Below are 110,929 nucleotides of genomic sequence, written 5' to 3' on the forward strand. Positions count from 1 at the left end.
TGTTAACCCAAGGTTGGCGACGTTATATTTGGAACATCGAAAATCTAAAAGAGAGCCATCAAAATGCCAAACCGTTTCTATCGGACAGCTTAATGGGAGTTGTACGGTTGCAAAAACCCAATAAAAAAGAAGAACCTAAATCTAAAATAGTTATGGCGTTTACAGGCGATTCTTTAAGAGGAAAAGACATGATTATGACTGATGATTCGGGGAAATTCAACATAAGTGCCAAACATTTTAAAATGAGCGAACAAAGTTATTTGTATATAAAACCCATGACGCCCGAAAAACCAAAATATATCATCAACATCAATGATAATACTTTTGAAACCCTAAATAAAAAAAGAACTACATTAACCTTAAATTACCCTATTTCAAAAGTTACAGAACAAAACACTGAACAACAAAATTTTGATTTCGTTTCGTCTGAAAAAATAAACAAACTAAAAGAAATTCAAATTGAAGCTAAAAAGAAAAAGGTCTTTAGAGATAAATATCTTGGTGTTTTGGATAGTTTGGCTAGGCTTGAAAATTATGATTATGTATGTAAAGAGGATGTCTTAAACTGTCCTATACATGTGAATGATGATTCAAACAAAACGCCCATAGAAGGAGTTGCATATAAAAAGCATAAAAATTTAACAAAAAATAATCTTGGAGAATGGGTTTGGTATGGATGGACTTTACACCCTCGTTATCAATCAATAAGTAATTTAACAGCTGAAGAACTCTTAAAAAAATTCAATTTAAAAATGCTCAAAGGTTATTACGGAAAACGTGAATTTTACAATCCTGTTTACGATGAAGTTACCGTAAACGATCCTTTTCCCGATTATAGAAATACGCTGTTTTGGAAACCTGATATTATTACCAACACCAACGGAGAAGCTGTAATTGAATTTCACTGTTCAGATATTAATTCAAACTTTCTAGGAGTTGTAGAAGGTGCAAATGTAAATGGCTCTTTAGGAATGAAAAGGGTAACATTTAAGGTTATAAAAAAGGATTGATTTTTTATATAGCATCCCGTAAAAAATTGAATTTAGTGTAAAAAACGGAAATAGAGAACCACTTGTGGTGGTAAAAATTGAGCATAGCTGAATTTTAGCTAGCCCCCTTATTTAATAATATTTCATATTAAAAATTAGACAGGTTCATTACACCTAGTGTGTAAGTTAAAAATTGAGGGGTTATCTTTTTTAAAGACACTATCCCATTAAGTGTGTAAACTTAAATTATCGAGGGTTTAACTTTTTTAAAGTTGAAACCTTTTTCAAATATAGTTTAAAATAATACCCCAGTTTCTAACCGTTTCTTAGTTGCATCTCTAAGAGATAAAAAGATGACTTCAAAACGGTTCTACCTGTTGGAATTGAGAGCTTATTTTTAGAATGCTTTCTGATTTTTCCATTAAGTATGCCCTATAACTGACATCTAGAAGTTATAGCTCATTTATCCTCTAGACGCTCCAACAAACTACTAATATCCTTGCTAATTTTACTTTCTTCAACTCTGGCATAAATTTGTGTGGTTGTCAATTTAGTATGCCCTAATAATTTTGAAACGGTTTCTATAGGTACTCCATTGGAGAGCATTACAGTAGTAGCAAAAGTATGTCTGGCTACATGGAAAGTCAGATTCTTATATATTCCGCAATCAGCAGCTATTTCCTTCAAATAACTATTGGTCTTTTGATTAGAACTGATTGGCAATAAATTTCCTGTTTTATTTAGAATTTTGTCTTGACTGTACTTTTTAATAATATCCAAGGCTTTTGGAAGCACAGGTACCTTTACGTTTTCGTCTGTCTTTTCTCTTTTAGTATATATCCATAGATTGTTATCTATTCCTCTAACAATGTTAGCTACTGTTAGCTCTTTAACATCAACATATGATAAACCGGTATAACAGGAAAAAATAAAACAATCCTTAACTCGCTCCAAACGTTCACTTTTAAATTCAGTCGACTCTAAAATTTTAAGTTCTCTTTCAGTTAAATAAGCTCGATCATACTTATTATATTTCAATTTAAACTGACTAAACGGATTCTTTAGCATCCATTCCAGTTTAACTCCCAAATTGAGAATTTTCTTGAAACGCTCCAGGTGTTTCATAACACCGTTGTTAGATAACATCAATTCCTTTTTGGAATTTTTATAATGACGCAGATAATATTCAAAATCAGTTATAAACTCATAATTAAGCTGTTTAAGATAGATATCCTTTGATTTTCGTTTGCTTTGTAAGAACTCATATAAATATCTTTCTGTAGTATAATAATTCTTCATGGTTCCTGGTTTAAGTACCGTTCCCATTTTATCATGATGATAACTAACCAGATCTCTTAAAGTTTTGCTGGTTTCATCCTCCCCTAAATACCTAGATTTGATTGAATCTGAAGAAACAATTGCATCCTCAAAGAGTAATTCTTTGTGACAATTCAATAATTTACCAAATACTTCGTCTAAATAAGTATTCAGAGCCTTTACTTTCATAGAACTTCCCCTTGCCCTACTCTTATTGCTATCCCAGTCTTTAACTAGAACAGCTCGCTTTAAACTGATTTCCGATCGCTTACCACTAACGGTAATACGTACATAAATAGAAAGTTCTTCTGGATTGCTTCTTGATTTTCTTGTGAAGAAAATAACAGCAAATGTGTTTTTTGATTTCATTGTAAAATGACTTTAATTAAACAATACCTGTTAAATCAAAAGTCAAATCAATTTCGAAAGTTCCTTAAAGATAATACATTTCGGTTAAACCTCTGCACACCGAATTGCACACCTAATATTTAGTTTTAAATGAATTCAAACAAATGCATAAAAAATAAAAACACTGAAAATCAAAAGATTAACAGTGTTTTAGTTCAACTTATTACTAAGTTCGTCGGGGTGGCAGGATTCGAACCTGCGACCTCCTGCTCCCAAAGCAGGCGCGATAACCGGGCTACGCTACACCCCGAGTATAATGGTTATCTCATTACGGGGTGCAAATATACTTCTTTATATGAAATACACAACCCTTTTTTCTAAAATTTTACACCATTTCTACGTTCATTTTTTAATTAACTTAGCCCAGCATCAACTAACTCTCTTTAAACTTGAACTTTACCACATATATTTTTACTTTTACCATCATCATATTTTTTAATTCTAAGGGTTTATGTCAATCAAAAATCGCTGGAAAAGTGATTGATTTGGACACAAACAGCCCGCTTTCTCAAGTATCAATCATTCTTAAAAACAAACAGGACACGGTTTATTCCAACAATCAGGGCCTGTTTAAAATAGAAACCTTCGGTTATTATGAGTTTTACAAATCAGGGTATTTTCATAAAACAGTAATTATTCAAGAAGACCACCCAATTATTCAATTACAAATCAACCCTTCTGAATTACATGAAATCGTGGTAAATGCAAACCAAATTTCAAAACCTTTAAATTCGTCTTACGCCTCTTATAACATTATATCGACCGAAGACCTACAAAAAAACAGCACTACCGACCTAGCTCCTGCGTTAAATAAAGTTCCGGGGGTCTTTATGCAAAATGGAACATTAAACACAAACCGAATCACCATTAGAGGTATTGGTTCCAGAAATTTATACGGCACCAGTAAAATAAGGGCGTATTTTAAAGACATCCCCCTAACCTCAGGAAATGGTGAAACTACAATTGAAGATTTTGAGTTAACCATTCTATCAAGAATTGAAATTATAAAAGGATCAGGGTCGTCTATTCATGGTGCCGGTTTAGGTGGCACCATAAATTTAATTCCTAAAACTGCAAGTTATAACCAAACTAACATACAAAACACAACTACTTTCGGCTCTTTTGGTTTGTTTAAAGACGTTATAAGCTTCTGCTCAGGATTAAAAAACACGAGTATCAATGCCGTTTTCAGTCACACCCAAAGTGACGGCTATAGAATCAATAATTCATATAACAGAAAAACTATTACCCTAAATTCTAATCATTATATAAATGAACGGAATGAAATTTCTCTTCTCGGGAGTTTTATCAATTTAAAAGGCTACATCCCTAGCTCTATTAATGAAAACATCTTCTTAAACAGTCCTGAATCGGCAGCACACACCTGGGAACAAGCTAAAGGCTATGAAGACACCAAACGCACTCTTTTAGGTATATCCTGGCATCATCAATACAGCAATACTCTTTCACAAAAAACCAGTGTGTTTACCTCATTTAAAAACAGCTACGAACCTAGGCCTTTTAACATCCTGTCTGAAAATCTATCGGCTTTAGGAATTCGAAGTAGAATTTTAGGTGAGACCACTAAGTTTAAATGGACTATCGGCGCTGAATTTTTTAATGATTTCTATAAGTGGAAAACTTTCGAAAACCTCTATCAGGATTATCCTTCAGGCACAGGAAGTATTCAAGGCGATCTACTTTCAAACAATAAAGAAACCCGTGATTACTTCAATATGTTTTTAGAAACCAATTATAGTATTAATGAGAAAACAATAGTCTCTTTTGGGTTGAATTTTAATAAAACATCCTATACACTCAATGATAATTTCAATAACGATACAAATCCAGATCAGTCAGGTTCCTATTCCTTTAAAAACATCCTCTCTCCTACGATTGGTTTGACGCATACAATTTCAGAAAACATCAATCTTTATTCTAATATCAGTCACGGATTTTCACCACCAACAACTACCGAAACTCTACTCCCTGATGGATTAATCAATCCTAATATCAAACCCGAAACAGGCTGGAATTTTGAAATCGGGTCGCGTTCAACATTTTTTAACAACAAGTTATTATGCTATGTATCTGCTTACAGATTAAATATTTCAGATTTATTGGTTGCTAAACGTACTGGGAATGATGAATACATAGGCCTTAATGCAGGTAAAACCCAGCATGATGGCATTGAATTGAGTGGAACTTTTCAATGGTTTAAAAACAAAACCTATCAATTAAACACGAATTTAACCTACTCGCTCAATCATTATAAATTTAAGGATTATGTAGATGGTGAGAACAATTATTCCGGTAACGATTTAACCGGTGTTCCTAACCATGTTTTTAATTTAGAATTGGATTTCAAAACCCCTCTAGGTTTCTATGGCAACTTATTGTTTCAAAACATTGGTAGCATACCTATCACCGATAGTAACGACTTATATACAGATTCTTACAACCTGACTAATTTTAAAATTGGATGGCTAAAAAACCTTAATAAAAAACTAAATATCAATGTTTTTTTAGGTTTAAATAATATCTTTGATATAGCCTATGCCTCTCAAATTCTTATCAATGCGACAGGTTTTAATGGCGCTCAACCCAGATATTATTACCCTGGAAACCCAGTAAATTACTATTCAGGTATTAATATCTCATACAACATAAACTAACAAGCTATGAAACGAATTTACTCCCTATTAACCCTATTAATAGTTTATAGTTCTTGCGCACAGCAGACCGAATCTGAAATTAAAGCTGAACCACCTGAAAACATTGAATATGAAACCGAACTTGTTGTTCCCGATTTAAATATTGCATGGGGAATGGCCTTTCTTCCTGATGGAAGCATGCTTATAACTGAAAAATCTGGAGAACTTATTCACTTTAAAGACGGAACTAAAACTACAATAAATGGCTTACCTGAAATTTATGTACGGGGTCAAGGTGGCTTTATGGATATCAAGTTACATCCTGATTACAAAACTAATGGTTGGATTTATTTCTCGTATGCTTCTCCCGATGGTGAAGGCGAAGGTGGCAATACAGCTATTATGAGAGCGAAATTAAACGGAACATCACTAACAAATCAACAACAATTATACAAAGCAACCCCTAACACCACAAAAGGACAACATTTTGGTTCAAGGATTGAATTTGATAATCAAAGCTACCTATTTTTCTCCATTGGCGAACGTGGACAGCGCGATGTTAATCCACAAGACATCACCAGAGACTGCGGTAAAATATACAGGTTAAATGCTGATGGAACTATACCTTCAGACAATCCATTTGTAAATAACCTAGATGCGAAAACCGCCATTTATAGTTACGGTCACAGAAATCCACAAGGCATGACAAAACACCCAGAAACCGGAGCAATCTGGACTCACGAACATGGTCCTCAGGGTGGTGACGAAATCAACGTCATTGAAAAAGGGAAAAACTATGGCTGGCCTGTAATTTCCTATGGAATCAATTATAGCGGTACAAGCTTCACTGATATTACCGAAAAAGAAGGCATGGAACAACCGCTTTTTTATTGGGTACCTTCTATAGCGCCAAGCGGAATGACGTTTGTTAATTCAGATAAATACCCTAACTGGAAAGGCAACTTACTGGTTGGTTCTTTAAAATTTCAATATTTAGAACGACTCATTCTTGAAAATAACAAAGTAACAAAGCGCGAAAAACTATTTGAATCAATTGGTCGTGTTAGAGATGTTCGACAAGCGCCAGATGGCTACATTTATCTTAGCGTTGAAGGCAAAGGCATATTTAAAATTGTTCCCAAAAACTAAAATACCCTATGAAATTTATCTTATTAAGCTTAATTATTACAGCTTCATCAATCACCTATAATTTAAAACAAACCCCTTTAGAAGAAAGCATAAAACGTGGCAGTGAAATTTATACAGACTTTTGCATGAACTGCCACTTACCAAACGGCGAAGGAGTAAAAAATGTGTATCCGCCTTTAGCTAAATCAGACTTTCTAGCCAAAAATCAAGAAGCCAGTATAAGAGCAGTTAAGTATGGTGTTAATGGAGAATTAAAAGTCAATGGTATGACCTATAAAAATGTAATGGCTCCCTTGGGATTATCGGATTCCGAAGTTGCCGATGTTATGAATTACATTAACAACTCCTGGGGAAACAAGAATAAAAAAATGATTACCAAGGAAGTAGTAGAGAAAATCAAAAAATAAACGCATTCTCGGTTAAATGTTTTACATTTATTTAAATTTGTAACAGGCTAATCAAATAAAATTACACATGCTTATTATAGGAATTGCAGGCGGTACGGGCTGTGGTAAAACCACTGTAGTAAACCAAATACTTAACGAGCTTCCGGAAGGTGAAATAGGTGTAATTTCGCAGGATTCGTATTATCAGGACACCTCTCATTTAAGTTATGATGAGCGCGTTAAAATTAATTTCGACCACCCGCGCTCCATAGATTTCGAACTCCTGGAAAGTCACCTAAAAGAGCTGAAAGAAGACAAACCTATACACCAACCCGTATACTCGTTTGTTAAACATAACCGAACTGGAGATACGATTTTAACGCACCCAAGAAAGGTTATGATTGTTGAAGGTATTTTAATTTTAACCAGTCCTGAAATCAGAAATATGTGTGACATAAAAATATTTGTGCATGCCGATTCCGATGAGCGTTTAATTCGTCGTTTGAAACGTGATATTTCAGAGCGTGGTCGTGATTTAGATGAAGTTTTAGGCCGGTACCAGACCACTTTAAAACCCATGCACGATCAATTTATTGAACCCATGAAAGAATTTGCAGATATTATTATCCCTAACAATAAATACAACACTGTTGCGGTAGATATTGTGCGAACTATTATTAACAACCGACTTTAAGTATGGCGTTTTTTAAACATAAAATATTCAAACCCTTTAAAAACATATTCGTACTTATTATCACCCTTTTTGTAGTATGGATGCTGTTTTTCGATGCTAATTCCTGGCTTATTCACAACGAATTAAATTCAGACATTCATGACTTAGAAGCTGAAAAAGAATACTATTTAAAGGAAATTGAAAAAGATAAAAAAGCATTAAAAAAACTAAGTACCGAAGAAGGTCTTGAAAAATTTGCCCGCGAAGAGTATTATATGAAACGTGACAGTGAAGAAATTTTTATTATCGAATACGAAGACAGTTTAAAAACACAAAACAATGACTAACGGACTATTTAGCGAATTTGATGATGTTTCTACCAAACAGTGGAAACAAAAAATTCAGTTCGAGCTAAATGGCGCGGATTACCAAACCCTTGTATGGCATTCTAATGACGATATTTCGGTAAAACCCTTTTACAATGCCGATGATTTAAAAGATCTACCCTGTTCACCAAATACAAATGCTACCAAATGGCGTATTTGCAACACTGTTTTTGTTAATGATGCTGAGATCGCTAATACAAAAGCCATCGAATCGATTAATCAGGGTGCAGAGTGCATTAAGTTTATCATTCCTAAACATGATATTGCTATTGAAACCTTATTAAAAAATATCGATTCGGAAACAACAACATTACACTTTGAATTACATTTTTTAAACCCAGAATTCACAAAACAACTTTTAAATACGGTTTCAAATAACCAACATTATATCCATACTGATATTATTGGCAAACTTGCCAAAACCGGGAATTGGTTTAACAATATGAATTCAGACATCGAGAATTTTAAGTCTGTAGTTAACCAAACAAACACATTTAGTATTAATACTGGGCTTTACCAGAATGCAGGAGCAAATATGGTTCAGCAATTGGCTTATGCTTTGGCCCATGCCAACGAATACCTAAATATATTGCATAACGAATGCTCCTCTGAATCCAAACAACACACTAAAGTTCTCTTTAACGTTTCGGTAGCTAGTAATTACTTTTTCGAAATTGCCAAACTTAGGGCGCTAAGATTACTCTGGCGAACATTGGCTTATGAATATCACGTCAATCCAGACTGTCACATTTTAGCAACACCTTCAAAACGCAACAAAACCGTTTACGATTACAACACCAATATTATACGTTCTACTACCGAAAGTATGAGTGCGATTCTTGGCGGCGCAAACACCATTTGTAATTTACCATATGATGTTGTTTACTATAAAACCAATGATTTTAGCGAACGTATTGCCCGAAATCAACTCCTTATTTTAAAACACGAAAGTTATTTCGATAAAGTTAACAATCCGGCAGATGGTGCTTACTACATTGAATCTTTAACTAAACAGTTGGCCGAAAAAGCCCTTATTCTTTTTAAAGACATTGAAACTAATGGCGGCTTTTTAAAACAATTAAAAGCAGGCACTATTCAGCGAAAAATAAAGGAAAGCGCTCAAAAAGAGCAAGAACAATTCGACAAAAAAGAAGAGGTTTTAGTAGGAGCTAACAGTTACCAAAACCCAGATGATAAGATGAAACCTGAAATAGAATTGTACCCGTTCGTAAAAACACATTTCCGAAAAACATTAATTGAACCGATTATAGAAAAACGATTATCTGAAACTATAGAACAACAACGCTTAAACAATGAAAATTAATATGAAATCAAATGTTATCCTTTTTGCATTTTTATTAGTCATCACTTTTTTTAGCTGTAAAAACGGCTCAACTTTTACAGATTATAAGTATGCTGAGAATCCTGAAACTATAAATTGTCAAGGTTTAGATTCTAAGCTATATAAAGAAGCTTTATATGCCTTTGAAGCCGACATTGTTGCTTTTTACGGGAAAGACAAACCAAATACAACCCTAACACAGGCATATTATCAATTTTTGAGAGACACTAACGCAAAGCGCGTTAAGTATATAGAAATTGCTTCAGAACATAGCTTAAAGATTTTTGAGGCTTTAAAAAATGAAACCGATTTATGGGATGCTGAAAACCCAAATAGCCATTTAAACTACAATGGATCTTTAATGAACTGCGTAACCACCAATATTCATGATGAAAGTTTAAAAACAACATTAAACGCGTTGATCTCAACAAACAGCATGAGCCCGAAATTATTTGGTGCGCCCTTAATGTCTGGTTATCGAGGTATTTTATCAGATAAATATCTGGCAACTTATGTAGCTTTCGATTTGTTTTATGCGCACCTTTTCAATTTAAACAAGACACCTCAGGCCTAATTCATGTCTAGAAAAAATCTTCAACATATCAGTATTAAATCAGAACACCAAAGGCTGAAATCGGAACCCCAAACGTTTGAGACAGCAGAGGGTATTTCTGTAAAATCAATCTATTCTGAATATGACATTGAAGATTTAGATCACCTTAATTTTGCTGCAGGCATTACCCCTAACCTACGTGGCCCCTACACCACCATGTATGTTAGAAAGCCGTGGACCATCAGACAATATGCTGGATTTTCAACAGCCGAAGACAGTAATGCGTTTTACAAACGCAATTTAGCTGCCGGACAAAAAGGACTATCTGTTGCCTTCGATTTAGCCACACATCGTGGCTACGATTCCGATCACGATCGTGTGGTTGGCGACATAGGTAAAGCTGGAGTTGCGATAGATTCTGTAGAAGACATGAAACGCTTATTCGATGAGATTCCTCTCGATAAAATGAGTGTTTCCATGACCATGAACGGCGCCGTGCTGCCTATAATGGCATTTTATATTGTCGCAGCTGAAGAACAGGGGGTTCATCAAAATAAACTTTCCGGAACCATTCAAAATGACATCCTAAAAGAGTTTATGGTACGTAACACTTACATTTACCCACCAAAACCCTCAATGAAAATTATTTCAGATATTTTTGAATATACTAGTAAGCACATGCCCAAATTCAATAGCATTAGTATTTCTGGGTATCATATTCAGGAGGCTGGAGGGACCGCAGATATCGAACTGGCTTACACTCTTGCTGATGGATTAGAATACATAAAAACAGGTTTAGCAGCCGGCTTAAATATCGATGATTTTGCTCCTCGCTTATCTTTTTTTTGGGGTATTGGCATGAATCATTTTATGGAAATTGCAAAAATGCGAGCAGCCAGAATGCTTTGGGCCAAACTGATAAAACAATTCAACCCTAAAAATGAAAAGTCACTTAATTTAAGAACGCACTGCCAGACCAGTGGCTGGAGTTTAACCGAACAAAACCCGTTTAATAATATTGCACGAACTACTATTGAGGCGACCGCCGCTGTTTTTGGAGGCACACAAAGTTTACACACCAATGCTTTAGATGAAGCCATTGCATTACCTACCGATTTTACAGCTCGTATTGCACGTAATACGCAACTCTTCCTTCAGAAAGAAACCAAAATCACAAAAACGGTTGATCCTTGGGCTGGGAGTTATTACGTTGAAAAACTTACGAACGATATCGCCGAAAAAGCCTGGAAATTAATACAGGAAATTGAAGATTTAGGAGGCATGACCAAAGCCCTTGAAGTCGGTATTCCAAAAATTAGAATTGAAGAAGCTGCAGCACGAAAACAAGCGCGAATAGATTCCAATCAGGATATTATTGTTGGTGTTAACAAATACAAACTAAAAGAAGAAGCTCCAATTACCACGCTTGAAGTAGATAACCAAACGGTTAGAAACGCTCAAATTGAACGTTTAAAGAAAATTAAAGAGAGTAGAAACACAGAAAAAGTAAATATAACCCTGTCAAATTTAAGTGAGTGTGCGCGAACAGGACAAGGAAATTTATTAGTTTTAGCTATTGAAGCCGCTCGCGAGCGTGCTACTTTAGGTGAAATTAGTATGGCTTTGGAATCTGTTTTTGGAAGACATAAAGCACAGATTAAATCATTTTCAGGCGTGTATAGTAAAGAAATTAAAAACGATGATACCTTTAAAAAAGCAAGAGAGCTTGCCGATGTTTTCGCAAAACAGGACGGCAGACGCCCTCGTATTATGATTGCAAAAATGGGACAGGATGGTCACGACCGCGGCGCTAAAGTTGTAGCTACAGCTTATGCCGATTTAGGCTTCGATGTAGATGTTGCGCCTTTGTTTCAAACACCACAAGAAGTAGCAAAGCAAGCCGTTGAAAATGATGTACATATCCTGGGGGTTTCATCATTAGCTGCCGGACACAAAACTTTAGTCCCTCAGGTTATTGAAGAACTAAAACAATATAGCCGTGAGGATATTATGGTTATTGTGGGGGGTGTTATTCCAAAACAAGATTATCAATTTTTATTCGATACCGGTGTAGTAGCTGTTTTTGGCCCCGGGACAAAAATTAGCGAAGCTGCCATAAAAATTTTAGAGATTTTAATCGACTAACGGTTACTTTTAGTAACAAATTTCACCCGAAAATATTATTAAAAGCCCCTGTTAACAAATTCCGTTTTTATTCCTAAATAATAGTTGTATTTTTACCCCTAATAAAACCAAATCAATTAATGGGTAAAATAATTGCAATTGCTAACCAAAAAGGAGGTGTTGGTAAGACAACAACATCTATCAACTTAGCGGCTTCTCTTGGAGTTTTAGAAAAAAAAGTATTACTTATTGATGCTGATCCTCAGGCAAATGCAACTTCTGGAATTGGAATGGATGTGGAAAGCGTAGAAGTGGGAACCTACCAACTTTTAGAACATTCGCATGCACCTAAAGAAGCCATCGTTAAAACTGACACGCCTAATCTGGACATAATTCCCGCGCACATCGACCTTGTTGCTATCGAAATAGAGCTTGTTGATAAAGACCAGCGCGAATACATGTTAAAAAAAGCTTTGGTTGATATTAAGGATGATTATGATTACATCATTATTGACTGCGCTCCATCATTAGGTTTACTAACCCTGAATGCGTTAACTGCGGCCGACGCTGTGATTATTCCAATACAGTGTGAATATTTCGCTTTAGAAGGTTTAGGAAAGTTATTGAATACCATTAAAAGTGTTCAAAAAATTCACAACAAAGAATTAGACATCGAAGGTTTATTACTAACCATGTACGATTCACGTTTAAGACTGTCTAATCAAGTAGTTGAGGAAGTTCAGAAGCACTTTAATGATATGGTTTTTCAAACCATTATTCAGCGTAACGTACGCTTGAGTGAAGCCCCAAGTTACGGCGAAAGCATAATTAATTACGATGCGGCTAGTAAAGGCGCAACAAATTACTTAAGTTTAGCTAAAGAAATTATTAATAAAAATGCATAAATATGGCTAAGGCAACAAAAAAACAAGCTTTAGGAAGAGGATTATCGGCACTCTTAAAAGACCCTGAAAACGATATTCAATCGGTACAGGATAAAGATGCTGATAAAGTGATAGGAAATATTGTTGAATTAGACATCGATTTTATAGAGGTTAACCCTTTTCAACCACGTACCAACTTTAGTGAAGAATCGCTACGTGAATTAGCATCTTCGGTAAAAGAATTAGGTATTATTCAACCTATTACGGTTAGAAAATTAGGGTTTAACCAATACCAACTGGTTTCTGGTGAGCGTCGTTACAGAGCGTCGAAACTCATTGGCTTAGAAACCATCCCGGCATACATAAGAATTGCCAACGATCAGGAATCTTTAGAAATGGCTCTTGTTGAAAATATTCAACGTCAGGATTTAGACCCTATTGAAATTGCTCTATCATACCAACGTTTAATTGACGAAATTAACTTAACTCAAGAACAAATGAGTGAGCGCGTTGGAAAAAAACGTTCAACCATTGCAAACTACCTCCGTCTTTTAAAATTAGATCCGATTATTCAAACAGGGATGCGTGACGGATTTATCTCTATGGGTCACGGTCGTGCTTTAATCACTATTGAAGATACAAGCGCCCAGTTGGATATCTACGAAAAAATACTATCTAATCAGCTTTCGGTTAGAAATACCGAGGAATTGGTTAGAAATTACGGAGAAACCAAAACGGTGCAACCGACTCCAAAAAAACAAACCGAAACTGTACCTACCTTCATAAAAGATGGCATTGGCGCTTTTTCTGAATACTTTGGTCATAAAATTGACGTTAAAGTATCTAAAAACGGTAAAGGAAAAATTACCATTCCGTTTCATTCAGAAGAAGATTTCAATCGTATAACAAAATTAGTAAAGGGTGCCAAATAAACTTTTTATAACAAGCGCATTAGCGTTTTTGTTTAGTTTGTGTGTATCAGCGCAGGAAAAAGACAACAAAAAACCCGAGCTTCCAAAAGAAGTGGTTGTTGATACGCTTGTGCAATTGCCTCAAGAATTCAATCCTCTATCCCCTGCAAAAGCTGCTTTTTATTCAGCTGTTCTGCCGGGTTTAGGACAAGCCTACAACAAAAGGTACTGGAAAATTCCTTTAGTCTATATTGGTCTAGGTACCGGCGTGTATTTTTATATTAACAATAACAAAGAATACAACCGTTATCGGGATGCTTATAAAAGCCGATTGGCCGGATTAGAAAATGATGAATTTTATTTTGATTCTGAAGGCAACAAACTAGATACACCTCGCGTAACCACAGAAGGTTTAGAACGCGGACAAAAATTCTATAGAAAAAACAAAGAAATTTCACTTTTAGTGACACTGGGCATTTATGCCCTTAATATTATCGATGCTAATGTTGATGCGCATTTAATGCAATATAACATTGATGAAAACTTATCATTAGCACCACATTACAGATTTAACGAGATGGATGCAACAAGTAATCTCGGCCTAACATTTAATTTTAAATTTTGATTATGAAAATAGCTTTACTTGGTTACGGAAAAATGGGGAAAACCATTGAGCAAATTGCTATTAAACGCGGACATGAAATTGTTTTAAAAGTAGACAAGAATGATGATGCTTACGATATTACTCAAGCTGATGTTGCGATAGACTTTAGTATCCCAACAGTGGCTTTTAACAATATTACAAACTGTTTAAACAACGGAGTTCCTGTAATTTCTGGAACTACGGGATGGTTACAGGATTACGATAAAGCAGTGGAGTTATGTAAAGAAAAAGAAGGAGGATTTATCTATGCTTCAAACTTCAGCTTAGGTGTTAACATCTTTTTTGAGCTAAACAAAACCTTAGCTAAAATGATGAATACCCTTAAGCAGTATAATGTAACAATGGAAGAAATTCACCACACGCAAAAATTAGACGCGCCAAGTGGTACTGCTATTACGTTAGCTGAAGGTATTATTGAGAATCACAGCGGTTACGATAACTGGAAACTAGATGAAGCTGCTGAAAAAAGCCTTCCAATCGTTGCTAAACGTATTGAAGATGTTCCAGGTACACATACTGTTAATTATGAAAGTGAAGTCGACACGATTACTATCGAACACACCGCCCACAACCGTCAAGGATTTGCCTTAGGAGCCGTAATTGCTGCCGAGTGGATTATTGGTAAAAAAGGCGTTTTCAATATGAATGATGTGTTAAATATTGGTTAATACCAGCATTTAACGTAACAATAGATGTAAGTTTAAACACTAACGACGTAAACAAAACAACATAGGTATGACATTAATGCAATGGTTTATTTTCATCTTGATTATTCAGGTGATTCACGGTTTAGGAACTTGGAAACTTTATATTAAAGCAGGACGACAAGCCTGGGAAGCTTTTATTCCGGTTTATAACGCCGTGACTTTAATGAAAATTATAAACCGCCCTTGGTGGTGGACCATCTTATTATTTTTACCTATTGTTAACTTGATTATGTTTCCGGTAATCTGGGTGGAAACTGCCAGAAGTTTTGGAAAGAATTCTACAACAGATACCATTTTAGCCGTCGTTACTTTAGGGCTTTATAACTACTACCTTAACTACGCTACCGAAGTTGAATACATAGAAGACCGAAGCTTAAAACCTAGAACCGATGTTGGAGATTGGGTAAGCTCTATTCTGTTTGCCATTGTGGCTGCCACTATTGTTCATACCTATTTTATTCAGCCATTTACTATTCCATCATCATCTTTAGAAAAGTCATTACTGGTTGGTGACTTCTTATTTGTGAGTAAGTTTCATTATGGAGCGCGTATCCCTATGACAACCGTTGCAGCGCCAATGGTGCATGATACAATCCCAGGGCTTAAAAAGAAGTCATATTTATTTGATGACCATTACGAGGATAGAAAAACCTCGTGGGAAAACAAACTACAATTACCGTATTTGCGTATTCCTGGTTTCGAGGATATTGAACGAAATGATATTGTGGTATTCAACCAACCAGCAGATACCCTGCTGGACATGAACGACTTTCATCCCGACAGAAACTATTACAAACCTATTGATAAGAAAACCAATTTAGTAAAACGTTGTGTAGGAGTTGCTGGCGATACCTTAGAAATTCGTGATGGCTATGTGTTTATTAATGGTGTGCAAAACCAATTACCAGACCGTGCGCATTTACAGTTTAGTTATTTGGTACAACCTAAAAGCACACAATTTAATCCTGTGGTATTAAAACAACGCTACGATATTACCGATGGTTTTTATATAATAAATAAACAAAATACTTATTATTTTTCTGCAATTTCGGATGAAGCTTTAGCTAAATTTAAAAATGACCCGAATGTTATTAGTATTACACCTGTAAAAAACCAAAAAGGCGAACGGGATGCTTCTATATTTCCTCACGACCCGAATTACAACTGGAATGTCGATAATTTTGGTCCTGTAGTAATTCCTGAAAAAGGGAAAAGCATTGTTTTAAATATTGAAAATTTACCGCTTTACAAGCGAGCCATTAGCGAATACGAAGGTAATGACGTTAGGGTTAAAGGCAATCAGATTTTAATTAATGGTGAAGCTGCGACTTCGTATACCTTTAAACAAAACTATTATTGGATGATGGGTGATAACCGTCACAACTCAATCGATTCACGTTTCTGGGGCTTTGTGCCTTTCGATCACGTGGTTGGTAAGCCTGTATTTATCTGGATGAGCTGGGATGGAAAATCACCACGTTGGGACCGTTTCTTTACTACTGTTAGTGGTGAAGGTAAAGCGACGTCGTTCTTAATACCATTCCTGATTTTATTAGTTGCTTACTATATTTTCAGTAAATGGAGAGCGCGTAAAAAGGCAAATGCTTAATCAGGATTTTATTTCATGAACATTATCATTCACCCAACCTATTTCCCAAGTATCGCTCATTTTGTAGCGATTGCTAATGCCGGACGGGTAACATTTGAAGTTGATGATAATTTCTTAAAGCAAACCTATCGCAATCGGGCTTATATTTACGGTGCTAACGGAAAACAAACCTTAAATATTCCTGTAATTCACACGCAGAAAAACAGACAAAAATATAAGGATGTAAAGATTTTCAATGAAGACAACTGGCAGAGTAACCATTGGAAATCTTTAATATCGGCTTACAGAACCTCTCCTTTTTTTGAGTTTTACGAAGACGAACTTAAACCTCTTTTCGAAACACCGGTGGAAAATATTTTAGATTTCAACCTAAAATGTTTCGAAGTGATTTGCGATTGTTTACAATTGTACATAGACCCTTTAAAAACAGGAGCTTTTCAAAAAGACGTGGATAATAACACCACAGATTATCGCTATTTAGTTCACGCAAAAAAAGAACAAGAACAACCGTTTGAACCATACACACAGGTATTTGATGATAAACATGGATTTATACCAAACCTGAGTATTTTAGACTTACTCTTTAACGAAGGTCCGAATGCCTTAACCTATTTAGAAAATCAAACATTAGCACCACAATAATGCTTCAATTCATTGCACATTACGGTTGCCATGTGCTTTTACCTCTTGCCGTAGCTTTAATTTGGTATAAACCACAATGGATGATGGCTTATTTCATCATGCTGGCTGGTTTTTTAATTGATATTGATCACATATTAGCAACACCTGTATTTAGCCCAGGCCGATGCAGTATCAATTTTCATCCACTACACAGTTATTATGCTATTACAGTATATGTGTTATTATTAATACCAAAGAAAACGCGATTAATCGGCTTAGGATTAGTTATCCATATTATTGCCGATCTGGTAGATTGTTCCTTTATGTAATTATTCCGGTTGTAGTGACAGAGTCGCCATAATGGGATAATGATCGGAATAATGTTCGTTATACGACTTAAACCCATTTACTGCAAAAGCATCATCTGAGAAAATATAATCGATTCGAACAGGAAAGAATTTAAAATCGTAAGTTCTTCCGAATCCGTTTCCGGCTTCTTCAAAAGTATCGTTTAAATCCCCCTTAATTTTTCGGTATACATACGAATAGGCTGTATTATTGAAATCACCACAAATAATCATTTTGTATTTACAGCTATTTTTATGCTTTAGGAACAACTCTGTTTGAAACTGCTGCATTGTAAAGGTCGAACCTATGCGGTTAATTAAACGCTCAGAATCTTCATTCTTTAAACTTTCAATTTTTGTATCAATACGTAGCGATTCCAGATGTACATTATACACACGTATCGTATCTTTTTGCTTGACAACATCAACAAAAATGGCATTATTTGAGGTATTTGGAAAAGCAACCGAACCGGAATTAATAATTGGAAATTTTGAGAATATCGCTTGTCCGTGTTTTAATTTATTTCCTGATATATTTTCGAATTTATGCTTGTAAGACGACAAATCTACTTTTGGATGTGGATGAAATTCCTGAATACTTAAAATATCTGGTGCTTCCTGTTTAATAAAACTTACCATTTTGGTTTGCACATCTGTATCAACAATCCAATCATAAACATTAAATAACCTAACGTTGTAATTCATAACCGTAATGTTGTTTGGGTCTTCAACTTTTTTTGACGCTGCAAACTTATATAACGACCCGAAACAGAAATAGCCTATAGCTAAAACAAACAGTGATAAGAAGAATTGCCTTTTTAGCCTTAACAACCAATATAACAGGAATAGAACATTGCTTAGCATTAAAAATGGCACACCCAAATTCAGTACCGATAATACCGCAAAAGTTTTAGGTGGTAGAAATGGCAAGGCATAAGAAAATAAAAGCACCAAGGCTATTACAGCATTAATGAGGTAAATAAGCTTATTGATAGCACTAAGGTTCTTCATTGATTTGTTACAGTCTTATTAGCATGATCATTATTTACCTGCTCTGAATAAAAACTCTTTCTCTTCGGCTGTAAGACTATCGTAACCACTTTTACTTATTTTATCGAGAATAACATCAATTTTCTTTTGAGTATTAAACTCATTAAAATCGGCTTTAGTATACCCACCTACTTTACTTTTATTTTTGTGAACCGTTTTTAAAGGTCCTTTTTTCGATAACTTAATATTAGAAAACAAGTTTACTAAACTTTCAAAACCGCGACCAATATCATTACCTTTTACTAATTGCTTAGCATAAAAATACCCCAATAAAGCACCGCCCAAATGCGCCAGATTACCTCCGGCATTTCCACCGAATAATCCAAACATATCTAAAACAACAATGGCAGCGCCAACATACCACAACTTAAGATTAAATGTAAAAAAACGTATATCCTGATTAGGCATATAGGCACAAATAAAAATAAGTAATGCCCTAACAGCTGCTGATGCACCTACTAATGTTGAATTTGTTCCGAAGAAACCCGGAAACAAAGAATACCCTAACAAAAACAATACACCACCACTCATGGCTCCTAAAAAGTAAATATTAATAGCCATTTTTGCGCTGAATAAGTTTAAAAACATCTGACCAATAACATACAGCCAAAGCATATTAAACAGAATATGTAAGGGAGCGTAATGTAAAAAAGCATAAGTAATAATAGACCAAGGTCTTACTATAAAGTTTTCAAAATTACTAGGCAGTTCAAACCACACCAGATACTTTCGAAGTAATAAACCTATAATAAAAACAACCACATTTGTGGCTATTATTTTCTCCAGCACATTAAGTCGTGCCAACTTATATTTTACATCATCTAATAGACTCATTAATACCAGCGGTTTTGATTAAACTGATTCTTTTTCCAGTACCACATGATAATAAATCCAATAACAGCGCCACCTACGTGTGCAAAGTGAGCAACATTACCTTGACCGAATATGGAATTACCAGACAAACCAGATACTAAATCTAAGATAATAATTCCAGGAATAAAATATTTAGCTTTTATAGGAATAGGTAAAAAGATCATCATAAGTTCGGCATTTGGATTCATCATGCCAAAGGCCGCTAAAATTCCCATAATACATCCTGATGCCCCAACCATACTACCGTTATATACCGGAAAAATGGTTTGTAAATCGGTTAATTGTTGGTTTGTTACACTACTCAATACCTTGTTCTCTTGTAACATCTGCGTAATTTGGTCGGATGTTAACCCGGAAGCCATTAGGTCATTAAAACTCGGAACAAACTCTACATAATAAAAGCCCAATTGTAATAACACTGCACCTAAACCAGCAGAAAAATAAATGAATAAAAAGCGCTTACTTCCTAAAACCTGCTCTACAGGCGTACCAAACATCCAAAGGGCAAACATATTGAATAAGATATGTGAAATGCCGCCATGCATAAACATATGCGTTACAATTTGCCATGGTTGGAACATGTCGTTTTTCGGAAAATATAAAGCAAACCAATCATAAAACACACCATTACCAATAGCCATGGTCCCTATAAACATAATCACATTAATTATGATTAGGTGTTTTACACTTTCTGAAATTCGCATCATAGTTTATATAAATTTTTTATCTAACTCGTCCACAGTCATAGTTATAAATGTGGTACGGTTAGCTGGTGACACACTTGGCTCCTTACAAGCAAACAGCTGATTTACCAAATGCTCTTGTTCTTCTTTTTCTAACGTCTGACCGGTTTTAATCGCTAAACTCTTCGCCATAGACTTCGCCATTAAATCGGTGGCACTAAAACTACTATCAGGCACTTCGTTTTCAACATCGCTAATAAGCTGTTCTAAAATAATAGACACTTCACTTTCTGGAACACTAACTGGCACTCCGGTAATCTCAACTAAACCGGCTTGAATCTTAGCGAAAATAAACCCTGTTTGTTCTAAGTCGTTCTTTAAATCACGAATAACCTGCATTTCCTGATTTGAAAAATGAAGCTGAAGCGGAAACAATAACTGCTGACTTACCGCTTCTTTCACCGTCATATTTCTTAAGAACTTTTCATACAATATACGTTGATGCGCCTTGTTTTGATCGATAAGCAACATCCCCGATTTTATGGTGCTTACAATATATTTATTATGAAGCTGATACGTGGTTTGTTTCTGCTCTACTTTGTTCTCTTCGGTAAAAGCAGACATGGTTTCTTCCTCAGCTTCAAACTTCAGGTGATTAAAATTTTGAGGTTGCGGACTTACAAATTCGGTTTGAGGATTGGTTTCTTCATAAGTTTCCTCGTCTTCATATTCCTCCTCTTCTTCCGTCTGTTCTTCATGATAAACATTTCTCAACTCAGATTCGGGAGAGGGTATAAATTCTGAATTGGCCTTCTTATAAATATCATTATCCGAAATACCGACACCTAAATCTCTGGAAAGGCTATCCCAGGATACCGCCTGATCACTTTTTTGAGCAATGGCTCTTACAATAGAATTAACCTCTTCTTTAAACGGGTTGTAATCGCGATCAACTTCAATGGTAGGGTTCTTTACCGGTTTCTTTTCTAACTCGTAAGGCGTATCTAAACTCGCATCACGATCAAAATCTAAAACCGGAGCAATATTAAATTGCCCTAAACTGTGTTTCACCGCCGAACGTAATAACGCATACAACGTATGTTCGTCATCAAACTTAATTTCAGTTTTTGTTGGGTGAATATTAATATCTATCGACTGCGGATCGACCGTTAATTTTAAAAAGTAACTCGGATTGGTTCCATTTTTCAACAAACCGTCAAACGCAGCATTTATTGCATGATTTAAATAAGCACTTTTTATAAACCTGTCGTTTACAAAAAAGTACTGTTCATTTCGGGTTTTCTTAGCAAACTCAGGTTTGCCAACAAAACCGCTAACCTTTAATACTTCAGTATCTTCTTCTACCGGAACTAATTTTTCGTTAGTTCTTGTTCCAAAAATATTAACGATACGCTGCCTGTAATTTCCAACCGGTAAATTAAACGTTTCGCTACCATTGTTATACATAGCGAAGTTAATATCAGGATGCGCTAGGGCTACACGATGAAATTCATCTAAAACATGACGCAACTCAACATTATCGGATTTTAAAAAATTACGACGAGCGGGAATGTTAAAAAATAAATTCTTTACCGAAATAGAAGTTCCTGTAGGTGTTACCACTACTTCCTGAGCCACCACTTTACTACCTTCTATAGCAATGCCTGTCCCTACATCATCTGTTTCCTGCTTGGTTCGTAACTCCACATGGGCAATAGCAGCTATACTGGCTAAAGCTTCACCTCGAAACCCTTTTGTATTTAACAGGAATAAATCTTCTGCACTGCGTATTTTAGAAGTCGCATGACGCTCGAAACTTAGTCGGGCATCTGTAGCACTCATACCTTTACCGTCGTCTATAACTTGTACAAGCGTTTTCCCGGCGTCTTTTATAATAAGTTTAATAGTTGTAGCACCGGCATCAATGGCGTTTTCTAACAACTCTTTTACAACAGAAGCGGGGCGTTGTACAACTTCTCCTGCGGCTATCTGATTTGCAACATGATCGGGTAAAAGCTGTATAATATCTGCCATGAATTATTTAAAAAATATAGATAAATCGAAATCGATGATAAATAAAAATATAAGCACAAGAATAGCTACAATAATTAAAATACGTCGGTTAGCATCCTTATCCTGATTATGTTTTAAATCATCTAATGCGTTGATTAATTTTGTTTTCAAGTTGGTATTACCACCAACGGTTTTTCTGTATTCGTCAAATCTATGTTTAATCTCAAAAGGGTTACCTTCCTCTCCTCCGTTAAAATAACGAGGTGTATAGCTAAATTTTTTGTTCTTACGTGTTTTAAAAATGCCCATAATGTCTAAGTTTTAGGTTAATTGAATTTTGAATCTAGTATGTACATACAAATCAATAACAATACCAAAATTAATAGTAGTGTTCGTATAGACATGGTACCTTTAACGCGTCGTTTTGAAGTTCTGGTTTGTTCCCACTTTGAAATGAAATCGTGTTTTTCAGGAGCTTCTCCATCAGTAACTTCCTCGTTTTCCTTAGAAAAACGCGGTCGATAATTAAAGGTTTTATTTTTACGCTGATTAAACAAAATAAATGAATACTTACTCTTCAAAAGTACTTAAAAATAGGCAGAATCAAGAAAGACTATTGCCAAAAATTGTTAACAGATATCCTGTTAAAATGGTTAAAAACAAAAGAGATGCTTAGTGATTTTATCGACTAAGCATCTCCTCTATTATTATTAGTACCGCTAAAAACTACTATAGCAACACTTTAGCTGTTATTACGTAACTCAGCCATTTTAATAGCTGCAATGGCTGCTTCGGTTCCTTTGTTGCCGTGTTTCCCACCAGAACGATCAATAGCTTGCTGCATAGTATTGTCGGTAAGCACACAGAAAATAACCGGTGTTTCGTGTAACACATTCAAATCTTTTATGCCTTGAGTTACACCTTCACATACAAAATCGAAATGCTTAGTTTCTCCCTGAATAACACTTCCTATTACAATTACTGCACTTACAATTTGCTCCTGCATTTTCTTAGCGCCATAGATTAACTCGAAACTTCCTGGTACATTCCAACGAATGATATTTTCAGGCAATGTTCCGTTTTCTACTAACGCATCGTAAGCTCCTTGATATAAGCCTTCTGTAATGGTATCATTCCATTCAGAAACAACAATCCCAAATCGAAATTTCTTCGCATTTGGGATTGTAGCTTTATCGTATTCTGATAAATTTTTATTTGCGGTAGCCATATGTTATTTACTTGCCAATACCTCGGCTTTACCAATAAACACATCGATAGTTGCTGCCTCAGTAGAGTTTGGATATTCTTCTTTAATTCTGTTAAAGTAATCTAACGCTTTACCTGCCTTACCTAATTCTAAAGCAATTGCTCCTGCTTTGTATAAGTACATTGGCGTTGTATACCCGTTATTTCTCATATTAGCAGCTTCTTCGTAGTAACCTAAAGCATCTTCAGGTTGGTTTAACTGCACGAAAGCATCTCCAATATTTCCTTTAGCTAATGGGGCTAAAATTTCATCTTCACTTTTAAAATCACTTAAATACTCAATCGCATTTTTGTAATCTTTTAATCTTAAATAAGCTGTACCTGCATAATAGTGTGCCAGATTAGCCGATGCAGTTCCACTGTACTCTTCAATAATATCTAACATACCGTATTTACCTTCACCTCCGTTTAAGGCTAAGTTAAATAACGAATCCTTTTCTACACCGTTTACGGCTTGGTCAAAATATTTTTGAGCCTGAAACATATCGTTCATTGCATTTTGCTGCTTAGGTTTCGCTATAAACTCGTTGTATCCTAAATACCCTAAAACAACAACTGCCACAACACCAATAAACATGAAGATATATTTTTGATTCTTCTCAACAAACTCTTCAGTTTTAGATGCTGTTTCGTCTAACGTATTAAATACCTCTGCTGTTGTAGAATCTTGTTCGTATACTTCTTCTACAACGTCATTTTCTACCTTCTTTTTCGGTTTATAACCTCTTTTGTTATATGTTGCCATGTATTTATTCTAAAGTTAATGCCTCGCAAAAATATAATTTTTCTTCATATACAAAAGGTTATTTATTTGTATTTTTTCAATAATTTGCACCTCCTTTTTAAAGAGTCGCAACTCCATAACATGCTTTAAGCTGCTTTTTTTATGATTTTAAAATCACTTTCATTATTAAACTATAAAAATTTCGAAAGTAAGTCCTTCAATTTCAACGACAAAATAAATTGTATTGTTGGTAACAACGGTATTGGAAAAACCAATGTACTCGATGCCATTTATCATTTATCCTTCGGTAAAAGTTATTTTAATCCGGTAGCGACACAAAACATTAAGCATGGCGAAGAGTTTTTCGTAGTGAATGGTGACTATATAAAAGATGATAAATCTGAAAAAATAATCGTTAGTCTGAAACGCGGACAAAAAAAAGTTATTAAACGTAACGGAAAGATTTACGACAAGTTTAGCGACCATATTGGTTTTTTGCCTCTGGTAATTATCTCTCCAGCAGATAGAGACCTAATTATAGAAGGTAGCGACACCCGCCGTAAATTTATAGATGGGGTTATTTCGCAAAGCGACAAAGTGTATTTAAACAACCTGATTAATTACAATAAGATTTTATCTCAACGTAATGCCCTGTTAAAATACTTCGCACTAAATCATACGTTTAACAAAGAAACTTTAGAGATTTACAACCAGCAGTTAAACGATTACGGCTCACAAATTTTTGAAAAGCGAAAATTGTTTTTAGAAACTTTTATTCCCATTTTCAAAGAGCGCTATCAAGCCATAAGTAACGGCAACGAAAATGTAGAGCTCGAGTATAGCAGTGGTTTATTTGAAGATGATTTAAACACCTTATTGCAAAAAAGTATTAATAAAGACAAAGCCTTACAATACACAAGTGTTGGTATTCATAAAGACGATTTAAATTTCAATATAGAAAATCATCCCATAAAAAAATTTGGTAGCCAAGGCCAGCAAAAATCCTTTTTAATTGCTTTAAAACTGGCGCAATTCGATTTTATAAAAGCACAAAGTGGTGTCAATCCCATTTTATTATTAGATGATGTTTTTGATAAACTTGATGAAAATCGCGTAACGCAGATTATTAAATTGGTTGACGATGCTAACTTCGGACAAATATTTATAAGCGACACCCATGCCGAACGCACTGAAAATGCAGTAAAACAAGCCCATCAATCCTACGAAATATTCAGACTTTAAAGCCTATGAATCTCGAAGAGCATTACAACAATCTATACAACACATCTATTGAAAAAATAAAAAACGACACTTACCACATTGATACTTTAATCGACTCGAAAAGCGACAACCGATTTGGCATCACCTTATTATTAAGACCTTCGGCAGCTGTTAAAACCAATATTCAAAAGTTTTTAAGTGAATTAAAAGCCATTGAACCTAATCAATATTACTACGAAAGTACAGATATTCATATCACCGTAATGTCTATTATTTCTTGTTACAACGGATTTCAACTCAACCAGATTAACATTCAAGATTATATTGAGGTTATCAAACAAAGTTTAATCGATTCACCTAATATAGAAATTCAATTTAAAGGCTTAACAGCATCACCTTCCTGTATTATGTTAAAAGGTTTTATGAATAACGACGCTTTAAATTCAATTCGAGACAATCTAAGGCAAAACTTTAAAACTTCAACTTTAGAACAAAGCATCGACAAACGTTACGCCATACAAACAGCACATGCTACGATTGTGCGTTTTAAAAATAAATTAGAAAATAAAAATGAATTCTTAAAAACCATTGAAGCTTTTAAACATCATAACTTTGGAACGTTTCAAGTCAAAAAACTAGAATTAGTGTATAACGATTGGTACCAAAAAGAAGCACTTGTTAAAAAGTTATTTCAGTTTGAACTCTAAAACATAGTACCTTTGCCACTTATCAAGACTCCAAATTCATGGCAAAACGCAATAACGAACATATTAGCATATCAGACGCTTTAAAAGAATTTGTAGAAACCAACAAATTAGAAAAAGGTTTAGATAAGGTCAATGTAGCCGATGCTTGGGCAGACCTTATGGGTAATGGTGTAAATAATTACACCCGATCGGTTAATTTAGAACGTGATACACTTTACGTACAGCTTAATTCTAGTGTTTTACGAGAAGAATTAAGCTACGGAAAAGAAAAGATTATAGTAATGATTAACGAGGCTCTTGGTAAAGAAATTATTAAGAAATTGATTTTAAGATAACTACGTTTAAAAATAAAAATAATAAAAGCCTTCGATTTCTAACAAGCTGTACTTATTTACATTACCTTTGACCTTTAAATTTTTTATATACAAATACAATGAGTAAAGGTACAGTAAAATTCTTCAATGATTCTAAAGGTTTTGGATTTATCGTTGAAGATGACAACAACAAAGAACATTTCGTACACATTTCTGGACTAGTCGATGAAATTCGTGAAGGTGATGTAGTTGAATTCGATCTACAAGAAGGTAGAAAAGGATTAAACGCCGTAAACGTAAAAGTAATCTAATACATATACTTTAACAATTACAACAAAAAGGCTATCAATAATTATTGATAGCCTTTTTTTGTGCGTAAACTTTTATTAAAAATTTTACACAAAAAAAATAAACTTCAAAAAATTTTATACTACATTTAACTCAATTAATAACTAATATTTCAATTATGAGTACAGGAACAGTAAAATTCTTCAATGATTCTAAAGGGTTTGGTTTCATTATCGAAGAAGGTTCAAAAAAAGAACATTTTGTTCACATTTCAGGTTTAATCGACGAAATTCGCGAAGGTGATGAAGTTGAATTTGAACTGAAAGAAGGTAAAAAAGGATTAAACGCAGTAAATGTAAAAGTAATTTAATATATACTATTTAATTTTTTTAAGACACAAAAAAATCCCGCAATAGCGGGATTTTTAATTTTATATAAAGCCGTTTAATTAAAACTGCTCTCTTCCTGCAAAATGGAATGCACCTTCAATAGCAGCATTCTCATCGCTATCACTTCCGTGAACTGCATTTTCTCCAACAGAAGCAGCGTATAATTTACGAATAGTACCTTCAGCAGCATCCGCCGGGTTTGTAGCACCAATTAAAGTTCTGAAATCTTCAACCGCGTTTTCTTTCTCTAAAATAGCAGCTACGATAGGTCCGCGAGTCATAAACTCTACTAACTCACCGAAGAAAGGACGCTCACTGTGAATTGCATAAAATGCTTCAGCATCAGCTTTGGTCATTTGCGTTAATTTCATTGCTACAATTCTAAATCCTGAAGCTGAAATTTTTTCTAATATTGCGCCAATGTGTCCGTTTTCAACTGCATCTGGCTTTAGCATTGTAAATGTTCTATTTGTTGCCATTTTTAAATTTTAGTGTTATTCTTTTTATTTCATCTAAAGCATTCTAAAAATTGTATCTACTATTCTAAAATACTCTACAATGAAGGTCTTTTAATTTTGCTGCAAAAGTACGCTATTTATCAATAAAAACAAGCCTATGTAATTTTAAAAAAATTGTATCTTCGTCATCTATGAAAAATGAAGAAATAAGCAACATAAAACAATTGTTATCTACTGAAAAAAAGATAGTTATTGTACCACATAAAAATCCCGACGGTGATGCCATCGGATCTACTTTAGGCCTTTACCATTATCTTTTAAAAAGCAACCATCAAGTTCATGTTATCGCTCCTAACGATTATCCGCATTTTTTAAAGTGGATGCCCGATGAAAACAAGGTCTTAAAATACGATACACAAAAAGCTGAATCAGACGAACTGATAAGTAATGCAGACATTATTTTCACATTAGATTTTAATGCCTTAAACCGTACGGGAAATATGGAAACAGCTTTAGCTGAAAGTAGTGGCATTAAAATAATGATAGACCATCATCAGGCCCCGGAGGATTACGCCTTGTACACCTACAGCGATGTAAGCATGAGTTCAACCTGTGAAATGGTATATCATTTTATCGATATGCTTGGTGATAAAAATTTGATTGATGCCAATATTGCACCCTGCCTATACGCCGGAATTATGACCGATACAGGCTCTTTCCGTTTCCCTTCAACCACAAGTCATACACATCGTATTATAGCTGAACTTATTGATAAAGGCGCAAAAAACTCAGATATTCACAATAATATTTACGATACTAACAGCTACCATCGTTTACAATTATTAGGTTGCGCTTTAACCAATTTAAAAGTCCTTCCAGAACACAGAACAGCGTTTATAACGTTATCTCAAGACGAACTTAACAAATACAATTACAAAAAAGGAGATACCGAAGGTATTGTTAACTATGGTTTATCTCTAGAAAATATTGTTTTAGCTGCTATTTTTATTGAAGATAAACAGGAAGGTATCATTAAAATCTCCTTACGTTCAAAAGGTGAATTTTCAGTAAACGACATGTCAAGAACGCATTTTAATGGTGGCGGACATATTAATGCTGCAGGTGGACGAAGCGAGTTGTCTTTAAGCAAAACTGTTGAAAAATTTATTAGTATATTGCCTAGTTATAATAAAGCCCTGAATAATGAATAAATTTTTAACTCTAACCTTAATAACTTTGGCGTTTGCTTGTAAATCTCCGGAAGCAAGACGACCTGTTTCAGTTAAATCAGGCTCGTTCATTGATGCCTCTGTAGAGCGCAACAAAAAGCTAAATGCAAAAGAACAAGCTCTGATCGAGAAATTCATGACACAAAAGCAGGACAACGATTACATCGCTTCAGAAAGTGGTTTTTGGTATTTTTACAATACTAAAACAGAAATTGATTCCTTACAAACACCTGTTTTTGGAGACATTGTAAACTATAACTACGACGTAAAAACATTAAATGGAAACACTATTTATTCCTTTGATGATATAAAAACCCGCAATTATACCATTGATAAAGAAGAACTTTTTACCGGTTTAAGAGAAGGCTTAAAACTGATGAAAACAGGTGAAACCGTTACGTTTTTATTCCCTTCACAAAAGGCTTACGGTTACTATGGCGACCAAAACAAAATTGGGAGCAACACCCCGCTTATGTGTCAAGTAACCCTAAATTCCATAACAAAAACTGAAGACGATTAGTTCAATAAAATATAAACTAACTATTTCCCATAAACAATTAAAAAACCACATGAAACAGTTAAAAATTTCAGTTCAACTATTTTTTGTAGTTCTACTACTTGCTAATTTAACCTCATGTAAAGCACAATACCCTGAACTTGAAGATGGTATTTATGCTGAATTTGTAACCAGTAAAGGCGTTATGGTTGCTAAATTAACCTATGATAAAACACCGGTTACCGTGGCCAATTTTGTGTCTTTAGCGGAAGGCACCAATACGATGGTCGCCGAAAATTATAAAAAGAAAAAGTTTTATAACGGCACCATATTCCATCGTGTAATAGATAGTTTTATGATTCAGGGTGGCGACCCTATAGGTAATGGCTCAGGTGGACCTGGATATAAATTTACCGATGAATTTTCTCCAGAATTAAAACACGATAAAGTAGGTATTTTATCTATGGCCAACTCTGGTCCAAATACCAATGGAAGTCAATTTTTCATTACCGACAGGGCTACACCCCACTTAGACAATAAACACTCTGTTTTTGGTGAATTAGTTATTGGATTAAATGTTGAAGATAGCATTGCTAGTGTAAAAACAGATATGATGGATGCACCAATCGACACCGTCTATATTAAAGAACTAAACATCATCCGTAAAGGTAAAGATGCCAGAGGTTTTGATGCTCCGGATATTTTTGAAAATCATTTTATTGAGGCTGAACGCTTAGAAAAAGAAAAAGCTGCAAAACACGCAGCCTTACTAAAAGCTACGAAAGAAAAATTTGAACAACAAAAAGCAGAAGCCACTACCCTACCTTCTGGTTTAAAATACTATATCAGCGAAAAGGGTGATGGTAAAAAATTACCAACCACAGCTATCATTTTAACTGATTATAGTTTATATATGGAAGACGGAAAACTCTTTGACACGAGTAAATTAGAAGTAGCTAAAACACACGATATGGTAAATCCCGGAAAACGTGATGCAGAAATGTACAGACCAATTAAAGCTGAGATTAGCCCTGATGCGCGTATGATTCCTGGTTTCAAAGAAGGTTTACAACAACTAAGTGTTGGTGATAAGGCGACCTTATTTATTCCGTATCATTTAGGGTATGGCGAAATGGGTAATCGTGGTATACCTCCTCGCGCAAACTTAATTTTTGAAGTTGAAATTATAGAAACGCTTTAAACCAAAAGAACAACTTACACCTATTCAAGAAAAACAAAACTTATGTACCTATTAAAATTTGATTGGAATCCCGTAACAGGCATCGATATCATTGGAAATTTCAAATTACACTTTTATAGCCTCATGTGGGTAACCGCATTCGTTTTAGGCTGGTTTATTATGAAACGTATTTTTACCAAAGAAAAAGTTTCATTGGAATATTTAGACCCTTTATTTATATACACTGTTCTGGCTACCATGATTGGGGCGCGTTTAGGACATGTTTTGTTTTATCAATCTGAATTAATTTCTGAAGACTTCTTCAGTATCTTTTTACCATTCCGATTTAAAGATGGCATTGAATTTACCGGATTCCAAGGTTTAGCAAGTCATGGTGCTGCCATTGGAATTATTGTTGGTATGTATTTGTATCGTAAAAAATACAATTACAAATCCTTGCTTTGGATTTTAGATCGCGTGGTGATTTCGGTTGCTTCAGGTGCTGTTTTTATTAGAATTGGAAACTTTATTAATTCTGAAATTATAGGAAAGGTAACCGATTCTGCTTTTGGTGTACGTTTTATTCAAGACCAATACTACAAAAGTCAGATTGTACAATTAACCGGTATTAAAGACGTACAGGAAGCTTACCATGCTGTAACAACAAATCCGCAGTTTCAAAATTTACTTGAGGCCGTACCTTACAGACATCCGGCACAATTATACGAGTCGTTCTGTTATATTTTTGTATTCCTGATTTTATGGTTTTTCTACTCTAAAACCACGAAAAAAGATCAAACCGGATTTTTATTCGGCTTGTTCCTAATCTTACTTTGGACCATCAGATTCTTTGTTGAGTTCGTTAAAGAACCTCAAGGCGACGAATACATCAACTGGTTTGGGTTAAACACCGGACAATGGTTAAGTATTCCGTTTATTATTATCGGTCTGTATTTCATGTTTGTTTACAAACCAAAACAACCTGTTGTTTAACATGACCTTTAACAGTTTAAAAATATATTATTTCTTACTTTCAGCCTGTATTACATTAAATGTAACAGGCTGTAAAGAAGAAAAAAAAGAAGTAAAGCAAACCGAAATTACATTCACCAAAGAAGGTGAGCTTACCATTTTTAAAGCCGATTCTACACAGGTAAAACTGGATATTGAAATCGCCGATACCGATTTCGACATTCAAACAGGATTGATGTATAGAGATGCCATGAAACCAAAACAAGGCATGCTTTTTATTTTTGACGATGTAAGAGAGCGTTACTTCTATATGAAAAATACCCGAATCGCTCTTGACATTATTTATATTGATGAAAACAACAAAATTGTAAGTTTTCAGAAAAACGCTAAACCTTTTGATGAATCCTCTTTACCGTCTAATGCTCCGGCAAAATATGTACTTGAAGTTAATGCTGGTCTTGCCGATAAATGGCAACTTGCAGTAAACGATAGTATTAGTTATACAAAATAATCTGGATTTAACAAGAGATGTAAATTCGCTCTTCAACGCCATCATTAAAGAGCGATTTATTCATTCGAAATCCGTTTTTAACATAAAAATGGTCAAGATTCAAGTCCTCAATGGTTAACCAAAATTTGGTTTCAGGATACATTTCTTTCAAACTATTTAGCCAAAAAGAGCCCAAATTCTGTCCTCTTCTGGATTCAGAAACATATATAAAACCTAAATATTTATAACCGGCTTCAAACCAAAAATCAGCTTCCTGTTTAGCATATAACATATCGGGCGGACATTTAGAGAATATCAACCCACCAGCAATAATTTCATTATTGTCCTTTATTACTAAACATGTGGTAGACGAATTATAATCGTCCCAAAAAGGCAAAATTCCCACTTTCCAATCCTGCGGAAGAATGGAAAAAAACAATTCGACATCGAGGCTCTTTTCTAAAGTCATAATAAAAAATTTATAGTAAACCCCATGACCACAATTTATCGGAATCTTCGGTCCACCGATCACCAATATCGGTACGATAATAACCGTTATTAATAATGACATTATTAATACGATTGTACATCATCTTTTGAGCATCCTTCATGGTATTTCCAACTCCGGTTACTAATACAGCAATTCCCGTATTTCCAGTAATAAGCCATTCGTCGTTTACCTTTTTTAAATGCATAGGATGCACACCTTCCTTACCGTTTTTCTTAAACACAACTACCGCATCCTTTGAGAATAGATTAAACGTTTTTTTATCGTCATAAGGAAATGGCGGCACCACGATAAAAGCGCCCACCTGAAACCCTTTTTTAGTATTAATTTTAAACTTCTTTCTGGTCACCAGTTTATAAAATAACTCACCCAAAGGCTCATTAATTCCCGCTCGCTGAATAAGCACCTGCGGATACCCAAAACGGGAAGTAAACTCCAGTGGATAAATACCATTACCATTCACGATACAATTAATATCGATATGTCCAATAAAATGATGCTTGGCTAAGGTATGCTGAAACTTAAGTAAAGTCGCTTCAAAAATAGGCGAATCTTTAACCCAAAACATACTTGTTCCCATTTCTCCAGTGGACACACCAAGCTCTTTAGGGAATAACTTTTTATGTTCGAAGGTGATGTTTATGGGGTAAATAAACTCGTTCCCGTTAAAAAAGGCAGCGATTGATATTTCAACACCCTTAACTTTTCGCTGTAATTGAAAATTCCCGAAGTTGTTTCCCCATGATTTTTCATAAGCTTTTAACACGCGAATCACGTCCAGGCCTTCTTCATCACTTCCTACAAACAATAATTGTTTAAGCTCTTGTGTTTCCCCACAAGGTTTCAACACATACGAACTCGGGTGGTTTTCTATGTAATGAATAGCGTCGTTAAACGTGGTAAACTCCTTTGAAGGAATCACTTTTATCTTATGCTTCTTTAATTCGGCTTGCCCAAAATTCCGATCCAGTTCCAGATTATCGGTGTATTCGGTTCCACCTAATACAAGTTTCCCTTTAGCTCTTAATGCACTGGCAATTTTTCCATAACCTGTATAATCGAACACGATAATATCGGCCCAATCTACATGCTTTTCCCATTTTGCTGCTTTGGGCACAAAACCATAACCTATTTCTTTAGACGCTTTGTCTTCTATGTATAATTTTACGGCGTGACCTTCTAAGTAAATTGTGTTAGCAATGTCCAGAGACTCGCCCCAACGCGAAACAAAAAGAAACTTTTTTCGCGACTGTGTTTGGATTTTCACCTAAACAGTTTGAAGTATTAATTGATAATTCATTACAGATAAATTTTAAGCAAATGTATGTAAATAACATATCAGTTGTACACAGCCTTCAACGAGAAAATATGTTAAATTTTAAGCATAAAAAAAGCCCGTTAAAACTAACGGGCTTTTTATTATCAAGAACTAACTAAACTAGTTTTTCTTCTTTTTATCTTCTAAACGTTTTACCGTATCGAACATTACCGGCGTTGCGATAAATAGTGATGAATATGTACCAACAATTACACCAACAATTAATGCAAACATAAACCCTCTGATAGAATCACCTCCAAAGAAGAAGATGGCTAACAACACCACTAAAGTGGTTAACGAAGTATTTAATGTTCTACTTAATGTACTGCTTAATGATACATCAACCACTTTACCAAAATCCCATCCGGTGTGCTCGTTAAAATATTCACGAATTCTATCGAAAACAACCACCGTATCATTTAACGAGTAACCAATTACCGTTAAGATAGCCGCGATAAACGCCTGGTCAATTTCCATACTAAATGGCATAAACTTGTAGGTTAATGAGAATACCCCTAAAACGATTAATACGTCGTGGAATACCGCCGCAACAGCACCAAGAGAGTATTGCCATTTTTTGAAACGGAATAAGATGTAAAGGAACACTACGATTAACGACCCTAAAATCGCCCAGAATGATGCTTGTTTAATATCATCTGCAATAGTAGGGCTCACCTTGTAAGCTTCCATTAAACCGTTAACTTTATTTACGTTAGTATTATCAATAAACTCTTCGTACGTTAAGTCTCCTAAATAAGGTTGAATGGCATCGAATAATTTTGTTCTGATTTCTTCGTCTACTTCTTTACCTGTTTCATCAATTTTATACTTCGTTGTAATTTTTAAGCTATTGCTTGCACCTACAGTTTTAGCATCTGCACTATTAAATACATCTGGCTGTGATAAAACACTCTTTATTTCTGAAGCACTAACATCTTGTGGGAAAACCACTCTATACGTTCTACCTCCTACAAAATCTACACCCTGATCTAAACCATTAGTAAATAATGAACCTAAACCTAATACTATAACAACACCAGAAATGATATAAGCCAACTTACGTTTCTTAAGGAATTCTATATTGATGTTTCTGAATAAATTCTTTGTAATTCCTGTTGAGAAATCTAGACTCCCGCCTTTGTTCGCATACCAATCGATTAATAATCTTGTAATAAAGATTGCTGTAAATAAAGATGTTGCAATACCAATTAATAATGTTGTTGCGAAACCTTTAATAGGCCCTGTCCCGAATACGAATAATATTAACGCTGTTAAACCAGTTGTAATATTCGCATCTAAAATAGACGATAATGCATTGCTAAACCCATCTTGAATGGCTTCCTTCTGCCCTTTACCTTTGCCAAGTTCTTCACGAATACGCTCAAAAATAAGCACGTTCGCATCGACCGACATACCAATAGTTAATACAATACCCGCAATACCAGGTAACGTTAATACTGCTCCTAACCCTGATAAGATACCAAAGATTAATAAGATATTTAATAACATCGCTACATCGGCAAAAGCACCACCTTTACCATAATAAACTACCATCCATACTAATACCAAAGCTAAAGCAATCATGAACGACATAGTACCGCTATCAATTGCTTCCTGTCCTAAAGATGGTCCTACAACATCACTTTGAATAATATCTGCAGATGCCGGTAACTTACCTGCACGTAATACGTTCGCTAAATCGATAGCCTCGTTTAATGTAAAGTTTCCTGAAATTTCAGAATTACCTCCTGAGATTGGTCCCGTTGTTACACCTGGAGCAGAGTACACTACGTTATCTAAAACAATAGCAATTTGGCTTCCGTTAGTAAATGCCTCTCCAGTCATTTCTTCCCAGATTTTAGCCCCTTTAGCATTCATTTGCATAGAAACTGTTGGCTTTCCTGTTGGTCCGTAATTTTGACGTGCATCAGTTACTACAGCACCACTCAACTGTGGCTCGTTGTCTCTGTTTCCAGCTAAAGCGTATAAACCAACAACTTCACTATTTGTTTCTGGTTTACCAAAAGCAAACTTCACGTAACGCATTTCTGCAGGAAGTAATGCTCTTACTTGTGGCATGTTTAAGTATTCTAATACTTGATCTTTGTCTGCAACTTCAAAGTAAGCTACAATTGGACCTCCTTGGTACCCAGGGCCACGGATTAAATCGAAAATGGGGTTTACTGTATCTACAGCTGTAGAATCTGTAGTCGCATCACCTAAAAGATCGTCAATAGCATCTTCCTGTGCATCTTCCTGATCGTTACTTTCAACCTCTGCAGATTCAGATTTTGTATCAACAACATCCTTTAATGTTTCGTTTGCCTGAGTTAAGAATCCGAAGAACTGCTCTCCTCTGTACGCATCCCAAAACTCTAACTGAGCTGTACTTTGTAATAAGGCAGTTGCTCTTTCAATATCTTTAACCCCTGGTAACTCAACTAAAATACGCCCAGAAGTTCCTAAACGCTGAATGTTTGGAGATGTTACACCAAACTCATCGATACGTTTACGTAATACTTCGAAAGCCGAAACGATAGACTCGTCAATTTTTCTTTCGATAACCACTTTAACTTCGTCGTCAGACATGCTTCCATCAATCTCACCATCTAAAGTTTTTGTGTAGAAAATATCTGGGGACGCTAATTTAGTATCTCCTTTAATTTTATCGAAAGCGATAAAGAAATCTTCTAAATATGTGTTTTGCGAATCTTTTTGTAATTCTGAAGCATCATCTAAAGCCTTATTGAATACCGGGTTTTTAGTATGATTTGCTAACCCTTTTAAGATATCTTTTACAGAAACCTGAAGAATTACGTTAATACCTCCTTTTAAGTCTAAACCAAGGTTCATGGCTTTTTGTTTCACTTCATTATAAGTGAATTTAGCGATACCGATATTAAATACAGTATCATTAGCAACAGCGTCTAAATAATTTAATTCTTCAGCACTACGCTTTGCTCTGTAATGGTCTTCCGTTTCCGGAACATTGTTAATGGCAACCTCTTCTGCCTTGCTCTCTATTTGGTTCGCTTTAAACGTGAATGATAGCTGATAAATACTAACCAATCCGAATAAAACAGCAAATAGTTTTACTAATCCTTTATTTTGCATGTTTTGTTAATTTTGTGTCTTGCTTATTGACGCCACCACAGGTGATGCATTAAACATTGACACGCTTTTTAGTTAATTAAAATTGTAATTAATGGTGTTCTAAAAATGAATTCACTTTTAGAAGCTGTAAGTGTATAATTTGAGTTGTTGGGAAGCCTTGATTAAAACAGAAGTATTACACAACGATGGACTGAAAAACCCAATTCTAACATGTTTTAAGCTAACCCCAAAGATATAGGGCCGGCTCGTACCTCTGGAATATTACCCGTTGTATTATCTATTGCAACGGCTATCTCTCTAAATACTTTTAACGCTACTTCAACACTAAGATGGTTGCTATTAACGTCTTCTAACGTATTAAAATAATAAGTATAAGGATTGAAAAACCTATCGAAGTCCTGCTTAGCACTCAGCATGTGTTTTCCTCCAAAACCAGATGGTGAATCGTTGGCTTTATGGATTTCGAAAACATCGAACTTATAGGTTTTTGAGTCTTCTTTTGATGGTAAATTATCGCCTTTTGTAGTAGCGTAACCAATTTGTAACAAATCGTCTTCAGCAAGCAAGGCTTTGATACTCGCCACATCGTTAGCACTGTAGTAAGAGATGACTACCTCGCCGTTTTGTAACTGCTTTACCTGAACGGCATCAGCGCCTATGGCTTGTAGTTGATGGGTTACTTCCTGAATAGCACTATGGGCTTCATCAGACGTTACCTCAACATCTGTGAATTGCAGCACAATCTCCTGATTAGGCTCAGACGTTCTGTTCTGATAAATACCTAAAAAGGAAATTAATACGATTAAAGCACCAAAGTACCATTTTGTTCTCATGCGCCAAATATAAAAAAAAGACTGTATTTCTACAGTCTTTCCTTAAAATATCTAAAATTTTATCTTAGTATCTTATAATTCAAGTAATCCATTGGTTTTTCTAACCCCTTCAGCGCTTGATTGCATATGTGCTTTTTCGGCTTCACTTAAAGGAATATCAACAATACTTTCAATACCATCTTTTCCTAAAATTACCGGAACACCAATACAGATATCAGATAAATCATATTCACCTTCTAATAATGTTGAACACGGATATATTTTCTTCTGGTCGCAGGCAATAGCTTGCACCAATCCGCTTACTGCAGCTCCAGGTGCATACCACGCCGATGTTCCCAAAAGTTTGGTAAGGGTTGCTCCACCAACTTTAGTATCGGCAGCCACTTGCTCTAAACGCTCTTCCGTTAAGAATTCAGACACTTTTACACTATTTCTTGTAGCATGAGATGTTAAAGGCACCATTCCGGTATCGCTATGACCACCAATAACCATTCCGTCCACATCGCTAATAGGCGCTCCAAGCGCTTCAGCTAAACGGTATTTAAAACGAGCTGAGTCTAAAGCCCCTCCCATACCAATAATGCGATTTTTTGGTAAGTTTGTTGTTTTGTGTACTAGATACGTCATTGTATCCATTGGGTTACTTACAACAATAATGATGGTGTTTGGTGAGTGTTCGATTAAGCTTGCTGCGACAGACTTCACAATACCAGCATTAATACCAATTAATTCCTCACGAGTCATACCCGGTTTTCTTGGAATTCCTGAAGTAATAACACAAATATCGCTATCTGCTGTTTTACTGTAATCTCCTGTTACACCCGTAATTTTTGTATCAAAGCCATTTAACGAAGCAGTTTGCATTAAATCCATGGCTTTACCTTCGGCATACCCTTCTTTAATGTCTACTAAAACGACTTCTGATGCAAAATTTTTAATGGCAATGTACTCTGCGCAACTCGCACCTACTGCTCCTGCACCTACTACTGTAACTTTCATATTTTAATGTTTTATAGTTTAATATTTTATTTTGAATTTTCTCAATGTTATAAAGATAGAACTTAGGAAATTGTTTAGCTAGGAATAGCTAAAAAGCTTAGGTTTTCCCTTCCAAATTTACGAATTAAAATACTCTAAATAAAAAAAGTGCAAGATTAAATCTTACACTTTTTGAATATATTTTTGTTATGTAAATTTTGATTTAACGGAACCCAAAATTTAGCCCTACAGAAAAGGCATTAAATTCGGCTAAATGGTATTCGGCATTAAATCTGAAAAATCCAATTTTTAATTTTGTTCCTACAGTTCCACGAAAACCTGACACCTTACTTGACACCGAAAATGGATCTACAATGTCTTCTGCTATAATTAAACCATTAGACACACGATAAGTACCCAATAAATCAGATTCCGATTTTCCGTTAATATACCCAACACCTCCATAGAAATTAATAACAGGCAATTTAGTTGAAGCTATTAACTGAAACAACCAGGTGTTTGTATCGTTTTCTAACTTCTGATTTTCTCCATCAACACCGGAAGATTCGGTTAAATCGTAAGAAGCACCAAGGTGGGTATAAGCTACTAAACCGGAAAGAGCTACTGGTAATAATTTATCGGCAGGCAACCATTTGGTAGCTTCAAACTGCAATCCCGCGCCATACATATTAAAGGCCACCTCATCGGTTTTTATTTCAGGCATAAATCGCGCTTTCACTTCTATACCCTTAATAAGCCCCACTCCTCCTTGAATAAACGCCGAAGGCAATAAATTCCCACTAGCATTACCTATACCTGAAGGTAACTCAATTTGTTCGGTTTGCTCTCCAAAAATAGGGTCATCATAGGTTATCTCTACCAATACATCCGGATCGTTCTCTCCTAAAGCCGTTGCAACATTCTGAGATGATGAACCACTTACAAAACGAACATTTTCGTAATCATTAGTATTCATCAAAAAAGACTTATCCGATTTACTAATTAGAGATGCATTGGCTATCACTGAAATTTCAAATCCTCCCAAAGGTTTAGCATCTGCCGTATTAAACCAGTTGGCATTCATGCTATACATTAAACCATTGGTAGCAGGAGCTAAATAATCGTTAGTAAACCGTTGCGCGTCATCTATTCCCGCTGCAAGCAAGGCATCAACATCGTTTTGTGCTTTAGAAGTCCAAAAAGACAATCCTAAAAACACCAAGAAAGCAATCTTTTTCATTGTTTAAGTTTAGGGTTATTACCAAAAGTAGAAAAAATACATTATATTCTACGTTTCAACGTTTAAAATTAACATTTTAACGATTTCTATTTTACATTAAAACAGAAATCTGAAACTCACATTTGGAGTTAAGGGTAACGAAGTATTATCCACCTGGATGGTCTGTTCTGAATTCTCGGGGTCCACCTTATAATAACGGTTAATTATATTTTTTGAATTCGTAAGATTCAGCACCCCTACTTTTAAAGCTGCCTGAATAGCGGTTGACATTTTAAACTTATAACTCAAAGACACATCAACACGTCTAAACACGTCTAGATTTTCACTATTAGGAGCGTCGTAATTCACGTAAACATTGTTACCAGACTGAACGGTTTCGTTTCCCTCAACGGGTTTAGTATAAGGCAAACCAGAACGCCATAAACCACCCACTGATATTTTTAAATTATCTAAGACATTATAATTAAAAGCCAATAATAAAGAATGTCTGATATCAACATTATTAGGAAAAACCGAAGGTTCAAAAGTTTGAAACTTGTAATCATTTATCGAATAAGTATAACTTAACCAGGTGCTGTATTTATTTGTGGTTTTATTCGCCAGAAACTCCAGTCCTCTTGAACTATACTCCCCAATAGCGCTTAAGGATTGAAAATTATTATAAAACCCCTGATTGCTTGCTGTAATCCCTTTAACCTTTTTATAAAATCCGCTGAAACCAATATTTAAATCATTCCTATTCAATTCCATACCAATAGATCCTTGTTTACTTTTAGAAATTGGTATAGATTGTTCGTTAGCTAAAATCCAACGACGTTTTTCAACACCTAAAAAATCATCAGTAAAATCAAAAACCTGAGTAGCCGATTGATTTTTAAATTCTCCTTCCAGTTTCAAACTAAAAGCGCCAATCAATTTCTGCCTAACATTTAGTCGAGGTTCAAATAAAAACCGATTAAACTTTTCAAAATAATTTAACCTCACACCCGCTCTTAAAAATGTGTTCAACGCTTTTAACTCTAATTGAGAATACAAAGCATGGTTACGCAACACATCTTTTTTAGTTCTATTGTATGCAGGGGAAGTTACCGCTGTTTCATTTAAAATGCCAGTTTCGTTAAACTGATAACCATTCAAAAACTTAAGATTGTTATTAACTTTATAATTAGAACTAACCTTGAATCCGGTTTCTAAAACTTCGTTAACCTGAGTTAATAATTGATCAGATTCCACGTTATAATCCTGAGCATCGACCTTATATTTCGAATAATAGGCATTAAAACTTGTATTAAAAGCATCTGTCCAATTCGCCAGCCAGTGCCCTCCGAAACCTGTATTTTTCTGTGATAAATTACTAGACTTTGCTTGTGTTTCCCCCGAAGCATCATTAACACTTTCATTGTAACCTAAATTATTACTAATTTCTATAAAGTTTGCTCGAAACTTATGGTTTTCATTCAGGTCGAATAATACTTTAGCTGTATAATCGTAAAACTTAAAATCGGAAGCTGTATCAATATCTCCACTATTCTCCTTTTGAGTTCGAATATCACTATCCTGAAAACTTCGATCGAAATAATTATTATAAGTTAAGGTTTTAAAGGCATCAGTAAACGAGCGACGACCAGAGACATGAAGTTCGACGCTTTTTGATATCGGCATTTCTAAAAAAACATCAGCACTTATTAAATTTGTACCGAACCCACCGGAAAATTCTCCTATCAGCTCATTTTTAGTTCGCATATCAATAGTACTAGAAACCCCATCGCTAAATTCACTACTCGTGCCGTTTTTTGTAACAATCACTCTATCTGTTAAATTAGGGTTATATGCAGAAATCAATCCAAAAAAATGTCCTGAATGATACATTTTTATTCCGTCCCATAAAATTAAATTCTGGTCGTTAGTTCCTCCGCGAACATTAATATTTGCTATACTTTCGTTTACACTTTCAATACCTGGTAGGGTCTGAATCGATTGTAGCACATCAGGATCGATCAAACCTGGTAAAATCCCGAATGCCTTTGTGTTTAACACAGTACTTCCGTCAACCAGTTTTTGAACACCTGTAGTTAAAAACTTAGTTATTACAATTTGATTAAGTTGTTCGCTATTTGCTTCAAGAAATATTGATTCACAAGCTGTATTCCCAGAAAACAATTCTGCAGCCGGAAATTCAACCTCCTTAAACCCGATATAGGACAAACCAATAACAGACTCCAAAGACACATCCGTTAACTCAAAATACCCCTGTGCATCGGTTACCATGCCTTTAGTTGAATTCTTAATATAAACAGACGCTCCCATTAATGTCTGTTTATTAGAAACCGCAAACACCTGTCCGCACACCGTTATCGTTTTATTAGCCTTCGAAACTGTAATATACCGATTGTCTAGGGTCTTAAAATTTAAAACTGTTTTACGATTGAGATATTCTATAACCTGAGAAAGACTAAACTCTGGTTTTGGCATTTCAACGTGAAGATTGGCAACATCATCTGGGGCATATGAAAATTTCACGTTGTATTGCCGTTCTATCTTTACCAAAATTTGGGACATTGCCGCTTCATCAGCATTTTGTGCGTAACCAAAATGCATGACTAACAAAACTAAATAAAGTAATATTTTATGGTGTTTACTTTCTATAAAGCACAACATGTTTGCCTTCAATTTTATAATTTAAATCTAAAGGAATAGTAATGGACTTTAATGCTATTTCTAAATTTTCATGGGTAAATGCACCTTTAAATAATAAATCCTCTTCTACATTTTCAAGTTTTACATTAATATTATACTGGCGCTGTAATTCACTAACAACTTCTCTTAAAGGCACCTTATTGAAAGAAGATTCGTTTTGCATCCAGGATGGCTTTTCTGCTTCAAAATCATCAACCAACTGAATAGTATTATTAACTACTCGAAATGATTTTCCTGGCGGTAATTTTACAGTTTTTTTATCGTAAGTTACAGCGACCAATCCTTCGTAACACTGTACCTCAAAATAATTAACCCGTCTTTTAACGTTGAACTGAGTTCCTAATACCTGAACTGTTCCTGACGAAGTGTTTACGGTAAATTTTTCTCCTTTTTGAACCTTAAAAAAGGCTTCTCCCTCTAATTCCAGAAAACGATGAGAAGCCCATTCTTTTTTATTGTAATGCAGATTAGAAGCCGCATTTAAAATCACTTCTGATCCATCGGGTAAGGTTAATGTTTCGGTTTGAGCTATTTCGGTTTCAAAACTTAAATCATTATTAAAAAATAAAAAATAAGAAGAAGTCAGCATAACCACTAAAATAGCTGCAACCTTTATAATAGTTTTAAAATTAAAATCTATCACCTTTGGAGACTTCTTATTTAAATTGCGTTTTTTAAACGCCATTAAAGCATCCTGAGGGTTAACCTCTGGTGCTTTCATATGCTTGGCATAATGAGCAATTTTTTCGAGCGTTTCAAAATTTTCAGATTGTTTTAATTCTGAAAATTCTTCCTCACCTAACTCATTTTCAAACCATTTTAATATATCCTTATTATTTTTCATTTTTCAATCTTACATATTTAAGACAACCTTGCTTTAGTTTACCCTACCTTGACTTTAAATATTCTCAATATGATCTCTTAAAACCTTTAAAGCGGAAGACATTCGTTTTTCGACCGCTTTTTGAGACACCTCTAGAAGTTCTGCAATTTCCCTATACTTTTTACCTTCTATTCTATTTAATAAAAACACCTCACGCTGGGCATCAGTTAATAAGGCTATAGCATTCTGTAACTTCTTTTTAAACTCTTCCTCTTGTAAAATATATTCTGGACTTTCGTTAGTTTTATCAATATACGGAGCCGCTTTTGCATATTCCATGACCACTTTAGCATGCTTAATCGTATTTAAAAACAAGTTGTTAATGGTAGTGAATAAATAGCTTTTAGCTTTCGTAAAGTTTATTTTTGAACAATTTTCCCAAATTTTAGAAAAGGCATCCTGAACAAAATCTAAAGCCGCATCGCTATCCCCACATTTGTAATAGGCAAAATTTGAAGCCGACTGTACATGTTTCAAGTAAAAGGTATTAAAGTAGGTTTCTTCGCAAAGCTTATTTTCGTTACTTTCCATTCTAATTTTAAAATTGGGGGCACACTGTAATTTGGTGTGTAGTATTTTTAGTTTAATCAGTTACATAGGATGACAAGATATTAAAATTAGAGTAAATAAATTATTTTTAAATTTTTAAAAACTGGGTAGGGTAAATTTCAATGTAGGTGTCTAACCTATAGAAACGCAAGTTAATTTGCTTTAAAAAAGAAAATATAACCCTAAAAAATTGATCATGAAGAAATTAAAATTTATTACATCTTTAGTTTTAGTCGCAACACTAACCTTAACCTCTTGTCAAGATGAAATTGACAGCGAAAGCGGACTAAACCCAAACACGAATTCTGCCAATTCAACGGCAACAAGTAATTTTGAGCGCTCATCGATGTACGACGGTAGTTTTGACGATTTTGTAGATGGCATGTCATGTTCTTCAATCATGTTTCCATATACTGCAACAGTAAACAATCAGGAAATTACTTTATTAAGCCAGTTAGATTTCTCTTTAGTTTTAAACATTTTAGGAGAATTAACAAACGATGAAGACGCTGTTATTTTACACTTCCCTATCACCGTCAAACTAAGTAACTATACCGAAGTTGTTGTTAATAATCAAACCGAATATGACGCCTTAATGGATGCCTGTTCTGAAGCTGAAGACAACGCTGAAGAAGCTATAAACTGTTTAGAAATTGATTTCCCGGTTACTATCTTAACTTTCGATGTAAATGCCGAGCAAACCGGTAGCTTTGTCGTTGAATCCGACCAGGCACTTTACACCTACATGAGCAGCATGAGCGAACAGGAAAGATACAGCATCGACTACCCAATTACGGCAACTATTAATAGCGACACAACTATTGAAATCTCTAGCGATATTGACTTACAAACACGTATCGATGAATGTTTAGCCACTGAAGAAGCTATTGAAGAAGCCGAAGAGGAAGCTGAAGAACTTGAAGACATATTAGTAGAAAGTAGTTTTAGAGTAGAATCACTAATTATAGCTGGAATCGACTCTACAAACGATTTTCTGGGCTTAACTCTTGAATTCTATAACGATTTAAGCATGATGGCTAGCAACAATTCAGAAGACACTAATGGTGAATTCTCTATTGGCTCCGAATTGCAAGTTGAATTAAAATTAACCTTATTAGGTTTAGACACATCATTAAACCTCCTTAGTAGTTCATGGGTTGTCACAAGCTTTGACGAAGACACAATAACACTTCAAAACAAATCAAACTCTACAGCAATACTCGTACTGAAAAAAATATAGAACCGTACATGTCATTTTAACGTATGTTTTAATAAAACAGCCACCTCTTTTAGGTGGCTGTTTTTAAAAAAAGTTATATTTACAGTCATGAAAAACAAACTGCTTCTACTCCTTGCTGCTGTATTGGTTCTTAATTCGTGTACAAATGAAGATTCCAATAATTCCAACAATTACAAAATTGAAAACCAACAGTCAACAGGAAGTTCGGCTTACGACATCCTTTCTGATGACACCTACAAAAGTCTGATAATAGAATTAGTTTATGTTGAAGGCTTTGAACCAACAACAACCGCAGTAAATAATTTCAAAAGCTTTTTAAATAACAGAATCTACAAACCTAATGGTATTACTATAGAAAGTCGTTCAATTCCCTCTCCCGGTGAATCTCCATATACTACCAAAGAAATAGCAGCTATTGAAGAAGACAATCGTACACTTTACAATACCGAAGATCAAATTGCTATTTGGATGTTTTTTGCCGATGGAGAATCTGAGCAAAACGATGAGGACAGCGTTGTGCTAGGTACAGCCTATCGTAACACCTCGTTTGTTATTTATGAAGAAACCATTCACGGATACAGTGACAGTAGATACGAACCCAATCGTGGCACTTTAGAATCTACGGTAATCAACCACGAATTTGGTCATATTTTGGGGCTTACCAACTTAGGAACCCCCATGACCGAAGACCATGAAGATCCTGAACATGACAAACATTGTGATGTTGAAAGCTGCCTGATGTACTGGGCTGCCGAAAGCTCGGCGAACCTTGGTAACCTTTTTAACGCAGGAACAGTGCCTGAATTAGACCCAAAATGTCTGGCCGATTTAAAAGCCAACGGCGGGAAATAACCCATTAATTTTTTTAAACCTACAAATCATGAAAAATTTATTTTTTACAACCCTTGGTGCTTTATTTTTAAGCCTAAGCACCTTCGCTCAAGATTCAAATTTTGGTATCAAAGGCGGTTACAATTTAGCTGCTGTACAATATGATGATGACTTTGAAACCGGACAACGTCACGGTTTTCATTTAGGTATTTATGGTGAATCTTTTCTGAATGAAAACATAGCCTTACAAATTGAATTCCTATACTCCCAACAAGGTTATGAACTGGAAACCAATAACGCTACGTTTACCCAAAAACTGGATTATTTAAATCTACCTTTAATGCTCAAACTATATCCCGATAACAATTTCTTCCTTGAAGTTGGACCGCAAGTAGGTTTAGCCATATCACACAAAGAGGAATATAAAGGCTTATTTTTTGATGGATTCAGAGAAGCTGAACCAGATAATTTTGATTGGGGTGTAAATTTCGGCGCAGGTTTTAAAACAGATTCCGGCGTTTCATTTGGTGCCAGATACCATTTAGGAATGGGAGATATTTACGATGAAGGCAATCCGAAAAACCGCGTATGGCAGTTTTCAGTAGGTTTCGACTTCTAAAAACCGTTCTCTTGAAAAAACAAAAAGTCGCTTAAAATAAGCGACTTTTTAATTTTATAATAAAAACAGATTACGCATCAATATTAGCATAAACTGCATTCTTCTCAATAAAATCACGACGAGGTGGCACCTCATCTCCCATTAACATTGAAAAGATTCTATCGGCTTCCGTTCCATTATCGATTTGAACCATACGCAATGTTCTAAATTCTGGGTTCATTGTGGTATCCCATAATTGTTCTGCGTTCATCTCTCCAAGACCTTTATAACGCTGAACATTCACACTACCACCAAACTCTTCTGCAATCGCATCACGTTCTTTATCTGTCCAAGCATATTGCTTTTTATTACCTTTCTTAACTAAGTATAAAGGTGGTGTTGCAATATATACGTGACCTTCTTCAATTAACTCTTTCATATAACGGAAGAAGAACGTTAAAATTAACGTAGCAATGTGACTTCCATCAATATCCGCATCACACATAATTACAATCTTATGGTAACGCAATTTCGATAAATTTAAAGCTTTACTATCTTCTTCTGTACCAATAGTAACTCCTAAAGCCGTAAAGATATTTTTAATCTCCTCATTTTCGAACACTTTGTGAGACATCGCTTTTTCAACATTCAAAATTTTACCTCTTAATGGTAAAATAGCCTGAAATGCACGATCGCGACCTTGTTTTGCAGTACCACCTGCCGAATCTCCCTCAACAAGGAATACTTCACATTTTGCTGGATCCTGCTCTGAGCAGTCACTTAATTTACCAGGTAAACCACCAATACTCATTACGGTTTTACGCTGAACCATTTCACGTGCCTTTTGTGCTGCGTGACGTGCCTGAGCTGCTAAGATCACCTTTTGCACAATGGTTTTAGCATCGTCTGGGTGCTCTTCTAAATAATCAGCTAACATTTCAGATACTGCCTGACTAACACAAGCAGAAACCTCACGGTTACCCAATTTCGTTTTTGTTTGTCCCTCGAATTGTGGTTCTGCTACTTTTACAGATACAATAGCTGTTAAGCCTTCACGGAAATCATCACCGGCAATGTCAAACTTTAATTTGTCTAACATACCTGATTCATCCGCATATTTCTTTAAGGTATGTGTTAATCCACGACGGAACCCTGATAAGTGTGTTCCTCCTTCATGCGTATTAATGTTATTTACATAAGAATGTAAATTTTCAGCATACGATGTATTATACACCATAGCTACCTCTACAGGCACACCGTTTTTCTCACCTTCAAAAGAAATAACATGTTGCATTAACGGCTCACGAGTCGCATCTAAATACTTGATAAATTCTTTAAGACCTTCTTCAGAATGGAATGTTTCACCTTCAAATTCGCCATCCTCTTTTTTAGAACGCTTGTCAATTAAATGAACCGTAATACCTTTATTCAAATACGCTAATTCACGCATTCTACTAGCTAAAGTATCGTAACTATATTCTAAGGTTTGCTGGAAAATAGTTGCATCGGGCTTAAACGTTACAATCGTTCCACGTTTATCGGTTTCTCCTATATTTTTTACTGGATATAACGATTTACCTCTTTCATATTCCTGTTCCCAAATTTTACCATCACGATGTACTGTTGCTTTTAAATGTTCAGAAAGTGCATTAACACAACTTACACCAACCCCATGTAAACCACCAGATACTTTATATGAATCTTTATCGAACTTCCCTCCGGCACCAATTTTAGTCATTACAACCTCAAGTGCCGAAATTCCTTCTTTTTTATGTAAATCTACAGGGATACCACGACCATCATCTTCAACAGTAATCGAGTTATCTTCGTTTATAGCTACAGTAATATTGTTACAGTGTCCGGCTAAAGCCTCATCAATCGAGTTATCTACCACCTCGTATACTAGGTGATGTAATCCACGAACTCCAACATCTCCGATATACATCGACGGACGCATACGTACGTGCTCCATTCCCTCAAGAGCCTGGATACTATCGGCCGAATAACCGTTCTTATTAAATTCTTCTTTTGCTTCGCTCATATTTCGAAATTATCTTAAATTTTAATCTAGTTATCGCATAAAAAAATGACGCACGTGCATCATTTTATCAGTACAAACAAATATACGAAATAACAAACCTTTCAAAAAGCTTTTTATCGACTTTATCCATAAATTATCAACAATTGTTAATTACTTAAAAACGCCTTAAATCGCTTAAAAAGCACCTTAAAATGGATTTTACTAATTTTAATCAATTCCTGAAATCTAATTTTTCACAAAATCGATTACAACGTATTTAAACCCTTATTTTCTTTCTCTTAACCAACCAAAAAAACAGATTTTTGAATAAAATTCCGTCTATTTATTTTAAATGGTTTAATTTCATATCAAACATGATGTTTGTCACATTTTCATCATTTAGTTAGCTATAACTTTGCCTAAACTATAAAATAACTTACCACCGTTATGAAAATAAACAACCAGACCTTTACACTTTGCTTAATACTATCTTTAATACTTCCTGCAACAGTATTAAGTCAAGAAAATGAAAAATTTAAACCTACCTTAAACTGGAATATTACTTCGCAATTTTGGCTCAGGTATTCCGACTTGAATGATGGTTCTGAAATACATGGTGAACCGACCAACGAGTTTTTCGATATATCTATTCGTAGGTTGCGTATTCCTGTATCCTCTCAAATCACCCCTAAAATATATGCTTATGCTATGTTTGGAGGGAATAATTATAACTTTAAAGGCGATACCTTCCCTATTGGAGTTTTAGACTTATATGCAGAATATTCTTTTGCTAAATATTTTGAAGTTGGCTTTGGAAAATCGGGTTGGCAAGGCTTAAACCGTTGGAATATTCGTTCCAGTAAAACATTAATGGGATTAGACTCTCCTTTATTTACTTTAAACTCTGTTGAAATTAATGATGACATAGGTCGCCTATTCGGGTTTTGGGTTAAAGGTCAGGCTGGCAAATTCGATTATAGAATGACATTTAACAGACCTTTTTATGTCCAAAAAATTCCTGATGGAGCTGTTAACTTTGCCAACAACAAACCTAGGGTAAAAAGTTCTGCCTACGTAAAATATCAGTTCTTTGAACATGAATCTAACAAATCTGCCTATCAAACAGGTACTTATTTGCAAAAGAAAAAAGTGTTTAATATAGGAGGTGGTTTTCAATTTCAACCAGAAGCCATGAGTGACGGAGACGCAAACCTTGAAGACACTAACATTTACGACATTTCGCACTTTGCAGCAGATTCGTTCTTAAACCTTCCGTTATCAAATGGCAATGCAATTACGGCTTACTTGGGCTATTTCAATTATGATTTTGGAAAAGACTACATCCGAAATGTTGGAGCGAATAACCCAACAACCGGAGGCGGAACGGACTTTAATGGCTCAGGTGTCGCATTCCCAATGATTGGGACAGGAACAACCTGGTACGGACAGTTTGGTTATGCCTTTAAACAAACTCAAGTTTTAAACCTTCCTACGGTTATCCAACCTAATATTGCTGTTCAACATTCTGACTGGGATGCTTTAAATGAAAATATGACGGTTTACGATTTTACAGTAAACTTCCTGGTAAATGGGTCTCACGGTAATAAATTAAGTTTAGGATATCAGCACCGACCTATATTTGATGCTGTTACTTTAGAGCAAAAAGACTATAAAGGTATGGCGGTTCTGCAATATCAAATTTCGTTTCACTAAAATCCATTTTAATAATTAAACCCAAACAACGTTTTCATTATATAAACATTAATTTATTTTCAACTTTTTTAATAAATCAATAATACCTTACCGTATACTTAAAAAAATAATGGAAAGTATGTTTATTCTCTATATCTTTGAGAACGAATAAATAAAAATGACAGTAATTAATAACAATAATAATTTCAATAATCCTAAAAGTTAGGAGAGGAAGGTTATTGTTTAAAATATATGTAAAAAGCCTTCCGAGTTCGGAAGGCTTTTTTTTTAACCCATAAATAAATCAGACATGAGTAAAATTATGACCGTCGACATCTTGTCGAGTATTAAAGGAGCACAGCCCAGTGAGGCTGTGAACAAATTATTTGATGTAATTAAAAATGCACAAGCAACAAATAACAACTCCTTTAATGACAATCGTAATAACTGCGTGTCGTTAGATGATTTAAGAGAAGACGAAGTGATTGAAAGTTCTTCTGTTGAAAAGCAAATCATCATCGAAAACTTCCCAAAAGAGAAAAAAGGCTATTTAGTCGTTTCTAAAATTATAGAAGAATAACACATGGAATCTCAAATACATAAAATTCACCAGCAACTTGCAAATAAAGAGATGTCCTGCGTTGCTTTGGTTACAGAAAAATTAAACGCTTTAAAAGCAAATACACACAATACCGTAAACTCCACTTTAGACGATTTAGCGCTTGATTTAGCGACAAAAGTTGATGCTAAAATTGCCAATGGTGAATCTATTGGTTTATTAGAAGGCATCCCTTTTGGTATTAAAGATGTTTACATGCTGCAAGGCACAACAACCACAGCGAGTTCTGATTTGCTGAAAAATTACAAATCGGCTTACACCGCAACGGCTATTCAAAAATTATTAGATGCCGGAGCCATTCCTGTAGTTAAAGAAAACTGCGATAGTTTTGGTCACGGTTCATCTTCTGAAAACACCATTTTCGGATCGGTTAAAAATGCTATTAACCCTAACCTTGTTGGTGGTGGGTCCAGTGGTGGTTCGGCAGTAAATGTAGCTAAAGATTATACGGTATTTTCTATTGGTGGCGATACCGGTGGTTCTGTGCGTCAGCCAGCTGGTTACAACCATGTGTATGGTTTAAAACCGACTTACGGACGTATTTCGCGCTACGGCTTAATGGCTTATGCGTCGTCTACCGACTGTGTTGGCCCTATTGCAAAATCGGTTGAAGATATTCGTATTGTTTTAAATGTGATGAGTGGTAAAGATATAAAAGATCAAACCTCTTACGCTTCTGCGGAAATTAACGCAGAAAACATTAAAGATACTTCTGAAATTAAATCGGTAGGCTATTTTAAAAACTTCATTGATAGTGACGCCATCGACCCAAAAATTAAATCGGACTTTTTAAGTACGATTGAAAAAATAAAAGTCAAAGGTATCGAGGTTAAAGAACTGGATTTCTTCCAATCTGATATTTTGGTATCGACGTATTATACGCTTGCCATGGCCGAAACAGCTTCTAACCTATCGCGTTTAGATGGCTCCAACTACGGTAACCGTATTGAAGATAAAAACTTAAAAGAATCTTACGCCATAACTCGTTCAGAGAATTTTTCAGAAGAAACCAAACGACGCATTGTTGGTGGAAACCAGGTATTATCACAAGGATTTTCAGATGAAATTTATTTAAAAAGTTTAGCACTTCGCGATGCCATTTCAGAAAACTTTGAAGACGATTTTAAAGATGTTGATATTATCTTATCACCTGTAACACCAAGCACACCGCCAGAAATTGGCAACAGTTTAAAAGATCCGCACGCTATGTATTTAAGCGATGCATATACCGTTGGATTCAGCCTTGGACAATTACCAACATTAACGGTTCCGCAAGGTACAGAAACAGGCTTACAAATTACAGCCGCAAAAACGAATGACGAACTTGTTTTGAAGTTTGCTAACTTCTTAAAAGATACGATATAATGGAATTAGAACAATTAGACGCGCTTTTAAAAGCCTACGAATTAGAATTGGTTATCGGACTGGAAACTCACGTACGATTAAACACTAAAACCAAACTGTTTTGTTCTTGCCCTAATCAGGAAATTGAAACACCTAACCAAAATATATGTTCAGTTTGTACTGGGCAAATGGGGGTTTTACCCGCCGTAAATAAAGAAGCTGTTAAAAAGGCTATTTATTTTGGTAAAGCTGTAAAATCGACCTTTTCCAACGAGGTGATTTCATGGGATAGAAAACATTACGAATACCCGGACAACCCGAAAAACATACAAATTACGCAGTTTCACAACCCCATTATTCCAGATGGGCAAGTGTCTTGTTTTCGTAACGACGGATCACAATTCACCGTAAACTTAACACAAGTTCATATAGAAGAAGACGCTGCGAAATTGATGCACGAAAAAACGGTTTCTTTGGTAGATTTCAACAAAGCTGGTGTACCACTAATTGAAATTGTTACAGAGCCTTGTATTCGTCATATTGAAGATGCTTCAACCTACGCGCAGTACATTCAACGTATTGTTCAGAATTTAAAAATATCTGAAGCCAATCTGGAAAAAGGAGAATTTAAGTCGGATGTTTCAGTATCACTTCGTAAAAAACATTCGTATGCATTAAATCCGCGTACCGAAATTAAAAACTTAAACTCGTTTAAGTTTATGGTCGATGCTTTAAAAGAAGAAGTTGAAAAACAACTAAACTATTACATCGAACATAAAGAATTCAGACCAGATCAAACTACCGTGCTTTGGGATGCCGATTTAAAGCAAACCAAAACCATGCGTAAAAAGGAATACGAGGCTGATTACCGTTTTATTTCCGAGCCAGACTTACCTTTTGTATGCATAAAAGATGTGGTAGAATCGATTGATGTTGATGTGAGTTCATTGCCTTTTGCGGTAGAATCGATTTTAATTAAAGGCGGCGTTTTACCTCAGGACGCTAAGTTTTTCACAGCAGATTCTTTACGTTCTGAAACCTTTGTAGCTATTAACGATGTTATTCAAGATCCGTCGTTTGTGGCCAAAACATTAACCAACAATATCAAACCTGAAGAATACGGAGACATTCACCGTGTTGAGCATTTAATTGAAATTTTCCAGCTGTTTAAATCGGAAAAAATCACCTCTGTTTTGGTTCAAAATGCGATTACTGAATATTTAAAAGACAGACACTTTGATTACAACCAATATTTTGATGAGAACACCATTTCTGAGGACAAAATTCAGGATGCCATTACTAAAGTCATTTCAGAAAACGAAGCTATAGCTAACGACATTAAAGGAGGAAACCAAGGTAAAGCTGGTATTTTAGTTGGAAAAGTTATTGCTATTATTGGCAAAGGTGCTTCCGGAAAAGTGATTCGCGAAGGAATTTTAAATGCGCTTCAAGCGGATAATACTTTAATTTCGTCAGCAGAAACCACAGTAAAAACAAAGGCTGAAGCTCAAGCATCTTCTAAAAAAGAACAGGAAGAAGTTTTACCTAAAATCCCTATGGTCATTAAAGAAGAATATCGCACTCATTTAATTACCGATATTAATGATAATAGTATTACCCAGGAAGTCACTTTTGCGGGATGGGTAGCCAGCGTACGTGACCACGGCGAATTAATTTTCATCGACCTAAGAGATTCAAGCGCAGAGAAATTTCAGATACGTTTAAGTCGCGAGTCATTCCCTAACCTTGATGAACTAGTTCGATTAAAACCTGAGTCGGTAATCACGGTTTCAGGAATCATTGTTCAGCGTAAAGAAGATGACTACAATGCCGCGTTACGCACCGGAAAAATAGAACTTGAAGCTAAAGAACTTGATATTTTAAATCTTTCAAGAACACTGCCGTTTGAAATAAAACGGGCGACAAAAACTAATGAAAACACCCGTTTCCAATATAAATATTTAGATCACAGAAATGACGATGTGCGTCGTACCATCGTGAACCGACATAAAGTAATTAAGCTGCTTCGTGATATTTTAGATGAACAGGATTTCCTTGAAATAGAAACACCTATTTTAAGTGCCGGAACCGATGAAGGGGCTCGTGAATTTATTGTTCCTTCAAGAAAACAAGCTGGCGCATTTTACACGCTACCACAAGCACCACAGCAGTTTAAACAAATGTTAATGGTGAGTGGTTATGAAAAATATTTCCAGATTGCACGTTGTTTTAGAGATGAAGACTCGCGTGGTGACAGACAACCAGAGTTTACGCAGCTAGATATTGAGATGGCGTATGCCAGCATGCAGCAAATAATAGATTTAAACACCAAAATGTTTAACGAGGTGGTGACTAAAATCTATGGCAACAAATGGAAACTTCACCCGTTTGAAGTGTTGACATACAAAGAAGCGATGAACAATTACGGTTGTGACCGACCTGACTTACGTTTTGGATTGAAACTTAAGGATATTACCGAGATAGTAAAAGACACCACATTCCAAGTGTTTAGTAAACCTATTGAAGAAGGTGGAATTGTAAAATGTATCAAGGTTACCGCTGAAGAGCAAGGTAAAAAACGCCTATCGAAAGGTCAAATTGAAAAATTAACCGGCATTGCTCAGCAACACGGTTTAGGTGGTTTAGCCTACATCATCGTCAATGAAGACGATTTACAATCGCCAATTATTAAATTCTTAGGTGAAGATATCGCTGCAGGAATTATTGAAGCCACAAATGCTCAAGTTGGCGATATTGTATTCTTCTCGGCTGCCGATTATGCAACAGCTAACAAAGCTCTAGATGCTGTTCGTCAGGAATTAGGAAGCATGCTAAAATTAATCAACCCTAAGGAATTAAGACCAGCATGGGTAGTTGATTTCCCAATGTTTGAAAAAACCGATGAAGGCCGCTGGACCTTTACCCACAACCCGTTCTCGATGCCTGCAGTTTACGACATCGAAAAACACATGAATGGCAAAGAAGAAGAAATCGGATCGATAATCGCGCAACAATACGATTTAATTCTGAATGGTTATGAAATTGGAGGCGGTTCTGTGCGTGCACACAAACCAGAAATTCTGGAAGCTACCTATAAAAACATGGGCTACAACAAAGAAGAAATGATGAAGAGTGTTGGCACTATCTACAAGTCGTTCCATTACGGAGCTCCGCCACACGGTGGTATTGCCTGGGGTGTAGACCGATTAATGATGATTTTAGAAAAGAAAAACTCTATTCGAGAAGTCATGGCCTTCCCTAAAACAGGAACCAGCGAAGATTTACTGTTTGGTGCTCCCTCGATGCTTTCAGATAAAAAAGTAGAAGAAATGAATGTAAAAATCATGAAATAATAATGATTTAAACAGTCATAACTTAAAAAAGCTTCAGAGGTTTCTGAAGCTTTTTTTTATTCTTCATTATTAAACAAATTCAAATTTTAACAGTCCTACTTAAGATTTAGAAAAACATTAAGAATATTTCAACTTATCTTTAAATCACATTAACAATTAAAACAACTAATATCAATTTTATGAAAAAATCAACTTTATTAACCACACTTGCCTTTGCTTTTGTGATGTTATTTTCAGTAAACTCTCAGGCCCAAAAATTTGCAAAATTAGACAAAAGTCCTTTGGACATCGCTTACTTCAGAACGAATAGAAATGCTGCCCCAATGGCAAAAGTAATATACAGCAGACCACAACTTAACGGTAGAGCTTTAGCTACTTTAGCGCCTAACGGAAAAGTATGGAGAACCGGTGCTAATGAAGCTTCTGAAATAAAATTTTATAACGACTCTAAGTTTGGGGGGAAAGATGTAAAAGCTGGAACTTATGCATTATATACGATTCCTGGAGAAAAAGAATGGACTATAATTTTAAGCTCAGACACCGATGTTTGGGGCGCTTACAATTACAAAGAAAGCAATGATGTATTGCGCGTAAAAGCTCCAGTAACCCAAGGGGAATCTATTGAAGCCTTTTCAATTGCATTCGATAATACCAATATGTTTTTAGCCTGGGGCACCACTAGAGTCGCTGTACCTATTAGTCAGTAATTTTAAATTTATTTGCATAAAAAAACGCCCTGAATTATCAGGGCGTTTTTTTATACACTCTTGTCATCCAAATATTCTGAGAGGTAAAACAATCGTTTTAAACTGCGTTTAAGAACATAAAACCTGTAAACACCAATTATTAAAAACACAACAGAAAATACCAGTGCCGCAAAAGCTAAATATTTAAAATTAGGATAATCTTTAATTTGAAATAAAGCAAAACTCCCAATTAACATATACAACGACGACCTAATATACGATAACAACGTACGTTCATTTGCAAGGCGTGTACGTTCTATAGCCAACTGATCGCGTAAAATAATACGCTCATCGGGTTTAAATTCGCGACTACTGGGAATTATTTTTTTCCTTTTCATCAAGGCTTTCATTTTAAATGTTTACCTTAAAAATACAGTATTTTTATTTAAGGAATATTTAAATACTTATGGGTTTGTAAGGACACTTTCCATTTCGGGTGCTTCATCACATAATCTACAATTTCAGGAATCACCTTATCTCGTTTACTCCATTCTGGCTGCATATACAAAATGCAATCATCATTCACTTTAGCCGCTTGCTCTTCTGCAAAACGAAAATCATCCTTGTTATAAATGATAACCTTTAGCTCATTTGCTTTAGCATAAACTTCTTCGGTAGGTAATTTCATTTTTTTTGGCGACAAGCAAATCCAGTCCCAGATACCGGTTAATTTATAAGCGCCTGAGGTTTCAATATGCACCTGCATCCCTTCAGCTTTTAACTGGGTGGTTAAAGCGGTCATATCCCAGGTTAAAGGCTCTCCACCGGTAATTACAATGGTATCACTATATTTTTTAGCGTTCTCTACAATTTTAGTCGTCTCGGTTGGCGGATGTAAATCGGCATTCCAGCTTTCTTTCACATCACACCAGTGGCACCCCACATCGCACCCCCCAACACGTATAAAATACGCGGCAGTACCTTTGTGGTATCCTTCACCTTGTATGGTGTAAAACTCCTCCATTAAAGGCAGCATTTCGCCTTTATCTACTAATGTTTGTAATTCGCTTTTCATGGGTGCAAAGATACATATTCATTTACTTTATTTAGTTTTTTTAGAGTTCATTTAACGTCTTTAGATATCTATCAAAATAAAGACATTCAACAACATGCAAAAAGCAGGTTAAAACTAATGGCGATTCGTAAAAAACAGCTATTTTTTTCTTCATCAATTTTCATGTATTTTTAACCAAAACAAAAGGTATGAGCAAAACAGACGATTTTTTAAAACACATAACAGAAGGGAATACAACTAAAGGCGATTTTATCCCTGTTGGCGCCGCGATGCTCGACGGTGAAACCATAACAGGTGCTCATGTAAAAATACCTTTAAAAACCTTAAATCGTCATGGATTAATTGCTGGAGCTACAGGAACCGGAAAAACTAAATCGCTACAGGTTTTAGCCGAAAATTTAAGTGAACGTGGTGTACCGGTTTTGCTTATGGATATTAAAGGAGACTTAAGCGGATTAGCCAAGCCAAGCCCTGGGCATGTGAAGATTGATGAACGTATGTCTCAAATTGGTTTACCTTTTGAAGCCAAAGCATTTCCTGTTGAACTATTAACCTTATCGGAACAAAATGGTGTTAGACTTCGTGCTACCGTTAGCGAATTTGGCCCGGTATTATTATCTCGTATTTTAGATCTTAATGACACGCAATCTGGAATTGTAGCAGTGATTTTTCAGTATTGCGACAACAATAAACTGCCTTTATTAGACTTAAAAGATTTCAAAAAAATATTACAATACGCGACCGATGAAGGCAAAGAAGAGTTTACCGAAGCTTATGGCCGAATTTCGACTGCGTCTACTGGAGCTATCTTACGTAAAATAGTAGAACTGGAACAACAGGGTGCCGATTTGTTCTTCGGAGAAACCTCATTCGACGTTCAGGATTTATTACGCATTGATGACAATGGAAATGGCTATATAAATATTATTCGTTTGACTGATATTCAAGACAGACCTAAACTGTTTTCAACCTTTATGTTGAGTTTATTAGCTGAAATCTATTCAACCTTCCCTGAGCAAGGTGATTCCGGAAGACCAGAACTGGTTATTTTTATTGACGAGGCACATTTAATATTTGATGAAGCTTCGAAAGCGTTACTCAATCAAATTGAAAGTATCGTTAAACTGATTCGTAGTAAAGGCGTCGGACTGTATTTCGTTACCCAAAACCCAACCGATGTTCCTGAAGAAGTTTTAAGTCAGTTAGGTTTAAAAATTCAGCATGCCTTACGTGCGTTCACCGCAAAAGACAGAAAAGCCATTAAACTAACAGCTCAAAATTATCCAGATTCTGAATATTACGATACTGCAGAAGTATTAACTTCTCTTGGTACCGGAGAAGCTTTAGTTTCAGCTTTAGATGAAAAAGGGCGCCCCACGCCTCTTGCTGCAACGATGATGCGTGCTCCGATGAGCCGGATGGATATTTTAACAGACGACGAATTAAATGAACTTCTTTCAACTTCTAAACTGGTTAAAAAGTACAACGAAACTATAGACCGTGAAAGTGCCTACGAATTATTGAATGAAAAAATTGCGCAGGCCGAAGCAGATGAAGCCAAGGAACAAGCTAAAAAAGAACAGGAAGCATTAAAAAAGGCAAAAAGCTCATCATCAACAAGACGCAGAAGCACAGCTATGAATCCCGTGGTAAAAGTATTAACCAGTGCCACGTTTATTAGAAGTGTTTTTGGTATTTTAACTAAAATCATGAAAAAATAATACGACATTTGTCTCTTAAAACATAAAAACAACCTATCTATCATTACATGAAAAAACTAATATTAAGCATCACCGCTTTATCTTTATTATTTGCAAGTTGTGGCAAAACGCAAGACCCTTTCGAAGTATCTAAACAACATGTAGGCTTATTAACAGATTCTACCCTTGTTAAGAACTTAAAAACCGTTTTTATAAATGATTCGATAACCGAAATATTTAATGACAATGGCTTTATGGGCGTTGGCAAAAGCATTGAGGTTTTCGATAAAGCAGGCAAAAAATTATTAATCTTAAATCCGGAGTACAAATCGGATACGACGGCTGTTGTAAAGAGTGTTCAAATTATCGATCCGCGTTATAAAACCGATAAAAATATTACTACCAAAAGTACATTTAAAGATATTAACGGTAGCTATAAAATATCGAGAATCGATAACTTAATTAATTCGGTTGTGGTTTCAGTAAACGAAATCAATGCTAGTTTTACAATTGACAAAAAAGAATTGCCTGCGAACATCAGGTTTGATATGAATCTGGATATTGAAGCGATGCATATTCCTGATAATGCTAAAATAAAATACTTCTTTATAAACTGGTAAACCCTATGAATCCGTTTCTATCTAAATTACTAGTCGATGTTGCTCGCAAAAAGCTAAAAAGCAAAAGCGATGCGCCTGTGAGTAAACGACAGATTGTACCATTGGTTAGAATATTTCAGGTAGAACTGGCTCATGCCATTAAAGAATATATTTTCATTATTATTGGTGTGTTTTCTGCCGGATTCGGATTAAAAGGGTTTTTATTACCTAATCATTTTATCGACGGAGGCGCCACTGGTATTTCGTTATTACTAAACCATGTGACGTCTCTCGATTTGAGTATCTTCCTTATACTTGTTAACCTTCCGTTTTTAATTTTAGCTTCAAGAACCATAAGCATTAAATTTGCGATTAAGAGTATTGCAGCTATTGCGTTTTTAGCCTTTGTGGTTCACTTTGTGGACTATCCCATAATTACTGAAGACAAACTTTTAATTTCTGTTTTTGGTGGATTTTTCCTTGGTTTAGGTATAGGATTATCTGTACGAGGTGGTAGTGTTATAGACGGCACTGAGGTTCTGGCTATCTACTTAAGCCGCAAGTTGTCACTAACTATTGGAGATGTTTTACTTCTTACTAACATTATAATTTTTTCGGTTGGAGCCTATATCCTTTCTATAGAAACAGCACTTTACGCAATTTTAACGTATCTTGCGGCCGCAAAAACTGTCGATTTTGTTGTTGATGGCGTTGAAGAATATGTTGGTGTTACCATCATATCAACACACCACGAGGAGATACGCCTTATGCTTACCGAAAAGTTACAGCGCGCCTGCACCATTTATGCTGGTAAAGGAGGATTTGGCTCTTCAGGAAAAAGCTACGATAAAGACATTATTTATACAGTAGTTACACGTTTAGAACTCGCCAAACTTCAAACTGAAATCGACAAAATAGACCGAAACGCCTTTATTATTATGGGAATTGTAAAAGACCTAAAAGGCGGTATGATTAAGAAGAAACCCTTACAGGGACATTAAATCTAAAACCAAAATATTTTGGCCAATAAAAAATACACCGTACAAAGTAGTCCGTTTGTTGTACCCACAACCGATGGCAAAGTTATAAGAGAGCACTTTGGTGTTGCAACCGATGGTAATAAAAACATTAGCATCGCCCATATGAAAGCACCTGCGGGATGGAGTGAACCCTTTCAAACACCAGAATTTGACGAATACACCTTTATTATTTCTGGCAGAAAGCAATTTATTATAGAAGACGAAACCGTTGTATTAGAAGCCGGACAATCCATAAAGATAGAACGCAACACCCGAGTACAATACTCCAATCCTTTTACCGAAGTCTGCGAATACATTGCCATTTGCACGCCAGCATTTTCAATGGATTTAGTACACAGAGAAGACAATTAAATGAATAATACCCTTGTTAAAACCATAGGTAAACTTATAAATACAGTAAGTTACCTATCGCCAAACTGTGCAGCTAAAAAAGCTGTAGATATATTTTCAACACCAAGAAAAGGAAAGTTACACACCGAAGAATTAGAGTATCTTAAGTCTGCAACTCAAAAGACTTTTGAATACGACGGTATCGATATTAAAACCTATTTCTGGCAAGGAACAGAAAAAACCATTTTACTGGTTCACGGTTGGGAAAGCAACTCCTATCGCTGGAAAGATTTAATCGACATTTTTAAAGCAGAAGATTACAACATTGTAGCTTTAGATGCGCCTGGACACGGAAATTCGGGACACAAAACATTTAATGCCGTGTTGTATTCTGAATGTATTAACATGGTGGCACAGGAATTTAAACCAGATATTATTATCGGGCATAGTATTGGCGGCACAGCATCAGCGTTAGCAACCAACAATCATAAAATCCCTGTTGAAAAACTAATTTTATTAGGAGCACCTTCAAACTTTGACGAGGTTATTGACAACTACGTAAAGATTATGGGCTACAACAAAAGGGTTACAAAAGCCATGGATGCGTATTATTTAAAACACTTCGGAAAATTACCAAGTTTTTACAGCATCAAAAACTTTTCAGAAGATCTGGAAGCCGACGGCTTAATTATTCACGATAAAAAAGACCGTATCATCTCGTATCGTGATGCTTTGCAAATTTCGAAATACTATAAAAATGCCAAGCTGGTTAAGACTAAAGGCTTTGGCCACGGTTTAAAAAATGAAATTGTTTACAATCATATTTTAGAATTTTTAAACGCTTAGAATTGTTGTATTTTTGCCCAAAACAATAATCACCTCTACATGTCGGAAGAATTAAAACGTATAAACAAATATTTAAGTGAAGTTGGATACTGCTCGCGCCGGGAAGCCGACAAACTTATTGACGCCGGTCGTGTAACCATAAACGGTAACCTTCCCGAAATGGGTACTAAAATCGCAACTGGTGATGTGGTTTGCGTTGATGGTAATGAAATAAAAAACACTAAGGAGAGTTTCGTTTATCTGGCATTCAACAAGCCGGTGGGTATTGTTTGTACGACAGACACTAGTGTAGAGAAAGATAATATTATAGATTACATTAACTACCCGAAACGCATCTTCCCTATTGGCAGACTAGATAAACCCAGTGAAGGTCTTATTCTTTTAACTGACGATGGCGATATTGTAAACAAAATTCTTCGTGCGAGTAACAACCACGAAAAAGAATATATAGTAACCGTAGATAAGCCGATTTCTCAAACCTTTATTGAGCGTATGGCTGGTGGTATTTATTTAGAAGATTTAAAGAAAACCACCAACAAATGTAAGGTTGAAAAGCTAAGCACTTACGAATTTAAAATTATCCTTACCCAAGGCTTAAACCGACAAATCCGCAGAATGTGTGCGTATTTAAATTATGAAGTACAAACCCTGAAACGTGTTCGCATTATGAACATTAAGCTGGACACACCTATTGGGGAATACCGAGAACTAACCAAAGAAGAATTCGCTGAATTAAACAAACTTATTAGCACTTCAACCAAAGTGTTTAAACCAAAAACCGACCGACGCTTTGGCATTTCTTCTGAAAGACCGCAACAAAACGACAAACGGCAACCGAAACGCAGAAAAAGATAAACAAAAAAAAGCAGCATTAATTAATGCTGCTTTTTTATTTCTATAGAGATAATTATTTTCTATCCGTGTCTTTCTCTTGCTAATAAGGTATTCTTAAGAAGCATAGCAATGGTCATTGGACCTACTCCTCCAGGTACCGGAGTAATAAAGCTAGCTTTAGGGCTTACACTTGCAAAATCGACATCACCTGCTAAACGGTAACCCGCTTTTTTAGTGTCGTCTGGCACACGTGTAATTCCAACATCAATTACAACCACACCATCTTTAACCATATCTCCTGTTAAATATTCTGAGATACCAATAGCAGCTACAATGATATCTGCACCACGAGTAATTTCAGCTAAGTTCTTCGTACGACTGTGTACAACTGTAACCGTTGCATCACCAGCCTTACGCTTCTGACTCATTAAAATACTCATTGGGCGACCAACAATATGACTACGTCCCATAACTACCACATTTTTACCAGAGGTTTCCACGTTATAACGCTCTAATAATTCCATAATTCCGAATGGTGTTGCAGGAAGGAATGTTGGTAAATCTAACGCCATTTTACCTACGTTTGTCGGGTGGAAACCATCAACATCCTTATTCGGATCGATAGCCATTAATACCTTTTGCTCATCGATATGCTTTGGTAACGGCAACTGCACGATAAATCCATCGATATCATCATTGGTATTTAATTCGTTGATTTTCTGTAATAGAACATCTTCGGTAGTTTCCTCAGGTAAGTCTATTAAAGTTGAATGAAACCCAATTTTTTCACAAGCTTTAACTTTAGCGTTCACGTAAGTCATACTTGCTCCGTCTGTTCCTACTAAAATTGCCGCTAAATGAGGTACTTTTTCACCATTAGCAACCATGTTGCTTACCTCAACAGCGATTTCCTCTTTAATATCGTTACTTACTTTTTTTCCGTCTAAAATGGTCATTGTCTAGATATTGTTGATAATTGAAATAACTCCTTAACTTAAAAAATTAACGCATGCCTCGCATCATACCCATCATCTTCTTAGCACCACCATCCTGCATCATCTTCATCATTTTGCTCATTTGGTTGAATTGCTTTAAAAGCTGATTTACTTGTTGAACTGAAGTTCCGGATCCTTTACCAATACGTTTTTTTCTACTCGCATTAATGATTGACGGGTTGGTTCTTTCTTCTGGTGTCATCGAATAGATAATCGCTTCGATACCTTTAAATGCATCATCATCGATATCGACATCTTTCAACATTTTCCCAGCACCAGGTATCATGCCCATAAGGTCTTTCATGTTACCCATTTTCTTAATTTGCTGAATCTGATTTAAGAAATCGTCGAAACCAAACTGGTTTTTAGCAATTTTCTTTTGAAGCTTACGTGCTTCTTCTTCATCAAACTGCTCTTGCGCACGCTCTACTAACGACACCACGTCTCCCATACCAAGGATACGGTCTGCCATACGTGACGGATAGAACACATCAATCGCTTCCATTTTCTCACCAGTACCAATAAACTTAATTGGTTTATTAACTACCGATTTAATTGAAATGGCCGCACCACCACGCGTATCTCCATCTAATTTAGTAAGGATAACCCCGTCAAAATTCAACACATCGTTGAAAGCTTTTGCTGTATTTACAGCATCTTGACCTGTCATAGAATCTACAACAAACAACGTTTCTTGTGGTTTAATGGCAGCGTGAATGTTAGAAATCTCGGTCATCATCGCTTCATCAACAGCTAAACGACCCGCAGTATCTATAATTACTACATTATGTCCGTTAGCTTTTGCATGTGCAATACCTGCCTGAGCAATAGCTACAGGATCTTGATTTCCTTTATCGCTAAAAACCTCTACACCAATCTGCTCACCAACCACATGTAACTGATCGATTGCTGCTGGACGATACACGTCACAAGCCACTAATAAAGGTTTCTTTGTTTTTTTATTTTTAAGGTAATTAGCAAGCTTACCAGAAAAGGTTGTTTTACCAGAACCTTGTAAACCCGACATTAAAATAACACTTGGTGTACCCGACAGGTTAATGCCTTCAGCATCACCTCCCATTAATTGGGTTAACTCGTCTTTAACGATTTTAACCATTAATTGCCCTGGCTGTAATGTGGTTAATACATCTTGCCCAAGCGCTTTTTCCTTAACGGTATTGGTAAATTGCTTTGCTATTTTAAAGTTAACATCGGCATCTAATAAAGCACGTCTTACTTCCTTTAGGGTTTCTGCTACATTGACTTCTGTAATACTTCCGTGTCCTTTAAGAACGTGTAAGGCTTTATCTAATTTATCGCTTAAATTATTAAACATAATTGTTATTGAAATTTTAAGAAGTGCAAATTTAGTGATTTGCTGTGTATTATAGAAGTATACTAATATAAAATATGGCACAAAAAAAAGGACTATCAAAATCACTACTTTGATAGCCCTTTCTGGTGAAAGCTTCCTTAAATAATTAACCTACTAATTTGAACAAAAAAGATAAGCTTTCAACCGGTAGCAGAGTTAATTTAATTTTTCTTTTCCAATACTAAAATGCGTTCTACTGCTCCTGAGGCACTAAAGTCTTTTAATTCTATTCGCGTGGTTGATACCTCTTTAATTCTCCAACGATGATTTAATACTGCAAACGGAGCTGTTTCTTCAAAACGCATCCCCATAAACAAAGCATCGTTTCGGTAAGCTAACCAAGACCCGTTGATAACGTTAGCTTCGAGGTCTGTTGCTTTTACTCGTCCTGTAACCATAAAATTGATTGTGTAATCACCATAATTAGAGGTTTTATCAACCTCGCCTTCCTGATACTTGGCTACTTCCCAATCTCCAATAATTAACAGAGCATCTATATATTTTACATCGTCGTCAAGCTCCGGACAATGTCTTTTCAGCACCATTTTATTATTCGCATTCTCCAATTTGATTAATCCGGGCTCAAGGAAAGTTATTAACCATTCCAGATTTAAATTCGGACGACCTTCAAAAGCTATCTGCAACATAAAACCTGCATCAACTTCTGTCACTTGATAGGTACCTTCCATAAGCTCACCATTTATGCGAAGTTTCACCACATTTTCAGCATAGAATTTTAAAGGCGTGCCTATATATTCTTTTTCATTATCAACACCTTCAACATATAAGCGTTCAATACGCCAAAAACACTCTTGCAAATAATTTTCAATGCGTTCTTTGGTATAATCAAAAACGATTTCACAGTTTTTCTTTAAAATCACACGGTTACCACCTGCCTGATATAATTTAATTCTTCCATATTCTAAATCGTAAACAAACCATTCTAAGCTAAAATCTACCAAGGTATCGAACTCTAATTTTATTAAAGCTCCATTATCGGATACTCGGGTAGACCAGGTTCCTGTTAAGGTATCTCCACCTCTAGTGCGTACCTGCACCACATTTTCAGCTTTAAATACGATGGCATACTCCTGGTATTTCTCACGCAAATCATCTTCATTTCTTTCAAACTCATGAACTACCCATGGACAAGTCTGTAATAAATTATCTAAGCGCTCTTTCGTAAAATCGTGGTCTCCATAATCGTTATCATCATCTTCATCACAAGCATTTTTTGCTTCTCTCATCACATTTCGTAAAGCCAGATTATTATTAATCTCAACGGTCGACCCATCATATAAAATCATAGTCACAGGAAAATTTAAACTAGCAATTACACCGCCCTCTTTCACTGTATGCATAAACTTGTACAATGCGCGATCACCTTCAATAACTACATCATCAATAACTTGAAATTGGGTATCGTAAACCGAAAATGAAATAGGATACTGAAAATCGATACATTCAATATCGTCATCTTCCTCGTTATCGCCACGGCACTCCTGAGCCAATTCTATTAATTCTGCTTTCGATTCAATTACAATTTCAGTAAAATCGGAAGATGTTACTGTTATTGGAAACATAATTTTCAAATCACTGTATTCGTAATCAAACTCTTTAAATAAAGCGACAATAATTTTATAATCTTCGGTAGAATCTATAGTTATTTCTAATCCGTGAACAGACACTGTTACAGGTAACTCCACGGTTAAACAGCTTGCTCTATCAATAATATTGTCCATAGAACCGTCTTTAGCTGAAGTTGCTTCTATTAAAACCGCAAGTTCTGAATTTGCTGTAATGGTTTCAGATTCTTCGGTAGTTGAAATATCGACAACTTCATCCTGACAAGACGTCATTAGGGAAAGGGCAAAAAAAGGCAGTAGTAAAAATAATCTTAGTTTAGCTTTCATGATATGTGATTTTGGTTAATCATAACTTTTGATAATAGAACAAGTTAACTTTAAAAATTCCTACCCCTATACATACTTTTTTTTATTTTAGTCAATCCAACTTAAACGGAATATGCCAAAATCTATACAGGACCATGTTTGCGAAGAACATATGTTTTCTTCAATTTTTAATAAGTACGCTAAAGATTTGCACAACTTTTTATATTATAAATTCGGGGAGCAATTACACCCTAAAGATAAAGTTCAGGAAGCCTTTGTTAAACTTTGGGAAAATTGCGCCAAAGTAACACCTGATAAAGCTAAAAGTTTTGTTTTTACCACCGCTAACAATTTAATGCTTAATGAAGCAGCCCACCAAAAGGTTATTTTAAAATATCAGGCGACAAAACCTAAAAGTTATACCAACGAAACTCCTGAATTCTTAATGCAGGAGAATGAATACCATAAAAAACTTCAACTCGCCCTGGCCAATTTAACCGATGCGCAACGAGAAGCTTTTTTGATGAATAGAGTTGAAGGCAAACGTTTTAAGGAAATTGCCGAGCTTTTAGATATTTCGACTAAAGCCGTAGAAAAACGTATTTATGGCGCTTTGGAGAAATTGAGAAAAGACATTAAGGAACTGTAATCTTAAAAATTTAATTTTTAGGGTAGGAAAAAATAATAGTTAACTGTTATATAGACGTATAAGGACTTATGGAAAGAGAACAATTAATATCGAAATGGTTTAATAACGAGCTGAATGATCAGGAACTTGAGGCTTTTAAAAAGCTTGAAGATTACAACGATTTAATTCAGCTGAATCAAGCTTTGCAGACGTTTAAATCTGAAGAATATGATACTGCTGAAGCCTTAGATCAGGTTTTAAACACCATTAATAGTTCGAAAAAAGAGACAGGATCCTGGACAAAATATATTATTCGAATTGCCGCTGTTCTGGCTATTTGCTTTAGTCTGTATTACTATACAACAACTTTAGACACCACCTATACCACAGATATTTCCGAAAAAACATATGTAGAACTACCAGACCAATCTACAGTAAATTTAAATACCAAATCGACTTTGGTTTTTAATAAAAGTGATTGGAAAAAAGAACGTGAAGTCAACCTTTCAGGTGAAGCTTTCTTTAAAGTTGCCAAAGGATCTTCATTTCATGTGAAAACCAAAACAGGTATTGTTACCGTATATGGTACACAGTTTAACGTTAAACAACGTGAACAGTTTTTTGAAGTTATTTGCTACGAAGGTTTAGTTGGAGTGACCTATAATTCACAAGAAACTAAATTAAAACCTGGAGACAGGTTTTTAATTCTAGATGGGAAATTTATTGCTAATGAAAAAGAAAAAAATCTAGAACCTTCGTGGTTAAATGATGAAAGCACCTTTAAAAGTTTACCTTACAAACAAGTAATTACTGAATTCGAGAGACAATACGGCATTACCATTAACTTAGTAAATATAGATGAAAACCAACTGTTTACAGGTAGTTTCACGCATACCAATTTAGACGTTGCACTAAAATCTATCACCGTACCGTTACATATTAACTATAGTAAAACAAACAATACTATTACATTAAAAGGTGAATAGAAAGCTTATATTTTCTATTATTTACAGCTTATGTTTTTTGATGTTTTTACCTGTAAACGGACAAAGTCATCAAGAAAAGGAGTCGCTTTTTTCAATTTTAAAAAAACTTGAAGACCGTTACAATGTCAGTTTTTCATATGCCGATGCAGCAATTAAAGATAAAATTGCTGAATTACCAGACACCAACCTAACGCTTCAAGACGCTTTAAATCTTTTAACTAATCAAACTCAATTAGAATTTGAAGTTTTAGATAATCGGTTTATAGCCATAAAAGAACGCATAGTATCAAACCAATCGTCATTTAAAACACAACGACTCGACGAAATCATTGTTTCAAAATACCTGACCAATGGTATTGAAAAATTAAACGACGGCGCCATTACCATAAACACGGAAGCTTTTGGTATTTTACCAGGTTTAATTGAACCCGATGTGTTACAAACCATTCAGGCACTTCCGGGTATTTTAAGTACGGATGAAACCGTGTCTAACATAAATATTCGAGGCGGTACTCACGACCAAAACCTATTTCTTTGGGATGGTATTAAAATGTATCAATCCGGACATTTTTTCGGGTTAATTTCGGCATTCAACCCATACACGACCCAAAAAATAAACGTTTACAAAAACGGCAGTAGTGCCAGGTACGGCGATGGTATTTCGAGTGTTATCGATATGAAATTACCCAATACCATTGATAATGAATTTAAAGCAGGGCTTGGTTTCAACCTGATTAATGCGGACGGTTTTGCCAAAATACCCCTTTCAAAAAAAACAGAGCTACAAATATCGAGCAGACGTTCACTTACAGACTTGATAACCACACCAACCTACGACCAATACTTTAAACGTATTTTTCAGGATTCCGATTTAACAAACACTTCCACCTCTAATTCCATTTCGCAAAATGAAAAGTTCTATTTCTACGATGTCGCTTTAAAATTTCTTTACGACATCACCGAAAAGGACAAAATCCGATTTCATTTTTTGAATGTAAATAACTTTTTAAATTACGACGAACAATCGACAAACAACAATAGAGATGAAGCCTTAAACAGCAGTTTAAGACAAGAAAATTTAGCCACGAGTATTACGTATACCCGAGATTGGAACAAGACCTTATCAACCACCTCACAAATATATGTTTCCAACTACGATTTAGACGCGACTAATTTCGACATTATTAACAACCAACGCCTCATTCAGGAAAACGAAGTTTATGATGGTTCAGCTAAACTAGATATTAATTACAGCCCCAATTACCAGTTTAAAATAAACGGCGGTTACCAATTTACCGAGGTTGGCATTAGCAACTTAGAGGATGTTAACAACCCGTATTTTAGAAGTTATGTTAAAGAAGTAATTCGTAGCAATGCAGCTTATGCTGAAACCCAATACCTATCCAACAACGCGCGAACAAAACTTCACTTAGGTGGCCGATTGAATTATTTCCCGAAATTCGACAAAATACTAATGGAACCCAGATTAAGTTTTAGTCAGCGTTTTCTAAATAATTTCAGACTGGAAATACTTGGAGAATTAAAAAGTCAGACCACATCCCAAATTATCGATTTACAAAACGACTTTTTAGGTATTGAAAAACGCCGATGGGTTTTAGCTAATAATTACACGGAAGTAACAACAATAGACAATCAAACTATTTTTCCAGTTCCTATCTTAAAAAGCAAACAAGTGTCTACCGGAATACATTACAATAAAAACGACTTATTAATTAGTCTAGAAACCTACTTAAAAAACGTAGATGGTATCACCACAAGAAGCCAGGGATTTCAAAACCAGTATCAGTTTGTACATGCCATAGGAAGTTACAATATTAGAGGATTAGATGTATTAATTAACAAACAGTTTGGAAACACGGTGAGTTCATGGATTTCCTATTCTTACAGCACCAACAACTATACTTTCGATAGTTTAAACGATGGACAATCATTCCCAAACAATACCGATATTCGACATGCTGTTTCATTTGCCAGCACCTATACCAATCGTAATTTTAAATTTGCCTTAGGTGTTAACTGGCATTCCGGTAAGCCAACCACATTACCGGATGCAAACGACAGCCCTGATGACGATGTCATTACATATGCTACTCCGAACAGTTCAAACCTAAAAGATTATTTGCGAACCGATTGCTCTGCAACCTATGCTTTCAATATTTCTAATGCTACAAAAGCTACCGTTGGCGCCTCTATTTGGAATCTTTTAAACCAAACGAACATCATAAATAGTTACTACACCTTAGATGACAGTAATACCGTAAATAAAATTGAAAATCACTCTTTAGGTATCACCCCTAATGTAAGTTTTCGGGTAAGGTTTTAAACAAAAAAGGCACATTTAAAAATGTGCCTTTTAATATTCCTATTATTGTATTATTAGCTTAAACTTGCTAAACTGGCTTTTAACGTTTCAATTTTAGCTAAAGCATCTGCTTCCTTTTTCTTTTCTGAAGCGACTACCTGTTCCGGTGCATTACTTACGAAACGCTCGTTAGATAGTTTTTTCTGAACCGACTTTAAGAAGCCTTCCGTATAGTTTAACTCTTCCGTTAATTTTTTAATCTCTGCTTCTACATCGATACTTCCGGCCATTGGCACAAAATATTCATTCGATTTTACACGGAATGTCAAAGCGCCCTCAACGGCTTCATTTACATATTCAATCGCTTCCAAGTTTCCTAACTTTTGAATGATCGCATCGAAGGTTGTACTGGTATTTCCGTTGTTAATTACCGAGAAACCTATGGCATCTTTAAAGGCTATGTTCTTTTCCTTTCTAATATTTCTAATTCCTGAAACCACTTCTGAAGCAAAATCGAACTCAGAAATTAACGTGTCGTTTATTGGTTTCGCCTCTGGCCATTTTGCTACAATTAAGGCTTCCTCAGGTGTACGTTCTGCAATGTAATGCCAGATATCTTCTGTTAAGAATGGCATAAACGGATGCAAAATTTTCAAGTTATCTTCAAACGCGGCGATTAACCCTTTAAAGGTATCAGTATCTACCGGTTTTTGATACGCCGGTTTTACGATTTCCAGTAACCATCCAGAGAAATCATCCATGATTAATTTGTAAATCGCCATCAACGCATCGCTTAAACGGTATTTACTAAAATGATCTTCGATTTCAACTAATGCTTTTTGGAATTTAGACGCATACCAGTCTAGAGCTATTTTACTTGATTCTGGCTGCGGAATGGTTTCATCTATTTCCCAACCATCAATCAATCGGTAGGCATTCCAGATTTTGTTTCCAAAACCTTTTCCTTGCTGACATAAGGCTTCATCAAACAATAAATCGTTACCGGCAGCACTACTCAACAGTAATCCTACACGAACTCCATCAGCACTATATTCTTCAATCAGCTTTAAAGCGTCTGGCGAATTCCCTAAAGACTTACTCATTTTACGACGTTGTTTATCGCGTACAAGCCCCGTTAAGTATACATTATTAAATGGTTTTTCGCCCTTATACTCGTACCCGGCAACAATCATTCTGGCCACCCAGAAGAATAAAATATCTGGTCCAGTCACCAAATCATTTGTTGGATAGTAGTATTTAATATCGTCATTTTCAGGATTTCGAATACCATCAAACACGCTCATTGGCCACAACCAAGATGAGAACCAGGTATCCAACGCATCTGTTTCCTGACGTAAACCTTCAGCTTTTAAATGAGCATTTCCTGTTTTTTCAACAGCTAATTTTAATGCCTCTTCTGCAGTTTCAGCCACTACAAAATCTTCTTTACCGTCGCCATAGTAATACGCAGGAATTTGTTGTCCCCATAATAACTGACGCGAAATATTCCAATCGCGGATGTTCTCCATCCAGTGACGGTACGTGTTTTCAAATTTCTTAGGGAATAATTGAATATCGTTATCTTCACCTAAAACAGCTTCAATAGCAGGTTTTACTAATTCGTCCATTTTCAAAAACCACTGATCGCTTAAGCGTGGTTCGATAACGGCCTTGGTACGCTCAGAGGTTCCTACTTTATTTACGTGAACTTCAGTTTTCACCAAAGCACCATTTTCTTCCAATTCTTTAGCAATAGCCTTGCGCACTACAAAACGATCTTGACCTTCGTAATGTAAACCATAGCTGTTAAGCGTCGCATCATCATTAAAAATATCAACTACTTCTAAACTGTGCTTATCACCTAAAACCTTATCATTTTCATCGTGAGCCGGCGTTACTTTTAAACACCCGGTACCGAATTCAACATCAACATACTCATCTTCAATAATCGGAATCACACGACCACAAATAGGCACAATCGCCTTTTTACCTTTTAAATGTGTAAAACGCTCATCGGTAGGGTTGATACAAATAGCAGTATCCCCAAAAATAGTTTCAGGACGTGTTGTTGCAATGGTTAACACATCGTCGCTACCTTCAATTTTATAATTTAAATAGTAAAGGTTCCCTTGCTTTTCTTCGTAAATTACCTCTTCATCAGATAGGGTAGTTTTTGCTTCCGGATCCCAGTTTACCATACGGTAACCACGGTAGATATAACCTTTGTTGAATAAGTCGACAAATACCTTAATTACGGCTTCAGACATATCGTCATCCATCGTAAATTTAGTTCTGTCCCAATCGCAAGAACACCCTAACTTTTTAAGTTGTTCTAAAATCACACCTCCATATTCATGAGTCCAATCCCAGGCATGCTTTAAAAATTCATCACGAGATAAATCGTTTTTATCAATACCTTGTTCCTTCAACTTTGCCACAACTTTAGCTTCGGTAGCAATTGAAGCATGGTCGGTACCCGGTACCCAGCACGCATTCTTACCTTGTAAACGCGCACGACGAATCAATACATCCTGAATGGTGTTATTTAACATGTGCCCCATATGTAATACACCCGTAACGTTTGGTGGGGGTATAACAATGGTGTAAGGTTCTCTTTCATCGGGCTCTGAATGAAAATAATTGTGTTTCATCCAGTAATCGTACCACTTACTCTCTACCTGACTAGCTTCATATTTTGAAGGTATCTGCATACTTTGGAATAGTTTTTGAATATTGAAGTGCAAAAGTACTCATATTTCTTTTTCTGTGAAAACTATATTAGCAGTAAGAAATAGAAGGACTTAATTTAACAGAATTAGAAAAAAATAATGAAAAGTATTACGTACTTTTATTCGTAATTAGAGATAAACATTGATGTAATACATCTAAAAATTTTGTAGAATGATTAAAAAGTAAGTATGTTTGATTTAGTTTTTAGGGAAATTTAGGGCTAAAAAACCTTGATTTCTTCAGTAAACACGTATAAAACAAGAATATAAAACAATTAAAAAGAATAAACCATGAAACAGTTAATAACAATCTTATTTATCGGATTAATTAGTTTTTCAGTTAATGCGCAGGATAAAAAAGCGAAGATAGAATTCAAAACTGAAACTATTGACTACGGAACGATTGAAAAAGGCTCTAACGGAGTTCGTGAATTTGAATTCACCAACACAGGAGATGCGCCACTTATTATTTCAAAGGTATCATCTAGCTGTGGATGTACTATTCCTAAAAAACCAGATGGACCAATTTTGCCAGGAAAAACTGGTGTGATTGAGGTAAAATACGATACAAACCGTGTTAACCCAATTAGAAAAACGATTACAGTGATTTCTAATGCTGAAACCCCAACGGTAGCCCTAAAAATTAAAGGTGAAGTGGTAAATAAAAAGTCGGCAGACACCATGCTTGAAAAGAAAAAAAGCATTGTACAACAATAGAACAAAACAATTTTACAAACTAAAGGCAGCTTAGAAAGCTGCCTTTTTTTATTCCAAAGGGTTTACTAAATCGAAATTATAACTTAAGTCTACACCATTACGCTCCACTTTTAACCGAATATGCTTTCCGGCGTCTTCGTAAAACATTTCCATTATTTTTTGAAGTGTAAAATGATGCGCTGGTTTTCCATTTACAGATAAGATAATATCATCTATTTGCAATCCTGCTTTAAACGCAGGTGAATTTTCCCGAAGCTCTACAATGGCATAAATAGGCTTTAAAACCAATTTAAAATCTTCCGCGAAAAAAATCTGTTTCCCTTGTAAATTATTCCCATCCTCCTGCCGATTTTCTTTTTCTGCAATGCGGCTTCTTGATTCTTTTACAAACCTAACGCCATCATGGGCCAATTCTATTCCGCTCTTGTTATACCTAAATTCGTCATTAAAATTGCCGTTTCTCTTTAAAACAACTTTGGCTTTCTGATAATCGAAAACAACATTAAAACGCATTAACACATTACCTGATAAACTCCCTGAACGTTCCCTATGCTGCTTGGCGTGTGCTATAAACAACGAATCTGGGTAAGCGACATTCGGTTTTTTTAAAGTAAAACTATTTAAATGTAAAGCATCTATTTTCGAGCGTTTCCCATAAACACTCCCACTAAGACCATGACCGAGAAAATCATAAAAAAAATGATTTCCCGAAGCTATACCTCGCTCATCGTCTTCAAACAACCATAGCGCATCACTCCCTCCCGAATCAATCAACAACTTAACAGGTATAGCCTGTTCTTGAATATCTACTACAGCATTTAAATAAGGTTTGTTATTATAAAATTCTAAATTAAAATCTTCACATTTTCTACATGCTTTGTAGCGATATTCATCAGGGTTGGTAAGTCGTAAAAATCGTCGTGAATAATTTACTTCAACCACTAAATCCTTCAACAAATCGAAACCTATAATACCGTGAACAGGAACACCTAACTTGGGAGCTAAATTTAAATTGGCATCATAAATCGCATATAAATCCTGATTTAATTTAACCGCATCCCCTATTTTAAAAACATTATTTAACGATCGGTGTGCCATAATTCGCTCGCCTTCTCCCAGCCCTCGTAAATAAATCGTATCGGTATGTTTAATTTTTAAAGAATCGGATACATTTAAAAAATTAAACAATATAGGTTTGGTAACACCGGTATCTAAAAGAAAGGACAAATTCACGCCGTTTATTTCAACCGGAACGATAATTAGATTGTTAATGAGTTTAAATTTGACTTTATCAGATTGCTTTTTGTTGCGAACAACGAAGCTATTTTGAGAAAAATTATGAAAACCCAAGAAAAAAAGGAATACAATAAAAAGTACATATTTTTTCATGAGAATTTATTCGAATATTTGCCTATTCAATTTACAAATCTTTGAAACACAATACTTATTTTAGCCCAATTTTTAAATAAACTTTAATATAATTTTACCAACTTTGCGCCTCGTAACAACAAAATAATGCCAACTATATCAAAAAAAGGGCGATTAATGCCCGAGTCACCTATTCGTAAATTAGTACCTTTTGCTGAGCAAGCTAAAAAGGACGGTAAACATATTTACCACTTAAATATTGGTCAACCTGATATTAAAACTCCTGAAGTCGCCTTGCAAGCTGTTAAAGATAATACCGTAGAAATTCTTTCCTATTCGAGATCTGAAGGATCGGAAACTTACCGAACAAAATTAGCAGCCTACTATAAAAAACATGATATTGTAGTTAAACCGGAAGATATTGTGGTGACCACAGGTGCCAGTGAGGCTTTATTATTTTTATTCAGCAGTATTATGGATCCGGGAGATGAAGTTATCATTTCCGAACCTTTTTATGCGAACTACATCGCCTTTTCTACAGCAACAGGTGTTAATGTCGTTCCTGCTATTTGCGATATTGATGATAATTTTGCATTACCATCAATTGAAACCTTCGAAAAGCTAATTACCCCGAAAACCAAATCTATTTTAATTTGTAATCCGGGTAACCCAACAGGATATTTATATTCAAAACAAGAGATTAAACAACTCGCTGCTCTAGCCAAAAAACACGATTTGTTTTTAATTGCCGATGAAGTATATCGTGAATTCGTTTACGACGGTGAAACCCACTACTCTATTCTACAATTAGAAGACATGGACGAGCATACTATTCTAATCGATTCGGTTTCTAAACGTTACAGTATGTGCGGTGCTCGTGTAGGCTGTTTAGTATCACGAAATAAAGTGGTATTACAAACCGTTTTAAAATATGCTCAGGCACGTTTAAGTCCGCCCACATTCGCTCAAATTGCCAGTGAAGCGGCTTTAGATACGCCACAAAGTTATTTTGACGATGTAATTGCCGAATATGTAGACCGACGTGATACCTTAATTAAGGAATTACAACACATTGAAGGTGTTAAAGTAGGATCTCCAAAGGGTGCTTTTTACTGTATTGTTGAATTACCTATAAAAAATTCAGACGATTTTGCACAGTGGTTATTAGAGCACTTTGATATTGATGGCGAAACAGTAATGATTGCGCCAGCCGGAGGATTTTACTCAACCCCAGGCTTAGGTTTAAACCAAGTAAGGATTGCTTACGTACTTAATAAAGAGAGCTTAATAAAAGCCGTTAACATAATTAAAGAAGCCTTAAAAGTTTATAAAGACTAGTGCATATTCAAGAAAACATATCCTTAAAACCTTTTAATACCTTTGGTATTGATGTTCGTGCAGATCATTTTGTTTCGGTGAATTCTGTTGAAGAACTTAAATCCGTTTTATCGCTTCAAAACTACACGAATAAATTAATTCTGGGAGGGGGAAGTAATATGTTGCTAACAAAAGATGTTAATGCTCTTGTTATTCATGTAAATTTAAAAGGTATTGAAGTATTTAATGAAAATGAACACGAGGTTTATGTTAAAGCCAACGCTGGCGAAAACTGGCATGAATTTGTATTATGGTGCATAAACAACAACTATGGAGGCGTAGAAAACCTGTCTTTAATACCCGGTAATGTAGGCACAGCACCCATTCAGAATATTGGTGCCTATGGTGTAGAACTTAAAGATGTTTTTCATTCGTGCGAAGCCATAACTGTAGAAAACAGTTCTATTGTAAATTTTACTAACGACGATTGTAATTTTGGATATAGAAATTCTATTTTCAAACAACAAGCCAAAGGCAAATATATTATTACGAGCGTTACTTTTAAATTAAGAAAAACAAATCACCAATTAAATATCAATTACGGCACCATTGCATCGCAATTAAAGGCTATGCAGATTGGCTCGCCAACAATTCAGGATATTTCTAAAGCTGTCATTGCTATTCGAGAAAGTAAATTACCTAATCCAAAGGAGATTGGAAATAGTGGTAGTTTCTTTAAAAACCCGGTTATTTCAAAAACGGCATTTAATAAACTTCTTGCAAATTTTGAAGACATACCAAGCTACCCCGTTTCAGATACCGAAGTAAAAATTCCTGCCGGATGGCTTATTGAAAAAGCAGGATTTAAAGGAAAACGTTTTGGCGACTTTGGTGTTCATAAAAATCAAGCTTTAGTCTTGGTAAACTATGGAAATGCCAAGGGCGAAGACATATTAAAACTATCTAAACTAATACAAAATACAGTTAACCGTCTATTTAATATTAATATAGAAGCTGAAGTAAACATTATTTAATACAAAAGAAATTTCTAACTTTGGCGATATTTTGCCCCCAAATTTTCACTTTAAAACCATAAAAGTTGATATCATCTATAGAAAAAGAAATTGTTAATCTGCTGGAACGAGGCGACAAAAAAGCCATTTCCCTTCTTTACGAGAACTACGCAGATGCTTTATTTGGTGTTATAAAAAAAATAATATCAGACGATGATACTGCCCAAGATGTGCTTCAGGAAAGCTTTGTAAAAATATGGCGCTATTCAAAAAAATACGATGCCAAAAAAGCCAAACTTTTCACTTGGCTATACCGAATTGCCTATAACACAGCTATTGACAAAGTTCGATCTTTAAAAAATAAAGATGGAAATGAAGTCCAAATAGAAGCCACATACGTATATAAGTTATCAGCATCAGAGTTAAATCAGGATGTTTTAGATATTAAAAAGCATCTAGCTAGTTTAGATGAAAAGTATCAAATTGTATTAAAAGCACTCTTTTTTGAGGGCATGACACAGCAAGAAGCCAGTGACGAACTAGATATTCCGCTGGGTACTATAAAATCGAGATTAAAAATTGGATTACGCGAATTGAAAAAAATTTATAATCCTTAACTAAAAAAAGTCATGAATGCGAAAATAACTACTTTTTTAAATTCTGGCCTATTAGAAAAATATCTATTAGGTGAAACCTCTGTTGCCGAAACAGAAATGGTTGAAACCTATATTTCAAAATATCCAGAAGTTCAAAATGTATACAACAATCTTCAAGACAATTTAGAGGTTGTTGCTAAAAGTCAAGCTGTAGAAGCTCCAGCAAGCATCTTAAATAGTATTTTAGATGAACTTGACGACGCTCCTGTTGTAGAAATGAAAAAGCCTGCTAGAAATTACAAATCATGGTATAAATACAGTATTGCTGCCAGCGTTGCCGCCTTACTTTTTGCAGGAACCTCATATATTTTCTACAATCAGAATAAAAAATTAAGTCATGAAAACCAGGTTGTTGTTGATGAAATCTTCGATTTACGAAGTGACATTCAAATGAACAACAAAAGATTAGATGATTTAATGCAACAGTTTAAACAGCTTAACGACCCTGAAACTTATAAGTACATTATGCAGGGTAATAACCGTGCTAAAAACTTAAAAACGGTTGCTTATATCAATCCTAAGGACAAAACATCGATGATTGATGTGGTTTCTTTACCACAATTGCCAGAAGAACAATGTTACCAGATCTGGGCAGAGTTACAAGACAAAATGGTAAGCTTAGGGATTTTAAGTGAAACCGACAGACAACTTAGAAAAATTCCATATGCCGAAAACGCGCTTGGTTTAAACATTACCATAGAGCCTAAAGGCGGAAATACAACAGCCTCTTTAGATAATTCGGTTGCTGAAATAGATTTGAAATAGATTAATAGCCCCAAATCTCAAAAACGAAAAAAAGCCTTATTAAGATATCTTAATAAGGCTTTTCTATTAAGCGCTATTATATCAATCCATAAAAACTAAGCCTCTTTATTTAATAAGGTTTTATGCAAAAAACCAGCAACCAATGCGCCTGCTATAGGTGCCAGCCAAAACAACCATAATTGACTCGTATAATCTGCCCCAGCAAATAATGCCTGACTTGTAGAACGTGCAGGATTAACTGAAGTATTAGATATTGGTATACTTATTAAATGAATCAAAGTTAAAGCCAAACCTATGGCAATGCCGGCAAAACCAGCCGGAGCTTTTGGATAAGTGCTTCCTAAAATAATTAATAAGAAAAACATTGTGAGTACAAATTCGGCAATTAACACCGATACCATACCATAACCACCAGGAGATAATTCACCATAACCATTTGCAGCAAAACTGCCAATATCAACAAAGTCAGACTTTCCTGAAACAATTAAATACAACACACCGGCAGCTCCAATACCACCTACTACCTGGGCTATAATATACCCTAATAATTCTTTTGCCGGAAAGACGCCACCAGCCCATAAGCCAATAGAAACCGCAGGGTTAAAATGCGCTCCAGAAATATGCCCTACTGCATATGCCATGGTAAGTACGGTTAAACCAAAGGCTAAAGCCACCCCTGCAAACCCAATACCTAGCTCTGGGAATCCAGCTGCGAAAATCGCACTACCACATCCGCCAAAAACCAGCCAAAATGTTCCAAAAAATTCTGCAAATAATTTTTTCATGAATTAAATAATTTAAAGGTTAACTACCTAAAGATAAGAATTTTTACAACGCCATGTAGTCCGAAATTTAATTTAGAAAGTACATTATCTTTTAATCTCAACTTCACATTCTATTCAAAAAGCATTATCTTTGCTTAAAATATTTTCACATGAAACTTGTATTATTAACATTAGCATTGCTAGGATTAGGTGTCGCAGGTATAGCCATTAAAATTTGGGCTAAAAAAGACGGTAAATTTGCCGGTACATGTGCCAGCCAAAACCCAATGCTAAATAAAGATGGTGAAGCCTGTGGGTTTTGTGGAAAAACTCCCGATCAGTTCGATACTTGTAACGAACCTCAACACTCATAGTACTATATGAGCATACTTGATTTTGTGTTCTACACGTTTGCTGTTGTAGTTGTTATTCAAGTTATTACATATATAGTTGTTTTGGGCAAATTCGCCTATTTAAAACCTAAAAAAAAACATACTCAAAACCTTCCCGTTTCGGTAATTGTTTGTGCTAAAAATGAAGCTGAAAATTTAAAAACGTTTCTGCCTTCTATCATTTCACAAAACTATCCCGATTTTGAAATTGTTCTTATAAATGATGCTTCCAGCGATGACACGCTTGAGGTCATGGAAGATTTCAAAAACCGATACAGTAATATTAAAATTGTTGATGTAAAAAATATTGAAGCCTTTTGGGGAAATAAAAAATATGCTCTAACCTTAGGTATTAAAGCTTCAAGTCATGAGTATTTATTATTTACCGATGCCGACTGTAAACCGCTCTCTAATCAATGGATTCAAGAGATGAGTTCTTTTTTTAGTTCAAAGACATCTATTGTTTTAGGCTATGGTGCTTATGCCAAAATTAAAAATTCATTTTTAAACAAACTTATACGTTTCGAAACATTAGTTACAGCTGTTAATTACTTTTCTTTTGCCAAATTAGGGAACCCCTATATGGGTGTTGGCAGAAATCTTGCTTACACCAAAAAGGAATTTTTTAAAGCCAATGGGTTTATTCAACATATAAAAGTACGTTCGGGTGACGATGACCTTTTTGTAAATCAAGTAGCGACAAAACCCAATACTGCAATTTGTTTTTCAAAAGATAGTTTTACCGAATCTGTTCCGAAAACCAAATGGAGTGCCTGGATTAGACAAAAACGACGTCATATTTCTACAGCCAAACATTATAAATTCAATCATAAATTATCCTTAACCCTGTTATACCTTTGTCAGGTTTTATTTTGGATTTTAGCCATTGGTTTATCTATAACAACATTCATGTGGCCATTTGTTGTTGGATTAATTGTACTGCGTTTTATTGTACAATATTCTGTTTATGGTATGTCGGCTAAAAAACTCAATGAAAGCGATCTTTTAATACTACTTCCTTTACTTGAAATCTTTTTAATTATTGTACAATTGGTTATCTTTATAAAAAATCTTACATCAAAACCCAATCATTGGAAATAAAAGATGCCATTATACGTGCTAAGGAAAACGACCAAAAAGCATTTAATTTTTTGTTAGATACCTTTTGGGATGATGTTTATGGATTTCAGTTAAAGCGTATTCAAAATGAAAATGACGCCGAAGATATTACCATTCAGACATTTTCAAGAGCCTTCGACCGTATTGAAACATTTGATGATAATTATAAATTTAAGACCTGGCTAATCACCATTTCTAAAAATATTCACATCGATTTACTTCGGAAAGAAAAAAATTCTATTTCACGAGTTATTTCGAATGATGACAAATCGGTTTATCAAATTTTAGATGAATCTCCAACTCCTGAAGACAAACTCATCACCGATCAGAATCTGGCAAAACTACTTCGGGATATCAAAAAACTGAAACCCCACTATCAGGAAATCATCAACATGCGTTACTTCCAGGAGTTAAGCTACAAGGAAATTTCTGTTCAGCTTGAAGAACCTATAAATAATGTGAAAGTAAAACTTCTAAGGGCGAAAAAGCTACTGGCAGAAATCATTCAGTCAAAATAAAAATGATTGCTAAGCTTAAAAATCTAGGTCCGGGTTTATTATTTGCTGGCGCAGCAGTAGGCGTTTCTCATTTGGTACAATCTACACGTGCTGGTGCCGATTTTGGAATGGGGCTACTTTGGGCTTTACTAGTTGTTAATCTATTTAAATACCCCTTTTTTCAATTTGGACCACGCTATGCCACGGCCACAGGTGAAAGCTTATTAGAGGGCTATAAAAAATTAGGCAGAAGTATATTAACTATTTATTATATACTTAATCTTGCCACAATGTTTACTATTCAGGCTGCCGTTACCATTGTAACTGCTGGTTTAGCAACTAATTTATTTGGCAACTTTGGCAGTTTAAGTATTGGTGAAAAAATGATTTTCAGTACCGAAATTTGGACCATGGTTATTCTTTTAATTTGCGTTACCCTACTTACCATTGGCAAATACAAACTGTTAGATCGACTCATGAAAGTTATTATCATTACTCTAACCATAAGTACATTTGCTGCTGTTTGTATTGCCCTTTCTAACACACACCAACCTGTTTCTTTAACACAAATAATTCCGGATAACAGTTTAGACATTGCCTTTCTAATCGCCTTTATGGGGTGGATGCCTGCGCCTTTAGATGTATCGGTTTGGCAATCGCTTTGGGCAGTTCAAAAAAACGAAGACACCAAACAATACACTCCTGAATCTTCGCTATTCGATTTCAATATTGGTTATTTAAGTACCATTGTTATCGGAATAGGCTTTTTACTTTTAGGTACTTTAGTGATGTATAAAAGCGGAGAAAGTTTCAGTCCTTCAGCCTCTGTATTTTCAGGGCAACTTATTACATTATACACCAAAAATCTTGGAAACTGGGCTTATATTATCATTGGTGTTGCTGCGTTTACAACCATGTTTAGCACAACCTTAACCACACTAGACGCGTCACCAAGAGCGATGGCTAAAGCCACAAAACTCCTTTTCAAAAAAGAAACAAAATTAAACTACACGTTTTGGATGACGCTATTAACCATAGGATCTATTTATATCTTTTTCTTTTTAGCTTCAGAAATGGGAATGCTTATTCAAATTGCAACCATTCTTTCCTTTATAACAGCTCCATTTTTTGCAATCATCAACTATATTCTAATTTCAAGTAAACACACACCCAAATCTTGGCAACCATCAAAACAATTACACATATTAAGTTGGTTCGGAATTATCTTCTTAATAGGTTTTAGCATTTGGTATCTAAGCACATTATAGCCACTTTTTAAAAGAATACTTTGTATCTTTGTGCATTATTTTTCAATATGAATACAGAAAGCACTACAAATATATTACCGGAGAGAAAACCAAAACCAAAATGGTTACGCGTTAAACTTCCAACTGGAAAAAAATACACCGAATTAAGAGGACTTGTTGATAAGTATAAATTAAATACCATTTGTACTTCAGGAAGCTGCCCAAATATGGGTGAATGCTGGGGTGAAGGTACCGCTACCTTTATGATTTTAGGTAATGTTTGTACGCGTTCTTGTGGTTTTTGCGGTGTAAAAACCGGTCGTCCTGAAACTGTTGATTGGGATGAACCAGAAAAAGTAGCACGTTCTATAAAACTCATGAACATTAAGCACGCGGTTTTAACCAGTGTAGATCGTGATGATTTAAAAGATATGGGAAGCATTATGTGGGCTGAAACCGTTAAAGCTGTTCGCAGAATGAACCCAGAAACCACCCTTGAAACCCTTATTCCTGATTTTCAAGGTATCGAACAGCACATCGACAGAATTATTGATGTAGCACCTGAAGTCGTATCTCATAATATTGAAACGGTGCGCCGTTTAACACGCGAGGTACGTATTCAGGCACAATACGATCGTAGTATGGGAGTTTTAAAATATTTAAAACAACAAGGACAACGTCGTACCAAATCGGGAATTATGTTAGGTTTAGGCGAAACGCGCGAAGAAGTTATTGAAACCCTTCACGATTTAAAAGCTAACGATGTAGATGTGGTTACTATAGGTCAATATTTACAACCAAGTAAAAAGCATTTACCTGTTCAGCAGTTTATTACGCCAGATCAGTTTAAAGAATACGAAGACATCGGAAAAGAATTAGGTTTCCGTCACGTAGAAAGTAGCGCATTAGTTCGTTCTTCTTACAGAGCTCAAAAACATATTAACTAAGGTATGATTAACATAGCTATCAATGGATTTGGTAGAATAGGGAGACGCGTTTTCAGACTATTACAAAATTATGAAAACGTTCAGGTAGTCGCTATTAACGATTTAGCAGATGTTAAAACCTTAAGTCATTTACTTAAATACGATAGTGTTCATGGTGGTTTTAACGGCACTGTTACTTTTGAAGACAATCACTTTATTGTTAATGAAAAAAAGATTGCACTTTTAAACCGTAACCATCCAAAAGATATTGACTGGACGCCATTCAATATCGATTTTGTCATTGAATCTACAGGTAAGTTTAAAACCGAAACTGAATTACAAAATCATATTACTAATGGTGCTAAACGCGTAGTTTTAAGTGTTCCTCCAGTAGACGATCATATTAAAACTATTGTTTTAGGTGTAAATGATTATAGCATTGATGGTAGCGAAACAATCATTTCAAATGCTTCCTGTACCACCAACAATGCCGCTCCAATGATTGACATCATTAACAAGCTTTGTGGCATTGATCAGGCATACATTACTACGGTACACTCCTACACTACCGATCAAAGTTTACACGATCAGCCACATCGCGATTTAAGACGTTCACGTGCTGCCGGACAATCTATTGTACCGACAACAACTGGTGCTGCTAAAGCCCTAACTAAAATATTCCCTGAACTTTCAGATGTTATTGGTGGCTGTGGTATTCGGGTTCCTGTAATTAATGGTTCGTTAACCGATATTACGTTTAATGTACAAAAAACCGTTAGTATTGAGGATGTTAATAATGCGTTTAAAGAAGCATCGTTAGCAGATTATAAAGGTATTTTAGAATATACAGAAGCCCCAATTGTCTCAATTGATATTGTTGGTAACACACATTCTTGTATATTTGATTCAGGGATGACCTCTGTTATTGGTAACATGGTAAAAATCATTGGATGGTACGATAATGAGAGTGCATATTCACAAAGAATAATTGATCTAATATGTAATTTATCGAAAAAAAATGCGTTTTATCGATAAATTATTTATATTTGTCGGTAAACATATCTAAAATGCTTCAAATTAAAAGTTACATAGTCCTACTACTATTGCTATTTAGTATGTGCGTATCATCGCAGAATTCTGCGAATGATGACCCTGAGTTGATTCAAAATGAAATTAATTATCATATTGAAAATGCTCAAACTAATCTGGAAAACTTCAGCTATTACGAAGCTCAAAAAAACCTTGATTCTGCACTAAAGATTGCAGAAAACACTAACAGTAAAGAAAACATAGCCATAATTTATGCCTTAAAAGGAAAGCTTCAACTATATGTTGAAGAGCTTGAGCAGGCTATTAACTCTTTAAATAAAGCTGTTGAAATTCAGCGTACCATAAACGATAATGTTAATCTAGGTAAATCGTATAAAATTTTTGGTGATGTTTATGCCGCCAAGAAAATGTACTATCAAGCCTTAGATTCGTACAGAGCCGCAAAATCAAAATTTGAAGAAGAAGAATTACATGCAGATTTAGCCGATGTGCTTCTAGCTGAAGGTAAAACCTATTTGCTGCTAAAGAATTACAACAGAGCCCGAGATGTTATCGAGCAATCCTTAGCCTTAGCACGTAAAAATGATTTATTAAAAATTCAAAGTGAAGATTTAGTTTATCACGCCATTATTTACAATAAACTAAAAAATAATGAAAAAGCTCTAACACTGGCTAACGAAGGTGTGGCTATTGCAAAGCAAGAAGGGTATTTAAGTATTCTCGATAAAGGCTATTTAATACGAAGTGACATTTATAACGAACTTGAAAATTACAAAGCTTCACGAGAGAATTTAAAACATCATATTGAAATTTCTGATTCTCTAGCTGGTATTAAACGCGCCAACTATTCTAAAGCTCAGGAAACGCAAGCAAAATTAGATTACGCACTTCAGGAAAATGCAAAATTATCAGAAGACAAGGAAAAAGCCGAAGACGATAAAAATTTAGGTACCTTAATCTCCATTTTAAGTGTTGCCTTAATTACAATCCTATCGTTATTAACACTGTCGCTGTATAAAAACAACAACATTAGATTAAAGACCAATAATATGCTCCACAAGAAAAACGGAGAACTTATTATTGCCAAAGAAAAAGCGGAATTAGCATCAAAAACAAAAGCTAATTTCCTTTCAACCGTAACACATGAATTGCGCACACCGCTTTACGCTGTAACAGGTTTAAGTAATATGCTATTAGAGGAAAACCCAAAACCTGAGCAAATTCAGCATTTAAAGTCCTTGAAATTCTCAGGAGACTATCTACTGACTTTTATTAACGATATTCTTCAAATTAATAAAATTGAAGCCAATAAAGTAGACATTGAACCAGAACCGTTCAACCTTAAGAAAAAAATCAACAATATTATCCTCGCTTTAAACAATTCTGCTCAAGATAATAATGTAAAAATACATCTGGAATACGACACCACACTTGGTGAAAACTTTATCGCCGATCAAATTAAAATATCTCAAATTCTTATCAATTTGGTTGGTAATTCTATTAAGTTTACTAAAGACGGTGATATCTGGATTAGAATCTATAAAATTGAAGAGAACGGTAACATCTACACCCTTCGCTTTGAGGTAGAAGATAACGGTATTGGTATCAGCCAGGAGAAACAGGACCACATGTTTGAAAGTTTCTCACAAGGATCAATTCAAATCAATCGTAAGTATGGTGGTACCGGATTAGGGTTATCTATTGTTAAAGGTTTAATAGATATTTTAAAAGGAAAAATTTACGTGAAGAGTGAACTTGGAAAAGGCACAACGTTCTACTTCGAAATTCCTTTAGAATATACTGCTACCGAAGAAAACTTAGAAAACAAGACCACCTATTTTAGTGGAAACCCTGAAGAATTAGACTTAGAAAACGTTAAGGTGTTAGTTGTTGAAGACAATAAAATCAACCAGATGATTACTAAGAAAATCTTAACTAAGATGAAGCTGAATTGTGAGATTGTTGATAATGGTGAAGCTGCAGTAGATAAGATTAAAACCAATAAGTACGACATTATTTTAATGGATATACACATGCCTGGTATTAGCGGTATAGAGGCGACTAAAATTGTTAGAACCTTCGATAAGGAGCTTACTATTTTTGCCCTTACAGCTGTAACTATTGAAGATAAAATGCATGAGTTTGAGGAAGCTGGATTTACCGACATCATTCCTAAACCTTTTAAACAAGAAGAGTTCGAGAAAAAACTTTATAATGCGTTGGCTTCAAATAAAGGAAAGTCTGAAACAGCTTAATCACTGTTGAACGAAGTCTAAAATTAATTTATCAAAAACTTCTGGTCTATCAATTTTAGTTTTTATTGGCAGATAATACAACTTATCCTTAAGCACATCATATTGTTTTAGTCGCATAAAATCTTTTTCAGTTGTTAAAATAACCGACTTTGTACTTAAGAATAAAATCTCATGATCTGTGAAATTATGATGATCATCAAAATCCAAATGATCGAAATTTCGCTGTTTATCCTTTAAATATTTCACTAAAGTATTAGCATTAGCAATACCGGTAACCAAGGTAAAATCATTAAAAGATTCCAAACTTATAGATTGATTCCATGAATATACATTAGTATCATAAGCTATAGAACTAAAAAAAACTTCCTGATTCTTTTCAGGCTTAATAGCTTTTATAATATGTGTTTTTCTAGCTTCACTTAAATTGTCCGGACACTTAGTAATAACAATTAGGTTAGCACGTTTTGCTCCATTTCTGGGCTCTCTCAAATTACCAGTAGGTAACATCCAGTCTTTGGTATAAATATTACTATAGGCTGATAATAAAATATTAAACCCGGCCTTAACTTTTCTATGTTGATAGGCATCATCTAATAATACAACCTCTGGAGATTTATCTAGGGATTGTAATTGCTTAATCCCGTTTCTGCGATCTGCATCGACAGCTACTAGAATATCATTACCAAACTTGTTATAGAATTGAAAAGGCTCATCACCTAAGGTTTCAACGATAGATTGTTCATCTCCTAACTGAAAACCTTCGCTTTCACGCTTGTAGCCCCTACTCAACGTTGCTACAAAATAGTCATCCTTCAATAAATTAATTAAATACTCTATCATTGGTGTTTTACCCGTACCGCCAACACTTAAGTTACCCACACATATCACCGGAAAATTATAAGATGTCGCTGTTTTTATACCTCTATCGTACAACACATTTCTTAAACGGGTAATTAAATAATATACAGGTACAAACGGAAAGACTATTTTTCTAATTAACTTCATCAGGCCCCAATCTAGTTTCATTTTAACGTGGCAATATAAGCATTTTTCCTCTCATTAAATAAGCTTTTGGTTTTCTAAAACTTAATAAATATTGCCTCAAAATGACTTAAAATTTTATCTTTGATATAAAGAAATCAATTTCATGATAATTCAAGATGTTATTAACCACTTGGAGACCTTAGCTCCTTTAGCTTACGCTGAAGATTTTGATAATGTCGGGCTGCTTGTTGGTGATAAAAAAGCGAAATTAACGGGCGTGTTAGTAACCCTTGACACTTTGGAAGCTGTTGTTGATGAAGCTATCGAAAATAATTGCAACTTCATTGTAAGCTTCCACCCTATCATCTTTAAGGGACTGAAGAAAATCACAGGAAAAACGTACGTGGAGCGCGTGGTTCTCAAGGCTATAAAACATGACATTGCTATATACACTATGCATACGGCATTAGACAATGCATTTCAAGGTGTTAACGACATGATTTGTAATCAGCTTCAATTAACTAACAAACAGGTTTTAATTCCGCAACCACAAACCATAAAAAAACTAACTACTTACGTTCCTAAAAATGAAGCCGAGGAACTTAGAGCAGCTCTATTCGAAGCAGGCGCCGGAACTATAGGTAATTATAGTAATTGCAGTTTTAATGTAGAAGGTTATGGTACTTTTAACGGTAACGAAAATGCAAATCCAACTATTGGAGAACCTGGCACGACGCATACCGAAGTCGAAACAAAAATAACCGTTACCTTCCCCAAACATTTAGAATCTCAGATTCTGAAAACCTTATTTAACACACATTCTTACGAAGAAGTGGCTTACGAGGTCATTACTATTGAAAATAAAAATCAGCATATTGGCATAGGTATGGTCGGCGAATTGGACCAACCAATGGATGAAAAAAGCTTTCTGAACTATGTTAAAGACAAAATGAATACCGAATGTATTCGACATTCAGACTTTTTAAACAAATCCATTAAAAAAGTAGCGGTGCTTGGTGGCTCCGGAAGTTTTGCTATTGGTGCAGCCAAAGCTGCTGGTGCTGATGCATTTATCACAGCCGATTTAAAATATCACGACTTTTTTACGGCTGAAAACAGCATTCTACTAACTGATATTGGACATTATGAAAGTGAACAGTTCACAAAAAACGGTTTAGTAGCTCATCTTACAAAAAAAATTACTAATTTTGCAATCATTTTATCAAAGACAAATACCAATCCTGTTAAGTATTTTTAAAGTATGGCTAAAAATAAAGAAGTAACTGTTGAAGAGCGCTTAAGAGCTTTATACGATTTACAACTCATCGATTCTCGTATAGATGAAATTAGAAATGTTCGAGGAGAACTTCCTTTAGAAGTTCGTGATTTAGAAGATGAAGTTGCCGGACTAAACATCAGATTAGATAAATTAGTTTCTAGTTTAGAAGTTATCGACAACGATATTACATCTAGAAAGAATCTTATTGAAGAAGCTAAAGCTTTAATTAAAAAGTATACTGAGCAACAGAAGAATGTTAGAAATAACAGAGAGTACAATTCTTTAACTAAAGAAGTTGAATTCCAGGAATTAGAAATTCAATTAGCGGAAAAACATATTAAAGAATTTAAAGTTCAAATCGAACAGAAAAAAGAAGTTATCGCTGAAACTAAAGAGCGTTTAAAAGAACGTGAAACACACCTTAAACACAAAAAAGGTGAATTAAATGATATTTTAGCCGAAACTGAAAAAGAAGAACAAGCTTTAATTCAAAAATCTGAGGATTACAAAAACCAAATCGAAGATCGTTTAGTTTCTGCTTACACCAGAATTCGTCAAAACGTTAAAAATGGTTTAGCAGTAGTGCCTATTGAAAGAGGGGCGTCTGGAGGATCTTTCTTTACAATTCCACCACAGGTTCAGGTAGAAATTGCTTCTCGCAAAAAAATTATTACCGATGAGCACAGTGGACGTATCTTGGTTGATGCACAGTTAGCTGAAGAACAAAAAGAAAAAATGGAAAAATTATTCGCTAAAATAAGCTAATAACTTTCTAACTAAATATTTAAAAGCCTTTACCAAAATTTGAGTAAAGGCTTTTTTATTTTTTAATATTAAGGTTTTTCATATTGTAACGTCTAAACAAAAAAACGTAACAACTCGAAACCAATGAAACACCTTATTTTTGCCCTTATACTTTCGTTACTTATAAGCTGCCAGAATACTGCTCAGAATTCTGAAGCACAAAATGCCGTAATACACGCCAACCCGATTGAAATCCCTATAAAAAATGGAAAAGCACGTGCCTATTTTGCCAGTGGCTGTTTTTGGTGTGTGGAAGCCATTTACGAAAGTATTAAAGGGGTAGATGAAGTAATAAGCGGGTATTCGGGTGGACATACTAAAAATCCAACTTACGAAACAAACAACACAGGTAAAACGGGTCATGCCGAATCGGTTGAAGTGATTTACGATCCCGAAATTGTTAGTTTCTCAACCCTGGTAGATGTGTATTTTGGATCACAAAATGTGACTCAGGTTAATGGACAAGGCAATGATATTGGATCGCAATACCGTTCTATTATTTTTTATCAGAATGACGCTCAGAAAGAAATCATTCTAAAGAAAAAAGCCGAATTATCTAAAAAGCTTAATGCTAAAATCGCCGCCGAAGTCTATCCGTTTCAAAAATTCTGGAAGGCCGAAAATTATCATCAAAATTACGAACGCCTGCATCCTAACAATCCTTATGTGCGAAACGTATCGATTCCAAGATTAAACCGTTTTAAAGCTAAATTTCCTGAGTTGTTAAAAGAAAAACATTAAAACTTGAAATAAAAACATCCAAACGTAAAATATAATCGTATTTAATATAAAAGGATTGAGAATATTCCGCGTAAGCGTCTCTATATATTTAAAGCGCTTCAACTACATAGTTGAAGCGCTTTCTCTTTTTAGCCTTTAAAATTTTCCTTGGCATGCGAACCATCACAAAACGGTTTATTACCCGAATGTCCACACCTGCAAAATGCCGTTGTTTTATTTTTCACTTCCTGAGTGCCATCTTTGTGACTTATATGCAGCGTGCCATAAACTAATAACGGACCATCTTCTAAAACCTCAACATGAGCTTCTAAAACTTCAGAGCTCTTATCTTTTTTATCGTTCATATAATAACTTAAAGCTCCCGAAGGACAAGCCTTAACTTGGTCTACTAAAGTTTCTGTTTTTGCCGCATCAATATTAATCCATGGACGTACCATAGGCTGAAAAACACGAGGTAATCCTTTTGCACAAATCCCCGAATGAATACATTTTTCGGGTTTCCAAACAATAGTCACTTCTCCATTTGTATATTCTTTTATCTTACTCATAACTAACGTGTTTCACTAAATATACAAAATTTTGAAGTTCAAATCAGAGTAGATTAACAACTTTATTCCTAACTTTAGATGGCATAATTTTTTTAGAAAACCAAAAGAAAATATTTTGTTCGACTATAAATCAGGTCTCGATTTTGCTAAAGAATTAGACCAAAAAGACAAATTAGCGCCTTACCGAAATCAATTTCACATTCCAAAAGATCAAAACGGAAATGATTTGATTTACCTCTGCGGAAATTCCTTAGGCTTACAGCCTAAAACAACTAAAGCTTACGTTAACCAGGAACTGGAAGACTGGGCCAACTTAGGTGTTGAAGGCCATACCGAAGCCCGACATCCGTGGTTACCTTATCATGAGTTTTTAGCAGAAAGCATGGCTAAAGTGGTTGGCGCAAAACCTATCGAAGTTGTGGTGATGAACACGCTAACCGCGAACCTTCATTTTATGATGGTATCATTTTACCAACCAACACCAAAACGTTATAAAATTTTAATTGAAGCCGACGCTTTTCCATCAGACAAATATGCCGTAGAATCGCAATTACGTCATCATGGTTATAACGATACAGATGGTGTAATTCTTTGGAAAGCCCGTGAAGGTGAAGAACTTTTACGTTACGAAGATTTAGAAGCTATTTTAGAAAAACACGGTAACGAGATTGCTCTTATAATGATTGGTGGCGTAAATTATTATACCGGACAATATTTCGACTTAAAACGCATAACCAAAATCGGTCATAACAGCGGTTGCATGGTTGGTTTTGATTGTGCTCATGGTGCAGGAAATGTGCAATTAAATTTACACGATTCCGGAGCAGATTTTGCCGTGTGGTGTACTTATAAATATTTAAACTCTGGTCCGGGTAGTTTGGCAGGTGCCTTTGTACATGAACGCCATGCTTACAACAAAAACTTAAACCGATTTACAGGTTGGTGGAGCCATAACAAACAAACGCGTTTTAACATGCGAGATGAATTCGACCAACTTCCAGGAGCAGAAGGCTGGCAATTAAGCAATCCGCCAATTTTATCCATGGCTGCTATTAGAGCCTCGTTAGATTTGTTCAACGCGGTGGGTTTCGAAAACCTTACTGAAAAATCTAAAAAACTAACTGGCTATTTTGAGTTTTTAATCAACGAACTCAACAACGAACACATTAAAATTATTACTCCAAAAAGTAGTGATGAACGTGGTTGCCAATTGTCGATTCAGGTTAAAAATGCTGATAAAACATTACATCAAAAATTAACTGAATCCGGTGTTATTTGCGACTGGCGTGAACCCGATGTGATTCGCTGTGCGCCTGTACCGCTTTATAACTCATTTGAAGATGTGTATAAAATGGTTGAAATTTTAAAAGCTATTTTGAATGAATAAAAACCAAACCATACAAATTATAGGCGCCGGACTTTGTGGTTCCCTGCTTGCTTTACGACTTGGACAACGTGGTTTTAAGGTTGAAGTCTTTGAAAAACGTCCCGACCTAAGAAAAGTAGACATCAGTGCCGGGCGCTCCATTAATCTTGCGTTTTCCAACCGAGGCATTAAGGCCATGAATATGGTAGGTATTCAACATAAAGTAGAGCCTCTTTGTATTCCTATGCATGGTCGCATGTTACACGATATAGAAGGCAACACCCTATTATCGCCTTATAGCGGAAAGGAGAACGAATATATCAACTCCATTTCCCGAACCGATTTAAATGCACTGCTTTTAAATGAGGCTGAGGCTTTAAATAATGTTACCATCCATTTTAACCATAAATGCACCTCGGTAGATTTCGAAAATAACAGATCTCATTTTTATAAATATGAAGATAAAGCCGAATTTTCAAAACCAGCCGAAGTAATTATCGGCACCGATGGTGCAGGCTCTGCACTTCGGAAAAGCTATTATTTAGGAAAGAAATTTTTATTCAGTTTTTCGCAAGATTATTTAACCCATGGTTACAAAGAATTAAGTATTCTTCCTGCTGAAAATGGCGGATTTAAAACTTTTAAAAACGCATTACACATTTGGGGACGTGATTCATTTATGCTGATTGCTCTACCTAATTTAGATGGCAGTTTTACGGTGACCTTATTTTTAAGTTATGAAGATGGGGAGTATAATTTCAATAATCTAACAACTCCAGAACGCGTTACTGCATTCTTTTCAACTTACTTTAAAGATGCTTTAGAGTTGATGCCTAATCTGTTGGACGACTTTTTTAAAAATCCGACGTCACCTTTGGGAACTGTAAAATGTTCACCCTGGCATTATAAAGGAAATACCTTGTTATTAGGAGATGCTGCACATGCCATCGTTCCGTTTTACGGTCAAGGAATGAATGCTTCCTTTGAAGATGTTACTGAATTTGATAAATTGTTAGATGAAAATTTCACCGATTGGGAAAGCCTGTTTAAAGCCTTTGAAACAGGTCGAAAAAAAGACACCGATGCCATTGCCGATTTAGCCATCGATAATTTCCACGAGATGAAAGGTCATGTAAACAATGCTATTTTCCGCGAAAAGCGTAACTTAGAAATGGCTTTCGAGAAAAATTTCCCGAAAAGTTATGCTTCAAAATATGCCTTAGTAACGTTTAATGAAAATATAGGCTATCGTGAAGCCATGTTAAGAGGACGAGCACAAGACAAAGCAATTTTAAATATGCTCGCTGATGGAGACATAGAAACACCCCTTAAACTGGACAACAAAACTTGGCTTGAACACACCTTAAAACAAGTTCAGGCTGAAACCGAACATATTTTAGAAGAAGACCGTATTGCTAAAAATATGCAACACTAAAAACAAGACTATGAAAAGCGAAGCTGTAACACCCCGAGGCGCCTATCCGCATACCAAACGCGTGGGCGATTTCATTTTTGTTTCAGGCACCAGTTCCCGACGCCCTAATAATTCCATTGCTGGCGTTGATATTATTGACAACATGGGCACTAAGCACTTAAACATTGAAGTTCAAACTCGTGAGGTTATAAAAAACATTGAAAAAAATTTAGCAAAAGAAGGTGCTACACTTCTGGATGTGGTTGACGTAACAACATTTTTAGTCAATATGAATGATTTTGCTGGCTATAACAAAGCTTACGCTGACTTTTTCGATAAGGAAACCGGACCAACCAGAACAACGGTTGCGGTTCACCAATTACCTCACCCCGATTTAGTTGTTGAAATAAAAGTGATGGCTTATAAAAAACTTTCTAACAAAAAATGAACTTCATAATAAATTATTTATCAAAAAATAAAATAGAAATTTGTCTATTAGTCTTTTCAATTGGTTTAACAGTATTTAGCTTAAATTTTCCATTTTATTGGGATAATATCGTTCAAATATCTGTACCTGCAAACTGGTATTATGACACAAATTTCTCCAATTTTTATATCCCTGACATGTTGGCTACTGGACATCCAACATTCGTTCCCCTATATTTTGCCATAATATGGAAAATATTTAGCAAATCTTTATTTATTAGTCATTTAGCTATGTATCCTTTTATACTAGGTTTGCTATGGCAAATTAATAATCTAACAAAAATGTTAACCAACAAAAATAACTTAAGAATATTAATACTACTTTTTGTTATAGCAGACACAACACTTCTATCGCAATTGTCTTTGATTACTTTTGATATAATGCTTATGTTTTTTTTCTTTCTATGCATTAATGCAATTCTAAAAGGAAAAAACATATTACTTGCTTTTGCTTATTTAGGTTTAGTCATGGTTAGTTTACGAGGAACGATTTGCGGAGGCGGAATTCTATTATTTTATATTTTATATAATTATTCTTACAATAAAAAAAATCTAAAAATAAAAAATCTTATTAGCTTTATACCTGGAATTTTAAGCATTATTATTTTTCTATTTTCCTTCTACTTAGAGAAAGGTTGGGTTATACACAATACCGTTAGTAACGCTTGGAAAGAATCAGCAGAATTCGCCTCTCCCTATGAAATTTTAAGAAATAGCGGCCTATTTATTTGGCGATTAATTGACTTTGGCCGGGTTACAATCTTTCTTGTTTTCACATTTTTTATTTTTAAATTAATAAAAAAAAGACAATTTGAAAATGAAAATCTAAAAACATTATTCTTAATAATTACTTGCCAATGTATTGTTTTTTTTCCAATTATTGTAATTTATCGAAATCCTTTTGGGCATAGATATTTAATGCCCATTATCACAACTACAATAATACTTGTTGTAATATGGATTGACCTATTCAAAAACGGAAAAAAGTTAGTCTATACTCTTTCTTTTTTATCTTTAATTTTTGGACACTTTTTATTATATCCCGAAAAAATAGCTCAAGGTTGGGATGCTACAACTTTACATTGGAATTATTATTCTACAAGAAAAAAAATGATTAATTACATAAAAGAAAACAACCTTAAAGTAGAAACTATAGGTTCATTCTTCCCCAATTCATCTTCATTTAAATATACCGACCTTGATTCAGATGAAATTCGTTTCAAAAATGTTAACCTTGAAAAAGACTCATTAATTGTCTACTCGAATACGTTCAACGTAGAAGATGAATTTATTGACACTTTATTTGATAAGTCTAAATGGACTATTGTCAAAGATTTTACATCAAATAATATTTACATTAGATTATATAAAAAACTGTAATGCTTAAAGTTCAAAACTACATAAACGGTAATTTTCACGATCCATTGTTAAATAAATGGTTAAACAATTACTGCCCTGCAAATGGTGAAATTTATGGCAGTATACCAAATTCATCTAAAGAAGATGTCGACAATGCATACATCGCGGCACAATCGGCATTTCCTAGTTGGTCGCAAACTACTTTAGAGGAACGTAGCCATATTTTAATAAGAATTTCAGAAGGCATTGAAGCCAATTTAGATCGCTTTGCGGAAATGGAAAGTAAAGACAATGGCAAACCGTTAAGTTTAGCCAAAACTATTGATATACCAAGAGCTGCCAGTAACTTCCGTTTTTTTGCGCATGCCATCACTCAGTTTTCAAGTGAAAGTCATCAAAGCATTGGTTTAGATGCCGTAAACTATACCTTAAGACAACCCATTGGAGTTGTGGGGTGTATTTCTCCATGGAATCTTCCGTTGTATTTATTTACCTGGAAAATTGCACCTGCGATTGCAGCTGGTAATTGTGTGGTTGCCAAACCCAGTGAAATCACTCCTGCAACAGCTTATTTACTGGGAGACATTTGTAACGAAGCAGGCTTGCCTAAAGGCGTTTTAAATATTGTTCATGGGTTAGGTTCTACAACAGGACAAGCCATTATTGAACATCCCGATATTAAAGCTATTTCCTTTACAGGAGGTACAAAAACCGGAGCACATATAGCCAAAACAGCTGCTCCTTTATTCAAAAAATTATCTTTAGAACTTGGTGGTAAAAATCCGAATATCATTTTTACCGACTGCGACTATAAGGACATGTTAGAAACAACGGTAAAATCGTCGTTTGCTAATCAAGGACAGATTTGTTTATGTGGCAGTCGCATTTTTGTAGAAAGAACTATTTACGACCAATTTAAAACTGACTTTATAAACAAAGTAAAACACCTTAAAGTTGGACACCCCTCAGATTACAAAACAGATATTGGTGCTTTGGTATCGAAATCACATCTTGAAAAAGTGCTAAGCTATGTTGAAATTGCTAAAAAGGATCATACCATTTTGTGCGGCGGCAATAAAGTGACTGTTGAAGGTTATGAAAATGGTTATTATTTACAACCAACTATTATAGAAGTGAATACTAATGATTGCCAGCTAAATCAGGAAGAAATATTTGGTCCTGTGGTTACTATGATGCCTTTTGATACTGAAGACGACGTGTTACAAATGGCCAATCAGGTAAAATATGGTTTATCGGCTACCCTTTGGACTAACGATTTAAAACGCACCATGCGCTTAAGTAATCAATTACAAGCCGGAATCATTTGGGTAAACACTTGGATGTTACGAGATTTACGAACACCTTTTGGTGGCATAAAAGCTTCGGGGGTTGGTCGTGAAGGTGGTTTTGAAGCCTTACGCTTTTTTACTGAAGCTAAAAATGTATGTATAAAATATTGACATTAAACTAAACCTTATCATAAAAAATTAAATGAATTTAAACTTAAAAAACAAATACGCTTTAGTTTGTGGTAGTACGGCTGGAATAGGAAAAGCTACAGCCATAGCTTTAGCCGAAGAAGGCGCTATAGTCACCTTAGTGGCGAGGAATAGAGACAAATTAAAACAAGTTATTTTAGAGTTACCACATGGCAATAAACACGATTTCATTGTTGCCGATTTCTCTAACCCAAGAGATTTACAGGAACAAGTGATTAAGTATATTGAAAAACACCACGGATTTCATATTCTTATCAATAACACTGGTGGCCCACGAAGTGGTGAAATAATTAACGCTAGTCTTGATGAATTCGATAATGCCTTTATTCAACATTTAAAATGCAATCATGTATTAGCACAGTCGACGATACCGTTTATGAAAGACGAAGGTTTTGGGCGTATTGTAAACATTATATCTACCTCGGTTAAAGAACCTATTCCCGGACTTGGAGTAAGTAACACTATTCGTGGTGCCGTTGGTAACTGGAGTAAAACACTAGCTACCGAAGTTGCCGCCTTTGGCATCACAGTAAACAATGTGCTTCCTGGTTTTACAGAAACCGAACGTCTAAACGAAATCATACAGATTAAAGCAAAAAATGAAGGTCGGACTTTTGAAGAAATGGCTGATATTATGAAAAATTACGCGCCAGCCAAACGTTTTGCTAAACCTGAGGAAACTGCAAATGCCATTGTATTTTTAGCGAGTGAAGCTGCCAGTTATATAACCGGAATTAACATTCCTGTTGATGGCGGACGCACAAAAAGTTTGTAACTTTAGAAAAGAATCATTGCGTGAGGGATTACTCATTAATTATTAATTTAAAATTAATGAATTCGTGAATACAGGTATTTGCAGCATGCTACCATGTAGCACAGAAAGCCCGACCCGAAGGGGCACGCACAAAACATAGAACCATGAGTAAATTAGTTTCTCCTTTAAATTTTAAAGCCTGGATTGAAGAAAACCGACACCTTTTAAAACCACCAGTAGGCAATAAAGTGGTTTGGAAAGATGGCGATTTTATTGTGATGGTTGTTGGCGGACCTAACAGCAGAAAAGACTACCACTACAACGAAACACCTGAGTTTTTCTACCAGATTGAAGGTGATATTGTTCTGAAAATTATTGATAATGGTACTCCAAAAGATGTACATATTAAAGAGGGAGATATTTATTTATTGCCTCCAAAAGTTCCGCATTCACCGCAACGGGGCGCTAACACTATTGGTTTAGTAATTGAATATAAACGACCTACAGGCATGAAGGATGCTCTTATGTGGTTTTGCGAAACCTGTACCACCAAACTTTATGAAGAAGATTTTACATTGGAGAATATTGAAATCGATATGCCTAAAATATTCGACAAGTATTATAATGACCTTGAAAAACGTACCTGCCCGAATTGTGGTGCAACCATGGAACCACCAAAAAAAGTAAAAATAGAAAACTAATTTTTTGATTCTGAAAACAGGTTTGAACGATAATTATGGAACAACGTAAACTTCGAATTAACGGGCATTCTCATTTGCTTCCCTACCCAGAGGAAATCCCCGATTTCATGCGTAAAAAAGGCATTTTCTGGGTGGATAAAGACCGGAAATTCATGCTTCAAAAAGACTGGAAACGCCCGGTAACCGATTCGAGTTTTTTCCTTCATGAAAAACTGGAATGGATGGAGCGTTTTAAAATAGATCATGCTGTGGTTTTAAACCTGTCGCAACTTTATGGCAATGGTTTACGAGTTGAAGAAATGAAACAGGCCCTGCGTTTTCAAAACGATTTTAATGCCCGAATTCAGCATCAGTACCCAAATAAATTTACCTGCGGGTTTGTTGTGCATCCTGGTTTTGTGCGTAGCGCGTGTTGGGAAATAGAACGTTGCGTGGAAGAAAACGGCATGAGTTTATTGTGTTTACCAACCCATTATATGGATACTATTGGAACCTGGCGTTGCATTTTTGATGAAGAAAACGAACCTATTTTTGAGCTTGCTAATAAATACAATTTGGCTGTAGAAATTCACCCGTATGATGGTGAAAAGTTTATTAAACTTGAAAATACCTCCTGGCGTTTTCACCTCATCTGGATGCTGGCACAATGTGCGGATGCTTATCATTTTTTAACCTTAAACGGCTATCAGGAAAAGTACCCGAATATGCGAACCTGTTTTGCGCATGGTGGGCAATTGGCACAAATAAATCTGGGGCGTCGTATACAAGGGTTTGATGGACGTCCGGACTTGTTCGAAGGCAAACACCACCCCAGAAAAGCTGTAGGTCATAAAAACATCTTTTTCGACACGCTGGTGCACGATACCGGTTCTTTAGAATTATTGATAAAAAACCAAGGTGTTAAACAGGTGTTGATGGGCTTAGATGACCCCTATCCTCTAGGAGAAATGGAAAGCATTAAGCAATCGTCTTACCCCGGTAAAATTTTAGATTTGGCTATTGAACGTAAAATCATTTCGGAAAACGACCGTGATGCCATCTGGCAAAATAATGTAATTCAATGGTTGCATGGAGACGATGAAATCGCGAAACAAAAATTGGTTGATAGAATATTAGGATAACGAAATAAAGAAGGCTGGTTAACACCAGCCTATTTTATTTAAACCTCTATCCAATCTTTTATCGCCTGTAAATAACTTCTTCCTGAAGTAATTTGCGATAAACCTTTATTATTGAGTTTAATCGTATAGCGGCTATTAAAATATTTTTGCACCTCTTCAACATGTTCGGTATTGATGATAATACTTCTGTGGACTCGCAAAAAATAATCGGGAAGTTTGTCTTCTAATTTAGCTAAAGACTGTTCGGTTAGAAATTTTCCTTTAGATGTATGTACCAACACATAACGCTCATCAGATTCAAAATATGTAATGTCGTCTAACTTTATAAACATTAACCTTTCATCTTTTTTTACAGTTAGAGAAGTCATGACTTTCTCGTCTCTCTTCTCGGTTAAAGTTTTAACCAAGTCTAAAAGTTGATGTGTATCATTAGGTGTTACTCTAAACCGCTTTAGTTTGTCTATGGTTTTTTCTAATCGCTCTAAACGTACGGGTTTCACCAAATAATCAACACTATTAGTTTCAAACGCCTGAAGTGAATGCTGGTCATAAGCCGTACAAAACACCACCATAGGCATATGCGTAAGGTGTTCTAAAAGTTCAAAGCCTGTTAAACCCGGCATTTCAATATCTAAGAAAATGAGATCTGGTTTTAAGGTATTAATCAACTCTTGGGCTTCTACTCCCGATTGTGCTTCGGCAATAATGTCGATGTCGTTTGAAAAATGAGATAACAGTTTTTTTAATCGCAATCGTGCTGGCGGTTCGTCGTCTATTATAATCGTTCTAAACATGTTATTCATTTTTTTAATCCTTTTGATTGATACTGATACAAATTTGTTTTTCAGGGGTGTTACTCCAACTTAATTGCGCTTGATTGCCATAACTAAGCTCAAGCAAATCGTAAACCGATTGTAAACCGTGCCCGCTGACTAAACCATCTGGGAACTCAGGCCCGTTATCGGTTACTTTTATAATGATTTGATGGTTTATCTGTTTTATAAATAAACCAATAGAAGCTTTGTCCTGAACTTTAGAGGCTCCATGTTTTACAGCATTTTCTATTAGCGGTTGAATTAAAAACCGAGGTATTTCAACATCTTGTATACTTTCATCGCATTCAATATTGAATTGTAAACGCTCGCCAAACCGTATTTGCTCCACTTCCAGATAATTATTAACCATTTCAAGTTCGTCTTTAATGGTGCTAAACTTTTCGCCTTTTCGGTTTATGGTGTATTTAAACAAATCGGAAAGCGCTAAGGCCATGTGCTCGGTTTTTTCGCCATCTACCGTTGCCAATCCCGCAATAGAGTTTAAAGCATTGTATAAAAAGTGCGGGTTAATTTGAGAATGCAACAATTTTACCTGAGCATTGGCATTGAGCTCCCTTAACTTAGTTAACTCTAAATCTTTTTGTTTAACTAAGTTTTCTGAGAAATGATTTAGGTAAATAAGGAGGCCTCTTCCTAAAGATACTATAACTACAGGAAAAAAAACAAATATTGAAAAATGATATGTAAATATTTCCATTCCAAGGAAAACAAAAGGAATCACAAATACAAATGCAGTAAATAGAGTTTTTAAAATAATTTCTGACAAAAAGTTTCTCTCTTGTCTAAAAACATATCTATCGAATACCCATAAAAGAATAGAAATAAAAACTACATATAAAAACACTTGGGAATAAGCCTCTATGAGATGATTCTCTACTTCATTTTCCGGTTTTAACGTATATAAGTAAACTACAAGCAAATTGTAACAACCTATTACCAATATACAAACAGGAATAAAATAATTTAAATAACCCCATTTGTAAATAAATTTATAAGATAAATTAAACCCAATAAAAATAAAGCATACACCCAATAAAAAACATACCCAAATAGTTTGAATCTTTGCTTGTTCTTTATTTAAAAATTGATTAGCATAATTTTTAGGATACGTTTTATACATGTATGCTTTAAACTGTTGTTTAAAATCTGGAGCATATAGTTTTTGTAAAAGAAATGTATCTTTTGCTGTTATTTTTGAGCTTAATAAACCTTCTTGTGTTGAACCATAAACCGAAGGTAACTGCTCAACGCCTCGCCTATTTCCCTGAATTTCACATAAAGCACTCATTAAATGAGCTCTGATTAATTCTTGCTTGAAACTATCGGCTAATATCCCATCCTTAATTAAAAACTGAATCTGTGTAGGCCCATAAAATTGATCTCCTATGCGATTAGGACCTTTTGATTGAATAGATGAGTTTTTATGTATTGAATAATATTCATAACCTGGTATTCTACCAAAATTAATTCTTTCGTCATTCGAATAAAAGCTTAAGTATATCGTTGAATTAATGATGTCTTTATATTTATAACCTTTATAAACATCTTTGTCAATCCCAATTACTCCCTGAGGTCGTTTACTTCTTAAATATTCATCTAGTTCTATTGATGACATTCCTATAAATCGTTCGTAAAAATCTATAGTTTTATCTGGGAGAATGCCTTTTATTTCATCCATAGCCCTTTCAACCAAAAGACTGTCATTACTTGTCGCATTTTCTAACTTTAATAATATAGGACCATTAAGTTTGTAAACTACAGGTGTTTCTCCATCAAATAAACGGTCTTTAATATATTCCCAATTATCATCTTTTGTTAAAGAAGGATAGTTTTCTGTTCGATAATCATATTTTGGCTGCGATACAATAAGATAGGATATAGCTCCAATTATTACAAAAAATAAAATCAGGGAAAATATACGTTTCTTCATGGTTGTAAATTTAATTATTTCTACACCAAAGAAAGCTTACAGGTACAGAAATAAAAAGGATATTCGGGCGAACTGCAAATACGGTTATTAAACTGCATTTTCATTTAAAATATACTATTTTTGCAATCTGTTTTAAAAGCACACCCATATGTATTTTTTACCTGAAGATTTAGACGATTACGTGGTTGCACATTCTGAAAACGAACCGGAATTATTACAACAACTCACTCGCGAAACCTACCAAAAAATATTACAGCCTATTATGCTTAGCGGTCCGTATCAAGGCCGTGTGTTGAGTATGATTTCGAAATTGGTACGCCCTAAAAACATTTTAGAATTAGGAACTTTCACAGGGTATGCGACGCTTTGTCTGGCAGAAGGTGTTCAAAAAGATGGTGAAGTACATACCATTGATGTCAATGAAGAACTGGTCGATTTTCAGCGCAAATATTTTGATAAATCGGAGTACGGCCATCAAATAGTTCAACATTTAGGGAGTGCGATAGATATTCTCCCAACTTTAGATAAAACCTTCGATTTGGTTTTTATCGATGCCGACAAACCGAATTATGTAAATTATTTTCATCTGGTTGTCGAGAAATTAAATCCGGGTGGGATTATCATTTCCGATAACGTGTTGTGGCATGGAAAAGTGGTTGAACCTTTAGACCCGAAAGACCATTCGACAAAAATTGTTTTAGAATACAATACGCTTTTAAAGGAAGACCCTCGTGTTGAAACAGTATTGTTACCTATTCGTGATGGCTTAACGATTAGCAGGAAGAAATAGATTGTTAGAAGGCTAAAAAGGTCTCGATACAATTTCTCGTCCCATAAAATCACTCGACCTGACGGTTATTATACACACTTGTCATGCTGAACTTGTTTCAGCATCTTTTTTAGTTATTTAAAATAAGATTTTTTCCTATTGTTAGAATGACGCGAATTGAAATTTAACACAACAAAGGATTTTAACCTAGTTTGCGTTAGCGATTGAAGCAAACTACCGTGTAGTGCGTAAAGCGCGACCTTTGGGTAACGCCCAAAAAAGACTAATTACATTTTACGTTTTACCGAACCTGCGAAATCTTCAACATCGTCTTTTACGCTGTCGATTTCCTTTTTAATATCGGTTACAAAGCTGGTATCTATGCCATTACTTTCGGCACTTTTAGTGATTTCGTGTTTAATGTCGTTTGTCGCATTTTTAATGGTGCGCATCCCCTTACCTAAACCACGAGCAATCTCTGGGAGCTTATCGGCTCCAAACACCATGATAGCAATAAATAGGATGAATGCTATCTCTGCCCCGCTTATGAATAAAAATGTTGTTTGTAGTATCACAGTACAAATATAGGAAGTTGTTAAGCAGATTAAAAAATATTCTTAACGGAAAATGTGTTAAGAGTTTCGTTAAAAAAAGAAAGCCAACACATTCGCGTTGGCTTTTCTTATGATTTATGATTTTATCTTTTGTTTAAACTGATCGAAATCACTTTTAACTTCCTTCTTAGGCCAGATGTTGTTTGTGGTATCGACATCGGCAGTTTCTTCTTTCGGATCGATTTCAATACTTACAATTTCTTTATCTGAAGCAATGGCTTTACTTACTTCGTTATCGTTTAATCTCCAGATTTGTGCCGGGTAAGTCACCGTTTCTGAAGTTCCATCGGCATAGGTATACTTCGCGATAATCGGCATTACCAATCCTCCTGGTTTTTCAAACGTAATGTTATAAAAGTACTTAGGTTCTTTAATGTTTTTACGCTCCTCCGGCGTAAAGTTGTCCATTAAATATTCTTTAAGCGATGTTGAATTATCAACTAAAGTTCCTTCTTTTAAATCCTCTGAATAATCTTCACTACCTTCTTCTACCATGAATACTAACGGCACTAAGTTATTAACCGAGCCTCCAGATTTTGCCAAATAGTCTTTTATGTATTTGTTAGGCTTAGAAGACACAAAGTATTTTTTAACATCTTTTATACCGATGTCTACCCAATCTGTAGTATAAAACCAACCTCTCCAGTACCAGTCTAAATCAAATGCTGAAGCATCTTCCATGGTTCTAAAGAAATCTTCTGGCGTTGGGTGTTTAAACATCCAACGGTGCGCGTACTCTCTAAATGCATAGTCGAATAACTCAGGTCCCATAACCGTTTCTCTTAAAATATTTAAGGCCGTAGCTGGTTTACCATATGCATTATTTCCAAACTGGTATACGTTAATACCTTTACTCATGATAGGTGCGATAAAATTTTGATCCCCCCCCATATAAGGTACAATCATTCTTGCAGGTCCGCGATCTGAAGGAAAATCATCATGACCAACAGATAAAGCTGCTGGATATTTTTTACCAAAATCCTGCTCTGCCACATACTGCACAAACGTATTTAACCCTTCGTCCATCCAGGTCCATTGACGCTCGTCGCTGTTTACAATCATAGGGAAGAAATTATGTCCAACCTCGTGAATAATAACCCCCATCATTCCGTATTTCGTACGGTCGCTGTAAGTCCCATCGGCATTTGGTCTACCGTAGTTCCAACAAATCATCGGGTACTCCATCCCTTGCTCTTTCGCATGAACCGAAATCGCTTTATGATAAGGATAATCAAAAGTCATTCTTGAATAAGACTCTAAAGTACTACCAACCACTTTTGTCGACCAGTCACCCCATAACGGATTTCCTTCTTTAGCATATAATGATACGGCCATCACATCGCGATCTCCGATTTTTACAGCCATCATATCCCAGATATATTTTCTTGACGTTGCAAATGCAAAATCACGAACATTTTCTGCTTTTAACTTCCACGTTTTTGTGGTTTCAGCAAACTGACTTTCTTTAGCAGCAGCTTCTTCCTGAGTTACAATAACTACAGGTTTGTCGTACGACTTTTGTGCCTGTTCGTAGCGCTCCATCATTTTTTTAGAGAACACTTCTTTGCGATTGGTTAATCGACCAGTTCCATCTAAAATGTGATCTGCAGGCACGGTAATGTTCACTTCATAATCCCCAAATGGTAAAGCAAACTCCTCACGTCCCCAGAACTGCGTGTTTTGCCAGCCTTCAACATCGTTGTAAACCGCCATTCTTGGGAAGAATTGCGCAATAATATAGGTTCTGTTTCCGTCTTTAGGGAAGTATTCATAACCACTACGACCACGACCATCAACATGGTCGTTAATATTATACCACCATTTTACATTGAAAGAGAATTTATCACCTGTTTCCAAAACCTCAGGTAACTCGATACGCATCATGGTTCTATTAATCATATAGGTTAACGGATCTCCACTCGTATCTGAAACTTCTTCGATATTAAAACCACCATCGAATGGTTCTTTCATAAAGCTAGAGACAAACTGTGAAGGGCGTAACACATCGGACACACCAGAACCTTCTATAAGCGGTGTTTTCGAATCTTTCGCTCTCATGTTCTGATCTAACTGAACCCATAAATATTTTAAATCGTCTGGTGAATTGTTAGTATAAGTAATGGTTTCATACCCTGAAATTGTTTGATTTTTATCGTCTAAAACGATATCCATCTTATAATCGGCTTGTTGCTGATAATAAGCTGTACCAGGAGCTCCAGATGCAGCTCTGTACATGTTAGGGGTTGAAAACTCATCATACAATTGCCTAAACTTATTAGTATTTGTATGCCCTTTTTTAATTTCCTGTTTTTCTTGCTCTTGCGCAAAAGCTGCAGCAGAAACAAAAAATACAGACAGTAAATAATACTTAAATCTCACCATGTGAATAATGTTAATTTTTAAATGAATTTTAGTTGTGTTAAAAAATCATTAAATGATTATCACAAAAAACGCCAAATTGCAACGAATAATAAAATAAACAACTATTATTTAGTTAAATTTTAACAATACCTTTGCCTTTTGTGGAAATAAGATGACGCTTTTTTGTTTTGAATTAATATTGGTCTTTACAATATTTTGTTGCTCACTGAAGACATCAAACAACACTTCGTTTGTAATTTCTATGGTTTCTATGTGTTTCACATTTTCAATTTCCAGATAACACTTTGCGATATCTACATCGTAAGCTTTACCTATAAAATTTAAGTTTGCAGGCTCGCCGTTAATTTTTATAACGAGCTTATCCTTTAAGTATTTTTCCATGTAAGCATCAACAGATTCAGATTCATTTTGTCCTGCCAGTGTTATATTTTCATCATAACGCTCTCGTAATAGCTTTTCAAAATCATCAATAAATATCCTCGATATAATTTGAACCGATTGCTTCTCTTCTACATAATTTATCTGGGTTACACTAATGTAATATTTATGAACCGCTGTAAATGCGAAAAACGACAATGCGAATACAAGAAGTGCTGCTTTTATAAATTTCATTTGCTCTATTAAGTTATATACAAATTACGAATGTAAGTATTTAAATGCTTTCAAAAGGCGTACCAAAACGGATTAATTATTTCCTTCTGTCCTATTTTTCATATAATCTCGATACTTACTTCTCAAAAATAACAGGATTTTAAAATCGGTTTGGTTTTTGCAACGTTTAACAAAGTTAGGCGCATCGGCACAGTAATAGAAAAAATCCATTCTAGACTCTTCTTCTAAAGGATTAGACCTGAAAAAATCGGATGCTAATCGGGCTTTTATATTTCGCATGAGCCTATCACGTTCCTCGTGGTCTACACGTGCTTTAAGCATTTTCGTTCTTCCCGTAATGGCGTTTATTAACGGATCGAAAGAACCGCCTCCTAAAAGCATACCCGGTATCATTTTAGGCTTAAAATCGCCAGCCTGACTTAGCCGTCGTTCACTTTGTGTTTTCTTTTTTCCAGTATAGCCGGGAATACCTACATCGTAAAAATTAATAGGCACCTTACCATCAACATTGCCAATATCAGATAATAAATTCCCTGTTAAAACTTTTCCAACCACAACTTCATCTAACTGATTAACATGCTCTTCTAACACGACCCGCATCGCCTTAAACAACATGACCTGATGATCTACCACCACATATTTGGTTTGATATTGAACCGACGAAAATTGAATGGTATCATTAAGTTTGGCCTCAATTTTGAATTCACCAGTAGCATTAGTTATAGTAAATGCCTGTTCCGCTTTGTTAAGCACATGAATATTTTCTACATCTCCCAGACTATTTACCACCCCCGATATTTCAACAGCCTGTGAAAAACCGAAAAAGGTAAAAAGCATGAAACTTAGACCTATAAACTTTTGAACGATTGGCATCAATTTATTTAAAGACCTAAAGAACGCCTAACATCTCTTAAATAAATTACAAAACGGATTTAAACTTTTGTTAAAAAGGATGTTAAGACTACTTTTCGTTTAAAAAAGCAACGCTTTTAGCATGCAGATGTTCTAAAAACTCCATTTCCTTACCATAACTTAATAAAGAATAATCGAAATCACTAGCCTGTACATAATGAATAAATTCTTCGACACGGTGCTCAGGAATACCAAAATTATCGGTTAGAAACGTAGAACTGAAATAGTATTTCACAGACTCAAGAGGCACTTCAGGAATACCTTTTTCTTCTTTTTCAGGAGTTTTTGAACGAAATAACGGCAATAATAATTGATCGACCACATTAACAATATTAAGACCATTAATCATGGTAATGTGTTGTGTTGGAGTGGCTATATTATCAACCTGTGTTTGACTATCCGGCTTAAAATCAAATTCCTCCTTATTTTTAATACCAAAATACAGCGCATCCATCTTCGGCGTGAATTTTGAAGTCATTTCAATATCAGTTTGCAAATTTCCTGTAAGACTATTGGGCGAAAGAATAATTTCATCAAGCTTATTAATTTCTTCAATTAAAAAGATTTTCATTTGTCTGGACGCTATAATCGCTTCGTTAACTTCAAATTTTAAATTTTCAAATTGCAAAGCACCTACCTCAATTTTATCGTTTAATCGTACATCAATCTTAAACTCCCCTTTTTCATTGGTCACAGCCACTTTATTAGAAGACACATTATAAATTGTAATACCGTAAACGTCGTTACTTTCTACAATAATCTTCCCGTCTACCTCAATACGTTTAAAATCTTGAGAGAATAGGTTAAAACTGTTCACTAATAAAACCAAAAACAGGACTTTCTTCATGGGTTGAAAATTATATTTTTTTAAAATTCATCTGAAATATCACTTTAGCTAATTTTACATCGGTATTACAAGTTTAAAATAACATTTCATTCTTAAAAATAAGACTTTAGCTTGAAACTTACTATGAAAACCAACAGAATATTTTGTGTAGTTTTGCCAAACAAAACAATCACATGAAAAATATAATTATTGCCAGTACCTCAACCATACACGGCAGTGGGTATTTAGAATATATATTAGACGAATTAAGTATCCTTTTTAATGAAGCCAACTCCATTTTATTCATCCCCTACGCCAGACCCGGAGGTATTTCGCATGATGCGTACACTGATACTGCAAGAACAGCTTTTGCCAAAATTAACAAAGCGATTAAAGGCATACATGAGTTTGAAAACCCAGTGGAAGCTGTAACACATGCTGAAGCTATTTTTGTAGGAGGAGGAAATACTTTTGTTTTAACCGATCAGTTATACAGAAACCATTTAATTGAAGCCATACAAACAGCCGTAAAAAGTGGAACACCTTACCTTGGAACAAGTGCGGGGAGTAATATCTGCGGACTCACCATCAGAACAACTAACGATATGCCTATTGTTTATCCACCAAGTTTTAACGCTTTGGCTCTGGTGCCTTTTAACATTAACCCACATTACTTAGACCCTGACACCAATAGTAAACATATGGGTGAAACCAGAGAAACAAGAATAAAAGAATTTCATGGTTTTAATCCGCAACCTGTTGTCGGTTTACGTGAAGGAAGCTGGCTACGAGTTTCTGGCGATTCTATTGTTTTAAAAGGGAAGTTAACAGCCCGTATTTTTGAAAAAGGAAAAACTCCATACGAAGCTGAACATGATACTGAATTAAACACTTTGAACTAAACCACTATGGACTTGAAGTCCATAGGTTTGTTACACGAGGGACTAAAGTCCCTCTTTCTTACTCTAATATGA

Annotated in this window: 104 protein-coding genes, 1 tRNA gene and 2 pseudogenes; 68 read left to right on the forward strand and 39 right to left on the reverse strand. The window is 35.3% G+C overall.

Going from position 1 to position 110,929, the window contains the following annotated elements:
* Window positions 1-1,010: pseudogene (locus tag ICJ85_RS13145) on the forward strand (hypothetical protein); the annotation flags it as partial.
* Window positions 1,011-1,273: 263 nt separating this feature from the next.
* Here ICJ85_RS13145 and ICJ85_RS16730 read toward each other — a convergent pair.
* The 3 genes and pseudogenes from ICJ85_RS16730 to ICJ85_RS13155 all read right to left on the reverse strand — a co-directional run.
* Window positions 1,274-1,415, reverse strand: a pseudogene (locus ICJ85_RS16730) (IS256 family transposase); the annotation flags it as partial.
* Window positions 1,416-1,448: 33 nt separating this feature from the next.
* Window positions 1,449-2,675, reverse strand: a complete 1,227-nt coding sequence (locus ICJ85_RS13150; protein ID WP_188224262.1) for a site-specific integrase — start codon at window positions 2,673-2,675, stop codon at window positions 1,449-1,451.
* Between the two features lie 214 nt (window positions 2,676-2,889).
* Window positions 2,890-2,964 (reverse strand) — tRNA-Pro (locus ICJ85_RS13155).
* A 226-nt stretch (window positions 2,965-3,190) separates the two neighbouring features.
* Here ICJ85_RS13155 and ICJ85_RS13160 point away from each other — a divergent pair.
* From ICJ85_RS13160 to ICJ85_RS13230, 15 genes are all read left to right on the forward strand, one after another.
* Window positions 3,191-5,389 carry a TonB-dependent receptor family protein gene (locus tag ICJ85_RS13160; RefSeq protein WP_317173087.1) on the forward strand — a complete coding sequence of 733 codons (2,199 nt, stop codon included), beginning with the start codon at window positions 3,191-3,193 and terminating at the stop codon, window positions 5,387-5,389.
* A gap of 6 nt (window positions 5,390-5,395) precedes the next feature.
* Window positions 5,396-6,517, forward strand: a complete 1,122-nt coding sequence (locus ICJ85_RS13165; RefSeq protein WP_188224263.1) for a PQQ-dependent sugar dehydrogenase — start codon at window positions 5,396-5,398, stop codon at window positions 6,515-6,517.
* Window positions 6,518-6,525: 8 nt separating this feature from the next.
* Entirely contained in the window at window positions 6,526-6,924 is a 399-nt protein-coding gene (locus ICJ85_RS13170) for a c-type cytochrome (RefSeq protein WP_188224264.1), read from the forward strand.
* 67 nt (window positions 6,925-6,991) lie between these two features.
* The gene (udk, locus tag ICJ85_RS13175) at window positions 6,992-7,597 is read left to right on the forward strand and encodes a uridine kinase (RefSeq protein WP_188224265.1); all 606 of its coding nucleotides are present in this window, start codon (window positions 6,992-6,994) and stop codon (window positions 7,595-7,597) included.
* 2 nt (window positions 7,598-7,599) lie between these two features.
* Window positions 7,600-7,923: an FtsB family cell division protein gene (locus tag ICJ85_RS13180; RefSeq protein ID WP_188224266.1), complete on the forward strand. Its 324-nt coding sequence runs from the start codon at window positions 7,600-7,602 to the stop codon at window positions 7,921-7,923.
* Window positions 7,916-9,286, forward strand: a complete 1,371-nt coding sequence (locus ICJ85_RS13185) for a methylmalonyl-CoA mutase subunit beta (RefSeq protein ID WP_188224267.1) — start codon at window positions 7,916-7,918, stop codon at window positions 9,284-9,286. The genes ICJ85_RS13180 and ICJ85_RS13185 overlap by 8 nt, the downstream gene beginning before the upstream one ends.
* Before the next feature lies 1 nt (window position 9,287).
* Window positions 9,288-9,878 carry a hypothetical protein gene (locus tag ICJ85_RS13190; RefSeq protein ID WP_188224268.1) on the forward strand — a complete coding sequence of 197 codons (591 nt, stop codon included), beginning with the start codon at window positions 9,288-9,290 and terminating at the stop codon, window positions 9,876-9,878.
* Between the two features lie 3 nt (window positions 9,879-9,881).
* Window positions 9,882-12,002 (forward strand): methylmalonyl-CoA mutase, encoded by a 2,121-nt coding sequence (gene scpA / locus ICJ85_RS13195; protein ID WP_188224269.1) that lies wholly within the window; start codon window positions 9,882-9,884, stop codon window positions 12,000-12,002.
* Between the two features lie 119 nt (window positions 12,003-12,121).
* A complete protein-coding gene (locus ICJ85_RS13200; protein ID WP_188224270.1) occupies window positions 12,122-12,886 on the forward strand; it encodes a ParA family protein in 765 nt (254 codons plus the stop codon).
* 2 nt (window positions 12,887-12,888) lie between these two features.
* The gene (locus ICJ85_RS13205; protein WP_188224271.1) at window positions 12,889-13,797 is read left to right on the forward strand and encodes a ParB/RepB/Spo0J family partition protein; all 909 of its coding nucleotides are present in this window, start codon (window positions 12,889-12,891) and stop codon (window positions 13,795-13,797) included.
* Window positions 13,787-14,401, forward strand: a complete 615-nt coding sequence (locus ICJ85_RS13210; protein ID WP_188224272.1) for a DUF5683 domain-containing protein — start codon at window positions 13,787-13,789, stop codon at window positions 14,399-14,401. Before ICJ85_RS13205 ends, ICJ85_RS13210 begins: the two co-directional genes overlap by 11 nt.
* 2 nt (window positions 14,402-14,403) lie before the next feature.
* The gene (gene dapB / locus ICJ85_RS13215; RefSeq protein ID WP_188224273.1) at window positions 14,404-15,108 is read left to right on the forward strand and encodes a 4-hydroxy-tetrahydrodipicolinate reductase; all 705 of its coding nucleotides are present in this window, start codon (window positions 14,404-14,406) and stop codon (window positions 15,106-15,108) included.
* Between the two features lie 67 nt (window positions 15,109-15,175).
* Complete coding sequence (lepB, locus tag ICJ85_RS13220) at window positions 15,176-16,756, forward strand: signal peptidase I (protein ID WP_188224274.1); 1,581 nt, start codon at window positions 15,176-15,178, stop codon at window positions 16,754-16,756.
* Between the two features lie 15 nt (window positions 16,757-16,771).
* Window positions 16,772-17,398: a WbqC family protein gene (locus ICJ85_RS13225; protein WP_188224275.1), complete on the forward strand. Its 627-nt coding sequence runs from the start codon at window positions 16,772-16,774 to the stop codon at window positions 17,396-17,398.
* Complete coding sequence (locus tag ICJ85_RS13230; protein ID WP_188224276.1) at window positions 17,398-17,706, forward strand: DUF6122 family protein; 309 nt, start codon at window positions 17,398-17,400, stop codon at window positions 17,704-17,706. Before ICJ85_RS13225 ends, ICJ85_RS13230 begins: the two co-directional genes overlap by 1 nt.
* On the opposite strand, the gene ICJ85_RS13235 is transcribed toward ICJ85_RS13230, so the two are convergent.
* The 8 genes from ICJ85_RS13235 to ICJ85_RS13270 form a co-directional block, all read right to left on the reverse strand.
* The gene (locus tag ICJ85_RS13235) at window positions 17,707-18,735 is read right to left on the reverse strand and encodes an endonuclease/exonuclease/phosphatase family protein (protein ID WP_188224277.1); all 1,029 of its coding nucleotides are present in this window, start codon (window positions 18,733-18,735) and stop codon (window positions 17,707-17,709) included.
* A 30-nt stretch (window positions 18,736-18,765) separates the two neighbouring features.
* Window positions 18,766-19,608, reverse strand: coding sequence for a rhomboid family protein (locus ICJ85_RS13240; protein ID WP_188224278.1), 843 nt, complete (start codon window positions 19,606-19,608; stop codon window positions 18,766-18,768).
* Window positions 19,608-20,354 (reverse strand): rhomboid family intramembrane serine protease, encoded by a 747-nt coding sequence (locus ICJ85_RS13245; protein ID WP_188224279.1) that lies wholly within the window; start codon window positions 20,352-20,354, stop codon window positions 19,608-19,610. The genes ICJ85_RS13240 and ICJ85_RS13245 overlap by 1 nt, the downstream gene beginning before the upstream one ends.
* A gap of 3 nt (window positions 20,355-20,357) precedes the next feature.
* The gene (mutL, locus tag ICJ85_RS13250; RefSeq protein ID WP_188224280.1) at window positions 20,358-22,364 is read right to left on the reverse strand and encodes a DNA mismatch repair endonuclease MutL; all 2,007 of its coding nucleotides are present in this window, start codon (window positions 22,362-22,364) and stop codon (window positions 20,358-20,360) included.
* Window positions 22,365-22,367: 3 nt separating this feature from the next.
* Window positions 22,368-22,652 carry a riboflavin synthase subunit beta gene (locus ICJ85_RS13255; RefSeq protein ID WP_188224281.1) on the reverse strand — a complete coding sequence of 95 codons (285 nt, stop codon included), beginning with the start codon at window positions 22,650-22,652 and terminating at the stop codon, window positions 22,368-22,370.
* A gap of 17 nt (window positions 22,653-22,669) precedes the next feature.
* Window positions 22,670-22,924 carry a hypothetical protein gene (locus ICJ85_RS13260; protein WP_188224282.1) on the reverse strand — a complete coding sequence of 85 codons (255 nt, stop codon included), beginning with the start codon at window positions 22,922-22,924 and terminating at the stop codon, window positions 22,670-22,672.
* 161 nt (window positions 22,925-23,085) lie between these two features.
* Window positions 23,086-23,571, reverse strand: coding sequence for a 6,7-dimethyl-8-ribityllumazine synthase (ribH, locus tag ICJ85_RS13265; RefSeq protein WP_188224283.1), 486 nt, complete (start codon window positions 23,569-23,571; stop codon window positions 23,086-23,088).
* 3 nt (window positions 23,572-23,574) lie between these two features.
* Window positions 23,575-24,354, reverse strand: coding sequence for a tetratricopeptide repeat protein (locus ICJ85_RS13270; RefSeq protein WP_188224284.1), 780 nt, complete (start codon window positions 24,352-24,354; stop codon window positions 23,575-23,577).
* Window positions 24,355-24,495: 141 nt separating this feature from the next.
* On the opposite strand from ICJ85_RS13270, the gene recF reads away from it, so the two are divergent.
* The 5 genes from recF to ICJ85_RS13295 all read left to right on the forward strand — a co-directional run bounded on the left by recF (window position 24,496) and on the right by ICJ85_RS13295 (window position 27,233).
* A complete protein-coding gene (recF, locus tag ICJ85_RS13275; protein WP_188224285.1) occupies window positions 24,496-25,575 on the forward strand; it encodes a DNA replication/repair protein RecF in 1,080 nt (359 codons plus the stop codon).
* 5 nt (window positions 25,576-25,580) lie between these two features.
* Window positions 25,581-26,261: a 2'-5' RNA ligase family protein gene (locus ICJ85_RS13280; protein WP_188224286.1), complete on the forward strand. Its 681-nt coding sequence runs from the start codon at window positions 25,581-25,583 to the stop codon at window positions 26,259-26,261.
* A 38-nt stretch (window positions 26,262-26,299) separates the two neighbouring features.
* Window positions 26,300-26,596 (forward strand): DUF721 domain-containing protein, encoded by a 297-nt coding sequence (locus ICJ85_RS13285; protein ID WP_188224287.1) that lies wholly within the window; start codon window positions 26,300-26,302, stop codon window positions 26,594-26,596.
* 98 nt (window positions 26,597-26,694) lie between these two features.
* Window positions 26,695-26,886, forward strand: a complete 192-nt coding sequence (locus tag ICJ85_RS13290) for a cold-shock protein (RefSeq protein WP_188216977.1) — start codon at window positions 26,695-26,697, stop codon at window positions 26,884-26,886.
* Window positions 26,887-27,041: 155 nt separating this feature from the next.
* Complete coding sequence (locus tag ICJ85_RS13295) at window positions 27,042-27,233, forward strand: cold-shock protein (RefSeq protein WP_188216976.1); 192 nt, start codon at window positions 27,042-27,044, stop codon at window positions 27,231-27,233.
* Window positions 27,234-27,311: 78 nt separating this feature from the next.
* On the opposite strand, the gene ICJ85_RS13300 is transcribed toward ICJ85_RS13295, so the two are convergent.
* Complete coding sequence (locus ICJ85_RS13300; RefSeq protein ID WP_188224288.1) at window positions 27,312-27,731, reverse strand: nucleoside-diphosphate kinase; 420 nt, start codon at window positions 27,729-27,731, stop codon at window positions 27,312-27,314.
* 170 nt (window positions 27,732-27,901) lie between these two features.
* Here ICJ85_RS13300 and ICJ85_RS13305 point away from each other — a divergent pair, with 170 nt between their 5' ends.
* Genes ICJ85_RS13305 through ICJ85_RS13325 form a run of 5 tightly spaced genes read left to right on the forward strand, consistent with a single transcriptional unit; the run spans window position 27,902 to window position 32,098 of the window.
* Window positions 27,902-28,921: a DHH family phosphoesterase gene (locus ICJ85_RS13305; RefSeq protein ID WP_188224289.1), complete on the forward strand. Its 1,020-nt coding sequence runs from the start codon at window positions 27,902-27,904 to the stop codon at window positions 28,919-28,921.
* The gene (gene gldI / locus ICJ85_RS13310; protein WP_188224290.1) at window positions 28,914-29,459 is read left to right on the forward strand and encodes a gliding motility-associated peptidyl-prolyl isomerase GldI; all 546 of its coding nucleotides are present in this window, start codon (window positions 28,914-28,916) and stop codon (window positions 29,457-29,459) included. The genes ICJ85_RS13305 and gldI overlap by 8 nt, the downstream gene beginning before the upstream one ends.
* 49 nt (window positions 29,460-29,508) lie before the next feature.
* The gene (locus ICJ85_RS13315; RefSeq protein ID WP_188224291.1) at window positions 29,509-30,636 is read left to right on the forward strand and encodes a peptidylprolyl isomerase; all 1,128 of its coding nucleotides are present in this window, start codon (window positions 29,509-29,511) and stop codon (window positions 30,634-30,636) included.
* A 42-nt stretch (window positions 30,637-30,678) separates the two neighbouring features.
* The gene (lgt, locus tag ICJ85_RS13320; protein WP_188224292.1) at window positions 30,679-31,608 is read left to right on the forward strand and encodes a prolipoprotein diacylglyceryl transferase; all 930 of its coding nucleotides are present in this window, start codon (window positions 30,679-30,681) and stop codon (window positions 31,606-31,608) included.
* 1 nt (window position 31,609) lies between these two features.
* Window positions 31,610-32,098 (forward strand): DUF192 domain-containing protein, encoded by a 489-nt coding sequence (locus ICJ85_RS13325; RefSeq protein WP_188224293.1) that lies wholly within the window; start codon window positions 31,610-31,612, stop codon window positions 32,096-32,098.
* Window positions 32,099-32,105: 7 nt separating this feature from the next.
* Here ICJ85_RS13325 and ICJ85_RS13330 read toward each other — a convergent pair whose 3' ends face one another.
* From ICJ85_RS13330 to ICJ85_RS13370, 9 genes are all read right to left on the reverse strand, one after another.
* Window positions 32,106-32,546 carry a GNAT family N-acetyltransferase gene (locus ICJ85_RS13330; protein WP_188224294.1) on the reverse strand — a complete coding sequence of 147 codons (441 nt, stop codon included), beginning with the start codon at window positions 32,544-32,546 and terminating at the stop codon, window positions 32,106-32,108.
* A gap of 10 nt (window positions 32,547-32,556) precedes the next feature.
* Complete coding sequence (locus tag ICJ85_RS13335; RefSeq protein ID WP_188224295.1) at window positions 32,557-33,852, reverse strand: phosphoribosylamine--glycine ligase; 1,296 nt, start codon at window positions 33,850-33,852, stop codon at window positions 32,557-32,559.
* Between the two features lie 171 nt (window positions 33,853-34,023).
* A complete protein-coding gene (secDF, locus tag ICJ85_RS13340) occupies window positions 34,024-37,017 on the reverse strand; it encodes a protein translocase subunit SecDF (RefSeq protein ID WP_188224296.1) in 2,994 nt (997 codons plus the stop codon).
* 215 nt (window positions 37,018-37,232) lie between these two features.
* On the reverse strand, window positions 37,233-37,850 hold the full coding sequence (locus ICJ85_RS13345) for a hypothetical protein (protein ID WP_188224297.1): 618 nt from the start codon (window positions 37,848-37,850) through the stop codon (window positions 37,233-37,235).
* A gap of 72 nt (window positions 37,851-37,922) precedes the next feature.
* Entirely contained in the window at window positions 37,923-38,849 is a 927-nt protein-coding gene (locus ICJ85_RS13350) for a malate dehydrogenase (protein WP_188224298.1), read from the reverse strand.
* A gap of 202 nt (window positions 38,850-39,051) precedes the next feature.
* On the reverse strand, window positions 39,052-40,068 hold the full coding sequence (locus ICJ85_RS13355) for a DUF6588 family protein (RefSeq protein WP_188224299.1): 1,017 nt from the start codon (window positions 40,066-40,068) through the stop codon (window positions 39,052-39,054).
* Between the two features lie 96 nt (window positions 40,069-40,164).
* Complete coding sequence (locus ICJ85_RS13360) at window positions 40,165-42,726, reverse strand: carboxypeptidase-like regulatory domain-containing protein (protein ID WP_188224300.1); 2,562 nt, start codon at window positions 42,724-42,726, stop codon at window positions 40,165-40,167.
* On the reverse strand, window positions 42,704-43,609 hold the full coding sequence (locus ICJ85_RS13365) for a FecR family protein (protein ID WP_188224301.1): 906 nt from the start codon (window positions 43,607-43,609) through the stop codon (window positions 42,704-42,706). The genes ICJ85_RS13360 and ICJ85_RS13365 overlap by 23 nt, the downstream gene beginning before the upstream one ends.
* A 54-nt stretch (window positions 43,610-43,663) precedes the next feature.
* The gene (locus tag ICJ85_RS13370) at window positions 43,664-44,179 is read right to left on the reverse strand and encodes an RNA polymerase sigma factor (RefSeq protein ID WP_188224302.1); all 516 of its coding nucleotides are present in this window, start codon (window positions 44,177-44,179) and stop codon (window positions 43,664-43,666) included.
* Between the two features lie 214 nt (window positions 44,180-44,393).
* Between ICJ85_RS13370 and ICJ85_RS13375 the strand changes: the two genes are divergently transcribed.
* The 3 genes from ICJ85_RS13375 to ICJ85_RS13385 all read left to right on the forward strand — a co-directional run bounded on the left by ICJ85_RS13375 (window position 44,394) and on the right by ICJ85_RS13385 (window position 46,887).
* Window positions 44,394-45,437 (forward strand): hypothetical protein, encoded by a 1,044-nt coding sequence (locus ICJ85_RS13375; RefSeq protein WP_188224303.1) that lies wholly within the window; start codon window positions 44,394-44,396, stop codon window positions 45,435-45,437.
* Between the two features lie 87 nt (window positions 45,438-45,524).
* Window positions 45,525-46,289 carry a membrane metalloprotease gene (locus ICJ85_RS13380; protein WP_188224304.1) on the forward strand — a complete coding sequence of 255 codons (765 nt, stop codon included), beginning with the start codon at window positions 45,525-45,527 and terminating at the stop codon, window positions 46,287-46,289.
* Window positions 46,290-46,317: 28 nt separating this feature from the next.
* Window positions 46,318-46,887 (forward strand): porin family protein, encoded by a 570-nt coding sequence (locus tag ICJ85_RS13385; protein ID WP_188224305.1) that lies wholly within the window; start codon window positions 46,318-46,320, stop codon window positions 46,885-46,887.
* Between the two features lie 70 nt (window positions 46,888-46,957).
* On the opposite strand, the gene gyrB is transcribed toward ICJ85_RS13385, so the two are convergent.
* Window positions 46,958-48,907 (reverse strand): DNA topoisomerase (ATP-hydrolyzing) subunit B, encoded by a 1,950-nt coding sequence (gene gyrB / locus ICJ85_RS13390; RefSeq protein ID WP_188224306.1) that lies wholly within the window; start codon window positions 48,905-48,907, stop codon window positions 46,958-46,960.
* A gap of 426 nt (window positions 48,908-49,333) precedes the next feature.
* On the opposite strand from gyrB, the gene ICJ85_RS13395 reads away from it, so the two are divergent.
* From ICJ85_RS13395 to ICJ85_RS13415, 5 genes are all read left to right on the forward strand, one after another.
* Complete coding sequence (locus ICJ85_RS13395; RefSeq protein ID WP_188224307.1) at window positions 49,334-50,599, forward strand: porin; 1,266 nt, start codon at window positions 49,334-49,336, stop codon at window positions 50,597-50,599.
* Window positions 50,600-50,888: 289 nt separating this feature from the next.
* Entirely contained in the window at window positions 50,889-51,158 is a 270-nt protein-coding gene (locus ICJ85_RS13400; RefSeq protein WP_188224308.1) for an Asp-tRNA(Asn)/Glu-tRNA(Gln) amidotransferase subunit GatC, read from the forward strand.
* Window positions 51,159-51,161: 3 nt separating this feature from the next.
* Window positions 51,162-52,562 carry an amidase family protein gene (locus ICJ85_RS13405; RefSeq protein WP_188224309.1) on the forward strand — a complete coding sequence of 467 codons (1,401 nt, stop codon included), beginning with the start codon at window positions 51,162-51,164 and terminating at the stop codon, window positions 52,560-52,562.
* Window positions 52,562-55,894, forward strand: a complete 3,333-nt coding sequence (gene gatB/aspS / locus ICJ85_RS13410; RefSeq protein WP_188224310.1) for a bifunctional amidotransferase subunit GatB/aspartate--tRNA ligase AspS — start codon at window positions 52,562-52,564, stop codon at window positions 55,892-55,894. The genes ICJ85_RS13405 and gatB/aspS overlap by 1 nt, the downstream gene beginning before the upstream one ends.
* A gap of 179 nt (window positions 55,895-56,073) precedes the next feature.
* On the forward strand, window positions 56,074-56,601 hold the full coding sequence (locus tag ICJ85_RS13415; protein WP_188224311.1) for a DUF2911 domain-containing protein: 528 nt from the start codon (window positions 56,074-56,076) through the stop codon (window positions 56,599-56,601).
* A 50-nt stretch (window positions 56,602-56,651) separates the two neighbouring features.
* Here the strand turns inward: ICJ85_RS13415 and ICJ85_RS13420 are convergent, their stop codons facing one another.
* Both ICJ85_RS13420 and ICJ85_RS13425 read right to left on the reverse strand, forming a co-directional pair.
* Entirely contained in the window at window positions 56,652-56,978 is a 327-nt protein-coding gene (locus ICJ85_RS13420; RefSeq protein WP_188224312.1) for a DUF202 domain-containing protein, read from the reverse strand.
* A 47-nt stretch (window positions 56,979-57,025) separates the two neighbouring features.
* The gene (locus tag ICJ85_RS13425) at window positions 57,026-57,655 is read right to left on the reverse strand and encodes a 7-carboxy-7-deazaguanine synthase QueE (RefSeq protein WP_188224313.1); all 630 of its coding nucleotides are present in this window, start codon (window positions 57,653-57,655) and stop codon (window positions 57,026-57,028) included.
* Between the two features lie 188 nt (window positions 57,656-57,843).
* On the opposite strand from ICJ85_RS13425, the gene ICJ85_RS13430 reads away from it, so the two are divergent.
* The 6 genes from ICJ85_RS13430 to rluF are packed head-to-tail and all read left to right on the forward strand — an operon-like array spanning window position 57,844 to window position 63,025.
* Window positions 57,844-59,376 carry a helicase HerA-like domain-containing protein gene (locus ICJ85_RS13430; RefSeq protein WP_188224314.1) on the forward strand — a complete coding sequence of 511 codons (1,533 nt, stop codon included), beginning with the start codon at window positions 57,844-57,846 and terminating at the stop codon, window positions 59,374-59,376.
* Window positions 59,377-59,423: 47 nt separating this feature from the next.
* The gene (locus ICJ85_RS13435) at window positions 59,424-59,975 is read left to right on the forward strand and encodes a hypothetical protein (protein ID WP_188224315.1); all 552 of its coding nucleotides are present in this window, start codon (window positions 59,424-59,426) and stop codon (window positions 59,973-59,975) included.
* Between the two features lie 5 nt (window positions 59,976-59,980).
* On the forward strand, window positions 59,981-60,955 hold the full coding sequence (locus ICJ85_RS13440; RefSeq protein ID WP_188224316.1) for a YitT family protein: 975 nt from the start codon (window positions 59,981-59,983) through the stop codon (window positions 60,953-60,955).
* Between the two features lie 18 nt (window positions 60,956-60,973).
* Window positions 60,974-61,345 (forward strand): cupin domain-containing protein, encoded by a 372-nt coding sequence (locus ICJ85_RS13445; protein WP_188224317.1) that lies wholly within the window; start codon window positions 60,974-60,976, stop codon window positions 61,343-61,345.
* Window positions 61,346-62,170, forward strand: coding sequence for an alpha/beta hydrolase (locus ICJ85_RS13450; RefSeq protein ID WP_188224318.1), 825 nt, complete (start codon window positions 61,346-61,348; stop codon window positions 62,168-62,170).
* 39 nt (window positions 62,171-62,209) lie between these two features.
* Window positions 62,210-63,025: a 23S rRNA pseudouridine(2604) synthase RluF gene (rluF, locus tag ICJ85_RS13455; RefSeq protein ID WP_188224319.1), complete on the forward strand. Its 816-nt coding sequence runs from the start codon at window positions 62,210-62,212 to the stop codon at window positions 63,023-63,025.
* Between the two features lie 59 nt (window positions 63,026-63,084).
* Here the strand turns inward: rluF and folD are convergent, their stop codons facing one another.
* From folD to ICJ85_RS13470, 3 genes are all read right to left on the reverse strand, one after another.
* Window positions 63,085-63,960: a bifunctional methylenetetrahydrofolate dehydrogenase/methenyltetrahydrofolate cyclohydrolase FolD gene (gene folD / locus ICJ85_RS13460; RefSeq protein ID WP_188224320.1), complete on the reverse strand. Its 876-nt coding sequence runs from the start codon at window positions 63,958-63,960 to the stop codon at window positions 63,085-63,087.
* Window positions 63,961-64,006: 46 nt separating this feature from the next.
* Window positions 64,007-65,335: a signal recognition particle protein gene (gene ffh / locus ICJ85_RS13465; protein ID WP_188224321.1), complete on the reverse strand. Its 1,329-nt coding sequence runs from the start codon at window positions 65,333-65,335 to the stop codon at window positions 64,007-64,009.
* A gap of 200 nt (window positions 65,336-65,535) precedes the next feature.
* Entirely contained in the window at window positions 65,536-67,287 is a 1,752-nt protein-coding gene (locus ICJ85_RS13470) for a hypothetical protein (RefSeq protein WP_188224322.1), read from the reverse strand.
* Between the two features lie 112 nt (window positions 67,288-67,399).
* On the opposite strand from ICJ85_RS13470, the gene ICJ85_RS13475 reads away from it, so the two are divergent.
* The 3 genes from ICJ85_RS13475 (at window position 67,400) to ICJ85_RS13485 (ending at window position 71,224) form a co-directional block, all read left to right on the forward strand.
* A complete protein-coding gene (locus tag ICJ85_RS13475; protein ID WP_188224323.1) occupies window positions 67,400-67,915 on the forward strand; it encodes an RNA polymerase sigma factor in 516 nt (171 codons plus the stop codon).
* 68 nt (window positions 67,916-67,983) lie between these two features.
* Window positions 67,984-68,880: a FecR family protein gene (locus ICJ85_RS13480; protein ID WP_188224324.1), complete on the forward strand. Its 897-nt coding sequence runs from the start codon at window positions 67,984-67,986 to the stop codon at window positions 68,878-68,880.
* Window positions 68,881-68,920: 40 nt separating this feature from the next.
* On the forward strand, window positions 68,921-71,224 hold the full coding sequence (locus tag ICJ85_RS13485) for a TonB-dependent receptor plug domain-containing protein (protein ID WP_188224325.1): 2,304 nt from the start codon (window positions 68,921-68,923) through the stop codon (window positions 71,222-71,224).
* A gap of 53 nt (window positions 71,225-71,277) precedes the next feature.
* Here the strand turns inward: ICJ85_RS13485 and ICJ85_RS13490 are convergent, their stop codons facing one another.
* Complete coding sequence (locus ICJ85_RS13490) at window positions 71,278-73,914, reverse strand: valine--tRNA ligase (protein ID WP_188224326.1); 2,637 nt, start codon at window positions 73,912-73,914, stop codon at window positions 71,278-71,280.
* Between the two features lie 309 nt (window positions 73,915-74,223).
* Here ICJ85_RS13490 and ICJ85_RS13495 point away from each other — a divergent pair, with 309 nt between their 5' ends.
* Window positions 74,224-74,649, forward strand: a complete 426-nt coding sequence (locus ICJ85_RS13495) for a DUF1573 domain-containing protein (RefSeq protein ID WP_188224327.1) — start codon at window positions 74,224-74,226, stop codon at window positions 74,647-74,649.
* 48 nt (window positions 74,650-74,697) lie between these two features.
* Here ICJ85_RS13495 and ICJ85_RS13500 read toward each other — a convergent pair whose 3' ends face one another.
* On the reverse strand, window positions 74,698-76,038 hold the full coding sequence (locus ICJ85_RS13500; protein ID WP_188224328.1) for an aspartyl protease family protein: 1,341 nt from the start codon (window positions 76,036-76,038) through the stop codon (window positions 74,698-74,700).
* A gap of 126 nt (window positions 76,039-76,164) precedes the next feature.
* On the opposite strand from ICJ85_RS13500, the gene ICJ85_RS13505 reads away from it, so the two are divergent.
* The 4 genes from ICJ85_RS13505 to ICJ85_RS13520 all read left to right on the forward strand — a co-directional run bounded on the left by ICJ85_RS13505 (window position 76,165) and on the right by ICJ85_RS13520 (window position 79,768).
* Window positions 76,165-77,355, forward strand: coding sequence for a pyridoxal phosphate-dependent aminotransferase (locus tag ICJ85_RS13505; protein ID WP_188224329.1), 1,191 nt, complete (start codon window positions 76,165-76,167; stop codon window positions 77,353-77,355).
* Entirely contained in the window at window positions 77,355-78,368 is a 1,014-nt protein-coding gene (gene murB, locus ICJ85_RS13510; protein WP_188224330.1) for a UDP-N-acetylmuramate dehydrogenase, read from the forward strand. Before ICJ85_RS13505 ends, murB begins: the two co-directional genes overlap by 1 nt.
* 65 nt (window positions 78,369-78,433) lie before the next feature.
* Complete coding sequence (locus ICJ85_RS13515; protein ID WP_188224331.1) at window positions 78,434-78,964, forward strand: RNA polymerase sigma factor; 531 nt, start codon at window positions 78,434-78,436, stop codon at window positions 78,962-78,964.
* Between the two features lie 12 nt (window positions 78,965-78,976).
* The gene (locus ICJ85_RS13520; RefSeq protein WP_188224332.1) at window positions 78,977-79,768 is read left to right on the forward strand and encodes an anti-sigma factor; all 792 of its coding nucleotides are present in this window, start codon (window positions 78,977-78,979) and stop codon (window positions 79,766-79,768) included.
* Window positions 79,769-79,863: 95 nt separating this feature from the next.
* Here ICJ85_RS13520 and aqpZ read toward each other — a convergent pair whose 3' ends face one another.
* On the reverse strand, window positions 79,864-80,553 hold the full coding sequence (gene aqpZ, locus ICJ85_RS13525) for an aquaporin Z (protein ID WP_188224333.1): 690 nt from the start codon (window positions 80,551-80,553) through the stop codon (window positions 79,864-79,866).
* 149 nt (window positions 80,554-80,702) lie between these two features.
* Between aqpZ and ICJ85_RS13530 the strand changes: the two genes are divergently transcribed.
* The 7 genes from ICJ85_RS13530 to ICJ85_RS13560 all read left to right on the forward strand — a co-directional run bounded on the left by ICJ85_RS13530 (window position 80,703) and on the right by ICJ85_RS13560 (window position 88,018).
* A complete protein-coding gene (locus ICJ85_RS13530) occupies window positions 80,703-80,906 on the forward strand; it encodes a membrane or secreted protein (RefSeq protein ID WP_188224334.1) in 204 nt (67 codons plus the stop codon).
* A gap of 6 nt (window positions 80,907-80,912) precedes the next feature.
* A complete protein-coding gene (locus tag ICJ85_RS13535; RefSeq protein ID WP_188224335.1) occupies window positions 80,913-82,025 on the forward strand; it encodes a glycosyltransferase in 1,113 nt (370 codons plus the stop codon).
* A complete protein-coding gene (locus ICJ85_RS13540) occupies window positions 82,016-82,561 on the forward strand; it encodes an RNA polymerase sigma factor (protein ID WP_188224336.1) in 546 nt (181 codons plus the stop codon). The genes ICJ85_RS13535 and ICJ85_RS13540 overlap by 10 nt, the downstream gene beginning before the upstream one ends.
* Before the next feature lie 2 nt (window positions 82,562-82,563).
* A complete protein-coding gene (locus ICJ85_RS13545) occupies window positions 82,564-83,808 on the forward strand; it encodes an NRAMP family divalent metal transporter (RefSeq protein WP_188224337.1) in 1,245 nt (414 codons plus the stop codon).
* 47 nt (window positions 83,809-83,855) lie between these two features.
* Entirely contained in the window at window positions 83,856-84,734 is an 879-nt protein-coding gene (lipA, locus tag ICJ85_RS13550; RefSeq protein ID WP_188224338.1) for a lipoyl synthase, read from the forward strand.
* A gap of 3 nt (window positions 84,735-84,737) precedes the next feature.
* Window positions 84,738-85,748, forward strand: coding sequence for a type I glyceraldehyde-3-phosphate dehydrogenase (gene gap, locus ICJ85_RS13555; protein ID WP_188224339.1), 1,011 nt, complete (start codon window positions 84,738-84,740; stop codon window positions 85,746-85,748).
* Window positions 85,749-85,828: 80 nt separating this feature from the next.
* The gene (locus ICJ85_RS13560; protein WP_241739550.1) at window positions 85,829-88,018 is read left to right on the forward strand and encodes an ATP-binding response regulator; all 2,190 of its coding nucleotides are present in this window, start codon (window positions 85,829-85,831) and stop codon (window positions 88,016-88,018) included.
* Here the strand turns inward: ICJ85_RS13560 and lpxK are convergent, their stop codons facing one another.
* Window positions 88,019-89,023 carry a tetraacyldisaccharide 4'-kinase gene (gene lpxK, locus ICJ85_RS13565; protein ID WP_188224341.1) on the reverse strand — a complete coding sequence of 335 codons (1,005 nt, stop codon included), beginning with the start codon at window positions 89,021-89,023 and terminating at the stop codon, window positions 88,019-88,021.
* A 142-nt stretch (window positions 89,024-89,165) separates the two neighbouring features.
* On the opposite strand from lpxK, the gene ICJ85_RS13570 reads away from it, so the two are divergent.
* The 3 genes from ICJ85_RS13570 (at window position 89,166) to msrA (ending at window position 91,826) form a co-directional block, all read left to right on the forward strand.
* Window positions 89,166-90,260 (forward strand): Nif3-like dinuclear metal center hexameric protein, encoded by a 1,095-nt coding sequence (locus ICJ85_RS13570; RefSeq protein ID WP_188224342.1) that lies wholly within the window; start codon window positions 89,166-89,168, stop codon window positions 90,258-90,260.
* Between the two features lie 3 nt (window positions 90,261-90,263).
* Entirely contained in the window at window positions 90,264-91,046 is a 783-nt protein-coding gene (locus ICJ85_RS13575) for a zinc ribbon domain-containing protein (protein WP_188224343.1), read from the forward strand.
* 123 nt (window positions 91,047-91,169) lie between these two features.
* Window positions 91,170-91,826, forward strand: coding sequence for a peptide-methionine (S)-S-oxide reductase MsrA (msrA, locus tag ICJ85_RS13580; protein ID WP_188224344.1), 657 nt, complete (start codon window positions 91,170-91,172; stop codon window positions 91,824-91,826).
* Between the two features lie 128 nt (window positions 91,827-91,954).
* On the opposite strand, the gene ICJ85_RS13585 is transcribed toward msrA, so the two are convergent.
* Window positions 91,955-92,374: a (4Fe-4S)-binding protein gene (locus ICJ85_RS13585; RefSeq protein WP_188224345.1), complete on the reverse strand. Its 420-nt coding sequence runs from the start codon at window positions 92,372-92,374 to the stop codon at window positions 91,955-91,957.
* A gap of 115 nt (window positions 92,375-92,489) precedes the next feature.
* On the opposite strand from ICJ85_RS13585, the gene kynU reads away from it, so the two are divergent.
* The 8 genes from kynU (at window position 92,490) to ICJ85_RS13625 (ending at window position 101,074) form a co-directional block, all read left to right on the forward strand.
* Window positions 92,490-93,761, forward strand: coding sequence for a kynureninase (gene kynU, locus ICJ85_RS13590; RefSeq protein ID WP_188224346.1), 1,272 nt, complete (start codon window positions 92,490-92,492; stop codon window positions 93,759-93,761).
* On the forward strand, window positions 93,754-95,175 hold the full coding sequence (locus ICJ85_RS13595; RefSeq protein ID WP_188224347.1) for an FAD-dependent oxidoreductase: 1,422 nt from the start codon (window positions 93,754-93,756) through the stop codon (window positions 95,173-95,175). Before kynU ends, ICJ85_RS13595 begins: the two co-directional genes overlap by 8 nt.
* A gap of 10 nt (window positions 95,176-95,185) precedes the next feature.
* Window positions 95,186-95,602 carry a RidA family protein gene (locus ICJ85_RS13600; protein ID WP_188224348.1) on the forward strand — a complete coding sequence of 139 codons (417 nt, stop codon included), beginning with the start codon at window positions 95,186-95,188 and terminating at the stop codon, window positions 95,600-95,602.
* Window positions 95,599-97,020, forward strand: coding sequence for a hypothetical protein (locus ICJ85_RS13605; RefSeq protein ID WP_188224349.1), 1,422 nt, complete (start codon window positions 95,599-95,601; stop codon window positions 97,018-97,020). The genes ICJ85_RS13600 and ICJ85_RS13605 overlap by 4 nt, the downstream gene beginning before the upstream one ends.
* A complete protein-coding gene (locus ICJ85_RS13610; RefSeq protein ID WP_188224350.1) occupies window positions 97,020-98,459 on the forward strand; it encodes an aldehyde dehydrogenase in 1,440 nt (479 codons plus the stop codon). Before ICJ85_RS13605 ends, ICJ85_RS13610 begins: the two co-directional genes overlap by 1 nt.
* 31 nt (window positions 98,460-98,490) lie before the next feature.
* On the forward strand, window positions 98,491-99,273 hold the full coding sequence (locus tag ICJ85_RS13615; protein WP_188224351.1) for an SDR family oxidoreductase: 783 nt from the start codon (window positions 98,491-98,493) through the stop codon (window positions 99,271-99,273).
* Between the two features lie 143 nt (window positions 99,274-99,416).
* Window positions 99,417-99,953 (forward strand): 3-hydroxyanthranilate 3,4-dioxygenase, encoded by a 537-nt coding sequence (locus tag ICJ85_RS13620; RefSeq protein ID WP_188224352.1) that lies wholly within the window; start codon window positions 99,417-99,419, stop codon window positions 99,951-99,953.
* A gap of 35 nt (window positions 99,954-99,988) precedes the next feature.
* The gene (locus ICJ85_RS13625; RefSeq protein ID WP_188224353.1) at window positions 99,989-101,074 is read left to right on the forward strand and encodes an amidohydrolase family protein; all 1,086 of its coding nucleotides are present in this window, start codon (window positions 99,989-99,991) and stop codon (window positions 101,072-101,074) included.
* Between the two features lie 38 nt (window positions 101,075-101,112).
* Here the strand turns inward: ICJ85_RS13625 and ICJ85_RS13630 are convergent, their stop codons facing one another.
* Complete coding sequence (locus ICJ85_RS13630; RefSeq protein ID WP_188224354.1) at window positions 101,113-101,877, reverse strand: LytR/AlgR family response regulator transcription factor; 765 nt, start codon at window positions 101,875-101,877, stop codon at window positions 101,113-101,115.
* Window positions 101,878-101,881: 4 nt separating this feature from the next.
* Complete coding sequence (locus ICJ85_RS13635) at window positions 101,882-103,840, reverse strand: sensor histidine kinase (protein WP_188224355.1); 1,959 nt, start codon at window positions 103,838-103,840, stop codon at window positions 101,882-101,884.
* Between the two features lie 148 nt (window positions 103,841-103,988).
* On the opposite strand from ICJ85_RS13635, the gene ICJ85_RS13640 reads away from it, so the two are divergent.
* Entirely contained in the window at window positions 103,989-104,630 is a 642-nt protein-coding gene (locus ICJ85_RS13640) for an O-methyltransferase (protein WP_188224356.1), read from the forward strand.
* Window positions 104,631-104,896: 266 nt separating this feature from the next.
* On the opposite strand, the gene ICJ85_RS13645 is transcribed toward ICJ85_RS13640, so the two are convergent.
* The 5 genes from ICJ85_RS13645 to ICJ85_RS13665 form a co-directional block, all read right to left on the reverse strand.
* Window positions 104,897-105,184, reverse strand: coding sequence for a Sec-independent protein translocase subunit TatA/TatB (locus ICJ85_RS13645; RefSeq protein WP_188224357.1), 288 nt, complete (start codon window positions 105,182-105,184; stop codon window positions 104,897-104,899).
* A gap of 114 nt (window positions 105,185-105,298) precedes the next feature.
* Window positions 105,299-107,605, reverse strand: a complete 2,307-nt coding sequence (locus tag ICJ85_RS13650; protein ID WP_188224358.1) for a M1 family metallopeptidase — start codon at window positions 107,603-107,605, stop codon at window positions 105,299-105,301.
* Between the two features lie 108 nt (window positions 107,606-107,713).
* Window positions 107,714-108,217 (reverse strand): DUF6702 family protein, encoded by a 504-nt coding sequence (locus tag ICJ85_RS13655; protein WP_188224359.1) that lies wholly within the window; start codon window positions 108,215-108,217, stop codon window positions 107,714-107,716.
* Window positions 108,218-108,289: 72 nt separating this feature from the next.
* Window positions 108,290-109,090 (reverse strand): carboxypeptidase-like regulatory domain-containing protein, encoded by an 801-nt coding sequence (locus ICJ85_RS13660; RefSeq protein ID WP_188224360.1) that lies wholly within the window; start codon window positions 109,088-109,090, stop codon window positions 108,290-108,292.
* An 88-nt stretch (window positions 109,091-109,178) separates the two neighbouring features.
* A complete protein-coding gene (locus ICJ85_RS13665; protein ID WP_188224361.1) occupies window positions 109,179-109,976 on the reverse strand; it encodes a hypothetical protein in 798 nt (265 codons plus the stop codon).
* Window positions 109,977-110,149: 173 nt separating this feature from the next.
* Between ICJ85_RS13665 and pepE the strand changes: the two genes are divergently transcribed.
* Entirely contained in the window at window positions 110,150-110,857 is a 708-nt protein-coding gene (gene pepE / locus ICJ85_RS13670; protein WP_188224362.1) for a dipeptidase PepE, read from the forward strand.
* Window positions 110,858-110,929: the final 72 nt, after the last annotated feature.

The sequence above is a fragment of the Aestuariibaculum marinum genome, from assembly GCF_014596975.1.
Lineage (GTDB): Bacteria > Bacteroidota > Bacteroidia > Flavobacteriales > Flavobacteriaceae > Aestuariibaculum > Aestuariibaculum marinum.

Bases quoted from the DNA above. Each gene is read 5' to 3' on its own strand.
- ICJ85_RS13170 (WP_188224264.1), top strand. From the start codon at position 6,526: ATGAAATTTATCTTATTAAGCTTAATTATTACAGCTTCATCAATCACC.
- ICJ85_RS13430 (WP_188224314.1), top strand. From the start codon at position 57,844: ATGAGCAAAACAGACGATTTTTTAAAACACATAACAGAAGGGAATACA.
- ICJ85_RS13355 (WP_188224299.1), bottom strand. From the start codon at position 40,068: ATGAAAAAGATTGCTTTCTTGGTGTTTTTAGGATTGTCTTTTTGGACT.
- ICJ85_RS13330 (WP_188224294.1), bottom strand. From the start codon at position 32,546: ATGACTTTAGAAAAGAGCCTCGATGTCGAATTGTTTTTTTCCATTCTT.
- ICJ85_RS13295 (WP_188216976.1), top strand. From the start codon at position 27,042: ATGAGTACAGGAACAGTAAAATTCTTCAATGATTCTAAAGGGTTTGGT.
- ICJ85_RS13425 (WP_188224313.1), bottom strand. From the start codon at position 57,655: ATGAAAAGCGAATTACAAACATTAGTAGATAAAGGCGAAATGCTGCCT.
- ICJ85_RS13180 (WP_188224266.1), top strand. From the start codon at position 7,600: ATGGCGTTTTTTAAACATAAAATATTCAAACCCTTTAAAAACATATTC.
- ICJ85_RS13405 (WP_188224309.1), top strand. From the start codon at position 51,162: ATGGAATCTCAAATACATAAAATTCACCAGCAACTTGCAAATAAAGAG.
- ICJ85_RS13290 (WP_188216977.1), top strand. From the start codon at position 26,695: ATGAGTAAAGGTACAGTAAAATTCTTCAATGATTCTAAAGGTTTTGGA.
- ICJ85_RS13240 (WP_188224278.1), bottom strand. From the start codon at position 19,608: ATGAGTCTATTAGATGATGTAAAATATAAGTTGGCACGACTTAATGTG.
- msrA (WP_188224344.1), top strand. From the start codon at position 91,170: ATGAAACACCTTATTTTTGCCCTTATACTTTCGTTACTTATAAGCTGC.
- gyrB (WP_188224306.1), bottom strand. From the start codon at position 48,907: ATGAGCGAAGCAAAAGAAGAATTTAATAAGAACGGTTATTCGGCCGAT.
- ICJ85_RS13350 (WP_188224298.1), bottom strand. From the start codon at position 38,849: ATGAAAGTTACAGTAGTAGGTGCAGGAGCAGTAGGTGCGAGTTGCGCA.
- dapB (WP_188224273.1), top strand. From the start codon at position 14,404: ATGAAAATAGCTTTACTTGGTTACGGAAAAATGGGGAAAACCATTGAG.
- ICJ85_RS13610 (WP_188224350.1), top strand. From the start codon at position 97,020: ATGCTTAAAGTTCAAAACTACATAAACGGTAATTTTCACGATCCATTG.
- recF (WP_188224285.1), top strand. From the start codon at position 24,496: ATGATTTTAAAATCACTTTCATTATTAAACTATAAAAATTTCGAAAGT.
- ICJ85_RS13595 (WP_188224347.1), top strand. From the start codon at position 93,754: ATGAATAAAAACCAAACCATACAAATTATAGGCGCCGGACTTTGTGGT.
- ICJ85_RS13315 (WP_188224291.1), top strand. From the start codon at position 29,509: ATGAAACAGTTAAAAATTTCAGTTCAACTATTTTTTGTAGTTCTACTA.
- ICJ85_RS13625 (WP_188224353.1), top strand. From the start codon at position 99,989: ATGGAACAACGTAAACTTCGAATTAACGGGCATTCTCATTTGCTTCCC.
- ICJ85_RS13585 (WP_188224345.1), bottom strand. From the start codon at position 92,374: ATGAGTAAGATAAAAGAATATACAAATGGAGAAGTGACTATTGTTTGG.
- ICJ85_RS13490 (WP_188224326.1), bottom strand. From the start codon at position 73,914: ATGCAGATACCTTCAAAATATGAAGCTAGTCAGGTAGAGAGTAAGTGG.
- ICJ85_RS13615 (WP_188224351.1), top strand. From the start codon at position 98,491: ATGAATTTAAACTTAAAAAACAAATACGCTTTAGTTTGTGGTAGTACG.
- lpxK (WP_188224341.1), bottom strand. From the start codon at position 89,023: ATGAAGTTAATTAGAAAAATAGTCTTTCCGTTTGTACCTGTATATTAT.
- ICJ85_RS13470 (WP_188224322.1), bottom strand. From the start codon at position 67,287: ATGAAAGCTAAACTAAGATTATTTTTACTACTGCCTTTTTTTGCCCTT.
- ICJ85_RS13200 (WP_188224270.1), top strand. From the start codon at position 12,122: ATGGGTAAAATAATTGCAATTGCTAACCAAAAAGGAGGTGTTGGTAAG.
- ICJ85_RS13630 (WP_188224354.1), bottom strand. From the start codon at position 101,877: ATGAATAACATGTTTAGAACGATTATAATAGACGACGAACCGCCAGCA.
- ICJ85_RS13230 (WP_188224276.1), top strand. From the start codon at position 17,398: ATGCTTCAATTCATTGCACATTACGGTTGCCATGTGCTTTTACCTCTT.
- ICJ85_RS13450 (WP_188224318.1), top strand. From the start codon at position 61,346: ATGAATAATACCCTTGTTAAAACCATAGGTAAACTTATAAATACAGTA.
- ICJ85_RS13605 (WP_188224349.1), top strand. From the start codon at position 95,599: ATGAACTTCATAATAAATTATTTATCAAAAAATAAAATAGAAATTTGT.
- ICJ85_RS13225 (WP_188224275.1), top strand. From the start codon at position 16,772: ATGAACATTATCATTCACCCAACCTATTTCCCAAGTATCGCTCATTTT.
- scpA (WP_188224269.1), top strand. From the start codon at position 9,882: ATGTCTAGAAAAAATCTTCAACATATCAGTATTAAATCAGAACACCAA.
- ribH (WP_188224283.1), bottom strand. From the start codon at position 23,571: ATGGCTACCGCAAATAAAAATTTATCAGAATACGATAAAGCTACAATC.
- ICJ85_RS13205 (WP_188224271.1), top strand. From the start codon at position 12,889: ATGGCTAAGGCAACAAAAAAACAAGCTTTAGGAAGAGGATTATCGGCA.
- ICJ85_RS13245 (WP_188224279.1), bottom strand. From the start codon at position 20,354: ATGATGCGAATTTCAGAAAGTGTAAAACACCTAATCATAATTAATGTG.
- lepB (WP_188224274.1), top strand. From the start codon at position 15,176: ATGACATTAATGCAATGGTTTATTTTCATCTTGATTATTCAGGTGATT.
- udk (WP_188224265.1), top strand. From the start codon at position 6,992: ATGCTTATTATAGGAATTGCAGGCGGTACGGGCTGTGGTAAAACCACT.
- ICJ85_RS13545 (WP_188224337.1), top strand. From the start codon at position 82,564: ATGATTGCTAAGCTTAAAAATCTAGGTCCGGGTTTATTATTTGCTGGC.
- ICJ85_RS13255 (WP_188224281.1), bottom strand. From the start codon at position 22,652: ATGGGCATTTTTAAAACACGTAAGAACAAAAAATTTAGCTATACACCT.
- ICJ85_RS13190 (WP_188224268.1), top strand. From the start codon at position 9,288: ATGAAATCAAATGTTATCCTTTTTGCATTTTTATTAGTCATCACTTTT.
- ICJ85_RS13345 (WP_188224297.1), bottom strand. From the start codon at position 37,850: ATGAGAACAAAATGGTACTTTGGTGCTTTAATCGTATTAATTTCCTTT.
- ICJ85_RS13385 (WP_188224305.1), top strand. From the start codon at position 46,318: ATGAAAAATTTATTTTTTACAACCCTTGGTGCTTTATTTTTAAGCCTA.
- ICJ85_RS13650 (WP_188224358.1), bottom strand. From the start codon at position 107,605: ATGGTGAGATTTAAGTATTATTTACTGTCTGTATTTTTTGTTTCTGCT.
- ICJ85_RS13150 (WP_188224262.1), bottom strand. From the start codon at position 2,675: ATGAAATCAAAAAACACATTTGCTGTTATTTTCTTCACAAGAAAATCA.
- ICJ85_RS13380 (WP_188224304.1), top strand. From the start codon at position 45,525: ATGAAAAACAAACTGCTTCTACTCCTTGCTGCTGTATTGGTTCTTAAT.
- rluF (WP_188224319.1), top strand. From the start codon at position 62,210: ATGTCGGAAGAATTAAAACGTATAAACAAATATTTAAGTGAAGTTGGA.
- ICJ85_RS13575 (WP_188224343.1), top strand. From the start codon at position 90,264: ATGGCTAAAAATAAAGAAGTAACTGTTGAAGAGCGCTTAAGAGCTTTA.
- ICJ85_RS13635 (WP_188224355.1), bottom strand. From the start codon at position 103,840: ATGAAGAAACGTATATTTTCCCTGATTTTATTTTTTGTAATAATTGGA.
- ICJ85_RS13185 (WP_188224267.1), top strand. From the start codon at position 7,916: ATGACTAACGGACTATTTAGCGAATTTGATGATGTTTCTACCAAACAG.
- ICJ85_RS13325 (WP_188224293.1), top strand. From the start codon at position 31,610: ATGACCTTTAACAGTTTAAAAATATATTATTTCTTACTTTCAGCCTGT.
- ICJ85_RS13370 (WP_188224302.1), bottom strand. From the start codon at position 44,179: ATGGAAAGTAACGAAAATAAGCTTTGCGAAGAAACCTACTTTAATACC.
- lipA (WP_188224338.1), top strand. From the start codon at position 83,856: ATGAATACAGAAAGCACTACAAATATATTACCGGAGAGAAAACCAAAA.
- gldI (WP_188224290.1), top strand. From the start codon at position 28,914: ATGAATAAATTTTTAACTCTAACCTTAATAACTTTGGCGTTTGCTTGT.
- ICJ85_RS13485 (WP_188224325.1), top strand. From the start codon at position 68,921: ATGTTTTTACCTGTAAACGGACAAAGTCATCAAGAAAAGGAGTCGCTT.
- ICJ85_RS13235 (WP_188224277.1), bottom strand. From the start codon at position 18,735: ATGAAGAACCTTAGTGCTATCAATAAGCTTATTTACCTCATTAATGCT.
- ICJ85_RS13305 (WP_188224289.1), top strand. From the start codon at position 27,902: ATGAAAAATGAAGAAATAAGCAACATAAAACAATTGTTATCTACTGAA.
- ICJ85_RS13500 (WP_188224328.1), bottom strand. From the start codon at position 76,038: ATGAAAAAATATGTACTTTTTATTGTATTCCTTTTTTTCTTGGGTTTT.
- ICJ85_RS13655 (WP_188224359.1), bottom strand. From the start codon at position 108,217: ATGAAATTTATAAAAGCAGCACTTCTTGTATTCGCATTGTCGTTTTTC.
- ICJ85_RS13415 (WP_188224311.1), top strand. From the start codon at position 56,074: ATGAAAAAATCAACTTTATTAACCACACTTGCCTTTGCTTTTGTGATG.
- ICJ85_RS13640 (WP_188224356.1), top strand. From the start codon at position 103,989: ATGTATTTTTTACCTGAAGATTTAGACGATTACGTGGTTGCACATTCT.
- ICJ85_RS13665 (WP_188224361.1), bottom strand. From the start codon at position 109,976: ATGAAGAAAGTCCTGTTTTTGGTTTTATTAGTGAACAGTTTTAACCTA.
- ffh (WP_188224321.1), bottom strand. From the start codon at position 65,335: ATGTTTAATAATTTAAGCGATAAATTAGATAAAGCCTTACACGTTCTT.
- ICJ85_RS13395 (WP_188224307.1), top strand. From the start codon at position 49,334: ATGAAAATAAACAACCAGACCTTTACACTTTGCTTAATACTATCTTTA.
- gap (WP_188224339.1), top strand. From the start codon at position 84,738: ATGATTAACATAGCTATCAATGGATTTGGTAGAATAGGGAGACGCGTT.
- ICJ85_RS13165 (WP_188224263.1), top strand. From the start codon at position 5,396: ATGAAACGAATTTACTCCCTATTAACCCTATTAATAGTTTATAGTTCT.
- ICJ85_RS13440 (WP_188224316.1), top strand. From the start codon at position 59,981: ATGAATCCGTTTCTATCTAAATTACTAGTCGATGTTGCTCGCAAAAAG.
- secDF (WP_188224296.1), bottom strand. From the start codon at position 37,017: ATGCAAAATAAAGGATTAGTAAAACTATTTGCTGTTTTATTCGGATTG.
- ICJ85_RS13360 (WP_188224300.1), bottom strand. From the start codon at position 42,726: ATGTTGTGCTTTATAGAAAGTAAACACCATAAAATATTACTTTATTTA.
- ICJ85_RS13375 (WP_188224303.1), top strand. From the start codon at position 44,394: ATGAAGAAATTAAAATTTATTACATCTTTAGTTTTAGTCGCAACACTA.
- ICJ85_RS13535 (WP_188224335.1), top strand. From the start codon at position 80,913: ATGAGCATACTTGATTTTGTGTTCTACACGTTTGCTGTTGTAGTTGTT.
- ICJ85_RS13560 (WP_241739550.1), top strand. From the start codon at position 85,829: ATGTGCGTATCATCGCAGAATTCTGCGAATGATGACCCTGAGTTGATT.
- ICJ85_RS13505 (WP_188224329.1), top strand. From the start codon at position 76,165: ATGCCAACTATATCAAAAAAAGGGCGATTAATGCCCGAGTCACCTATT.
- ICJ85_RS13285 (WP_188224287.1), top strand. From the start codon at position 26,300: ATGGCAAAACGCAATAACGAACATATTAGCATATCAGACGCTTTAAAA.
- ICJ85_RS13495 (WP_188224327.1), top strand. From the start codon at position 74,224: ATGAAACAGTTAATAACAATCTTATTTATCGGATTAATTAGTTTTTCA.
- ICJ85_RS13620 (WP_188224352.1), top strand. From the start codon at position 99,417: ATGAGTAAATTAGTTTCTCCTTTAAATTTTAAAGCCTGGATTGAAGAA.
- ICJ85_RS13420 (WP_188224312.1), bottom strand. From the start codon at position 56,978: ATGAAAAGGAAAAAAATAATTCCCAGTAGTCGCGAATTTAAACCCGAT.
- ICJ85_RS13530 (WP_188224334.1), top strand. From the start codon at position 80,703: ATGAAACTTGTATTATTAACATTAGCATTGCTAGGATTAGGTGTCGCA.
- ICJ85_RS13570 (WP_188224342.1), top strand. From the start codon at position 89,166: ATGATAATTCAAGATGTTATTAACCACTTGGAGACCTTAGCTCCTTTA.
- ICJ85_RS13480 (WP_188224324.1), top strand. From the start codon at position 67,984: ATGGAAAGAGAACAATTAATATCGAAATGGTTTAATAACGAGCTGAAT.
- ICJ85_RS13660 (WP_188224360.1), bottom strand. From the start codon at position 109,090: ATGCCAATCGTTCAAAAGTTTATAGGTCTAAGTTTCATGCTTTTTACC.
- ICJ85_RS13270 (WP_188224284.1), bottom strand. From the start codon at position 24,354: ATGGCAACATATAACAAAAGAGGTTATAAACCGAAAAAGAAGGTAGAA.
- lgt (WP_188224292.1), top strand. From the start codon at position 30,679: ATGTACCTATTAAAATTTGATTGGAATCCCGTAACAGGCATCGATATC.
- ICJ85_RS13600 (WP_188224348.1), top strand. From the start codon at position 95,186: ATGAAAAGCGAAGCTGTAACACCCCGAGGCGCCTATCCGCATACCAAA.
- ICJ85_RS13400 (WP_188224308.1), top strand. From the start codon at position 50,889: ATGAGTAAAATTATGACCGTCGACATCTTGTCGAGTATTAAAGGAGCA.
- ICJ85_RS13520 (WP_188224332.1), top strand. From the start codon at position 78,977: ATGAATGCGAAAATAACTACTTTTTTAAATTCTGGCCTATTAGAAAAA.
- ICJ85_RS13365 (WP_188224301.1), bottom strand. From the start codon at position 43,609: ATGAAAAATAATAAGGATATATTAAAATGGTTTGAAAATGAGTTAGGT.
- mutL (WP_188224280.1), bottom strand. From the start codon at position 22,364: ATGGCAGATATTATACAGCTTTTACCCGATCATGTTGCAAATCAGATA.
- aqpZ (WP_188224333.1), bottom strand. From the start codon at position 80,553: ATGAAAAAATTATTTGCAGAATTTTTTGGAACATTTTGGCTGGTTTTT.
- ICJ85_RS13300 (WP_188224288.1), bottom strand. From the start codon at position 27,731: ATGGCAACAAATAGAACATTTACAATGCTAAAGCCAGATGCAGTTGAA.
- ICJ85_RS13475 (WP_188224323.1), top strand. From the start codon at position 67,400: ATGCCAAAATCTATACAGGACCATGTTTGCGAAGAACATATGTTTTCT.
- ICJ85_RS13435 (WP_188224315.1), top strand. From the start codon at position 59,424: ATGAAAAAACTAATATTAAGCATCACCGCTTTATCTTTATTATTTGCA.
- pepE (WP_188224362.1), top strand. From the start codon at position 110,150: ATGAAAAATATAATTATTGCCAGTACCTCAACCATACACGGCAGTGGG.
- folD (WP_188224320.1), bottom strand. From the start codon at position 63,960: ATGACCATTTTAGACGGAAAAAAAGTAAGTAACGATATTAAAGAGGAA.
- gatB/aspS (WP_188224310.1), top strand. From the start codon at position 52,562: ATGGAATTAGAACAATTAGACGCGCTTTTAAAAGCCTACGAATTAGAA.
- ICJ85_RS13280 (WP_188224286.1), top strand. From the start codon at position 25,581: ATGAATCTCGAAGAGCATTACAACAATCTATACAACACATCTATTGAA.